Annotated in this window: 105 protein-coding genes and 1 pseudogene (1 of these 106 cut by a window edge); 63 read left to right on the top strand and 43 right to left on the bottom strand. The window is 61.7% G+C overall.

The features are described 5' to 3' along the window. The 5 genes and pseudogenes from ACQ4W7_RS02890 to ACQ4W7_RS02910 form a co-directional block, all read left to right on the top strand. Positions 1 to 122, top strand: a pseudogene (locus ACQ4W7_RS02890) (IS481 family transposase); the annotation flags it as partial. 174 nt (positions 123 to 296) lie between these two features. Beyond that, positions 297 to 1,334, top strand: a complete 1,038-nt coding sequence (locus ACQ4W7_RS02895; protein WP_436528299.1) for a zinc-dependent alcohol dehydrogenase — start codon at positions 297 to 299, stop codon at positions 1,332 to 1,334. Positions 1,335 to 1,416: 82 nt separating this feature from the next. Next, entirely contained in the window at positions 1,417 to 2,145 is a 729-nt protein-coding gene (locus ACQ4W7_RS02900) for a hypothetical protein (protein WP_436528301.1), read from the top strand. A gap of 158 nt (positions 2,146 to 2,303) precedes the next feature. Beyond that, positions 2,304 to 4,253: an FTR1 family protein gene (locus tag ACQ4W7_RS02905; RefSeq protein ID WP_436528303.1), complete on the top strand. Its 1,950-nt coding sequence runs from the start codon at positions 2,304 to 2,306 to the stop codon at positions 4,251 to 4,253. A gap of 634 nt (positions 4,254 to 4,887) precedes the next feature. Continuing rightward, positions 4,888 to 5,292 carry a ribonuclease domain-containing protein gene (locus tag ACQ4W7_RS02910; RefSeq protein WP_426071148.1) on the top strand — a complete coding sequence of 135 codons (405 nt, stop codon included), beginning with the start codon at positions 4,888 to 4,890 and terminating at the stop codon, positions 5,290 to 5,292. Positions 5,293 to 5,331: 39 nt separating this feature from the next. Here the strand turns inward: ACQ4W7_RS02910 and ACQ4W7_RS02915 are convergent, their stop codons facing one another. Further along, positions 5,332 to 5,703, bottom strand: coding sequence for a gamma-glutamylcyclotransferase family protein (locus ACQ4W7_RS02915; protein ID WP_436528305.1), 372 nt, complete (start codon positions 5,701 to 5,703; stop codon positions 5,332 to 5,334). A 194-nt stretch (positions 5,704 to 5,897) separates the two neighbouring features. Here ACQ4W7_RS02915 and ACQ4W7_RS02920 point away from each other — a divergent pair, with 194 nt between their 5' ends. The 3 genes from ACQ4W7_RS02920 (at position 5,898) to ACQ4W7_RS02930 (ending at position 8,500) form a co-directional block, all read left to right on the top strand. Continuing rightward, on the top strand, positions 5,898 to 6,503 hold the full coding sequence (locus ACQ4W7_RS02920) for a TetR/AcrR family transcriptional regulator (RefSeq protein WP_436528307.1): 606 nt from the start codon (positions 5,898 to 5,900) through the stop codon (positions 6,501 to 6,503). Positions 6,504 to 6,607: 104 nt separating this feature from the next. Further along, entirely contained in the window at positions 6,608 to 7,417 is an 810-nt protein-coding gene (locus tag ACQ4W7_RS02925) for an oxidoreductase (protein WP_436528309.1), read from the top strand. A gap of 36 nt (positions 7,418 to 7,453) precedes the next feature. After that, positions 7,454 to 8,500 carry an NADP-dependent oxidoreductase gene (locus ACQ4W7_RS02930; RefSeq protein ID WP_436528311.1) on the top strand — a complete coding sequence of 349 codons (1,047 nt, stop codon included), beginning with the start codon at positions 7,454 to 7,456 and terminating at the stop codon, positions 8,498 to 8,500. Here ACQ4W7_RS02930 and ACQ4W7_RS02935 read toward each other — a convergent pair. Both ACQ4W7_RS02935 and ACQ4W7_RS02940 read right to left on the bottom strand, forming a co-directional pair. Beyond that, positions 8,463 to 9,227, bottom strand: a complete 765-nt coding sequence (locus ACQ4W7_RS02935) for a LytR/AlgR family response regulator transcription factor (protein WP_426071152.1) — start codon at positions 9,225 to 9,227, stop codon at positions 8,463 to 8,465. The genes ACQ4W7_RS02930 and ACQ4W7_RS02935 overlap by 38 nt on opposite strands. A gap of 2 nt (positions 9,228 to 9,229) precedes the next feature. Beyond that, positions 9,230 to 10,303 (bottom strand): sensor histidine kinase, encoded by a 1,074-nt coding sequence (locus ACQ4W7_RS02940; RefSeq protein ID WP_436528314.1) that lies wholly within the window; start codon positions 10,301 to 10,303, stop codon positions 9,230 to 9,232. A 138-nt stretch (positions 10,304 to 10,441) separates the two neighbouring features. Here ACQ4W7_RS02940 and ACQ4W7_RS02945 point away from each other — a divergent pair, with 138 nt between their 5' ends. After that, complete coding sequence (locus ACQ4W7_RS02945) at positions 10,442 to 11,281, top strand: DUF2306 domain-containing protein (protein WP_436528316.1); 840 nt, start codon at positions 10,442 to 10,444, stop codon at positions 11,279 to 11,281. 19 nt (positions 11,282 to 11,300) lie between these two features. Here ACQ4W7_RS02945 and ACQ4W7_RS02950 read toward each other — a convergent pair whose 3' ends face one another. Continuing rightward, the gene (locus ACQ4W7_RS02950) at positions 11,301 to 12,806 is read right to left on the bottom strand and encodes an anion permease (RefSeq protein WP_436528318.1); all 1,506 of its coding nucleotides are present in this window, start codon (positions 12,804 to 12,806) and stop codon (positions 11,301 to 11,303) included. Between the two features lie 260 nt (positions 12,807 to 13,066). Between ACQ4W7_RS02950 and ACQ4W7_RS02955 the strand changes: the two genes are divergently transcribed. Both ACQ4W7_RS02955 and ACQ4W7_RS02960 read left to right on the top strand, forming a co-directional pair. After that, on the top strand, positions 13,067 to 14,215 hold the full coding sequence (locus ACQ4W7_RS02955) for an acyltransferase family protein (RefSeq protein WP_436528320.1): 1,149 nt from the start codon (positions 13,067 to 13,069) through the stop codon (positions 14,213 to 14,215). A gap of 233 nt (positions 14,216 to 14,448) precedes the next feature. Next, on the top strand, positions 14,449 to 15,222 hold the full coding sequence (locus ACQ4W7_RS02960) for a ferredoxin--NADP reductase (RefSeq protein ID WP_426071156.1): 774 nt from the start codon (positions 14,449 to 14,451) through the stop codon (positions 15,220 to 15,222). 73 nt (positions 15,223 to 15,295) lie between these two features. Here ACQ4W7_RS02960 and ACQ4W7_RS02965 read toward each other — a convergent pair whose 3' ends face one another. Next, positions 15,296 to 16,954 (bottom strand): phosphoethanolamine transferase, encoded by a 1,659-nt coding sequence (locus tag ACQ4W7_RS02965; RefSeq protein WP_436528323.1) that lies wholly within the window; start codon positions 16,952 to 16,954, stop codon positions 15,296 to 15,298. 200 nt (positions 16,955 to 17,154) lie between these two features. Here ACQ4W7_RS02965 and ACQ4W7_RS02970 point away from each other — a divergent pair, with 200 nt between their 5' ends. Then, positions 17,155 to 17,745, top strand: a complete 591-nt coding sequence (locus tag ACQ4W7_RS02970) for a type 1 glutamine amidotransferase family protein (RefSeq protein WP_436528325.1) — start codon at positions 17,155 to 17,157, stop codon at positions 17,743 to 17,745. On the opposite strand, the gene ACQ4W7_RS02975 is transcribed toward ACQ4W7_RS02970, so the two are convergent. The 3 genes from ACQ4W7_RS02975 to ACQ4W7_RS02985 form a co-directional block, all read right to left on the bottom strand. Then, the gene (locus ACQ4W7_RS02975; protein WP_436528327.1) at positions 17,742 to 19,220 is read right to left on the bottom strand and encodes a serine hydrolase domain-containing protein; all 1,479 of its coding nucleotides are present in this window, start codon (positions 19,218 to 19,220) and stop codon (positions 17,742 to 17,744) included. The genes ACQ4W7_RS02970 and ACQ4W7_RS02975 overlap by 4 nt on opposite strands. Before the next feature lie 85 nt (positions 19,221 to 19,305). Further along, a complete protein-coding gene (locus ACQ4W7_RS02980) occupies positions 19,306 to 19,635 on the bottom strand; it encodes an immunity protein Imm33 domain-containing protein (RefSeq protein ID WP_436528329.1) in 330 nt (109 codons plus the stop codon). A gap of 7 nt (positions 19,636 to 19,642) precedes the next feature. Beyond that, positions 19,643 to 20,011, bottom strand: a complete 369-nt coding sequence (locus ACQ4W7_RS02985) for a hypothetical protein (RefSeq protein ID WP_436528331.1) — start codon at positions 20,009 to 20,011, stop codon at positions 19,643 to 19,645. 133 nt (positions 20,012 to 20,144) lie between these two features. On the opposite strand from ACQ4W7_RS02985, the gene ACQ4W7_RS02990 reads away from it, so the two are divergent. The 3 genes from ACQ4W7_RS02990 to ACQ4W7_RS03000 all read left to right on the top strand — a co-directional run bounded on the left by ACQ4W7_RS02990 (position 20,145) and on the right by ACQ4W7_RS03000 (position 21,511). Continuing rightward, on the top strand, positions 20,145 to 20,546 hold the full coding sequence (locus ACQ4W7_RS02990) for a GFA family protein (protein WP_436528333.1): 402 nt from the start codon (positions 20,145 to 20,147) through the stop codon (positions 20,544 to 20,546). A gap of 208 nt (positions 20,547 to 20,754) precedes the next feature. Then, on the top strand, positions 20,755 to 21,081 hold the full coding sequence (locus tag ACQ4W7_RS02995; RefSeq protein ID WP_426071163.1) for a hypothetical protein: 327 nt from the start codon (positions 20,755 to 20,757) through the stop codon (positions 21,079 to 21,081). A gap of 181 nt (positions 21,082 to 21,262) precedes the next feature. Continuing rightward, positions 21,263 to 21,511 (top strand): DUF3297 family protein, encoded by a 249-nt coding sequence (locus ACQ4W7_RS03000; RefSeq protein WP_010398340.1) that lies wholly within the window; start codon positions 21,263 to 21,265, stop codon positions 21,509 to 21,511. A 79-nt stretch (positions 21,512 to 21,590) separates the two neighbouring features. Here the strand turns inward: ACQ4W7_RS03000 and ACQ4W7_RS03005 are convergent, their stop codons facing one another. From ACQ4W7_RS03005 to ACQ4W7_RS03020, 4 genes are all read right to left on the bottom strand, one after another. Further along, complete coding sequence (locus ACQ4W7_RS03005) at positions 21,591 to 22,256, bottom strand: hypothetical protein (protein WP_436528335.1); 666 nt, start codon at positions 22,254 to 22,256, stop codon at positions 21,591 to 21,593. Next, the gene (locus ACQ4W7_RS03010; RefSeq protein WP_436528337.1) at positions 22,253 to 23,113 is read right to left on the bottom strand and encodes a hypothetical protein; all 861 of its coding nucleotides are present in this window, start codon (positions 23,111 to 23,113) and stop codon (positions 22,253 to 22,255) included. Before ACQ4W7_RS03010 ends, ACQ4W7_RS03005 begins: the two co-directional genes overlap by 4 nt. 81 nt (positions 23,114 to 23,194) lie before the next feature. Then, positions 23,195 to 24,031, bottom strand: a complete 837-nt coding sequence (locus ACQ4W7_RS03015) for a glutaminyl-peptide cyclotransferase (protein WP_426071166.1) — start codon at positions 24,029 to 24,031, stop codon at positions 23,195 to 23,197. Positions 24,032 to 24,057: 26 nt separating this feature from the next. Further along, positions 24,058 to 24,966, bottom strand: coding sequence for a LysR family transcriptional regulator (locus tag ACQ4W7_RS03020; protein ID WP_436528339.1), 909 nt, complete (start codon positions 24,964 to 24,966; stop codon positions 24,058 to 24,060). A 104-nt stretch (positions 24,967 to 25,070) separates the two neighbouring features. Between ACQ4W7_RS03020 and ACQ4W7_RS03025 the strand changes: the two genes are divergently transcribed. The 9 genes from ACQ4W7_RS03025 to ACQ4W7_RS03065 all read left to right on the top strand — a co-directional run bounded on the left by ACQ4W7_RS03025 (position 25,071) and on the right by ACQ4W7_RS03065 (position 32,277). Then, a complete protein-coding gene (locus ACQ4W7_RS03025) occupies positions 25,071 to 25,544 on the top strand; it encodes a CidA/LrgA family protein (protein WP_436528341.1) in 474 nt (157 codons plus the stop codon). Continuing rightward, complete coding sequence (locus ACQ4W7_RS03030) at positions 25,541 to 26,230, top strand: LrgB family protein (RefSeq protein WP_426071169.1); 690 nt, start codon at positions 25,541 to 25,543, stop codon at positions 26,228 to 26,230. Before ACQ4W7_RS03025 ends, ACQ4W7_RS03030 begins: the two co-directional genes overlap by 4 nt. Positions 26,231 to 26,294: 64 nt before the next feature. Then, positions 26,295 to 27,386, top strand: coding sequence for a tRNA 2-selenouridine(34) synthase MnmH (gene mnmH / locus ACQ4W7_RS03035; RefSeq protein ID WP_436528343.1), 1,092 nt, complete (start codon positions 26,295 to 26,297; stop codon positions 27,384 to 27,386). A gap of 45 nt (positions 27,387 to 27,431) precedes the next feature. Continuing rightward, positions 27,432 to 28,487: a selenide, water dikinase SelD gene (gene selD / locus ACQ4W7_RS03040; RefSeq protein WP_426071171.1), complete on the top strand. Its 1,056-nt coding sequence runs from the start codon at positions 27,432 to 27,434 to the stop codon at positions 28,485 to 28,487. A gap of 26 nt (positions 28,488 to 28,513) precedes the next feature. Then, positions 28,514 to 29,392, top strand: coding sequence for a putative selenate ABC transporter substrate-binding protein (locus ACQ4W7_RS03045; protein ID WP_436528345.1), 879 nt, complete (start codon positions 28,514 to 28,516; stop codon positions 29,390 to 29,392). Between the two features lie 55 nt (positions 29,393 to 29,447). Next, entirely contained in the window at positions 29,448 to 30,260 is an 813-nt protein-coding gene (locus ACQ4W7_RS03050) for a phosphonate ABC transporter ATP-binding protein (protein ID WP_436528347.1), read from the top strand. Next, complete coding sequence (locus tag ACQ4W7_RS03055; protein ID WP_436528349.1) at positions 30,254 to 31,084, top strand: PhnE/PtxC family ABC transporter permease; 831 nt, start codon at positions 30,254 to 30,256, stop codon at positions 31,082 to 31,084. Before ACQ4W7_RS03050 ends, ACQ4W7_RS03055 begins: the two co-directional genes overlap by 7 nt. Continuing rightward, entirely contained in the window at positions 31,081 to 31,881 is an 801-nt protein-coding gene (gene phnE, locus ACQ4W7_RS03060) for a phosphonate ABC transporter, permease protein PhnE (RefSeq protein ID WP_436528351.1), read from the top strand. Before ACQ4W7_RS03055 ends, phnE begins: the two co-directional genes overlap by 4 nt. A gap of 30 nt (positions 31,882 to 31,911) precedes the next feature. Beyond that, positions 31,912 to 32,277 (top strand): hypothetical protein, encoded by a 366-nt coding sequence (locus ACQ4W7_RS03065; RefSeq protein ID WP_436528353.1) that lies wholly within the window; start codon positions 31,912 to 31,914, stop codon positions 32,275 to 32,277. 35 nt (positions 32,278 to 32,312) lie between these two features. Here the strand turns inward: ACQ4W7_RS03065 and ACQ4W7_RS03070 are convergent, their stop codons facing one another. Both ACQ4W7_RS03070 and ACQ4W7_RS03075 read right to left on the bottom strand, forming a co-directional pair. After that, positions 32,313 to 38,504, bottom strand: a complete 6,192-nt coding sequence (locus ACQ4W7_RS03070) for a YDG domain-containing protein (protein ID WP_436528355.1) — start codon at positions 38,502 to 38,504, stop codon at positions 32,313 to 32,315. Between the two features lie 54 nt (positions 38,505 to 38,558). Then, positions 38,559 to 40,253, bottom strand: coding sequence for a ShlB/FhaC/HecB family hemolysin secretion/activation protein (locus tag ACQ4W7_RS03075; RefSeq protein ID WP_436528357.1), 1,695 nt, complete (start codon positions 40,251 to 40,253; stop codon positions 38,559 to 38,561). A gap of 991 nt (positions 40,254 to 41,244) precedes the next feature. Between ACQ4W7_RS03075 and ACQ4W7_RS03080 the strand changes: the two genes are divergently transcribed. From ACQ4W7_RS03080 to ACQ4W7_RS03100, 5 genes are all read left to right on the top strand, one after another. After that, on the top strand, positions 41,245 to 41,961 hold the full coding sequence (locus ACQ4W7_RS03080) for an L-2-amino-thiazoline-4-carboxylic acid hydrolase (protein WP_436528359.1): 717 nt from the start codon (positions 41,245 to 41,247) through the stop codon (positions 41,959 to 41,961). 160 nt (positions 41,962 to 42,121) lie between these two features. After that, complete coding sequence (locus ACQ4W7_RS03085) at positions 42,122 to 42,472, top strand: hypothetical protein (RefSeq protein ID WP_436528361.1); 351 nt, start codon at positions 42,122 to 42,124, stop codon at positions 42,470 to 42,472. Between the two features lie 14 nt (positions 42,473 to 42,486). Then, positions 42,487 to 42,981: a GNAT family N-acetyltransferase gene (locus ACQ4W7_RS03090; protein WP_436528363.1), complete on the top strand. Its 495-nt coding sequence runs from the start codon at positions 42,487 to 42,489 to the stop codon at positions 42,979 to 42,981. Positions 42,982 to 43,053: 72 nt separating this feature from the next. Beyond that, positions 43,054 to 43,281: a hypothetical protein gene (locus ACQ4W7_RS03095; RefSeq protein WP_436528365.1), complete on the top strand. Its 228-nt coding sequence runs from the start codon at positions 43,054 to 43,056 to the stop codon at positions 43,279 to 43,281. Between the two features lie 602 nt (positions 43,282 to 43,883). Next, positions 43,884 to 44,462 (top strand): hypothetical protein, encoded by a 579-nt coding sequence (locus tag ACQ4W7_RS03100; RefSeq protein ID WP_436528367.1) that lies wholly within the window; start codon positions 43,884 to 43,886, stop codon positions 44,460 to 44,462. A 24-nt stretch (positions 44,463 to 44,486) separates the two neighbouring features. Here ACQ4W7_RS03100 and ACQ4W7_RS03105 read toward each other — a convergent pair whose 3' ends face one another. The 7 genes from ACQ4W7_RS03105 to cyoA form a co-directional block, all read right to left on the bottom strand. Further along, complete coding sequence (locus tag ACQ4W7_RS03105) at positions 44,487 to 45,023, bottom strand: response regulator transcription factor (protein WP_436528369.1); 537 nt, start codon at positions 45,021 to 45,023, stop codon at positions 44,487 to 44,489. Continuing rightward, positions 45,013 to 46,362, bottom strand: coding sequence for an ATP-binding protein (locus ACQ4W7_RS03110; protein WP_426071185.1), 1,350 nt, complete (start codon positions 46,360 to 46,362; stop codon positions 45,013 to 45,015). The genes ACQ4W7_RS03105 and ACQ4W7_RS03110 overlap by 11 nt, the downstream gene beginning before the upstream one ends. Then, positions 46,346 to 47,179 carry an SURF1 family protein gene (locus ACQ4W7_RS03115; RefSeq protein ID WP_436528371.1) on the bottom strand — a complete coding sequence of 278 codons (834 nt, stop codon included), beginning with the start codon at positions 47,177 to 47,179 and terminating at the stop codon, positions 46,346 to 46,348. The genes ACQ4W7_RS03110 and ACQ4W7_RS03115 overlap by 17 nt, the downstream gene beginning before the upstream one ends. Beyond that, positions 47,176 to 47,562, bottom strand: a complete 387-nt coding sequence (gene cyoD, locus ACQ4W7_RS03120) for a cytochrome o ubiquinol oxidase subunit IV (protein ID WP_219134397.1) — start codon at positions 47,560 to 47,562, stop codon at positions 47,176 to 47,178. The genes ACQ4W7_RS03115 and cyoD overlap by 4 nt, the downstream gene beginning before the upstream one ends. Continuing rightward, the gene (cyoC, locus tag ACQ4W7_RS03125; RefSeq protein ID WP_071077269.1) at positions 47,559 to 48,197 is read right to left on the bottom strand and encodes a cytochrome o ubiquinol oxidase subunit III; all 639 of its coding nucleotides are present in this window, start codon (positions 48,195 to 48,197) and stop codon (positions 47,559 to 47,561) included. The genes cyoD and cyoC overlap by 4 nt, the downstream gene beginning before the upstream one ends. Beyond that, positions 48,190 to 50,193, bottom strand: coding sequence for a cytochrome o ubiquinol oxidase subunit I (cyoB, locus tag ACQ4W7_RS03130; RefSeq protein WP_426071187.1), 2,004 nt, complete (start codon positions 50,191 to 50,193; stop codon positions 48,190 to 48,192). The genes cyoC and cyoB overlap by 8 nt, the downstream gene beginning before the upstream one ends. A gap of 84 nt (positions 50,194 to 50,277) precedes the next feature. Then, on the bottom strand, positions 50,278 to 51,261 hold the full coding sequence (gene cyoA, locus ACQ4W7_RS03135) for a ubiquinol oxidase subunit II (protein ID WP_436528374.1): 984 nt from the start codon (positions 51,259 to 51,261) through the stop codon (positions 50,278 to 50,280). Positions 51,262 to 51,478: 217 nt separating this feature from the next. Between cyoA and ACQ4W7_RS03140 the strand changes: the two genes are divergently transcribed. The 5 genes from ACQ4W7_RS03140 (at position 51,479) to ACQ4W7_RS03160 (ending at position 61,614) form a co-directional block, all read left to right on the top strand. Beyond that, positions 51,479 to 52,825, top strand: coding sequence for an MFS transporter (locus ACQ4W7_RS03140; RefSeq protein ID WP_426071189.1), 1,347 nt, complete (start codon positions 51,479 to 51,481; stop codon positions 52,823 to 52,825). Positions 52,826 to 53,174: 349 nt separating this feature from the next. Continuing rightward, positions 53,175 to 56,648: a response regulator gene (locus tag ACQ4W7_RS03145; protein WP_436528876.1), complete on the top strand. Its 3,474-nt coding sequence runs from the start codon at positions 53,175 to 53,177 to the stop codon at positions 56,646 to 56,648. Further along, positions 56,648 to 57,529, top strand: a complete 882-nt coding sequence (locus ACQ4W7_RS03150; protein ID WP_426071190.1) for a CheR family methyltransferase — start codon at positions 56,648 to 56,650, stop codon at positions 57,527 to 57,529. The genes ACQ4W7_RS03145 and ACQ4W7_RS03150 overlap by 1 nt, the downstream gene beginning before the upstream one ends. Continuing rightward, positions 57,519 to 58,709, top strand: a complete 1,191-nt coding sequence (locus ACQ4W7_RS03155) for a hybrid sensor histidine kinase/response regulator (protein ID WP_426071191.1) — start codon at positions 57,519 to 57,521, stop codon at positions 58,707 to 58,709. The genes ACQ4W7_RS03150 and ACQ4W7_RS03155 overlap by 11 nt, the downstream gene beginning before the upstream one ends. 7 nt (positions 58,710 to 58,716) lie before the next feature. Further along, positions 58,717 to 61,614, top strand: a complete 2,898-nt coding sequence (locus tag ACQ4W7_RS03160) for a response regulator (RefSeq protein WP_436528377.1) — start codon at positions 58,717 to 58,719, stop codon at positions 61,612 to 61,614. On the opposite strand, the gene ACQ4W7_RS03165 is transcribed toward ACQ4W7_RS03160, so the two are convergent. Further along, positions 61,611 to 64,811: a PAS domain-containing protein gene (locus ACQ4W7_RS03165; RefSeq protein WP_436528379.1), complete on the bottom strand. Its 3,201-nt coding sequence runs from the start codon at positions 64,809 to 64,811 to the stop codon at positions 61,611 to 61,613. The two genes, ACQ4W7_RS03160 and ACQ4W7_RS03165, sit on opposite strands and share 4 nt — an antisense overlap. A gap of 139 nt (positions 64,812 to 64,950) precedes the next feature. Here ACQ4W7_RS03165 and ACQ4W7_RS03170 point away from each other — a divergent pair, with 139 nt between their 5' ends. Continuing rightward, positions 64,951 to 65,853 (top strand): alpha/beta hydrolase, encoded by a 903-nt coding sequence (locus ACQ4W7_RS03170; protein WP_436528381.1) that lies wholly within the window; start codon positions 64,951 to 64,953, stop codon positions 65,851 to 65,853. A gap of 300 nt (positions 65,854 to 66,153) precedes the next feature. On the opposite strand, the gene ACQ4W7_RS03175 is transcribed toward ACQ4W7_RS03170, so the two are convergent. After that, positions 66,154 to 66,684: an SRPBCC family protein gene (locus tag ACQ4W7_RS03175; RefSeq protein WP_436528383.1), complete on the bottom strand. Its 531-nt coding sequence runs from the start codon at positions 66,682 to 66,684 to the stop codon at positions 66,154 to 66,156. Positions 66,685 to 66,788: 104 nt separating this feature from the next. Beyond that, positions 66,789 to 68,894, bottom strand: coding sequence for an elongation factor G (gene fusA / locus ACQ4W7_RS03180; protein ID WP_426071196.1), 2,106 nt, complete (start codon positions 68,892 to 68,894; stop codon positions 66,789 to 66,791). A 274-nt stretch (positions 68,895 to 69,168) separates the two neighbouring features. Between fusA and ACQ4W7_RS03185 the strand changes: the two genes are divergently transcribed. Further along, positions 69,169 to 70,287, top strand: a complete 1,119-nt coding sequence (locus ACQ4W7_RS03185; RefSeq protein ID WP_426071197.1) for a phospholipase A — start codon at positions 69,169 to 69,171, stop codon at positions 70,285 to 70,287. A 65-nt stretch (positions 70,288 to 70,352) separates the two neighbouring features. Here ACQ4W7_RS03185 and ACQ4W7_RS03190 read toward each other — a convergent pair whose 3' ends face one another. From ACQ4W7_RS03190 to ACQ4W7_RS03215, 6 genes are all read right to left on the bottom strand, one after another. Continuing rightward, the gene (locus ACQ4W7_RS03190; RefSeq protein ID WP_096235523.1) at positions 70,353 to 70,550 is read right to left on the bottom strand and encodes a hypothetical protein; all 198 of its coding nucleotides are present in this window, start codon (positions 70,548 to 70,550) and stop codon (positions 70,353 to 70,355) included. 172 nt (positions 70,551 to 70,722) lie between these two features. Continuing rightward, the gene (locus ACQ4W7_RS03195; protein ID WP_436528386.1) at positions 70,723 to 70,971 is read right to left on the bottom strand and encodes a hypothetical protein; all 249 of its coding nucleotides are present in this window, start codon (positions 70,969 to 70,971) and stop codon (positions 70,723 to 70,725) included. A gap of 111 nt (positions 70,972 to 71,082) precedes the next feature. Continuing rightward, on the bottom strand, positions 71,083 to 72,006 hold the full coding sequence (locus tag ACQ4W7_RS03200; RefSeq protein ID WP_426071199.1) for a class I SAM-dependent methyltransferase: 924 nt from the start codon (positions 72,004 to 72,006) through the stop codon (positions 71,083 to 71,085). Between the two features lie 282 nt (positions 72,007 to 72,288). After that, positions 72,289 to 72,939 carry an ankyrin repeat domain-containing protein gene (locus ACQ4W7_RS03205; protein ID WP_436528388.1) on the bottom strand — a complete coding sequence of 217 codons (651 nt, stop codon included), beginning with the start codon at positions 72,937 to 72,939 and terminating at the stop codon, positions 72,289 to 72,291. A gap of 16 nt (positions 72,940 to 72,955) precedes the next feature. Then, the gene (locus tag ACQ4W7_RS03210; protein WP_426071201.1) at positions 72,956 to 73,735 is read right to left on the bottom strand and encodes a TatD family hydrolase; all 780 of its coding nucleotides are present in this window, start codon (positions 73,733 to 73,735) and stop codon (positions 72,956 to 72,958) included. 89 nt (positions 73,736 to 73,824) lie between these two features. Beyond that, positions 73,825 to 74,457 carry a carbonic anhydrase gene (locus ACQ4W7_RS03215; RefSeq protein ID WP_426071202.1) on the bottom strand — a complete coding sequence of 211 codons (633 nt, stop codon included), beginning with the start codon at positions 74,455 to 74,457 and terminating at the stop codon, positions 73,825 to 73,827. Between the two features lie 317 nt (positions 74,458 to 74,774). Between ACQ4W7_RS03215 and ACQ4W7_RS03220 the strand changes: the two genes are divergently transcribed. Beyond that, positions 74,775 to 75,146, top strand: a complete 372-nt coding sequence (locus ACQ4W7_RS03220) for a hypothetical protein (RefSeq protein ID WP_426071203.1) — start codon at positions 74,775 to 74,777, stop codon at positions 75,144 to 75,146. A gap of 67 nt (positions 75,147 to 75,213) precedes the next feature. Here the strand turns inward: ACQ4W7_RS03220 and ACQ4W7_RS03225 are convergent, their stop codons facing one another. The 3 genes from ACQ4W7_RS03225 to mltG all read right to left on the bottom strand — a co-directional run bounded on the left by ACQ4W7_RS03225 (position 75,214) and on the right by mltG (position 77,957). Then, a complete protein-coding gene (locus tag ACQ4W7_RS03225) occupies positions 75,214 to 76,242 on the bottom strand; it encodes a DNA polymerase III subunit delta' (RefSeq protein WP_436528394.1) in 1,029 nt (342 codons plus the stop codon). Between the two features lie 15 nt (positions 76,243 to 76,257). Then, positions 76,258 to 76,899, bottom strand: coding sequence for a dTMP kinase (gene tmk / locus ACQ4W7_RS03230; protein WP_436528396.1), 642 nt, complete (start codon positions 76,897 to 76,899; stop codon positions 76,258 to 76,260). A 71-nt stretch (positions 76,900 to 76,970) separates the two neighbouring features. Next, positions 76,971 to 77,957 carry an endolytic transglycosylase MltG gene (gene mltG / locus ACQ4W7_RS03235; RefSeq protein ID WP_426071206.1) on the bottom strand — a complete coding sequence of 329 codons (987 nt, stop codon included), beginning with the start codon at positions 77,955 to 77,957 and terminating at the stop codon, positions 76,971 to 76,973. A 176-nt stretch (positions 77,958 to 78,133) separates the two neighbouring features. On the opposite strand from mltG, the gene ygfZ reads away from it, so the two are divergent. The 9 genes from ygfZ (at position 78,134) to ACQ4W7_RS03280 (ending at position 87,586) form a co-directional block, all read left to right on the top strand. After that, the gene (gene ygfZ / locus ACQ4W7_RS03240) at positions 78,134 to 79,249 is read left to right on the top strand and encodes a CAF17-like 4Fe-4S cluster assembly/insertion protein YgfZ (RefSeq protein ID WP_436528398.1); all 1,116 of its coding nucleotides are present in this window, start codon (positions 78,134 to 78,136) and stop codon (positions 79,247 to 79,249) included. Positions 79,250 to 79,256: 7 nt separating this feature from the next. After that, the gene (locus ACQ4W7_RS03245; RefSeq protein WP_436528400.1) at positions 79,257 to 79,547 is read left to right on the top strand and encodes a DUF4936 family protein; all 291 of its coding nucleotides are present in this window, start codon (positions 79,257 to 79,259) and stop codon (positions 79,545 to 79,547) included. Next, complete coding sequence (locus ACQ4W7_RS03250) at positions 79,538 to 80,275, top strand: NRDE family protein (protein ID WP_101481379.1); 738 nt, start codon at positions 79,538 to 79,540, stop codon at positions 80,273 to 80,275. The genes ACQ4W7_RS03245 and ACQ4W7_RS03250 overlap by 10 nt, the downstream gene beginning before the upstream one ends. 210 nt (positions 80,276 to 80,485) lie before the next feature. Continuing rightward, the gene (locus tag ACQ4W7_RS03255) at positions 80,486 to 81,493 is read left to right on the top strand and encodes a LacI family DNA-binding transcriptional regulator (RefSeq protein ID WP_436528403.1); all 1,008 of its coding nucleotides are present in this window, start codon (positions 80,486 to 80,488) and stop codon (positions 81,491 to 81,493) included. A 29-nt stretch (positions 81,494 to 81,522) separates the two neighbouring features. Then, positions 81,523 to 83,004, top strand: coding sequence for a xylulokinase (gene xylB, locus ACQ4W7_RS03260; RefSeq protein ID WP_436528878.1), 1,482 nt, complete (start codon positions 81,523 to 81,525; stop codon positions 83,002 to 83,004). 6 nt (positions 83,005 to 83,010) lie between these two features. Further along, positions 83,011 to 83,970 (top strand): transaldolase, encoded by a 960-nt coding sequence (gene tal / locus ACQ4W7_RS03265; RefSeq protein ID WP_436528405.1) that lies wholly within the window; start codon positions 83,011 to 83,013, stop codon positions 83,968 to 83,970. Between the two features lie 56 nt (positions 83,971 to 84,026). After that, entirely contained in the window at positions 84,027 to 84,962 is a 936-nt protein-coding gene (locus tag ACQ4W7_RS03270) for an ABC transporter substrate-binding protein (protein WP_436528407.1), read from the top strand. Positions 84,963 to 85,039: 77 nt separating this feature from the next. Beyond that, a complete protein-coding gene (locus ACQ4W7_RS03275; protein ID WP_426071212.1) occupies positions 85,040 to 86,539 on the top strand; it encodes a sugar ABC transporter ATP-binding protein in 1,500 nt (499 codons plus the stop codon). Between the two features lie 36 nt (positions 86,540 to 86,575). Then, complete coding sequence (locus ACQ4W7_RS03280) at positions 86,576 to 87,586, top strand: ABC transporter permease subunit (protein ID WP_426071213.1); 1,011 nt, start codon at positions 86,576 to 86,578, stop codon at positions 87,584 to 87,586. Between the two features lie 59 nt (positions 87,587 to 87,645). On the opposite strand, the gene ACQ4W7_RS03285 is transcribed toward ACQ4W7_RS03280, so the two are convergent. From ACQ4W7_RS03285 to ACQ4W7_RS03300, 4 genes are all read right to left on the bottom strand, one after another. Continuing rightward, positions 87,646 to 88,071, bottom strand: coding sequence for a GNAT family N-acetyltransferase (locus ACQ4W7_RS03285; RefSeq protein WP_426071214.1), 426 nt, complete (start codon positions 88,069 to 88,071; stop codon positions 87,646 to 87,648). Between the two features lie 73 nt (positions 88,072 to 88,144). Further along, positions 88,145 to 89,140, bottom strand: a complete 996-nt coding sequence (locus ACQ4W7_RS03290; RefSeq protein WP_436528410.1) for an NADP-dependent oxidoreductase — start codon at positions 89,138 to 89,140, stop codon at positions 88,145 to 88,147. Between the two features lie 62 nt (positions 89,141 to 89,202). Beyond that, entirely contained in the window at positions 89,203 to 89,505 is a 303-nt protein-coding gene (locus ACQ4W7_RS03295) for a Dabb family protein (protein WP_436528412.1), read from the bottom strand. Between the two features lie 126 nt (positions 89,506 to 89,631). Continuing rightward, positions 89,632 to 90,810: an acetyl-CoA C-acyltransferase gene (locus ACQ4W7_RS03300; protein WP_426071217.1), complete on the bottom strand. Its 1,179-nt coding sequence runs from the start codon at positions 90,808 to 90,810 to the stop codon at positions 89,632 to 89,634. A gap of 242 nt (positions 90,811 to 91,052) precedes the next feature. On the opposite strand from ACQ4W7_RS03300, the gene ACQ4W7_RS03305 reads away from it, so the two are divergent. Beyond that, positions 91,053 to 92,753, top strand: a complete 1,701-nt coding sequence (locus ACQ4W7_RS03305) for an MFS transporter (protein ID WP_426071218.1) — start codon at positions 91,053 to 91,055, stop codon at positions 92,751 to 92,753. A 108-nt stretch (positions 92,754 to 92,861) separates the two neighbouring features. On the opposite strand, the gene ACQ4W7_RS03310 is transcribed toward ACQ4W7_RS03305, so the two are convergent. Further along, positions 92,862 to 93,065 (bottom strand): hypothetical protein, encoded by a 204-nt coding sequence (locus tag ACQ4W7_RS03310; RefSeq protein WP_426071219.1) that lies wholly within the window; start codon positions 93,063 to 93,065, stop codon positions 92,862 to 92,864. 196 nt (positions 93,066 to 93,261) lie between these two features. Between ACQ4W7_RS03310 and ACQ4W7_RS03315 the strand changes: the two genes are divergently transcribed. After that, positions 93,262 to 94,098 carry a nucleotidyltransferase domain-containing protein gene (locus tag ACQ4W7_RS03315; RefSeq protein WP_436528415.1) on the top strand — a complete coding sequence of 279 codons (837 nt, stop codon included), beginning with the start codon at positions 93,262 to 93,264 and terminating at the stop codon, positions 94,096 to 94,098. On the opposite strand, the gene ACQ4W7_RS03320 is transcribed toward ACQ4W7_RS03315, so the two are convergent. After that, positions 94,008 to 94,913, bottom strand: a complete 906-nt coding sequence (locus ACQ4W7_RS03320) for a LysR family transcriptional regulator (RefSeq protein ID WP_426071221.1) — start codon at positions 94,911 to 94,913, stop codon at positions 94,008 to 94,010. The two genes, ACQ4W7_RS03315 and ACQ4W7_RS03320, sit on opposite strands and share 91 nt — an antisense overlap. Positions 94,914 to 95,066: 153 nt before the next feature. Between ACQ4W7_RS03320 and ACQ4W7_RS03325 the strand changes: the two genes are divergently transcribed. The 3 genes from ACQ4W7_RS03325 (at position 95,067) to ACQ4W7_RS03335 (ending at position 96,761) form a co-directional block, all read left to right on the top strand. After that, entirely contained in the window at positions 95,067 to 95,306 is a 240-nt protein-coding gene (locus ACQ4W7_RS03325) for a DUF2798 domain-containing protein (RefSeq protein ID WP_436528418.1), read from the top strand. 100 nt (positions 95,307 to 95,406) lie between these two features. After that, positions 95,407 to 95,805, top strand: a complete 399-nt coding sequence (locus ACQ4W7_RS03330) for a VOC family protein (RefSeq protein WP_436528420.1) — start codon at positions 95,407 to 95,409, stop codon at positions 95,803 to 95,805. 107 nt (positions 95,806 to 95,912) lie between these two features. Further along, positions 95,913 to 96,761 carry an alpha/beta fold hydrolase gene (locus tag ACQ4W7_RS03335; protein ID WP_436528422.1) on the top strand — a complete coding sequence of 283 codons (849 nt, stop codon included), beginning with the start codon at positions 95,913 to 95,915 and terminating at the stop codon, positions 96,759 to 96,761. Between the two features lie 45 nt (positions 96,762 to 96,806). Here the strand turns inward: ACQ4W7_RS03335 and ACQ4W7_RS03340 are convergent, their stop codons facing one another. Both ACQ4W7_RS03340 and ACQ4W7_RS03345 read right to left on the bottom strand, forming a co-directional pair. Then, complete coding sequence (locus tag ACQ4W7_RS03340; RefSeq protein WP_436528424.1) at positions 96,807 to 98,894, bottom strand: 3-hydroxyacyl-CoA dehydrogenase NAD-binding domain-containing protein; 2,088 nt, start codon at positions 98,892 to 98,894, stop codon at positions 96,807 to 96,809. A 190-nt stretch (positions 98,895 to 99,084) separates the two neighbouring features. After that, positions 99,085 to 99,333 carry a hypothetical protein gene (locus ACQ4W7_RS03345; protein WP_436528426.1) on the bottom strand — a complete coding sequence of 83 codons (249 nt, stop codon included), beginning with the start codon at positions 99,331 to 99,333 and terminating at the stop codon, positions 99,085 to 99,087. A gap of 66 nt (positions 99,334 to 99,399) precedes the next feature. Here ACQ4W7_RS03345 and ACQ4W7_RS03350 point away from each other — a divergent pair, with 66 nt between their 5' ends. The 4 genes from ACQ4W7_RS03350 to ACQ4W7_RS03365 are packed head-to-tail and all read left to right on the top strand — an operon-like array spanning position 99,400 to position 104,358. Then, entirely contained in the window at positions 99,400 to 101,463 is a 2,064-nt protein-coding gene (locus ACQ4W7_RS03350) for a methyl-accepting chemotaxis protein (protein WP_436528428.1), read from the top strand. A gap of 3 nt (positions 101,464 to 101,466) precedes the next feature. Beyond that, complete coding sequence (locus tag ACQ4W7_RS03355; RefSeq protein WP_436528430.1) at positions 101,467 to 102,291, top strand: CheR family methyltransferase; 825 nt, start codon at positions 101,467 to 101,469, stop codon at positions 102,289 to 102,291. Next, positions 102,288 to 102,848: a chemotaxis protein CheD gene (locus tag ACQ4W7_RS03360; RefSeq protein WP_436528432.1), complete on the top strand. Its 561-nt coding sequence runs from the start codon at positions 102,288 to 102,290 to the stop codon at positions 102,846 to 102,848. Before ACQ4W7_RS03355 ends, ACQ4W7_RS03360 begins: the two co-directional genes overlap by 4 nt. Beyond that, positions 102,835 to 104,358, top strand: a complete 1,524-nt coding sequence (locus ACQ4W7_RS03365) for a chemotaxis protein CheW (protein ID WP_436528434.1) — start codon at positions 102,835 to 102,837, stop codon at positions 104,356 to 104,358. The genes ACQ4W7_RS03360 and ACQ4W7_RS03365 overlap by 14 nt, the downstream gene beginning before the upstream one ends. A gap of 13 nt (positions 104,359 to 104,371) precedes the next feature. Here ACQ4W7_RS03365 and ACQ4W7_RS03370 read toward each other — a convergent pair whose 3' ends face one another. Beyond that, positions 104,372 to 106,024 (bottom strand): 3-(methylthio)propionyl-CoA ligase, encoded by a 1,653-nt coding sequence (locus tag ACQ4W7_RS03370; protein WP_436528436.1) that lies wholly within the window; start codon positions 106,022 to 106,024, stop codon positions 104,372 to 104,374. A gap of 213 nt (positions 106,025 to 106,237) precedes the next feature. Between ACQ4W7_RS03370 and ACQ4W7_RS03375 the strand changes: the two genes are divergently transcribed. The 7 genes from ACQ4W7_RS03375 to ACQ4W7_RS03405 all read left to right on the top strand — a co-directional run bounded on the left by ACQ4W7_RS03375 (position 106,238) and on the right by ACQ4W7_RS03405 (position 111,672). Beyond that, on the top strand, positions 106,238 to 107,716 hold the full coding sequence (locus tag ACQ4W7_RS03375; protein ID WP_436528438.1) for a protein adenylyltransferase SelO: 1,479 nt from the start codon (positions 106,238 to 106,240) through the stop codon (positions 107,714 to 107,716). 9 nt (positions 107,717 to 107,725) lie between these two features. Then, entirely contained in the window at positions 107,726 to 108,127 is a 402-nt protein-coding gene (msrB, locus tag ACQ4W7_RS03380; protein ID WP_426071232.1) for a peptide-methionine (R)-S-oxide reductase MsrB, read from the top strand. 83 nt (positions 108,128 to 108,210) lie between these two features. Next, a complete protein-coding gene (locus tag ACQ4W7_RS03385; RefSeq protein WP_046682773.1) occupies positions 108,211 to 108,840 on the top strand; it encodes a septation protein A in 630 nt (209 codons plus the stop codon). Beyond that, entirely contained in the window at positions 108,837 to 109,139 is a 303-nt protein-coding gene (locus ACQ4W7_RS03390; protein ID WP_436528441.1) for a BolA family protein, read from the top strand. The genes ACQ4W7_RS03385 and ACQ4W7_RS03390 overlap by 4 nt, the downstream gene beginning before the upstream one ends. Positions 109,140 to 109,251: 112 nt before the next feature. Next, entirely contained in the window at positions 109,252 to 110,031 is a 780-nt protein-coding gene (locus ACQ4W7_RS03395; protein ID WP_426071233.1) for a peptidylprolyl isomerase, read from the top strand. Positions 110,032 to 110,148: 117 nt separating this feature from the next. Then, positions 110,149 to 110,925 (top strand): peptidylprolyl isomerase, encoded by a 777-nt coding sequence (locus ACQ4W7_RS03400; RefSeq protein WP_426071234.1) that lies wholly within the window; start codon positions 110,149 to 110,151, stop codon positions 110,923 to 110,925. Positions 110,926 to 110,991: 66 nt separating this feature from the next. After that, a complete protein-coding gene (locus tag ACQ4W7_RS03405; protein ID WP_436528444.1) occupies positions 110,992 to 111,672 on the top strand; it encodes a DNA alkylation repair protein in 681 nt (226 codons plus the stop codon). Here ACQ4W7_RS03405 and ACQ4W7_RS03410 read toward each other — a convergent pair. Beyond that, entirely contained in the window at positions 111,635 to 112,327 is a 693-nt protein-coding gene (locus tag ACQ4W7_RS03410; protein ID WP_436528446.1) for a TetR/AcrR family transcriptional regulator, read from the bottom strand. The two genes, ACQ4W7_RS03405 and ACQ4W7_RS03410, sit on opposite strands and share 38 nt — an antisense overlap. A 107-nt stretch (positions 112,328 to 112,434) precedes the next feature. On the opposite strand from ACQ4W7_RS03410, the gene ACQ4W7_RS03415 reads away from it, so the two are divergent. Then, positions 112,435 to 112,621, top strand: the 5' end (the start) of a protein-coding gene (locus ACQ4W7_RS03415) for a DAPG hydrolase family protein (protein WP_426071237.1). It continues 512 nt past the right edge of the window; only the first 187 of its 699 coding nucleotides appear in the window; it begins with the start codon at positions 112,435 to 112,437; its stop codon lies beyond the right edge, outside the window.

Here is a 112,621-nt window from a genome sequence, read left to right on the forward strand (position 1 = left end):
ACAACATTCCGCAGCGCGCCTTAAATCATCAAACTCCCATCCAGGCGCTCAAAGAATGGCAGGCAAAGAAGCCGGATTTATTTGTTAAGCGTGTTTATAACCAGACGGGTCTTGACATTTAGGTAACGTGCGCTCATACATTGATATAGATCAATCAATTTTCGAATCGCATGCAGCAGAATGTGATCATTCGCAAGTCTCTGTTGACCAGACTATGGTAGAGCGCCTGGCTGGCGCATACCTTGCCATCAGCCCGGCACCCTGCACTACGCATGACCCATTTCATAAGGAATAACATGACACCCACTACAATGAAAGCCGCAGTTGTCGAGCAACTGGGGCAGCCCCTGGTGCTGCGCGAGGTTCCCGTGCCGGTTCCCGGCCCTGGCCAGATCCTGGTCAAGACCGAAGCTTGCGGCGTATGTCACACCGACTTGCATGCGGCGCGCGGGGACTGGCCTGTCAAGCCGACGCCGCCGTTCATTCCCGGCCACGAGGGCATCGGACTGGTGGTGGCCATGGGCACGGGCGTGACCGAGGTGCAACTGGGCGACCGCGTCGGCGTACCCTGGCTCTACTCGGCTTGCGGCCATTGCGAACATTGCCTGGCAGCCTGGGAAACCGTGTGCGCCGAGGCGCAGTTCGGCGGCTACACCAAGAATGGCGGTTTCGCCGAATACATCCTGGCCGACCCGCGCTACGTCGCGCACATTCCGGCCGGGCTGTCCGCCGTGCAGGCGGCGCCCATCATCTGCGCCGGCGTGACCAGTTACAAGGGCATCAAGGAAACGGGGGCGCGGCCGGGCCAGTGGCTGGTCGTCTCCGGCATCGGCGGACTGGGCCACCTGGCCGTCGAATATGCGCTGGCCATGGGCTTGCGCGTGGCGGCTGTCGACATCGATGAAGGCAAGCTGGAACACGCACGTGCCCTGGGCGCCGAAGTGACCATCAATGCCCGCCAGGGCGATCCCGTTGCGGCCCTGCGTGTAGCGACCGGTGGCGGGGCGCACGGCGTGCTGATCACGGCACCGTCGCTCGACGCCTTCCAGCAAGGCGTGGCGATGACGCGCAAGCGCGGCACCTGCGTGCTGGTGGGTTTGCCGCCGGGTGACTTCCCGACGCCGCTGTTCGACGTGGTCGCCAATTGCGTGACGATACGCGGCTCCTTCGTCGGCACGCGCCAGGACATGGCCGAGGCGCTTGCCTTTGCCGCCAACGGCAAGGTCAAGGCCGGCGTGGAATTGCAGCCGCTGTCGGCCATCAATGAGATCTTCAGCCGCCTGGAGCAAGGCAAGGTTGCCTCGCGCGTCGTGCTCGATTTCAGCAGTAACTGATCAGTACTCAGGCCAGGCGGTGTATCCGTGCGACGGCAAGGAATTGCCGTTGCTATGATGGCATATCATAAAGGACACACTGATGAAAACCTCCCATTTTTCCTCCCGCTTTTCTTCCTTCTCTTGCCTGCTGGCCTGCGCCGCCCTGGCCTGGCCGCTTGCTGCCAGCGCGGCCGACCAGGCCGCGTCCTCCCTGCCCGGACACTATTACCTGCAAGGCGTCATGGAAACGGGCTCCGAACTGCTGTTGAAAAAGGACGGCACTTTCAAATGGATGCTCAGTTACGGCAATACTGACGAGCAAGCCAGCGGCGCGTGGCGCGTTGCCGGCGATACGGTGACCCTGGTGACGGGCAACGACGGCAAGGAGCCGCAGTTTCGCGTGTTCGAGGAAACGGAAATGCGCATCCAGAAAGCCGCCGAAGCGGGCCTGTGGGTGGCCATCGTCGGCTTCCCCCGGCTGGGGCCGATGGCTGGCGTGGAAGTGAAGTTCGAGGCGCAAAGCGGCAAGACAGCCACGGCTGTGAGCGTGGCGAATGGCGACGCCATCGTCTCCATGCCGGCATCAGAACGCTGGGTACGCGCCGGCTTGCGCCGCCAGGGCGCGAAGGCCGACTATCAATGGCTGGCCGTGCCACCCGCGCGCGCGCAGGAACGCATCGCCGCGTTCGCCGTCACCGACAGTCAGTGGCTGCGGGGGCAGGCGTTCCAGAAGCTGGTCTTGCGCGTTGTCAAGGGCGGCTTGCAAGTGGACGACACGGACAGCGGATTGGCCAGAGGCCTGTACGCGAAACCGGCATCGAAGCAGTAGCCTTCCTCCCTCCTCGTTCCATTTTGCAGGCACGCTGCCCTGGTCAAGAAGATTGGCCAGGGCAACGCTGTTTGCGCCCATGCGCACCCGTGCGCCGTTGACACCCTGCACCGTCTGTCCTATAGTCGCCGGGTTAACGATAAATGAGAATGAGAATCATGTTCAACTCTATGAAGAAATGGCTAGTGTGCTATCCGCTCGTGGCCGCCAGCCTCAGCCTGTTACTGGCCGGCGGCGCGCAAGCGCAAGTGGCCGACCAGGGCGCTGGCGCCAAGCAGCTGTGGCAATTGATTGACTACGTTGCCGTCGATTACAGCGGCGCCGTCGAGCACGGCAAGGTGGTCAGCGCGGCCGAATACGCGGAAATGCTCGATTTTACCGACAACGCGACGACGCAGATCGCCGCCCTGCCCGCCCACGCTTCGAAGGCGGCGATTGCCGCCGCCATCGCCGAATTGCGCGCGGCCGTCGTCGCCAAGGCGGACGGCATGGAAGTCAAGCGCCTGGCGCACCACGCGAACGGCTTGCTGATTGCCGCGTATCCGATTCCCGTGGCGCCCAAAGTATTACCCAAGCTGGCGCGCGGTGCGGCCCTGTATGCGGCCCAGTGCGCTTCTTGCCATGGCGTGACCGGTGGCGGCGATGGACCGCTGGCGGCCAGCCTGGAACCGAAACCAATCGCCTTCACGGATGGTGATCGGGCGCAGTCGCGCAGCGTGATGGCGCTGTACCAAGTCATTTCGCAAGGCGTGGCCGGCACCTCGATGGCCAGTTTTGGCCAGCTGTCCGAAAACGAACGCTGGGACCTGGCCTTTTTTGTGGGCGGCATGTCGCACGACGCGGCGGCACGCGCGCACGGTGAAAAGCTGTGGCAAGACGATGCACGGGCCAAGAAGCTGTACGCGGACCTGGCTGCCGTGACGACCCTGACACAGGAAGCGGCGGCAGCCAAGTTGGGCGCGGACGAGGCGCAAGCCTTGACGGCGTACTTGCGCAGCCATCCGGACAAGGCCGAGGCGCACAAGCCGGCGGGCCTGGCCCTGTCGCGTTTGCGCCTGGCGGAAAGCCTGGCCGCCGTGCACGCGGGCGACCGCGCGGCAGCTACGCGCCTGGGTCTGTCGGCCTACCTGGACGGCTTCGAGCCGATCGAGCCGATGGTCGGCGCGCGCAACAAATCGCTGCTGCTGGCCGTGGAAAACGCCATGCTGGCTTACCGTTCCGCCGTTGCCAAAGGCACGGTAGCCGACGCCGAGGCGGCGGGAGAAAAGCTGCAGCAACTGTTTAGCCATGTGGAAGCGGAGCTGGGCGACGCCAAGGCCGAACCGATGACGACCTTTATCGGCGCCCTGACGATCTTGCTGCGCGAAGGCGTGGAAGCGCTGCTGATCGTGATCGGCATCATCGCCTTCCTGCGCAAGGCCAAGCGCAACGACGTATTGCCCTACGTACATGCTGGCTGGGCCAGCGCGCTGGTGGCGGGCGGCCTGACGTGGGTGGCAGCAACGTATCTGGTGACTATCAGCGGCGCCAGCCGGGAAGTGAGCGAAGGGCTCGGTTCCGTGTTTGCGGCGCTGGTCCTGCTCAGCGTGGGCTTGTGGATGCACCAGAAGAGCAGCGCCGGACGCTGGCAGGAATATCTGCACGAGAAACTCACGGCAGCGATGTCGCGCCGCTCCGCCTGGGGCTTGTTTGCCCTGGCCTTCATCGCCGTCTACCGCGAAGTCTTTGAAACCGTGCTGTTCTATTCCGCCCTGGCGGCGGACGGCAATGGCGGTGCCTTGCTGGGCGGCTTCCTGGTGGCCATCGTGCTGCTGGTGGTGATCGCCTGGGCCTTGCTGCGCACCAGCGCCCGCATGCCGATCGGAAAATTCTTCTCGCTGACCTCCGCTTTCGTGGCCGTGCTGGCCGTGATACTGATGGGTAAAGGCGTGGCCGCGCTGCAAGAAGCGGGCTGGGTGGGTGTGACTCCCGTCGATTTCATGCGCATTGATCTCTTGGGCATCCTGCCCACGGCAGAAACCTTGCTGGCGCAGGCTGCCATCCTGGCCATCATCGCCGCCGGCTATGGCTGGAACCGCGTTTCCGCAGGCAAGCGCAAGCCGGCCTGAGCTTGATACTAGCCCCTTGAAACGCGCCGGTACGGGCGTTTCCGCCAGCCCCCGATCGCTGCAGACAGCCATTGGGGGCTGTTGCATTGCGGCGGCCTAGCGCGACATTTCGGCTGCCGATTTAATGTGCTTGTGTACTTTCAATCCTGCCAGCCAGGTTTCCCCCACCACCATGTCGCGTAGCAACTGGTGTCAGAAGTTAATGATTGACGATGAATACATTCATCATTCAGGATTTCATATACTCGACAAAAAAATATCGGGAAAGCGATAGGCACAAACTGGCTCGCTTGTTGCCCATAACTGCGACATGGCCTGACGAATTGCCAATCACGAAAACTCTAACATTGTCACGTTAATGTGCTTGACTATGTGATTTCTCTGCGCGCCTTGCCCTGCATTTATTTCGCGCAGCATGACACCATCCATATGCGCACCATTTGGTCGACAACCTGCCCATTTCTCCGAAGAAGACATAAAATTATTTATCGGCACGTGACAATTGGATAGTTATATTTTCAAATATTTAACTATATTCAGCATTGCAGAGATTGCACCGGTCACCCGAACACCGGCCGCATACCGTATCAAAAAAAGCCTATCCGTTAAACGCACCACCAACGAAAGCTGATCGATGAAAGTTCAACGCGCAACAATATGGTCGCTGGGTCTTGTTATCGCAGGCGCCCTGTTTTCTTCCCATGCCTATGCGGCGAAGATCCCTGACTGCGGCAAAAGGGAACCGAGCAAAACCCTGCCTACCCCAAAAAATAGCGAATATGACGCCTACCGCAACGCCAAGGCGAGCGCGGTGGCAGGTGGTGCGGGCAATACCGTATTCAATAATAATGAAAAGCGCCTCCCGCCTGTCGGCAAGGACGAAGTTTATTATGAATACTATTTGGGTATCGGCGGCGACGGCGGCGCGGGTTCGCATCGTGCGGTATTGCTTGTGCAGACTCCGGCGGGCAAACGCAAGTTGGTGGAGCGCTACTATACGCAGGACCACTATACGTCCTTCTGCAGCCTGAAAAGCTAGCCCTTCTTTTTCCAAGTCAAGCCGCGCCGGAACCAGTAGTCACGGCGCAGCATCGCGCGCATCCACATACGCCCAGGCCTGCATGCCCGAAGCCAGGGTGACGCGTTCGCGCCGGTAAGCGGCTACCTCGTAGCCATCCGCCTGGCGTAATTCCGCAAGCGAGATGGCCAGCACGGCGCCCGGCACGCAAGCCGTTGGCTCGCCGCTGCGCGAGGCGATCGGATGGTGCGTCTTGCCGCTGGTCGTCACCACCTGCGCATCATCGATAGCCAGCAGCGCCAGGCGGTAGCCGGGCAATTGGTCGGGCCGGCCGTCCAGCAGGCGCCCGAAGGTGGCCAGCTGCACATCGGCCTGCTGTAAAGTGCCGTAAGAAAACAGCTGTTCTGGCGTTTCCGCTATAAAAGATCTCATTGCCGCTCCTTGTCGTTCCTTGTAGTTCGTTATCGTTCCTTGTCGTTCCTTATTCCAGCTCCCCAGCCAGTCATGAAACCAGTCCATGGCTAACGCGATGGCGCTGAAATCGGGCCATCACATTATTCACCTGCACCGTGGGGCAGGTCAATCGTGTGGCGGCGCAGCGCATGCACCATGCTGAAAATTGCGATATGATGACCGTCATGCAGAACTCATCTACCAAGCAAACAATCCAAAGCCGCAAGGAAGCCACCCATGAACGCATCGTCGAGGTGGCCACGCGCGCCATCCGCCGCAGCGGTTATGCAGGCACGGGCGTGGCCGACATCATGAAGGAAGCGGGCCTGACGCACGGCGGCTTTTATGCGCACTTCGCTTCGCGCGACGCCCTGCTGGCCGAAGCGGGCGACCGCGCTGGCGCCGAAGCGGTGGCGCTGGCGGCCAGGGTGGCGGCCGCCGCCCCGCCCGGCCAGGCGCTGCAAGCCATGCTGGCGGCGTATCTGTCGCCCGAACACATCGCCGCCATCGAGGTGGGCTGCCCCGTGTCGGCGCTGGGCTCGGAAATGCCGCGCCAGGCGCCCGAGGTGCGGCGCGCCGCCACCCTGCACATCAAGGAAATGATCGACCTGTTCGCGCGCCAGTTGCCGAACTGGGGCCAGCCCGAAGCGCACGCGCAAGCCATGGCCATGGTGTGCGCCATGATCGGCACCACCATCCTGGCGCGCGCCGTCGATGAGCCAGCCCTGTCGGATGCGCTGTGCGCGGCCACCCTGGCGCAGTTTCAAACGCCCGGCTAGCCGCACCGCCCGTGACCTTGATCCGTCCCGGGTTTTTTTTCAAACAAAAATATGACGATCATCATATGCCATATTCCATGCTGTCAATCACTGAAGGAACTGCCATGAAAAACCACAAGATTGCCCTGGTCAGCGGCGCCTCGTCCGGCATCGGTGCCGCCACGGCCCGGCGCCTGGTGCAAGCCGGCTATACGGTGTACGGCACCAGCCGCCGCGGTGACCAAGCGGCCGGGCTCGGCTATGCGATGCTGGCGCTCGACGTCACCAGCGATGCCTCGGTGGCGGCGGCCGTCGCTGCCGTCATGCAGGCGGAAGGCCGCATCGACTTGCTGGTGAATAACGCCGGTTTCGGCGTGGCCCCGGCAGGCGCCGAGGAAAGCAGCATTGCCCAGGCGCAAGCCATCTTCGACACGAATTTCTTCGGCGTCGTGCGCATGACGCTGGCCGTGCTGCCGCACATGCGGGCCCAGGGCGGCGGGCGCATCCTCAACATCGGTTCCGTCGTGGGCTTCCTGCCCATGCCCTACGGCGCACTGTATTCAGCCACCAAACACGCCATCGAAGGTTATACGGAATCGCTCGACCATGAAGTGCGCGGCTGGGACATCCGCGCCAGCGTCATCGAACCTGCCTACACAAAAACCACGTTCGAAGCCAATTTGCTGGCGCCCGATACCCCGCTGTCCACCTACCAGCAGGTGCGCGCGGCCGTCGTGCGCCGGCTGCAGGAACTCATGGCCGGCGCCGATGACCCTGGCGTGGTGGCCGACACCGTATTGGCGGCGGCGCAGGCAAGCCAGCCGAAATTGCGCTACACGGCCGGCCCGCTGGCCGCACGTTTGCGCCTGATGCGCCGCTTCCTGCCCGCCGCGCTGCTGGACGCCGGCTTGCGCAAGGACCTGCGACTGGCCTGAACGCCAGCATTTTTTCCAGCCTTCAACGAGAACATCATGCAAGCATTGCAATTAAAACAATACGCAGGCCTCGACCACATCGCATTTGCCGAACTGCCCCGCCCCGCGCCCGGCCCCGGCGAATTGCTGGTGCAGGTGCATGCCGTGGGACTGAACCCCATCGATTACCTGATTCCCAGGGGCGACTTCAAGCCGATATTGAAACTGCGGCTGCCGGCCACGCTGGGCAGCGACTTGGCCGGCGTCGTCGTGGCCGTGGGCAGCGCCGTCACGCGCTTTCAAGTGGGCGATGCCGTGTATGCGAGTGTTTTCGACACGCCATATGGCAGCCTGGCCGAATTTGCCGTCGTGCCCGAGCCTGCGGCCCCCCTCAAGCCGGCCAACCTCGATTTCGTGCAAGCCGCGTCGATTCCCATGGTGGGTTTGACGGCGTGGCAAGCCATGCATGAGCGCATGCAGCTCAAGGCTGGCCAGAAAGTGTTCATTCCGGCAGGTTCCGGCGGCATCGGCACGTTTGCCATCCAGCTGGCCAGACACCTGGGCGCCCGCGTGGGCACCACCACCAGCACGGCAAATGTCGAAGTGGTGCGCGGCCTGGGCGCCGATGAAGTGGTCGACTACAAACAACAGCCGTTCGAACAGGTATTGCGCGATTACGACGCCGTGCTGGGCACGGTGCGTGGCGACGGCCTGGAAAAGGCCTTGTGCATCGTCAAGCCTGGCAGCCAGGTCGTCTCGCTGGTCGGGCCGCCGGACGTCGCTTTCGCCCGCGCGCGCGGCATGAACCTGGTGCTGAAGCTGGTGTTTGCTTTGCTCAGCCGAAAAATCATCGGCCTGGCGAAGCGGCGCGGCGCCGACTATGCCTTCCACTTCGTGCGCCCCGACGGCGGCCAGCTGGCGCAGATCGCCGTCCTGCTGGATGCGGGAAGCATCCGCCCCGTGATCGACACGGTGTTTCCTTTTGCCGAAGCGAAACAGGCTCTCGCTTACCTGGCGCAGGGGCGCGCGCGCGGCAAGGTGGTGGTGCGGCTGCCCGTCGACTCAATCACATCTGCCGGAAATGCTGCAGATAGCTGCGGCTGACGGGCAAGGTGTCGCTGCTGCCGCGCAAGTGCAGCCGCGCCGTTTCATTCACGCCCCGCGTGACGGCACTGACATACGCCAGGTTGACGATGACGGAACGGTGTGTCTGCACGAAGCGGCCGGGGTCCAGTTGCTCGCCGAGTTCCTTGATGCTGGTGCGTATCAGGGCCTCGCCCTCTTCCCATGCCACCAGTGTGTATTTCTCTTCAGCACGCAGATAGCGCACTTGCTCGACGGGAATCAGACGCACGCTGCTGCCGACAGACGCCTTGATCCATTGCAGCCAGACAGGCGGCGCGGCGCGTAGTCCCAGCCTGCTGGCCAGTTGCTCGAGCACGGCGTCCAGCCCGTTGCCGGCCGCCAGCGGACTGGCGAGCCGCTCTTGCAATCGCTGCACCGTATCGGCCAGGCGGAGCGGGTCGACGGGTTTCACCAGGTAATCGATGGCGCCCTGCTCGAACGCCTGTAATGCGTACTGATCATACGCGGTGACGAACACCAGGTGCGCGCGGCGGGCCAGCGCGCGCGCCGTGGCGATGCCGTCCATGCCCGGCATGCGGATATCGAGAAAGACAATCTCGGGTTGATGCAGCTCAAACAGTTCCAGCGCTTCGACGCCATTGCGCGCATCGCCGATGACGCGCAACCGGGGCCACAAGCTGGCCAGATGGCTGCGCAGGCGCTCGCGCAGCAGCGGTTCGTCGTCGGCGATCAGGGCGGTCGTCATGGTCAATGCGTGTCTCCAGGAAGGATGAAATGCAGCTCGGCGCGCACGCCCTGCGGCGCGACGGCATGCAGTTCGAGGCGGGTGTCGGGGCCATACATGGCCAGCAGGCGGCTGCGCACATTGTTCAGGCCGGTGCCCGGCTGCGCCGTCTCCGCCATGCCCACGCCCGTGTCGCTGACCCAGACGCGCACCTTGCCGCTGACAGGCTCCACTTCGGTGCCCACGTCGATGCGCCCGCCTGCCACGCCGGGATCGATGCCATGGCTTACGGCGTTTTCCACCAGTGTCAGCAGCGCCATCGGCGGAAAGCGCAAGGTGGCCGCCTGCACGCAGCCGGCGACGGAAAATTGCAGGCGGTCCGGCATGCGCATCTGCATCAACGCAAGGTAGGCGCGCACCAGTTGCAGTTCCTGCTCCAGGGTGGCGGCCCCGTCGTTCAGGCGCGGCATGGCGGCGCGCAGATAGGCGATCAGCTGGCGCAGCACGGGCCCCGCCTGCGGCGCGCCGGTCGCCACCAGCGCTTCGACATTGGCCAGGGTGTTGAACAGGAAATGCGGCTCGATCCGCGCCTGCAACAGGCGCAGGCGCGCGTCCAGCAATTCGCGCTCCAAAGAACTGTTGACCAGCTCAGCCTGCAGGCGGTCTGCCCGTTCGCGCTCGCGCCGTTCGCTGCGCATGGCCAGCAGGGAAAACGACACGCCGAAGACGATGGCCAGAAACACCATCAGGAAGTGGCCGACGAGGGTTTGCGTTTGCGCAAGGTAGCTAAAGAACTGGCTGCGCTGCGTGGCCAGTGCCGTCACGAAGGCGGCCACGGGCGCCATCAGCACCACGGCGCCCACTCTTGCCGCCGCCAGGGGCAGCCAGCGCGGACGCAGGGCACCTGCCGCCGAATACGCCAGCAGCAAGGCGGCACCAATAAAACCGATACGCCCGAACACGCCCAGGTAAGAAGTCCCGCTGAGCAGGTGTAGCAGCCACGACAGCGACAAGGTGAAGACCGTCACGACGAGCGCCTGCCGCGCGCTGGGCAGAAGCGCGACGTAGCGGCGAGTGGTGGCGGGCGCAGATGTCATGGCATCACGATACCCGCGATACGCCCGCCGTTCAAGCCCTGAAAACCGCCGTTCGTCGCACCGGCGGCGCCTGTTCGCGCCCACTTGGGAAGCACGCGCCTATCTTGATGGCTGCACAACACCATCAGGAGACACGCCATGCCATCCGCACAATCCGCCGCTGGCCAGCGCCTGGCGCCATCACGCATCGGCGCCGCCACGGCGCTGTCCGCCGCCGCGACCTTCTGGTTCGCGGCCACCGTCATCGGCCAGCTGGTGTTTGCCGCCTACATCGTGGCCCTTTACGGCGGGCATGGCATACGCGGCAACTTCCAGGGCTGGAACGCGGTCATGTCGCACGGCCACGTGCCCGGCGATGGCGTGGGCAACCTGGCCACCGGCATCCACCTGCTGCTGGCGGCCGTCATCATGCTGGGCGGCGCCCTGCAACTGCTGCCCCAGCTGCGCCGCATCGCTCCGCGCGCGCACCGCTGGAACGGGCGCGTGTACCTGGCCGGCGCCGTGCTGGCCGCGTTGTCAGGCATCTACATGTTGTGGTGGCGCGGCGCCGTCGGCGACGTGGTGCAGCACATCGGCATCAGCCTCAATGCCGTGCTGGTGCTGCTGTTCGCGGGCATGACTCTGCGCCGCGCCTTGCAGCGCGATATTGCCGCGCACCGGCGCTGGGCGCTGCGGCTGTTCCTGGCCGTCAGCGGCGTATGGTTCTTCCGTGTCGGCCTGATGTTCTGGCTGGCCGTCAATGGCGGCCCGGCCGGTTTCGACCCAGGCAGCTTCACGGGACCTTTCCTGAGTTTTCTTGCCTACGCGCAGTATCTGTTGCCGCTAGCCGTGCTGGAGGGCTATTTGCGCAGCCGCGATAGCGGCAGCGCGCCGGCCCGCTGGACGATGGCGGCGCTGCTGTCGCTACTGACAGTGGCAATGGGCGTGGGCATCGCCGTCGCCAGCATGGGCATGTGGTTGCCGCGCATGCATGGCTGAGACGAGCTGACGCACAGCCTTACCAGTAACCGAGCAATTTCCACCAGGTCGTGCCGACAACGGCAAAGATCAGCAATTCCACCACGCACATGATGAAGCCGACGCGCCACCAGTTGCCCATCGTCACGAAGCCGCTGCCAAAGATGATGGGCGACGTGCCTGTCGCGTAGTGCGTCAGGGTCATCATGATGGCCGAGCCGGCTGTCATCATCAACATGAATGGCACGTGGTATTCGGCCGGGATCAGGTGCAGGCCCACCGTCAGGAAGGCCAGCAACATGGCGCTGATGTGGGCCGTCGTGCTGGCAAAGAAGTAATGCGAGAAGACGAACACCAGCACCAGGACGGCGGCTATCGGCAGCCAGTCCATGCCGCTGGCGACGATGGCGGCTTTCATGCCGGCCGAGAACCAGGCGATCACGCCCGTCTTGTTCAACTGCTCGGCCATCATGACCAGCGCGCCGAACCACACGAGGGTGTCCCAGGCGCTCTTTTCCGACAGCACGTCGTCCCAATCGATGGTGCCCGTGATAATCAACACGAACAAGCCGACAAAGGCCACCACCGTCGCATCGAGCGAAAACGTGGGACCGAACAGCATGGCGGGTACGTTCGCCCACAGCAACAGCAGCAAGGCAAAGGTGCCCAGCATGACTTTTTCCGATGGTGACAGCGGGCCCATGCTTTTCAATTCCGCCTTGGCGTAGGTGACGGCATCCGGCGTGGCTTTCAATTCCGGCGGCGACAGCCAGTAGATGATCAAAGGCATCACCAGCAGGCAGACCAGGCCCGGCAGCAGCATGCACAGGGCCCAGGTGGTCCATGTCAGGTGGAAACTCTGGCCGCTGGCCTTGGCCACGAAATCGACCACCAGCGGATTGGGCGCCGTGGCCGTCAGGAACATGGCCGAGGTGATGGGGTTGGCGTGGTAGTTGACGAGGGCCAGATACGTGCCCACCTTCCCTTCCGTGCCCTTGGCAGGGTCCGAATCGAAGGCGTTGGCGATCGATTTCATGACGGGATGGACGATGCCGCCACCGCGTGCTGTGTTACTCGGCGTAAATGGCGCCAGCACCAGTTCGCAAATCGCCAGGCCGTAGCCGATGCCCATGGTGCGTTTGCCCAGCAGGGAAATGAACAGCAGGCCGATGCGGCTGCCCAGCCCCGTCTTTTTCAGGCCGCGCGAAATCAGGATCGCCACGACGATCAGCCAGATCAAAGGATTCGAGAAACTGCTGAGCGCATCCGTGATGGCGCCCTTGGACGAGGTCGACGTCACTTGCGACAATGATACGATGACGATGGCCATCATGGCCATCACGCCGATCGGCATGACTTTTAAGATGATCGCCAGGATGGTGGTGAGGAAAATAGCCACCAGGCCCCAGGCCTTGGGCGTCAAGCCGTCCGGCGCCGGCAGCAATAGCATGCTCACCAGCAAGGCCGTGCAAATCAGGGCGGGGACGAGGCGGAATGGGACGGCTTCCTTGAAATGCAGGAACATGTCGCGCACTGTTTTATACATCTTTATTACCTTTCGCTGTGGGTCAGGCATCCTGGCGGTCGGAATCGTGCACGCCGATTCATGGGCCGGAAGGCATAAGTAGCGCGCCCGCAAGATGATAGATGCCCAACCATTCTGTTCGGCAATATCATACACGCAAGACTTCCCTGTCTTCGCCCTGTTGCCGCTTTCGACACCGACTATCTGCATAATCGTTGACCGGCAAGCGACACATGTCGCATCATGCCCCTATAAGTTGCCATACATGACAAGGAACCACAGTGAATAATACCCGCAACCGCCATATCGACGCCCTGCGCGGCGCGGCCATCCTGTGCGTGCTGGTGCTGCACTTCGCGCTGGCCTATGGCTTGAAGAACAGCCCGCTCTCGGCCTTGCCGGGATGGCTTCTGGGCGCCGCCTATCAGGGCAATTACGGCGTGACCATGTTCTTCGTTATTTCCGGCTACCTGATCACCTCGACCTCGCTACGCCGGTGGGGCGACCTGGCGCGCATCGACCTGGCGGCGTTTTATGCATACCGCATCGCCCGCCTGCTACCGTCTCTGCTGCTGGCCCTGTCCCTCATCGTGCTGCTGGGCGTGCTTGACGTGCCCTTCTTTGCCAATTCGGACGGCGGCAAGGACTTGCCAGCCAGCTATTTCTTCATCGCCATCGCTTCCATACTGACCTTCTGGCACAACGTGCTGATGCAAAGCGCCGGCTATTTCAATTACTGCCTGAACGTGTACTGGTCGCTATCGGTCGAGGAAATGTTTTATCTGCTGCTGCCGCTGTCGTGCCGCTTCCTGCGCCAGCGCCAGGCGATCATGCTGCTGTGCGGCGCTGCCATCGTGGCCGGCCCCGTCTATCGCAGCCTGCACGCGGACAACGAAATCTATTTCATGTATGGCTATGTCGCCTGTTTCGACGCCATCGCCATCGGCTGCCTGACGGCCCTGCTGACACAACATTGGCAGCCGGGCACGCGTGCCGGGCAACGCTTGCGCTGGGTAGCGGGCTTGGCCCTGGCGGCCCTGTATGTGCGCGGCATCGGCGGCCATGAAGTCTTCGGCTTCAGCGCGATCGCGCTGGCCAGCGCCGCCTTCATCGTGGGCGCCACGGCGGGCCAGGCAGCCGGCCAGAGCCGCCCCGGTCCGCTGCAATGGCTGGGACGGCACAGCTATGAGCTGTACTTGTTCCATATCATCGTGCTGGCCGCCATGCGCAATGTGGTCGACAAGGCGGGCCTGGGTTACGCGGAGCGCCTGCCGTGGCTGGCGCTTTTCCTGGCCGCAACGGCGCTGGCGGCCACCCTCGTCGCCCGCACCGTGTCCGAACCGGCGAATACCGCCCTGCGCCGGCGCTTCCGGGGCGTCGTTGCGGCCGCGCCTGCACGCACTGGCGACAGCCCTGGAGCGGCGCCTTGAAAAAGTGAGCCAGGTCAAGAGAGCGCATGCCCACAGCCCGTTTCCGGGCAAATACCAGCCCTAACTTGCCATCCGCACTATAATGTCGGCACCGCATGCGGCAGCGATGGCGGCGATAGACGGTAACAATTTCGTGTGGACGCCAGTACAATAGCGTCTGGGCCTACACAGGGTTTCACTTTTGCCAGCAGTTGCCAGCAACTAACCATTTTTTTGACCAGCCAACAAACACTATGAGTTCGATGAATGAAGAGCGCGTATTAAGCGTGCACCACTGGACGGATACCCTGTTCTCCTTTACCACCACGCGCGACCCGTCGCTGCGTTTCTCGAATGGCCATTTCACCATGATCGGCCTGCGCGTCGATGGCAAGCCCTTGCTGCGCGCCTACAGTATCGCCAGCGCCAATTACGAAGAGCACCTGGAATTTTTCAGCATCAAGGTACCGGGTGGCCCCCTGACATCGCGTTTGCAACACTTGCAAGTGGGCGACACCGTCATCGTCGGCCGCAAGCCGACGGGCACCCTGGTGTCCGACTACCTGCTGCCAGGCAAGCGCCTGTACATGCTGTCGACGGGCACGGGCCTGGCGCCGTTCCTCAGCATCGTGCGCGATCCGGACATCTACGAGCGCTTCGACCAGCTGATCCTCGTGCATGGCGTGCGCCAGGTCGATGAACTGGCCTACCGCGAGCTGCTGGAAGAGCACCTGCCGAAGCATGAATTCCTGGGCGAAATGGTCAGCGACAAGCTGCGCTACTACCCGACCGTCACGCGCGAAGACTTCCGCAACATGGGCCGCATCACGGCACTGATCGAAAGCGGCAAGCTGGCCGAAGACCTGGGCTTGCCGGCGCTGAACCCGGCCGAAGACCGCGTCATGATCTGCGGCAGCTCGGACATGCTGCGCGACCTGAAAGACATGCTCGAAGAGCGTGGCTTCAAGGAAGGCAATACCTCGACGCCTGGCGACTTCGTTGTCGAGCGCGCGTTCGCCGAGAAGTAATCGGCAATTCATCCGCAACACAACAGGGGCCCGGCCCCGCCGCTTTCCGCGGCGGCGCCGGGCCTCTTGCATGTCAGCTGGCGCCAGGTGCGCGGACCAGCACGGGCGTGCCGCGCTGGTATTGCAAGCCATTCATGAAGCGTTGCACGGGCTGAAAGGCGCTACTGAGGATATCGTCATGCGCCGCGTAATAACGCGTCTCGATCTTCAGCAAGCCCAGCACGGTCGCATCAAGCTTGTCCGTCTGATACGGCCGGCTTTCCAGCGCAGCGCGTGCGGCTGTCGATTGCGGCGCTTGCTGCTTGTTCCAGATCAACATGGGAATTTCATAGCCGCTCTTGTCCGACGCGGAATGGCCCGCGTGATTGCGGCTGTAACCGACTTCCTGCCCATGGTCGGAGACAAACAGCAGCGAGGCGGCGCGCCCGCCCTTGGCTTGGTCGGCCATGCCGATCAAGGTGCCCAGCACATAATCGCCATAGCGGATGGCGTTATCGTATTCATCGCGCCGGTTGCGTATCCAGCTTGACCTGCCCTGGCTGGCCATGTGCGCGCTGACAGCGTCCTGCGTCTGGTCGAAATGCGCAAAATGGCTGGGATAGCGCATGTCATAGCTGGGATGGGCGCCCAGCAGGTGCACCACGATCAGCTTTTTCGGTGCGCTATCGGCCAGTGCACGGGCGAACGGCGGCAACAGATTGCCGTCGAAATTATTTTCGCCACGTCCCGTACCGTAGTTGATGAAATCGCTTTCATCCGCCTCGCCCGCCAACAGTCCTATCCAGCCGTCGTTGCGCGTCTGGTTCGAGACCCAGAACGTCTTGTAGCCGGCCGCCTCGGCCAGCATCAGCAGGTTGGGCTTGGCCATCCACGCATCGGGGTTGCCGATATCGGCCGGCGTGAGCATGGTCATCATCGATTCCACCGTGCTGGACGCGGGTGAAATCACATCATTGAACACCAGCAGCTTGGAACGCATGGCATCGAGCCGGGGCGTGGTGGCGCGCGGGTAACCATACAGCGACATCGAGGCGCGGTTGGTGCTCTCGCCGATCACCAAGATGACGGTGCGGGCATCCTCGCCCGCATAGCGAACATGCCACTCGCGCGGCGCGGCCATGGCCGCCGTCAACGCATGTTGCATGGATTTCATCGCTTCCAACTGCGCACTGTACTGCTGGTAGCGCAGCGGCCAGAACAGGGCCGGATTTTCGCGCCGCATGGTGGTATTGACGTGCAGCAGCACGAGAAAGACGGCCATGGTGGTGGCAAAGCTTTTTTGCAGCAGGCTCGGCGCCGCACTGTCGCGCGCCGCTTGCCAGCGCAGCAACTGGCGGTCGGCCAGCAGCAGCGCCGCCGTCACGAGTACAAACCAGCCCGCCGATTGCGCCAGGGCAATGCTGTTGTGCAGGAAAAACTCTCCCGTTTCGGCTTGATCTGTCGCAAACATGGCCTGTAAAACCGCATTCGGATTCGGCCGCATGCCAAAATAGCCACGCAAAAACCCTTTGATGGCGGCGTCGAGGTAAAACACGGGCACCACCACGCGCAGCAGCACAGTGACGGCGCTGGCGTTGCGGCCCCAGGCGTGCAGCACGCCGCCCACGCCCAGCAGGAACGCCGCCAGCAAGACGCACAATTTCAGGCATTCGTTCGCACTTAATTGATCGAAGAGGAAGAAAAGCAGCAGGCCAGCAATGCTGAACAGGACACGGCAAAACAGAATCAGCATGGAGGCGACAGGTAAAAGGCAATCAAGGGGGACAGGCCCGTGCGGACGGGCCAGCGATTGTAGCGCAGCCTGTTGCAACTTGTACCATCATTTCTCGTGCGCTCCTGACAGAAATTGTCAGTCCTTTTTATTATGCTTTCGGCACCAGCAGGCGAACCAGCCTGTACTATCGATATCTCCACCTGCGACAGGACTTTTCCATGACACGTGCCATCACCATATTGACCGAGAACTTTGCCGATTGGGAAACCGCCCTGATCAACTCCACGGCGCGCCTGTATTACGGTTTTTATACGCAGTTCGCCACGCCGGGCGGCCTGCCCGTCACCTCGTCGGGCGGCATGCAGGTCACGCCGCAACTGGCGCTGGAAGCCATTTCACTCGATGAACTCGACTTGCTCATGGTGTGTGGCGGCAGCCACTGGCAAAGCGGCAAGGCGCCCGACCTGGGGCCCCTGCTGCGCGCCGCCCGCGACAAGAGCGTGGTTCTGGCCGGCATTTGCGATGGCACCAGCGTGCTGGCGCAGGCGGGCGTGCTCGACAACGTGCGCCACACTTCCAATTCCGCCGATAACCTGACGCATGTCGGCTATGCGGGCGCCGCCCTGTACCAGGATGTGCCCTGGGCCGTGGCCGACCAGCGCATCATCACGGCGCCAGGCACCGCGCCCGTCACCTTCACGCAAGAAGTCTTGCGCGCCCTCGGCATACACGACGAGAATCTGGCCGCTTACCTGGCCTTGCATGGGGCCGAGCACGGCAAGGCTGCGGCAGCCCAGGCGGCCCGTTAGTCGGCGGCCAGCACGCGCAAGCGCGCCACGGCGTGCGTGTTGCCTGCGTCCAGTTGCAGCGAACGGCGGTAATGCGTGACGGCCAGCGCCGTGGCACCATCCACCTCATACGCTTCGGCCAGGCTGTCGTGGCCATTCGCCCCTTGCGGGTAGAGTTGCACGCCTAGCTGGAAAACGGCGACCGCCTGCTTCGGCTGCTGCCGGCGCAGCAGGCGGTAGCCCCAGGCATTCAAGTCGTCTTCGGTCGGCTCAGACAGCCCATGCTGGCGCCGGATGGCCGCCAGTTTCTTGTCCAGCCCGTCATAGCCCGCGCTGGCCGCGGCGTTGCGCAGCAGGTGCGCGGCATACGCGCCGCCGCGCTGCTGGCGCAGGGCGGGAATGTAAAAGCCGGCGACGGTATCGATCAGCTGTTCCGGCTGGCCGCCGGCCAGGTTGCTGAGGATAATGACGGCCAGGCCATCGTCCGGATACACATAGAAGGCTGAGCGGGCGCCGCCGATGCCGGCCACGGCGCGGTGGCCATCACGGCCGATGGTGGGCCAGCCCAGCGCCCACGGCGCCGGCTTGCCGTCGTTCAAGCTGCTCGGCTGCCACAGCCGTGCCACGCTGGCGGGCGCCAGCAAGCGTCCCGCCTGCAGCGCGATGAGCCAGTTCGCCAGTTCACCCGCATTGCTATTGATGCCGGCCCCGGCGCGCATGAATACGGGGAAATCCTCGATCACGTTGCGGTAACCGTTGCCGCCCCTGTCCAGCACGTAGGAACTGGCCTTGCCCACGACCACGTCCTTCGCATCGCCAAAGCCGCTGTGTCGCATGCCCGCCACGTCAAACTGCTGACGCTGGATGAAGGAGACAAAGGACTGGCCGCTTTGCCGCTCGATCAATTGCGCCAACAACACGTAATTGGTCTGGTTATAGCGGTAGCGCTCGCCTGGCCGGGCTTCCACCGACAGCGCCTGTACGGTTTTCCACGCCGCATCGGCGTCGTCCGGCTGCGGCCCCACCAGCTTGCCGCTGCGCTGGTCCAGCACATCGGGCAAGCCCGAAGTATGGTTGAGCAATTGCGTTACCGTCACGGCTTGCCAGGCTAAAGGCAAGCCCGTCAGATACTGGCCGATGGGCGCCGCCAGATCGATCTTGCCCTGCTGCACCAGTTGCATCACGGCCACGCCCGTAAACGCTTTCGTCGCCGAATTGATGGAGAACAGGCTGGCGTCGGTCACCGGCACCTGGTATTGCAGGCTGGCCAGGCCGAAATTGCGCGACAGCACGACCTTGCCACGCTGTATCACTGCCAGTTGCAACCCTGGAATCTGGCGCTCCTGCATTTCGCTGCGCACAAAGACGGCGATGTCCTGTTCCGCGCGCAATGCCTGCGGCCCGCTGGCGGGAGCGGCAGTGGTGGCGGCGGTGACGGAAGAGGCAACGGCGGCAAGCGCCATGACCAGCAGGACAGACGGGAGGTGTGGCTTCAAGATGCGGCTTTCGGCAAGAGAAAACGGAACAGCAGCATCCCATACCTATTTATCAACGTCAACGATAATCCTGCCGGTTAGAAAGTTACTCTTCCAGCCACACGTCTTCATACCCTTCCCGGTCGAGAATAAATTTGGCGCCGCTGGGCAATGCCAGGTAATCGACCACTTGCGGCAGCATCTCGTGCAGGTGCTCCGCATGCAGGGCCTGGTAAAAGCCGCTGGCATCGTCGTGCTCGCCGCAGTGGATGAACCAGCTGATGCTGCCGTTTTCCGGCAGCACAATGCGCGTGCCGTAGATGGGCGATTGGTCGAGGCTGCCGATGGCCAGGGCCACCATGGGCTCGGGCGCCTGCGCCGGCAAGCCGAATTTGTCGCAGATGCGCTGTTGTGTTTCGCTGATCGGTTCAGTCATGCTGCTCTCAGGATCCGATGTATTGGTAATGCAGGCGCAGCGCGCCATCGTGGCCGGACATTTCCAGGTGCAAGGTCGCTTCGCCCGGCTTGCCATCGGCCAGCAACAGGCATTCCATGCCCAGCGGTCCGGCGTCGGTCGCATACACATCGACGGCAGGACGGCCACCCTTGCCCGGCACAAAGGCCTGCGCCAGCGGCGCCAGCGACAGCGTCTGGTTTGCCGAAAAATAGCTGTCGAGCATCTCGACGATCTCCTCGGCCACGCCCGGCGACAGGGACCAGTCGCGTTGCAGCGCGATAGGATCGCGCCGGTCGAGCGTGTGCACGAAGGCTGCCGCCTGCGCATACGCCTGTTGCCGCACGCTGTCAGTCATGCTCATTTCCATACTACAACTCCTGTCCCGTCCATTCAACAGCCGTCATTATAGGGCGTGACCTGGTGGATGCCACACTCTCGCCATGCCGACAGTTGCATGACAGTCCGGCAACCCTGTAAAGTGGGTCACGATGAAAAAAACCTACCATGGCAGTTGCCACTGCGGTGCCGTGCGCTTCGCAGCCGAGATCGACCTGGCGGCCCCCAGCCTGCGCTGCAACTGTTCGTTCTGTCTGAAAGTGCGCTGCTGGGCCAGTCTGGTGTCCCCCTCGGACTTCCGCCTGCTGCTTGGCAAGGGGGACTTGAGCGAATACCGTTTCGGCGCCGGCCGCGAACGCCACTATTTTTGCCGCCATTGCGGCGTGCGCCCGTTTGGCCACGGTGATTCTGCACGTAGCGGTCCGTTTATCGGCATCAGCGTCAGTTGCCTCGATGATGCGTCGGTGGCTGAACTGGCCCAGGTACCAGTCACCTTTATCGATGGCTGGCATGACGAGTGGGACAGGCCGCCGCAGGAAACACGGCATCTGTAAAAATGCAATGTAGAAATGGTTGTTACGCACCACGGAGTTTTCCTACGTGGCGACAGGGAGTGTCCCTATGGTTAAGCCAACATCCGGCAGCGAAAATGGCCTCCACGCTGCTGCACCTCGCCAGAGTCCTGGCAAGAGCATCCTTCATCCATCCTCACGCCATCCGTGGTGCGGATGATGGCGCAGACTAACCATAGGAGTAACGATCATGACTTCCAACAGCAACGACAAAAGCGCTAAGCAGTCGAACAAACAGCAATCGGGCAACCAACAGTCGGACAAACAACAGTCGGACAAGTCGTCCGGCACCCGCCAATCATCCGCTGGCAGCCAGGGCGGCAAACAGGAGCAGCATGTCGAGGCGGGCCGCCAAAGCCACAAGAATGACGGCGACAAGCAATCCGCTTCGCAACAAATGGGGCTAGGCAGGACTGCCAGCGAACAAGCGGGTTCCGGTGCCGGTTCGCGTGGCGGCGCGCATGAGCAGCATGTGGAAACAGGACGTCAAAGCCACAAGAATGATGACAAATCCTGATTGCCGGGTCGTGTGATTGCCGGCAAATCTGCCGGGACTCCGCTACAGCATGGGCCGCTGCGGCAGTGCCGTGCCGGCCCATGGATATCCTAGGGCCAGGCCCGCCATTGCATGAACGGCCCGACGGCTGACGTGCGAAAGGCCGTTGTCTGGATCCGCATTCTGGGCGATAATTACGCCCATGAACGATACCACCACCTTACCCCCATTGCCCGATCGCTTGTCGATCGACCCTAGCAGCCCTTACCACGTTGCAGCCGTGTTCGAGAACGACGTCGGCATTCGCTTCAACGACAAGGAACGTCTTGACGTGGAAGAATATTGCATCAGCGAACGCTGGATCAAGGTCGCTTCCACCAAGTCACTTGACCGCCGCGGTCGTCCGCTGCAGATCAAGCTGAAGGGCAAAGTCGAAGCGTTTTACCGCTAAGCAACACCTACAGCTGCCATCGAGGCCGATTTCCATCGGCCTTTTTTACGTTTGCAGGTATTGCTCAGCCGCGTACCGATCAAGCGGCCGGCGGCGGCTGGTAAGCGCAAAAGCCCGGCCACTGGTCGCGGCTGTCACACACTTTCAGGCAGCCTTTATTATCGTTGAAGGTGGCGCTGACCTGGATGGGAAAGCCGTATTTGGGCGTAATGGCATTGAAAGCGGAGGGACAGCTTTTTTCGTTGCTGAAACGGAAAGTGATCTCTTCGCGCCGGCCCTTGCGCTCAAAGCTCAGCATGAAGGTTTCATTGCTATTCCACTGCGCCTTGCCCGGCACGCGGAAGCGGTAGCGTGGGCTGCCCGGCTGCTGGCCACCAACTTGGCGAGCATCAACTTGCTGGCCGAAGACGCGGCTGCTGGCCGTGGCCGTCTCGACCTTGGCAACCGGATACACCACTGCAAACATGTAAGTGCCGGCGAAACCCTGGTCGAAACCGAGTCCCTTCTGGTAGAACGGCACGACGATATGCGGCGCGCCCGAATATTCCACGCTGTTGTGGGACGTCATGCGCGACGTCAGCTTGTCATCGGGCGTTTGGGCAAAGATCACATCCAGTTCCAGCAGGGCCTGGCTCTTGTCGATGTCTTGCGCCAGATAATCCTTGGGGAATATTTCGCCATGCACGCAGCCGGCCAGGAGGGCTGCAGCAAGGCAGGCGCCGATGATGGTGTATTGTCGTTTCATGGCTGTTTCACCTCCGGCGGCGCGGAAGCGAGGCCCAGCCCCGTCACCTGCCAGCCGTTCTTGCCTTGTTTCCATTGAAATTGCTGGCCAAACCAGGCCAGTTCCAGCTCGCGCTGGATGCGGTTCGAATCCGTGCGGCCCTGGCCCGCCTTGATGGCGACGCGCGCCTGCTCGGAAGCCAAGGCCGAGAGGGGTTTCAGCCAGCGTTGATAGCTGTCGGGCGGCAAAGCCAGCACGCCGGCCACGCCGTCGTCGCGCGTGGCAACGATGACTTGCAGCGTGGTCAGCTTCCTGGCGAGATAGGCGCCGCGCTGGCGGTCGGGCGAGACGGAGACCAGCATGGCGGGCGCGTAATCGCCCGTGACGGTACCCGGCACGTCAAACCACAGCAGTTCGCCCGTGCCCGTGTCGAGCGCGCGGCCGTCGCGGGCAAACAGCAGTACCTCGCTGCGGCCCGGCTGCGGCACGCCCCATTCCGGGTCGCGCTCCGTGCGCACCATGCTGTCGCGCTGCATGGGACTGATGGGACGCATCAGCGGTTCGCCATTTTGCACGCCGATGAGGATGGTGCCCTGGCCCGTATAGCCCTTGGTGAACGCCAGCAACATGGGCTGGCCTTCGCGCGTGGCCTTGATGGGGCGCACTTCCACCACTTCGCGCGCGCCGCCGGGCCAATAGCCGTGCTGGCGGAAAGACAAGGTGACGAGCGGGTCGTGACGGTCGTTCGTGACGACGAAGTCGCCATACTGTTTGCTTACCGGCACATACGGCGTTTGCGCCTGCGCGGCGGGCACGATGGCGGCAGCCAGGCTGGCAGCCGCCGCCAGACGACGCGGGGAAAAAGAAAGGGACAGCATGGCATCCTGTAAAGGTCGCATTGGGCGGAGGACTAGCATCATAGACGATTCGTTGTCAGCAACACTGTCCGGTAGGATGCATCAATGGCGCTGGATTTCGATCAGCTCGATCTCGAACAGCTTCGGCCACAGCTTGCCCGTAACAAACAAACGCTTGCCGCGCGCATCCCAGGCGATGCCGTTGAGCACAGCGTCGGGATTGGCCGTGCCCCGCTGCCCCGGTGGCAGCAAGCCCGTCAGGTCGATCCAGCCCACGACCTTGCCGCTGGCCGGATCGATGCGGGCGATCACGTCCGCACCCCACACATTGGCATACAGCTCGCCATCGACCATTTCCAGTTCATTCAGGCGCTCGATGGGACGGCCTTCCGCCTTCACCTCGACGCGGCGCACCTCGGCCAGGGTTTTCGGATGCAGCACGCGGATGGCGGAAGTGCCATCGCTCATGTAGACGAATTTACCATCGCTGGCCAGGCCCCAGCCTTCGCCCTGGTAGCTGAAGGTGCGTTTCAATTTGAAGGTTTTCTGGTCGAACACATAGCCGGTCTGCGAAATCCACGTCAGGCCCAGGATCTCATCGCCCACGTCCGTGATACCTTCGCCGAAGACCTTTTTATCGAGCATGCTTTTCTGCAGTATCTTGCCCGTCGTCAATTCCACCTTGCGCAGCGAGGACTGGCCGTTCTGGCCCGTGCTTTCATATAAATGGCCATCCTTGAACAGCAAGCCCTGGGTAAAAGCCTGCGGATCGTGCGGATATGCATTCTTGACGAAATAGCCATATACGGGTAGCGCGGCCTGGGCGTAGCCCATTTCGCTCATCAGGCCCACGCTGCATAACAATCCCAGCAGCAGCGAGCCGGCGGTGTGCTTGAGTCTGGCATTGGCGTTGGCGTTGGCGTTGGCGTTGATGTTCATCTGCTCGGGCGGAAGTTGGTGTGCGCCTATTGTAAACGTGCCGCGTCCGCCATGCGCGCCCTGACAAGGTCCAGCCAGGCGCGCGCGGCGAAGGACAACCGCCCGCTGCGGCGCCAGGCCAGCATCAGATTCCATTCCACGGGCGGACCAGCGAGGGGAATGACGGCAAACTGCGCTGAATCGAGCGTGTCGCAATACATCTTCGGCAGCAGGCAGATGCCCACGCCCAGCCGCACCAGCGAGGCAATGAAATCCCACTGGCCGCTGCGGCCCGTGATGCGCGGCGCAAAACCGGCCCGCTGGCAGGCATCCTGCACGATGTCATTCAGGGCAAACGCGGCGCCATAGAAAATGAAGGGGCTGTCGGCCAGCTCGGCCAGGGCCACCGAGGCGCGTCCCTGCCACGGCGAGCCGGGCGCGGCCAGCAGGCACAGCGGCGAACGCACGAGAGGCAAAGCCTCGAAATCCTGCCAGGTGGCCGCATTGCCCGGATAGTCGAGCATGGTGCCCAGTTCCACCGTGCCGGTGCGCAGGTCGCGTTCGATGGCTTGCGTACCGCTTTCGTACATCTTCAGCTCGATGCCCGGATAGCGCTGGTGGTAGTCGGCCAGCCATGGCGCCAGCGTGGAATGCGTCTGCGGCGATACACCCACGCGCAGCTCACCCCGTTCCAGCTCTTGCAGGTCGCGCAATTCCACCTTCAGTTCCGCGTGCAGGGCCAGCAGCTCATGCGCGCGCGACAGCACCACCTTGCCCGCATCCGTGAGGGTAAAGCGCTTGCCGGCGCGGTCCAGCAAGGCCAGGTCCAGCGACTGTTCCAGCTGTTGGACCATCTTGCTGACGGTGGGTTGCGTCACATGCAGCTTGGCGGCTGCGCGCGTAAAACTGTTTTGCTCGACCACTTCGACGAAGTAGCGCAAAGAGCGGATATCCATGATGCATTCCAATATCGAATGATAATCATAATTTTAAGTCATTTTATCTTTTGATGTGGGGTCACTACAATGAAAACTTCCCCCCAGCCGTTTGAAAGCCCGCCGTGAAAGCACCAGCCTTACAGCATTCCCTCCATCCCGCCGCCGCCCTGCCATCCGCCCCCGCCTGGCGCCAGCCCGCGCAGACCGCGTGGCAAGTGGGCGTACTGATTGCCGCCTGGTGGCTGGCCGATGCGGCCGCTTCCGCCCTGCACTTGCCGTTCTCCGGCGGCGTGGTGGGACTGTTCGTGCTGGTGGCCTTGCTGCTGTCCGGCGGGGTGCGACCGTCCGCCATCGAATTGGGCGCGAACTGGCTGCTAGCCAACATGCTGCTGTTCTTTATTCCGCTGGTCGTGTCCGTGGTGCAATTTACGCAACTGTTGAAGGCGCAGGGTGTGATGCTGTTCGTGAATATCGGCCTGGGCTTTGCCAGCGTGATGCTGGCCACGGCCTTCACCGTGGAATGGGTGTGCCGTTATGAACGCTGGTTGCGCCTGCAAAAACTCGTGCGCCAGCGTACAGCCAGGGCGGCAGCATGAGCACCCTGGTCCTGTCCCTGCTGTTCCTGCTGCTGACCCTGGTGCTGTTCTATGCCAACCAGGCCGTGCACCGCCGCCACCCGCATTTTCTGCTCACGCCCGCCATCTGCACCTCGGCGATATTGATCGTCATCGTGCAGGCGACCTCGACGCCGTTCGCCACGTACTTCGGCGAAACGCGCTGGCTGCCGTGGCTGCTGGGGCCGGCTACCATCGCCTTCGCCCTGCCCATCTTCCAGGAACGCAAACTGATCCGCAAACACTGGCTGGCCTTGTCGCTGGGCAGCTGCGCCGGCATCGTGGCATCGGTCGCCGCCACCCTGCTGCTGGACCGGTTGCTGGGCGTGCACGGCGACATGGCGCGCAGCCTGCTGGCCCGTTCCGTCTCGACGCCGTTCGCGCTGGAAGCGTCGCGCCATATGGGCGGCTCGGCCCAGCTGACGGGCATCTTCGTTGTCATGACGGGCTTGTTCGGCTTGATGCTGGGCAAGCCACTGCTGAAACTGCTGCCCTTGCGCATGCGCATCGCCCGTGGCGCCCCGTATGGCGCGGCCGCGCACGGCTTTGGCCTGTCCGTCGCGCGCCGGGTCGGCACGGAAGAAGGTGCCGTAGCCAGCCTGACGATGATTTTCTCGGGCATCGTGACGGTCCTGCTGGCGCCGCTGCTGGGCAAGCTGTTAGGCTAGTCCCACGGCACGAGCCTTTATCGGGGATAATACGTCTTTCCCCATTCCAAGCAGCCGCGCCACGATGAAATACCCTGCAGTCCTGCCTTTCAGCGACATCCTGCCCCGCTTGCACGAGTTCGATGCCATCATCGACGTGCGCAGCCCGTCCGAGTTCGCGGAAGACCACTTGCCGGGCGCCATCAACCTGCCCGTGCTGGACGACGAGCAGCGCGTGCGCGTGGGTACTTTATACAAGCAGACCAGCGCCTTCGAGGCGAAAAAACTGGGCGCGGCGCTGGTGGCGAAAAATATCGCGCGGCATATCGAAGAGGGTTTGCTCGCTCATCCGCATTCCTGGTCCCCGCTCGTCTACTGCTGGCGCGGCGGCAACCGCAGCGGCGCCATGGCGCACATCCTGGCGCGCATCGGCTGGCCCGTCACGCAACTCGACGGCGGCTACAAGGATTACCGGCGCCATGTGAACGCCGAACTGGCCACCCTGCCCGAACGCTTCGACTTCATCAACGTGCTGTGCGGCCCCACGGGCAGCGGCAAGAGCCGCTTGCTGCAAGTGCTGGACCGCCAAGGCGCGCAAGTGATCGACCTGGAAGACTTGGCGGCGCACCGCGGCTCCGTGCTGGGCGGCTTGCCGGACGCGGACCAGCCCTCGCAAAAGGCGTTTGAAAGCGCGCTGTGGCAGCAATTGCGCCATTTCGACCCGCAGCTGCCCGTATTCATCGAGTCCGAAAGCAAGAAAGTGGGTCGTTTGCGCGTGCCCGATGCGCTGATGGAAAAGATGCGCGCAGCCGCTTGCACAGACGTGCAGCTGGCCACGGAGCAGCGAGTGCAATTGCTGATGGACGATTACGCCCATTACGTGGGCGATGCGGCGCGCCTGAACGTGCAGTTGGCTCTGCTGACGCAGCTGCATGGCCGCGAGAAAATTGCCCACTGGCAGCAGCTGGCCACCTCGGGCCGCATGGCCGAGCTGGTGGAAGCGTTGCTGGTGCAGCATTACGACCCCGTCTACCGGCAATCGATCGCCCGCAACTTCAGCCGCTACGCGCAGGCGACGCCGCTGGTCTTGCCCGATATCTCAGAACATGCCTTTGAGCAAGCCGCGCGCGCATTATGTGCTATCGTCGGCGAACCCCGTACCGCCAGCGCCGCGTGAACGCTGGCGCAGCTTCCAATGACCTTTTTGAGCAGGATGACGACCATGTCCGATAGCGTTGCACCCCCCATCCGATTGACCGAATTTGCCCATGGCGGCGGCTGCGGCTGCAAAATTGCGCCCGGCGTGCTGGCCGACATATTAAAAGGCAGCGGCGGCTTTCCCCTGCCGAAGGAGTTGCTGGTCGGCATAGAAACCTCCGATGACGCGGCCGTGTACCAGCTCAACGACGAGCAGGCGCTGATCGCCACCACGGATTTCTTCATGCCCATCGTTGACGATCCGTTCGACTTTGGCCGCATCGCCGCCACCAACGCCATTTCCGACGTGTACGCCATGGGCGGCACGCCCATCATGGCCCTGGCACTGGTGGGCATGCCGATCAACAAGCTGCCGGTGGAAACCATCGGCCTCATATTAAAGGGCGGCGAAACCATCTGCGCCCAGGCCGGCATCCCCATCGCGGGCGGCCACACCATCGATTCCGTCGAGCCAATCTACGGCTTGGTCGTGCTGGGCCTGGTCCACCCCTCGCAGGTGAAGCGCAACGCTGGCGCGCGCGCCGGCGATAAACTGGTATTGGGTAAGCCTATCGGAGTCGGCATCTTGTCGGCCGCGCTGAAGAAAAATGCGCTGGACGCGGCTGGCTACGCTTCGCTGATCGATAACACCACCAAATTGAATACCCCGGGCAAGAAACTGGCCCTGCTGGACGGCGTGCATGCGCTGACGGATGTGACGGGCTTCGGCTTGCTGGGTCACACCCTGGAACTGGCGCGCGGCGCCAAGTTGCAGGCGCGCATCGCCATGGGTGCCGTGCCGCTGCTGCCGCAAGTGCAGCAACTGGCGCAGAACGGCAACATCACGGGCGCCTCCGGCCGCAACTGGCAAGGTTACGGCGCGCAAGTGGCGCTGGACGAGAGCCTGAGCGCCATCGACAAGGCGATCTTGACGGACCCGCAGACGGCCGGCCCCCTGCTGGTGGCTTGCGCGCCGGAAGCCGTCGAGCAAGTGCTGGCGATTTTCCGTGCCGAAGGCTTTGGCGACGCCGTCGTCATCGGCGAGATGCAGGATGGCAGTACCGGGGTTTCCGTATATTAATGAACAATTTTTTTAAAGGTAGTCCCATGACCACGTTCTCCAACTCATTGAACAAGTTCCCCGCCATCCTGGCCACCGTCGCCGCCACCCTGGCCATCCACAGCGGCCTGGCGCAGGCGCAGCAAGTGTTGCGCGTATCCGCCATCCCCGACGAAGCGCCGACGGAATTGCAGCGCAAGTTCAAGCCGCTGGGCAGTTACCTGGAGAAAAAGCTGGGCATGAAGGTGGAATTTACGCCCGTCACCGATTACGCCGCCTCCGTGGAAGGCTTGATCAATAACAAGCTTGACATGGTCTGGTTCGGCGGCTTTACTTTCGTGCAAGCCAACGTGCGCAGCGGCGGCAAGATCGTGCCCCTGGTGCAGCGCGAAGAAGACACGAAATTCCGCTCGGTGTTCGTCACCACCAGCAAGGACATCAATCAGTTGTCCGATCTGAAGGGCAAGAATTTCACCTTCGGCTCGGAATCGTCGACGTCCGGCCATTTGATGCCGCGCTACTACTTGCTGGCCGCCAAGATCAACCCGGACACCGACATGAAACGCATCGCATTTTCCGGCGCGCATGACGCCACCGTGGCGGCCGTGGCCGGCGGCAAAGTCGATGCGGGCACCCTGAACATTTCCGTGTGGGAAAAACTGCTCGAAGCGAAAAAGGTCGATCCAAGCAAGGTACGCGTGTTCTACACGACGCCCGGCTACTACGATTACAACTGGAGCGTACGTGCCGACATGAATCCCGTCGTGCGCAAGAAGCTGACGGACGCTTTCCTGGCGCTGGATCCTGCCACGCCGGAAGGCAAGGAAATCCTCGAGCTGCAGCGCGCCACCAGATTCATCCCGACCAAGGCCGAGAACTACAAGGATATCGAAGCGGCCGCGCGCGATGCCGGTTTGCTGAAGTAAAGCCAACCAATCCGCTGGCCAGCGGCACGCTGGCCAGCACATTCCCCATTCTCGCATGACATTTCAACTTCACAAGGTCAGCGTCCACCACGCGGGCGCCGCCAGCAATGCGCTGGCCCTGCGCGACCTCGACCTGAACGTGGCCCAAGGTGAACAAATCGCCGTGATCGGCCCTTCCGGCGCCGGCAAGACCAGCTTGCTGCACACGCTGGCCTGCGCGCTGCGCCCCGAGTCCGGCACCTTGAGCATCCTTGGCACTTCTCCGTGGCGGATCGGCAGCACCGGGCGCCACGCCTTGCGCGCGCGCCTGTTCCTGGCGCCGCAAACGCCGCCGCTGCCGCCGCGCCAGCGGGTCGTCAACGCCGTGCTGGCGGGCCGCTTGCCGCAATGGAGTTTGTGGACGGCCATCCGTTCGCTGCTGGCGCCCGTCGACCCGCGCGCCGCGTGGGAAGCCCTGGGCAAATTCAAGCTGCAAGACAAATTGTATGCCAGGGTCGACCGCCTGTCCGGCGGCGAACGCCAGCGCTGCGGCATGGCCCGTGCGCTGGTGTCGAATGCGGAAGTGTTCCTCGTCGACGAACCGCTGTCCGCGCTCGACCCCACACTCGCTTTGCAGACGATCAATGTGCTGCAGGCCGAAGCCACAGCGCGCAACGCCACCCTGATCTGCAGCCTGCACCAGGTGGAAATCGCCCGCGCCTGCTTTACGCGCATCGTCGCCTTGCGCGATGGCAAGATCGTCTTCGACTTGCCTGGCGCCGAGGTCAGCGACGCCATGATAGAGCAACTGTACCGCAACAAGGCCGATCCGGCGCCCCTGGTCGAGGTGCTGGAGGCGAACCTGGACGGCGCGAGGCCCCTTTGCTGAAGGTCTCCACCCTGCCCCGCGACCCCGCCTGGCGCGGCCGTCTGACCATCGCTGCCATCGTGCTGCTCGTGCTGTGGCCGATGCTGGTGCAAGCCGAATTCAAGCCGTGGATTTTATTCGATGCGCAAAGCCTGGCCGCCACCTGGCAATTCCTTGCCAGCTTCGTGCCACCCGCTCACTCGCTGGAATTCCTGCAACTGGTGGCAATTTCCAGCTGGGAAACCATCGCCATGGCCACGGCCGGCATGGCGCTGGCCATGCTGGGCGCCATTCCCCTGACCCTGCTGGTGACGGAGCGACTGTCGATTTCGCGCATCGGCAGCGGCACAGTGTCGCCCCTGGCCGCCGCCGTGCGCCACGCCGTGCGTGCCGTGCTGGTGCTGCTGCGCAGCGTGCCGGAACTGGTCTGGGCATTATTGCTGGTGCGCATAGTCGGCCTGGGACCGACGGCGGGCGTGATCGCCATCGCCCTCACGTATTGCGGCATGCTGGGCAAGGTGTATGCGGAAATCCTCGAATCATCGGACGCTGCCGCCTGCAACGCCCTGCTCCACAATGGCAGCGGCCGCTTGAAAGCCTTGCTGTATGGCGCCCTGCCCGAATCGGCTGCCGAACTGGTGTCGTACACGATTTACCGCTGGGAATGCGCGATCCGCGGCTCCGTCGTCATGGGTTTTGTCGGCGCGGGCGGTTTGGGCCAGCGCATGGATGAATCGATGAAAATGATGGCAGGCAATGAGCTGGCCACCATGCTGATGGTCTTCGTGCTGCTGGTGGCGGGCGCCGATGCCGTTTCCGCCATGCTGCGCCGGAGGCTGGCATGAAGCAAGAATCAACTTTGCTGCCCATGCCTGCCCCGGTGCGTTGGTCGACCTGGGCCTTGCTAGCTGGCTTATTGCTGCTGGTCATCGCCAGCTTTGCCACCCTGCCCTTGAAATGGGGCGAGTTCTTCAGTGCCGACGCCGTGCGCACCAGCGCCGATTTCCTGCACGGCTTCGCGCCGCCGGAACTGGCCAGCCCCTTCCTCATGCGAGTCGGCGTGGCCACCTTCGAGACGCTGGCCATGTCGGCCATCGGCACGCTGATTGCCGCTGTCCTGGGTGCGCTGCTGGCCCTGCCCGCCAGCGGCCGTTTTGGCACCTTGGCGCGCAATGCCACACGCGCAATCCTGAACGTGCTGCGCTCGATTCCCGAGCTGGTGTGGGCCTCGATTTTGCTGATCGCCGCCGGCCTGGGTCCGTTTGCGGGCACCCTGGCGCTGGCGCTGCATACGGTGGGCGTGCTGGGCCGATTGTTTGCCGATGCCTTCGAGAATTGCCCGCCCTTGCCTGCCGCCACCTTGCGCATCAATGGCGCGCACCCCGCCGTGGCTTTCCTGTACGCCACCTTGCCGCAGTGCAGCCCGCAAATGATGTCCTACACGTTGTACCGCTGGGAAAACAATATCCGCGCCGCCGCCATCCTCGGCGTAGTGGGTGCGGGCGGCCTGGGGCAGATGCTGAAATACCATCTGTCGCTATTCCAGATGCAGGCCGCCGCCACCGTCATCATCGCCATGCTGCTGATGGTGGCCGCCGTCGATGCGCTCAGCTATGTGCTGCGCCGCGCCATGACCAAATAAGCTGGCTAACTTTTATCAAGGAATTCACGCATGGCAGGCTGGTGGACTATTATCTCGACAGAAACACCGGAACAGATGGCCGACCTGGCCAAGGTCAATAAAGACGCCATCCTGGCCACCTGGGAAGCGGGCTTGGGCGGCCTGGGCTGGATCACGCAACTGTGCCAGCAAGGCAAGGCGACCCAGCTGACCTGCAACGGCTTTCCAAACCGCTATACGGCGCTGGCATCCGATCTGAAGCCCCTCCTGTTCACCGGCATCGCCGAGGCGCAGGAAGGCGTTTTCCAGGAAGACCGCCCCGCCGGCTGGCCCGGCAGCATCACGCTGCACCAAGAGCGCATCGCCGCTTGTCAGCCTGGGCAGGTATTGACGGTCGAGGTGTGGGACCAGTCCTGAGCGGAAAACCTGAGCCAGCCAGCCGCGTTCAGGCGCTATTTATCCGCTCCCTCCGCCAGGACCAGGATCCACCGTTTCCCATTGACCATGATTTTCACCTCGAACGGCAGTGCGCCGGCAGGCGCGGCCGAGACGTCGAAACTGTGCGTCTGCGCAACGTAGCGCAACCATGCCGGCAGGGGCGCGTCATCGGTTCTGCTGATGCGCACCGATGCGCGCGTGTCTGACAGGGCTGCGGTCAACGGCGCCGGCAAAGCAAAGCTGAAACCGTCACCCTTGCTCACCATATCTTTGGGAATCGACACGCTCACCATGCCCGGCTGGCCATCCGACGACGGTCGCACCAGCGACACCGTGATAGCGCTATTGCGCTGGCCGTCGACGATACGGCCACCCGCAACGGGTACTTGCAGCGTCAGCGCCAAAGGCGATGCCACCGTGGTCAGTGCCGGAACGACAGGCACGGTGACCGGCAGTTGCGGCACCCGGGTAGGCTCGACGCCTGCGGCCAGGATGCTGGCGCTGGTGCTGGCGCTGCTGTTTTGCAAGCTGTAGTTGGCGGCATCGCTACCCGCGATATTGATCCCCGTTACCGTGACCGGTTTGTCGCTCCCGACATCGGCATTGGCGAAGCTTGCCCCGGCATCGGCGAGCGTCAGCGCATCGCCGGCAATGCGGTTGTCCGCAAGCACGACCAGCGCGGCGGTCGTACCATCGAACTGCCGATCGATCCCCGTGGCGCCCACGGTGAGCGCGCGCGGTGTGATATTGGCCGTGGTGGTGGTGAGCCCCGCGCCCAAGACATAGTTAGCGGCATCGGCGCCACTGGCCGAGATATTGCTGACGCTCACCATCTTGCCCACGCCGGCGTTCTTGTCCGCGAAACTGGCATTGCCGGTCAGCGTCAGCAGATCCCCCTCCACCCGGTTGTCCGCCAGTATCGCGCTGCTGCCAGTGCTGCCGTCGTAGATACGGTTTACGCCGCTAGCGCTGACCGTCAAGGTCCGCACCGTGATGTCGGCCGTGGTCGCGGCCGAGGTGTTGTACTCATAGTTGGCCGCATCGGTACCGGCGACCTGGATGCCCGTCACGCCGACAGCCTTTGCTGTGCCGACGTTCTTGTCGGAAAATGTCGCCGCTTCGTCAGTGACGCTCAGCGCGTCGCCGGCAACCCGGTCATCGGCCAGGGCGACCGTCGCATTGCGGCTGCCGTCATACACGCGATTGACGCCGCTGGCACTGACGTTGAGCATGCGCGGCGTAATATCGGCATGGGTAAGGGCCGTGGTATTTTCCAGAGCATAATTCCCGCCGTCGCTACCGCCGATGCTGATGCCGCTCACATTGACCGTTTTGCCGATGCCGACATTCTTGTCCAGGAAATTGGCCGATGCATAGCTAAAGCTCAGCACGTCACCCGTGACGACTCTGTCATCCGGCGTCACAAGCACCACATCCACGCTGCTGCCGTCATACACGCGATTGCTGCCGCTGGCGAACACCGCCAGGGAACGCGGCGTGATGTTGGCATACGCCGTCGCCGTGGAGCTGTCGAGACTGTAATTGCCCGCGTCCGCGCCGCCCAGACTGATGCCGGTAACATTGACCGTTTTGCCAACGCCCACGTTCTTGTCGAGGAAATTGGCGGCGGTGTAAGCGTAGCTGAGAATGTCGCCGCCGACTACGCTGTCATCGGGAATCAGGGTCGCCAGCGCGGCGGTGCCCCCGTTGTACACACGGTTGCTGGCATTGGCGAACACGCTCAGCGGCCGCGCCGTGATATTCGCCTGCGTCGTTGCGCTCGTGCTGCCGATGGCGTAGTTGCCGGCGTCGGCGCCGCCCAGGCTGATTCCCGTCACGTTGACGGTCTTGCCGGTGCCGACATTTTTATCCAGGAAGTTGGCGGCGCCGTAAGAATAGGTCAGCTGATCTGCGGACACGACGCTATCGTCCGGTATCAAAGTCACGGCATCGCCGGTGCCGCCGTTATACACGCGGTTGGTACCGCTGGCGAACACGTCGAGCGCGCGCCTGGTGATGTTGGCTGTCGTGGTGGCGCTCGTACTGGCCACGCTATAGTTGCCGGCATCGAGGCCGCCGATGCTGATGCCGCTCACATTGACCGTTTTGCCGATGCCGACATTCTTGTCCAGGAAATTGGCCGATGCATAGCTAAAGCTCAGCACGTCACCCGTGACGACGCTGTCGTCCGGCGTCAGGACCGCCGTATCCACGGTGCTGCCGTCATACACGCGATTGCTGCCGTTGGCGAACACCGCCAGGGAACGCGGCGTGATGTTGGCATACGCCGTCGCCGTGGAGCTGTCGAGACTGTAATTGCCCGCGTCCGCGCCGCCCAGACTGATGCCGGTAACATTGACCGTTTTGCCAACGCCCACGTTCTTGTCGAGGAAATTGGCGGCGGTGTAAGCGTAGCTGAGAATGTCGCCGCCGACTACGCTGTCATCGGGAATCAGGGTCGCCAGCGCGGCGGTGCCCCCGTTGTACACACGGTTGCTGGCATTGGCGAACACGCTCAGCGGCCGCGCCGTGATATTCGCCTGCGTCGTTGCGCTCGTGCTGCCGATGGCGTAGTTGCCGGCGTCGGCGCCGCCCAGGCTGATTCCCGTCACGTTGACGGTCTTGCCGGTGCCGACATTTTTATCCAGGAAGTTGGCGGCGCCGTAAGAATAGGTCAGCTGATCTGCGGACACGACGCTATCGTCCGGTATCAAAGTCACGGCATCGCCGGTGCCGCCGTTATACACGCGGTTGGTACCGCTGGCGAACACGTCGAGCGCGCGCCTGGTGATGTTGGCTGTCGTGGTGGCGCTCGTACTGGCCACGCTATAGTTGCCGGCATCGAGGCCGCCGATGCTGATGCCGGTGACGTTGACGGTCTTGCCATTGCCGACGTTCTTGTCGAGAAAGTTGGCCGACGTATAAGAATACGTCAGCGCGTCACCGAACACGACGCTGTCGTCCGGGATCAGGTTGGCAATATCGTTCGTGCCGCCGTTGTAGCTGCGATTGGTCCCGCTGGCAAAGACGGCCAGTGAGCGCGGCGTGATGGTGCCTGTGCCGCTGGCACCCGTGAGCGTGTAGTTGGTATTGATCGCGCTGCTGCCGCTCAAGGTCAGGCCCCCCAGCGCAAGCGCCTGGGCTCCCGCACTGACATTCTTGCTCGCGACCGAGGCACTGCCGGTCAAGCCGCATGCGCTCAGGCCGGCAGTGCAATCTGAACCGACCAGATTGCTGGCTTGCATCACGTTGTTGGACATCACGGTGCCGCCGTTGTAAGCACGCGTGGCGACCAGGCCCAGCGGCCGTTTCAGCACCGTATAGCTCAGGCCAGCGTCGGGGAGGAAGGCGTAGTCGCCCGCGTTGGCGCCGCCCAGCACCAGGCCCGAGCTGTAGATAATTTGATAATTCCCCGCATTCGATCCGACGCTGGGCGCGCCGCCAAACAAGGCGCTGCCGCTGACGTTCAATCCAAGGGCGGCCATGCCATTCGCATCCAGCAGTGTCGCGCCATTGAACAGGCTATAAGTAAAGGTACCGACGAGGTCGCCGTAGATGTTGCTGCTCTGGCTGCTGTTGACATGCACGCTCAGCGGCTTGGAAACCGGGCAGTTGGCGAATGCGGTCAGGCAAGGGTAACCGTTGTTGACGCTGGCCTTGATTTGCCACACGGGCGCCGAAGAAAAATTCCAGCCGGCGCCGGTGAAGGTGCCCATGCTTTTCATTTCGGCGCTGGTCTTGCCCGTGCCGCCAGGGCTGGCCGCCTGGCCGCTGGTCTGGGTATCCCAGAAGCTATTGCTAATGACGGACGGCGAGTTTCCGCCATCGACCGACAGCGTGCCGACCAGGCCGCCCACACTGGTGTTGCCATTATTGATAGTCACGGCGCCGACGGCATAGCTGTTGCTGATGTTCGACCCGTTCTCTCCCACCAGGCCGCCGACATTGGTGTTGCCGTTGACCGCGCCCGTGGCGTAGGTATTGATAATATTGCTGCCCGTCCCGCCCGCCGCCTGGTTCAGGCCAACCAGGCCGCCGACGGTCTGGTTGCCCGTGACGTTGCCGCTGGCGTAGCTGCTGCTGATGGTGCCGAAATAGTTGATGCCGGCCAGCCCGCCAATGAACGCCGTGGTGCCCGTGACATTGCCGCTGGCGTAGCTGTTTGTCGTTTGCCCGCCGAACATTCTCCCCACCAGTCCACCCACGTTCGTGGTACCGGAAATGTTGCCGCCAGCATAGCTGTTGGTGATGATCCCGGCCTGGCTTTCGCCGACCAGGCCACCGGTGTTATTGAACCCGGTCACGTTCATGGTCGAGAAACTGTTGCTGATGCTGCCCCAGCTCCGGCCTACCATGCCGGACGCGTATTGTGCCCCGTTGACCGTGCCGCCGACGATGCCAAGATTGCGCAGCTGAACCGTATTGTCGCCATACAGGCTGGCGAACAAGGATGACTGGTTGTTGATGGTTGGCGCGACGATGACGTGACCGAGACCGTCGAATGCGCCCCATGAGATTGAAAACTGCTGCATGCCGATGGCGCCACCGGCATTCCAGGAGGCAGTCGACGTGGCGTCGATGTCGCTGCCCAGCGCGTAGAAGGCGTTCTGACTTGCTTGCACGCCCTGCAAGGTGCCCGGCGTCATATCGTTGCGGTCGGCGCCCAGGCTGTTGATGACTGTATAGACCTGATTCTTGATCGTCAACGTACCGCTGCCGGCGAAATTGACTTTGCCTTTGAAGGTGTTGCCGGCGCCGAATGACGTGTTGACCTTGCCTGCCGTCGGCTCGAGATCGAGGCTGGCCGTGCCGCTCGCCGTCATCACCGCATTGATATTGACGTCATTGGTGGCGGTCAGGGTCAGCTTGTTGGCGCTCCAGGTGACGGCATCATTGACGGTGACATTGCCGTCGCTGCCGCCGCCGTTGGTGCTGGCAATGGCAACATCGGCGGTAGCCAGGTTGCTGCTCAGGGTCGCGCCGCTGATATCACCGCCGCTGGCGGCAATCGTAAAGCCGTCCGGATCGAGCAGCCACCGCCCCGACTTGCCGTGCGCGGCGCGCGCGTCGACGCGGGTGGCGTCGCGGATGGTCAGGTGGCTGGCGGAGGTTTCGATGAAGCCGCCGTCGCCGCCGCTGTCGCCGCCGCGCGCACTGAAGCTGCCGCTGACATCGGTCCGGCTGGCCGCATTGGCGAGGTCCGCGATCAAGGTCACCGTGCCGCCCCGCCCCGCGCTGCCGGCAGCCGCGTTAGCGCTGATGGTGCCGCCGGCACTGATCTGGTCAGACGCGGCCAGCATGATGCGCCCGCCATCATTCGTCAAGCCGTTTGCCTCCAGCGCGCCGCTGTTGTTGATCACGCCCCCCATCAGGCGATTGGCCGCCTGGGCCGACATGATAATCGTGCCGCCGGGAGCCAGCACCGCTTGCCGGTTCTCGACCAGGGCGGCGATCGCGGATGGCGTGACGATCACGCCGGCCAGGGTATTGCTGTCGCCGAACTGCAGCTTGATCTGTTCGCCCGATGCCAACGCCACGGTACCGGCGTGGGCCATGATCAGGCCGTTGTTGCGCACTTCCGGCGCCAGCAAGGCGATATAGCCGCCGAGCGTCGCGTGCAGGCTGCCCTCATTGATGACGCTGCCCGTCGCGCCCCCGCGTGAAAACGTGTTCACGCCCGCCATGAAATCGGCGCTCGACATATTGTGGGTGGTGGCCACCAGCCCGCCCACATTGACCGACGCGGAGGGACTGAAATAGACGCCATTCGGGTTGCTCAGGAACACCTGGCCGTTCGAGGTGATGCGACCGAAAATCTGGCTCGGTTGCGCATCGAGAACCCGGTTCAAGGTGACGGCGCTGGCCGAAGGCTGGGCGAAATTGACGCTGGCCTTGGCGCCGAGATTGAACGTCTGCCAATCGATTGCCGCGCGCGCCGTGCTCTGCTGGATGTTCATCGCCGCGCCATTCCGGGTGATCACGACCTGGCCGCCAACGACTGTCGCGCCGGCAGGCAGCGCGGTCGGCGCGGGCGGCGCCGCGAAGGCGCCCATGCTGGCGCCAAGACCGAGCGCCGCGAACGCCGGAGCGAGCAAGGTGCGGCCGCTGCGCTTACCTTTGCCTCTGGCGTTTTCCGCCACGGCGACCCAGGCGCCAAGAATCTCGCTCCAGATCAATCGGTAAATACGGTTCATGGACGCGTGCATGGTGGTACTCCTTCAAAGCAGAGGAAAACGAAATGGGGGGGCATGCGGCGAAAGCTAGAACGGCATCGAGGCCTGGAGCCAAAAGCGATTCTTTCTGAATGAACCATCCTGGTCCGTTCCCGCCAGTGTCGGGTTCGGATTGTCACCAATGCGCCTGGCCCAGGTCGCTTTGAGGTTCAGGCCGAAGCTGGCCAGCCAGCCGACGGACAGTCCCGCGCCCTTGAGGCTATAGCTGCCCAGCGCCGGCGCGCCGGGAAAAGCATTGTCGTGGTTGACCTTCACGCGGCCCCAGTCGTAGAAGCCGGTGACGTTCACGTTGTTGGGCAGGCGCGCGCGCAACTCCAGATTGAACAGCTGCCCTTCCGAGCCACCGCCTTCGTTGGACGGATAGGCGCGCACGCCATACGCGCCGCCGAGATAGAATTTCTCGGCCGAATCGAGGTTCTTTCCTGCAGTCTGGCCCGAGAACGCGGCGTACACGGCCAGCGTCTCGGTGAGTACCTGCTGGCGGCTGACGGCATAGCGCAGTTTGGTGAAACTGCCGCCTGTGCGCGTGGTCATGGCGTCGGCCCTGGCGTTGGGCGAGCCGTCAAGGTCGACATTGCCGTGTACCAGCGCGAGGCTGGCGCTGTTGCTGCCGCCGCCACCGTATTGATCAAGCACATTGCCGCTCAGGCCGACAGTGAAGGTGTCGATCTTGTAATGGGTGATCGTGCTCGCCACCGCACGATTGTCGAAGCGCTTGTTGTCGTAATTGAGGGCCAGATAGAGATTTTTCAGGCGCGCGCGGATCAACGGGTAGCTCGCTTCGAGCCCGCTCGTGGTCGACGTCCCGGATGCGTCAAGCGCGGCCAGTGCATCGTCCACCAGGCGGTAGCGCAGGTGCGACGCGTTGGCGCCGACCCGCCATCCGGCCGCCCCCAGCGGCACGGTGTAGGCCAGGCGGGCATAATCGCTGCCTTCCGTATGCATCAGATTGACGACCGCCTGGTCGCCAAGGCGCAGGGGACTATTGATGTACAGGTCGGCGGTCAGGCGCGCGCTGCCGGTGGAACGGGCGCTGGCATTGTCGACGCCGACCTGCCCGTTGATGCGTTTTTCATCCTCGATCTTCAAGACCAGGTCGACTTCATTGGCCTGCTCCCCGGGTGCCAGGCTGCCGGCCGTGCTGATGCCAGGCATGTCGTCCAGCAACAGCAGGGCGCGGTCCATCGCCTCCGCTTTCAGCGCGGCGCCATGTGGCTGGGCGGCACCCACGATCGGCACCAGCCTGTCGAATGGCAAGCGGGTCGGCGGCGTGCCTTCCATGCGCACTTGTCCAAACACCGCTTCGACGACCTGCAGCGTCACGACACCGTCCTTGATCTCCTGCAGTGGCAGATAGACGCGCACGATCCAGCCGGCCTTGCGGTAGGTTTCGGCCACTGCTGCGGCGGCGTTTTGAAGGTCATTGAACGAGAGTGGCCGGTTCAGGTAGCGCGCCACGGCAGGCGCCAGTTGCGCTTCCGTGAGCAAGGTATTGCCGGCGAATTGAAACCGCGATACCGTGACCGACATTCCCGACAATTCTTTCATAGGCTGCGGCGGTGCAGCCAGAAGCGGCACCTGCTTGCTTGACGGCGGCGGCAAGCGCCCTTTTTCAATTTGCTGCAATAGCGAACCCGCATCCGGAACGGTTTGCGCGAAAGCGGATGAAACGGAGATCGACAAAACTGTCAGGATGTACAGCGGCGAGCGATGTGGCAGCATGAGTTGAATCCCTTCTGGTGCGAGTGACTTCCTTGACGATGAAAATCATCAACAGGGGTGGTGAGGTGCCGGCAGCCGATCATTGCGGCATGCGGGATTTAGGCGAGCTCTTTAGTTTTCTCTCGAAAACTTGAAAACAGGGGCGTTTTCATTCAATAGAGGAATTTCCGCATTCGACCTCCAGCTAAATGTAGAGCTTGGTTTCCACTATAAAATTTTCGTGCATTCATTGAGAATACGCGTGGAAATCTTATGCGCAAGAGATATTGAAATTAAAATGCGGCTTAGTCGCTTTTTTGCACATTGTTTTTTTCATAAATTTCACGCGAGAAAAAAGTTTTACGCTATACGACCAACTTCCTTAACCATGAGATAACCCAGCCATTTAAGCTATTATATAAACGGGGTCGGTGCGAGAAGGGAGGCGAGAATCGCGTCGATCAGCATTCAGTGAAAAACCAAATGGCAAAGCCTGCAATTTCGTGAACGGCAATGCGGATCTGGTGCTGGACGACGGGGGTATGGTCGTAAGTGCTGAAGCAAGAATACGGAGAAACGTTGGCAAGCGCTATCGTAATTAATGGTATTTTCAAAGTTCGATGTATCCGTGCACATTTTTAATTTTTTTTATATTGTTTCCATGTGGAAATTAGATTGCAAGCCCCTTTTGCTGTAGTCTCGGAAGGCCGGACATGCAAAGCAATAATTAAGCATGTTCAATTTACAATACCCATTTCCCCCCTGGCGCGTCATATATTGCCGCCGTGGGACTGCCGCTGAAAAGCAGGCCTATGTGGCACAATATGATATTTTTAATGCCAAAAAATAAATCTTGTAAAAAAACCCACAAACTCTCGCCATCTTGATGAGATACTGACTCACGGTCTACCGAATCAATTTCATTTACATAGGCCCGCGTTTTTACACAGCCAAGGCCAAAAGCGGACCTGTGGCTGGATTGTCAATAGACTGTATATCAAGGAGGTGTTGCATGGCTGATATAATCCATCCCTTTTACGCGTCGCATCGCGCTGCAATGGAGGCCGCCATGCTCCATTGCCTCGAGCTTGCTGAATCGATGTTATGCGAGCGCGCGCATCTATCCAATATGCATGGGATCAGGCAGGAGGTGATGGCCGAATTCGGCATCGTCCTTGCCCACATGCCCTATGTCGGCGGCGCAGCAAGTCGCATGAGTGATTTCTTCATGCGTCTCATGGGTTTTATGGCCATCAGCCGGGTGCTGCGGCGGCACGGCGTGCCGGTGTCCATGATCGGCGAAATGGAGCGGGAAACCTACAAGGCGCAATTGCTCACCATGCCCGAGGCGGAACGGCACGAGGCGGGACGCCAGTTCATGTCGCCAGAGAATCAGGCTTTGCTGCGCGAGCAGGCGTTAAAAAGCACGACAGAAAGCCATCAGATGGAGTTTCCAGAAGATTTCATCTACGATTTCGTTGAGCCGGGGGCAGATGACAACTTTGAATTCGGCATCAACTACCGGGCATGCGGTTTTTGCAAATTCGCACAGCGCCATGACGACAAAGAAATCTTGCCGAACATTTGCGGGCTTGATTTCGTCGCCTATGCAGCGCGTGGTATCCACTTGGAAAGAACTCAAACCTTGGCTGGCGGCGCGAGCCACTGCAATTTCCGATTCTCCCGCCTCTCGCCCCCTCTCTCACCCCGTTCCCCCAACAAGGCGTGAGCAACATGGTGGGAACGGTGACAAATAAGCCAGTGATCCTGTTAATATTGCCAAATACTTAAATTACTGGCGCTATCCCATGGATAAGCGCCATGCCATTCAAGCATGACGGACGTATTTTCCTGCGCCGCAGGCCACTCTAGCATAGACTGTTAATACCATGAAAAAACTGTTCCTGGCCGCCCTCGCCGCTTGCTGTGCCCTGCAGGCCAGCGCCGCCCCTGTCGAAGACTTTATCGGCACCTGGAAACTGGAACGCACCAGCGTGCCGAATTATGTCGTCATCAAACAGGAAGGCGACCGGCTCGTGGCGCTGCGCTATACGCGCAATGTGCTCACCAACAAGATCACCGAGCGGCGCTTTCCCGCCAGCTATGTGAACGGCGATGTCACCATTGCCGCGGGCGAGACGATCATCGAGGCGCGCAGCGTGAACGACATGGCGACCGTCACGATGCTGGCGGAAGCGTACAGAAAGATTTCGTCCTCCACGGCCGCGCCGACCAGTTAAAGAAACTCACAGATTTGAAGAACATTATTATCCGCCCCACCAGCGCCGCCGACTGGCAGGCGCTGAAAGCCACGCGCCTGGCCGCCCTGCTCGATGCACCCACCGCCTTCGGCGCCAGCCACGCCAGCGCAGCCCGGTTTTCCGGTCCCGAATGGCAGCAGCGCGCCGTCAGCACGCCGCAGCGCACGTTTTTCCTCGCCTTTGACGGAGAACACCCCATCGGCCTTGCCGCGCAAGTGGTGGCCGCCAATAACGAGTGCCACCTGATCGCCATGTGGGTACAGTCCGAATATCGGGGCATGGCCGTGGCGCAAGGCCTGGTCGACGCCGTCAAACAGCGCGCCGTGGACAATGGCCACGCCCGGCTGGTGCTGGACGTGGCGCCGGAGAATGCGCGCGCAGCCGCGTTTTACCAGAAACAGGGCTTTGTCTTTTTACCGGAATGGGAGCCGCTGGAAAGCCATCCGCATACCCAGGTGCAAAAGATGGAATGGCTGGCGGCGGCGTGAACTCAATCAGTACACGTGACGACCATTTTTGCAGCCATCCGTGCCGCTGCCTGCACACCCTGAGGATAAACTGTGTTTGATTGGATTTTCGACGCCATCGTCTGGATGGTTCGCCTATTGCTCTATGGTCTGTTAGGAACAGTCATTGAAAAGCTGTTCTATTGGCCGGGCTGGGCAATGCTGCGACTACTCACTCTGGCCCACTATCCGCCGGCGAGAGGGCTCCCTCACAATCGCTTTGCTGTAGCTCTATTTGCTGCGGTAATCGTTGCTTCCGGCTTGCTCATGGCATTGACGTAAATACGGTTACTATTAATAAATTGCCAAAACCATTGAACGTCCCATATATTTTCAGGACAGCCTGGCTCTTGCAATTTCATCCAACGCAACGCGGCGTGACTAACTTGTATACTTTCCCGAACAATCAGTAAACTGCCCCTGACAGCAAGCGGAAAGGCATTCGCTCGAGAACTTTCGAAACGAGCGCTTTCCGTTTTGAAGCGGGTAATACGGCACAACAGCGATTTCAAGCATTCCATTCATCTCAATTGACACTCTGTCTTAAAAACCGCCTGTCACCACCGTTTTTTTCTACACTCATGTTTCCATTAATGAATAGAAATATGGAGTGATTTTTTTATGGGCCAGCAATACTGTTGCGGAAGCAGGCAAACGGATGCCATAGTGGTTTTGACATGATAAACAATGACTTCAAAATGAATATGATGAATATGTTGAATATACATGCCAGCAAAAAAGCGGGGCTTCTGCTGGTTTTTTGCGGCGCTGCGGCGCAGGCTTGCGCTGATACGGATCAAGCCGTAGAGCAAGCCGGGCAGGATGCGGCAGCGTCAGTCAATGTAAAAGGCATCCGGGATCCGGACTGGAAGCCCTACAGTGCCATGCTCAAGGGCGTCAAACGCTTCGAGGAAAAGCATGCGCTGGCGCCAGACGCGGAGCTGCGCTTCATTCTGGAACCGCGCCGTCCCGATGTCGACATGCACGCCATCGCGCTCCGGCTGGAAAGCGATGAGGCGGGCATGGTGATACCGCTGGGAGAGCGCAATATCTTCACCTTGCCCGTCGAGCAGGGTCCGCTGTATGACAAGGCCGAGCTGACCGTGAATCGCAAGGCGGGGTCGGTCAGGTGGATTCCCTACATCCGCAGTGCGGCGACCAGCGACACGACGCGCCGCCTGGGCGACCTGCGGCTGGCCTGCGAAGTCCATTGGGCCATCGACAAGGACACCTTGCCTTTCGCCATGCGCACCGCGATGAGCGCACTGGGCGGGCCGTGCAATTTCGTGTCGCAAAAGGGAACCTACAGCTTTTCCGAAGCGCGGCGCATCACGGCTGCGACGATCAGCTTCAACGGCAAAAGCGCGCCCGTGCCCTTCAGCGGTTCGTCGTTCACGCCACCGTTACGGGAGCAGGACTGGAGCGACGACAGCCTGCTCGAACTGACGTTCGATAACGATTAGACCGCGCAGGGGCTACCGCAATGTCTACTTCACCCGCTGCTTTTCCAGCTTGCGCGCCAGGGTGCGCCGGTGCATGCCCAGCCGGCGTGCCGTTTCCGAGATATTGAAATCCGTCTCGGCCAGCATTTCGTGGATGCGTTCCCATTCCAGGGTCTTGATATTGGTGGCGCGGTTGCTCAGTTCGATGTCGGCGTTGCCTGCCACGTGGCCGAACGCCGCTTCGATGTCGTCGGTGTTCGACGGTTTTGCCAGGTACTGGCAGGCGCCCAGCTTGATCGCTTCGACGGCCGTGCCGATGCTGGCGTAACCGGTCAGCACGACGATCAGCATGTCCGGGTCGTGCTGGTGCAGCATTTGCACGCAAGCCAGGCCGGAAGTGTTGCCATTGAGTTTCAGATCGACCACGGCGTAGTCGGGGCAATGCAGTTCCAGCAAGGCGCTTGCTTCGTCGAAATTGGTGGCCAGGATGACTTGGTAGCCACGCCGCTCGAACGAGCGGCCCAGGGTGCGGGCAAACGCGGCGTCGTCTTCCACGATCAGTAACAGACGGTCATCCTGCATGGTTGTCGCTTTCTCTTTCCAGTTTGATGGCCGCCAGCGGCAAGGCCAGGTGCACCACCGCCCCGCCCTGCACCCTGTTGCGCGCCGTCACCGTGCCGCCCAGGGTACGCGCGACATTCACCACCAGGAACAGACCGAGGCCACCGCCGGGTTTACCCTTGCTGCTCTGATATGGTTTGCCCAGGTGCGTCAGCATCGACGGCTCGAAGCCGGGGCCCGCATCGGTAATCACCAGGTGCAAGGCGTCCGCTTCGCGCGTGGCTTCGAAGCGCAGCCAGTCTGGCGACGCTTCCAGCGCATTGTCGAGCACATTGCAGATGGTTTGTTTCAGAGTCGAATCGAAGACGACAGGGACGTCATGCTCGATGCGGTTATCGTACTCGAAATCCTGGATCGGGCGGCTGCTGCGCCATTCTTCCACCAATTCGTTCAAGAAAGTATTGATCGTCGTCTTGACGGACGATTCGCCGCGCGCCTCGCCCGCCGACAGCAGGATGCCGCTGACGATGCTCTTGCAGCGCCGCAACTGCGCCTGCATTTCGGTGATTTCTTCCAGCAATTCGCTGTTCTTGCTCAATTCCGGCATGCGGCGCCAGTCGCCGAGGATGACGGACAGGGTCGCCAGCGGCGTGCCCAACTCGTGCGCGGCGCCCGAGGCCAGCAAGCCCATGCGGATGATGTGCTCTTCTTCCGCCGCGCGCTGGCGCAAGTCGGCCACCTTGGCGTCGCCGGCGCGCTGGTTGCGGTTGATGCGCGTGATGAACAACACCAGCAAGGCGGCGTTCAAGATGAAACAGATCAGCAAACCTTGCACGTACAGGCTGGAAAAGCCCCGCTCGGGGTCGATCGGCAAGATCAGGGGGCCGGGCAACAAGGCCAGGCCGCCCAGGCACAGGCTGGTGATGGCCACCATGATCCAGGTCGACCACACTTCCAGCAGCACGGCACTGAGGATGACTTGCAATAAGTACAGGAAGGCAAACGGATTGCTGATGCCGCCGCTCAGATAGAGCTGGGCCGTCAGCACGGTAACGTCGACCAGCAAAGCGAGGAACAGGGCCGTGTTGGAGACGGGCTGACGTTCGTGCCAGCGCAAGAGACTGGCCAGATTGAAGGCGATGAGGCAGGACAGCACTTCGAGCATGTAAGGCACGGGCAAGGCGATGCCCAGCCCCACGCCCACGCCGAAGATCGTGCTGATCTGGCCGATCACGGCCAGCCAGCGCAACTGGATCAGCAGCTTCATGTTCTGGTGACCGGCCGGATGTTCCATCTCGGCCGCCACCGCACCGCGTTCTAGTACCTCGCGGTTGGGCAGGATTTCAATCCTGCCCGGCATGGTCGCTTTCCTTGCGCTGGGCGCCACGGGCGCGGCGCCGCCGGCTTTCGCGCACGATCCACCAGCTGATGCCAGCTACCATCAAGGCCAGGGCAAACCACGTCAAGGCGTACACGAGGTGGTTGTTGTGGAAGGAAATCACGGTCAAGCCGCCGACGGGTGCATCGCTGGCCGTTTCCGATTTTCCCTTCGCATCGACAAAATACGGTGCCACCTTGTTCAGCATGTGCGAAGCGCCGATGGCGGCCACGTCGCGCGAATACCAATGCTGGGTGGCAGGACTGTTTTCGCGCAGGAAACCGCCGCCCGTCTCGCTGACGCGTAGCAAGCCGTCGACGTGCACGATGCCGGCCGGCGTGCTGGCGGCGATGCCCTCGCGTTTCGGCACGAAGCCGCGGTTGACCAGCACGGTGCTGCCATCGGCCAGGCGCAATGGCGTCAACAGCCAGTAACCGCTGCCCAGTGCCGTCGTTGCCTGCACCAGGGTATTGAAAATGGGGAGATACGTACCGGAGAGTCGCACATGGCGGTATTCATCCGTTTGTGGCGTAATGCTGGCCCAGGCTGCAGGCCCAGGTGCGTCCGTTGCGGGCGCATGTACGCGTTGTTCGACGCGCTCGATCAGGTCAAGCTTCCAGAACAGGCGCTTGACTTGCCAGGTGCCCAGGGCACAGAAACCGGCAAACAAGATCCCCGCCAGCAAAGCTAATGCAATTTTTGAATAATGCACAGCCATGCCGCGTGGGCCTGGCGCGGCATCTTGCGATGCGGCGCCAGGGGCGCGCCCGGTGTTGCTTGGGCGCGGTTGACTCATCATGGAGCCGTTTTCGTATGCATGTACTCAGGCATCAGATCCGGCATCATGTTGTGGTTCATGTGGTACATGACCCACAGGGAACCGGCCATGGCAATACCCACAATCATGATGGTGAAGATCAAGGCCATCATGTTCCAGCCGCCTTCAGACTTGGTGTTCATGTGCAGGAAGTACACCATGTGCACCACCACTTGAACAGCCGCGAACGCCAGCAGGACCAGGCCCATGGTGCCCGAGTTGGTGATGACTTTCGTCATCACCAGCCAGAACGGAATGGCCGTCAGGATCACCGACAGGATGAAGCCGATAGTGTAGCTTTTCAAGCTGCCATGATCGTGTTGGTCATGGTGGTGGCTATCGCCGTGTGTGTGGTGGTCGCTCATGGCAGCACTCCCATCAGGTAGACAAAGGTGAAGACGCCGATCCAGATAACGTCCAGGAAATGCCAGAACAGTGACAAACACATCATGCGACGGCCGTTCTCCGGTGTCAGGCCATGCTTGTTCAACTGGAACATCAAGGTCACGAGCCAGATCACGCCGAACGTCACGTGCAAGCCGTGGGTACCGACCAGGGCGAAGAACGACGACAGGAACGCGCTGCGCTGCGGACCGGCGCCTTCGTGGATCAGATGTATGAATTCATACATTTCCAGCGACAGGAAGGCCAGGCCGAACAGGCCCGTGATGCCCAGCCAGACCAGGGTGCTGCGCAACTGCTTGCGCTGCATGGCCAGCATGGCGAAGCCATAGGTGATCGACGACAGCAGCAGCATGGCCGTGTTGACGGCCACCAGCGGCAGGTCGAACAGCGCGGCGCCCGTCGGGCCGTCCGCGTAGTTGCGGCCCACCACGGCGTACGTGGCGAACAGACAGGCGAAGATCAGGCAATCGCTCATCAGGTAAAGCCAGAAACCCAGCAAGCTGCCGTTTTCCGGGTGGTGCTCGCGCACAAAGTAGCTGCGCGTGCTTGGTGCGGCGCCAGCGGCGCCGGTGTTATGGGCGATGGTATCAGACATGGCTGCTCAGCAATTTAGTATAAGCGTCTTCGGTACGGACCACTTCTTCCGCAGGAATGTAGTAATCGCGCTTGTAGTTAAAGGTATGGACGATGATGGTGACCATCATGATCACGAAGCCAATACTGGCGACGAGCCACATTTGCCAGATCAAGCAAAAACCGACCAGTGCGGAGAGTGCGGCAATCACAAAACCAGCCCAGGTGTTCTTAGGCATGTGGATCTTCGTGAAACCGGACGTCGGACGCTGGTAAGCGTGTTTCTTCATGTCAGTCCATGCATCGAGTTCGTGCACTTGTGGCGTGAAGGCGAAATTATAGTCTGGCGGAGGCGACGACGTCGACCATTCCAGCGTACGGCCACCCCATGGGTCACCGGTGACGTCGCGCAGGGCGTGACGGTTACGGTAGCTGACGACGAACTGGATCAGCATGGAGGCGATGCCCAGTGCGATCGAGACGGCGCCAAACCAGGCGATGATGGTCCAGATTTGCAGCGATGGATCTTCAAAGTGGTTGACACGACGGGTCACGCCCATCAGGCCAAGCACGTACAGCGGCATGAAGGCCAGGTAGAAGCCGACGAACCAGAACCAGAACGAGCACTTGCCCCAGAACGCGTCGAGCTTGTAACCGAAAGCTTTCGGGTACCAGTAGTTGATCGCAGCAAACACACCGAAGACCACGCCGCCGATAATCACGTTATGGAAGTGGGCAATCAGGAACAGGCTGTTGTGCAGCACGAAGTCAGCTGGCGGTACGGCCAGCAGCACGCCGGTCATGCCGCCGATGGTAAAGGTGACCATGAAGCCGATCGTCCACAGCATAGGCAGTTCAAAGCGGATACGGCCGCGGTACATGGTAAACAGCCAATTGAAGATCTTCGCGCCCGTCGGGATCGAGATGATCATCGTCGTGATGCCGAAGAAGGAGTTGACGCTGGCGCCCGAACCCATGGTGAAGAAGTGATGCAGCCATACCAGGTACGACAGGATCATGATGACGCAGGTGGCGTACACCATCGAGGCGTAGCCGAACAAACGTTTGCTGCTGAACGTGGCGACGACTTCCGAGAACACGCCGAACAGCGGCAAGATCAGGATGTAGACCTCTGGGTGACCCCAAATCCAGATCAGGTTGACGTACATCATGGCGTTGCCGCCCAGTTCCGTCGTGAAGAAGTTAAAGCCGGCAACGCGGTCCAGCGACAGCATGGCCAATACGGCCGTCAGTACCGGGAAAGCGGCCACGATCAGGATGTTGGTGCACAGTGCGGTCCAGGTGAAGACGGGCATTTTCATCCAGGTCATGCCAGGCGCGCGCATCTTGACGATGGTGGCGATCAGGTTGACACCGGACAGTAGCGTCCCGACCCCGGCAATCTGCAAGGACCAGATGTAATAGTCTACCCCCACGTCCGGACTGCCGACGATGCCCGACAGCGGTGGATACGCCAGCCAGCCCGTGCGGGCAAATTCGCCGACGAACAGCGACGCCATGACCAGGACGGCGCCCATGGTGGTCATCCAGAAGCTGAAGTTGTTGAGGAACGGGAAAGCCACGTCGCGCGCGCCGATTTGCAGCGGCACCACGTAGTTCATCAGACCCGTCACGAAAGGCATAGCGACGAAGAAGATCATGATCACGCCGTGGGCGGTGAATATCTGGTCGTAGTGATGCGGTGGCAGGAAGCCGGCATTGTCGCCAAAGGCGATCGCCTGCTGGGTACGCATCATGAGCGCATCGGCAAAGCCACGCAGCAACATGACCAGACCCAGGATCATGTACATGATACCGATTTTTTTATGGTCGATACTGGTGATCCAGTCGCGCCACAGGGTACCCCAGACGCGGAAATACGTCAGTGCCGCAACGAGTGCGATACCGCCCAGGGCGACCATGGCAAAGGTCGCCAGCAGGATAGGCTCGTGAAGTGGAATTGCACTCCAATTCAGACGGCCGAAGATAAGCTTCGTCAGATCAATATGGTCTAGCATTGTTACTCTCAGAGAAAAAAGGGAGGCGCCAGGCAAGCGGCGCCAGTATCTGCAGCGCAATGCGCTGCAGGATTCATGCAGTCATTACTTGGCTTGAACACCCTTTTCAACCACTGCATCGCTAGCGACTAATGGCGTGACAAACGCTACCGGGCTATTTGCCATCGACAATTTGTATGGCTCGACCGGCGTCACGCACAGGGCGTCGGAAACGATGGTGCGGTTCAGGATTGCCTTGTACAGATCGTTAGGTACGGCGCTGTAGCGGCGCACCGGATCGCGTTCGCTCGGCTGGGCCAGCGACAGGTAGTCGTCGCGGTTCAACGCGCCGCCACCGGCACGTGCCGATGCCACCCACTGATCGAAGTCCGCATCATTCACACCGTGGAACTTGAAGCGCATGCCCGAGAAACCGGCACCGCTGTAGTTCGCCGAGAAGCCCTTGTAGACGCCAGGCTTGTTGATGACGGCATTCAACTGCGTTTCCATGCCCGGCATGGCGTAGATCTGACCTGCCAGTGCGGGGATGAAGAACGAGTTCATGACGGACGAGGCGGTGATCTTGAAGCGGATCGGACGATCAACGGGCGCGTACAGTTCATTCACGGAAGCGATACCTTGCTCGGGGTAAATGAACAGCCATTTCCAGTCCAGCGCCACGACCTCGACAATCATCGGCTTGTGGCTGGCAGGAATCGGGCGGTTGGCGTCGATACGGCTCAGCGGACGATAAGGATCGAGGGTGTGGGTGCTGATCCAGGTCAGCAAGCCCAGCACGATGATGATCAACAGGGGCGCGCCCCAGATAATCAGCTCGAGGCGAGTCGAGTGGTCCCAGTCCGGCTCGTATTTGGCCGCGGTATTGTTTTTTCTATAGCGCCATGCGAAAAGCAGGGTCAGGGCGATTACCGGAACGATAATCAACAGCATCAGCAATGTGGAAATGACAATCAGATTGCCTTGCTGAACTGCGATGTCACCGGACGCATTCAGTACCACCGTATTGCAACCAGCCAACAATGCGAGAGGTAAAAGAAGCAGTCCGCGACGAACTTTTAATGAAAACATACAGGAAAGTCCAGTACAGGGGATGAAGATATGGTACTGTATTCTCACTGGAGCGCGTTGGCAATTGGACGTTTTGTCCACCCCCTTGCTCGGATTTTCAACAGGTATGCGCGCAGTTTTCCTACGGCTACCTGATGAATAGTCCTACTCCGGGCGTGAGACACCCGGGGTATGTTACGCGTTGGCCGAACTCGAAACTATATTGGAGACGATCATCATGTCCAGCACACGCATACACAGCGGGGATGTACCCGCCGACTTTTCCCCCCATTCCCTGCGCGACGCAAGCGGGGCCGGCACGGTTGAATCGCATATCGACCCTGGTGAGATCGCCGTCGGCGTGATCATCGGCCGCGCTTCCGAATATTTTGACTTCTTTGTCTATGCCATCGCCTCGGTGCTGGTGTTTCCGCGCGTCTTCTTTCCATTTGAAGAACGCCTGGAAGGCACATTATATGCCTTCCTGATTTTCTCGTTTGCCTTCATCGCCCGTCCGTTCGGCACCGTGCTCTTCATGGAGATCCAGCGCCGCATGGGGCGCAGCGCCAAGCTGACGATCGCCCTCTTCCTGCTGGGCGTGTCGACGGCCGGCATCGCCTTCCTGCCGACCTATTCGCACCTGGGCTTTGCCGCCATCATCTGGCTGTCCGTGCTGCGCATCGGCCAGGGCGTGGCGCTGGGCGGCTCGTGGGATGGCTTGCCATCGTTGCTGGCTCTGAACGCGCCGGAAAACAAGCGCGGCTGGTACGCCATGCTGGGCCAGCTGGGCGCGCCCGTCGGCTTCCTGATCGCCGCCGGCCTGTTCTGCTTTATGCTGGTTAACCTGACGGATGAAGACTTCCTCGATTGGGGCTGGCGCTATCCTTTCTATGTCGCCTTCGCCATCAACGTGGTGGCCCTGTTTGCCCGCCTGCGCCTGGTGTCGACGAATGAATATGCGCGTCTGCTGGACGAACGCGAACTGCAGCCCGTGAGCGTATTTGAAATGAGCCGTGGCCAGGGCCGCAACGTGCTGATCGGCGCCCTCGCCGCTTTGGCCAGCTACGCCCTGTTCCATCTGGTCACGGTATTCCCGCTGTCGTGGATTTCCGTCTACCAGACGCGTTCGGCATCGGACTTTCTGCAAGTGCAGATGGTCGGCGCCGTGCTGGCCGCCATCGGCGTGGTGATTTCCGGCTTGCTGGCCGACAAAGTGGGCCGCCGCACCACCCTGGGCGTGTTGGCCGTACTGATCGCCATCTTCAGCGCCTTCGTGCCGACCCTGATGGGTGGCGGCAATACGGGCCAGGACGTGTTCATCCTCGTGGGCTTCAGCCTGCTGGGCCTGTCCTACGGCCAGGCAGCGGGCGCCGTGACGGCCAACTTCCCTGCCCGCTTCCGCTACACGGGTGCGGCCCTGACATCCGACTTGGCCTGGCTGGTGGGTGCCGGCTTCGCCCCGCTGGTGGCGCTGGGCCTGTCGGCCAACTTCGGCCTCGCCTATGTCAGCTTTTACCTGCTGTCAGGCGCCGTCGCCTCGCTGGCCGCCCTGAGCCTGAACCGGGCACTGGAAATCCGCGACTGACATATATATAGTGTAGCGCGCAACGCACTCAACAACGCCGGCACCGTCCGGCGTTTTTTTATACCGCCGCTGCTGCCTGACGCCACGCTCACTGTCACGCCAGCTGCCGCCCGTAAGGAAGCCGCCACCACTTGCTTCTCAAGGTGCGAACGGCCAATCTCTTTGCTCTGCCGCCATCGTCGTCAGCTCGATTCCCCTTTGCTTTCATCTGTGCGCTGCCGCGCATTGCATGACCTTGCAGATCGGCAATTGTCCGCAAGGCTGTTATGCTAGCGCACGCTTTGCTTGAGCACCAGAAACTTGCATTTCAATTAAAATTGTTTTTTCGCGACAGCCTTACACGGACATGATGAATACCAAGACCCCGATCGACTCCTTCAGCTTTCGCAGCATCCTCGCCCGCAACGTGACCTTGCCGCTGGTCATCGGGGTCGCCACAGCCCTCGTGTTCGTCGGCCTGATCGCCTACCTGCTCTCGGCCCTGCGCTCGGTCGAACACTCCGAACGGGTGATCGGCAATGCGAACGAGGTCATGAAATTGTCGGTCGACATGGAAACAGGCATGCGTGGCTACTTGCTGACGGGCGATGAGACGTTTTTGGCGCCGTATAAATCGGGCAAGGCCAAAATCGCCGTGGAAATGACTACCCTGCAAGACCTGGTGTCCGCCAGCGCCATCCAGACGGACCGTTTGCGCCGCATCCGCGCACTGCAAAACCAGTGGATGGCCTATGCGGAAAGCGTGATCGCCCAGCGCCGCAACAACCAGGAATTCCTCGCCCGCGTGCGCCAGGGCGAAGGCAAGCTGGAATTTGACGAAATCCGCCGCGAATTTCTCACCTTCCTGTCCATGGAACAGCGGCTGCGCCAGGAACGGGCCGATACGGCCGAGAGCCGCACCATCCTGGCCGTGGTGGTGTTCCTGATCCTCAGCCTGGGCTCGTCGGGCATGCTGGCCTACTTGGGACGGCGTGAGCTGCTGCGCCTGTCCGATATCTACAACGATGCGCTCGAGCAACGCGGCAAGGACAACGATATGCTGCAGGAGCAAGCCTGGCTGCGCACGGGGCAGACGGAGCTGGCGGCCCACACCAGCGGCCAGCTGGGCCTGCCGCAGCTGGGACGGCACGTGCTGGACTTCCTCGCCCATCGGCTGGAAGTGGCCGTGGCCACCCTGTACGTCATCGACGAGGATGGCAGCCTGCGCCGCACGGCCGTGTACGGTTTCAACGAACAAGGTGTGAAGGATAAGCAAGTTTTCAAGCTGGGCGAAGGCTTGGTGGGCGAGACGGCGCGCGAGAAAAAACTTAAACATGTGCGCCAAGTGCCCGAGAATTATCTGACAGTGACGTCGAGCCTGGGCCGCGGCGCGCCGCTGGAACTGATCTTAACGCCTGTCAATAATGAAGGCGTCGTCAACGGCGTCATCGAACTGGGCTTTACGCATCCCGTCAGCGCCCGCGCCAAGGAATGGCTGAACTTGATTGCAGCGAATGTCGGCACCTCGCTGGAAGCGGCCCTGTACCGCCAGCGCCTGCAAAATGTGCTGGAAGAAACCCAGCAATTGAATGAAGAGCTGGAAGTGCAGCAGGAAGAATTGCGCACGGCCAATGAGGAGCTGGGCGAACAATCGCGCGTACTGGAACAGTCGCAAGCCCACCTGGAAGAGCAAAAGGCGGCGCTGGAGCAATCGAACGAGCAGCTCGCCGTGCAAGCCCTGTCGTTGGATCAGAAAAACATGGCGATCGGCCACGCGCACGCGCAGCTGGAAGCCCGCGCGGAAGAGCTGCAGCGGGCCAGCCGCTACAAGTCCGAATTCCTGGCGAATATGTCGCACGAGCTGCGCACGCCGCTAAACAGCTCGCTGATTCTGTCCAAGCTGTTGTCGGACAACACCAGTGGCAACCTGACGCCGGAACAGGTGACGTTTGCGCAAACCATTTATTCGGCCGGCAACGATTTATTGACCCTCATCAACGATATCCTCGACATTTCCAAGGTCGAGGCAGGCAAGCTGGAATTGACGCCGGACGCCGTGCCCTTCGACGAACTGCTCAGCAGCATGAAGATGCTGTTTGGTGCCCAGGCGCAGCAAAAGAAACTGATTTTTGACGTCAAGCTGGCGCCCGATGCCCCGCTGTCCTTCGTCAGCGACCGCCAGCGCCTGGAGCAAATCCTGAAAAACCTGCTGTCGAACGCCATCAAGTTTACCGATACGGGCACGGTGTCCCTGCACGTGAGCAACGATGCGGCCGGCCAGGTACGCTTCCAGGTGCAAGATTCGGGCATCGGCATTGCCGACGACCAGCAGCAAAAGGTGTTCGATGCCTTCCACCAGGCCGACGGCACCACCAGCCGCCGCTATGGCGGCACGGGCCTGGGCCTGTCGATTTCGCGCGACCTGGCAGCCTTGCTGGGCGGCAGCATCGACCTGGCCAGCACGCCAGGCCAGGGCAGCACCTTTACGCTGGTGCTGCCGGCAGTCATGCCGGCACGCCTGGTGGAAGCGGTGACAACGCTAGCTGCAGCGCCGCAGCCGCCCGCCGCCGCCGCGCCCAAGTCGGCGCCCGCCGCCAAGCCCGTGCCGCTGCCCACCTTCCAGGATGACAGAAACAGCGTGCCGGCCGGCAAGACCGGCCAGCGTTCCGTGCTGGTGATCGAGGATGAACCCTCGTTTGCCGGCATCCTGTTCGACCTCGCGCATGAAATGCAATACCGCTGCCTGGTGGCGCACGGCGCCGATGAAGGCTTGCGCCTGGCGGAAGAATTTCTACCCGACGCCATCCTGCTTGACATGGGCTTGCCGGACCGCCCGGGCTTGCTGGTCTTGCAGCAGTTGAAGGAAAACCCGCTGACGCGCCACATTCCCGTGCACATCGTGTCCGGTAATGACCAGATGCAGGAAGCCATGCAGCTGGGCGCCATCGGCTACGCCACCAAGCCGCGCACGCGCGAGCAGCTGAAGGAAGTGTTCCGCAAGCTCGAATCGAAATTCACGCAAAAGATGAAGCGCATCCTGCTGGTGGAGGACGACGCACGCCAGCGCGAAAGCGTGGTCCACCTGATCAGCGACGACGATGTGGAAATCACGGCCGTGGCGCTGGGCGAGCAGGCGCTGGAATTGCTCAAGACGCAGATTTTTGATTGCATGATCATCGACTTGAAGCTGCCCGACATTCAGGGCAACGAATTGCTCGAACGCATGGAGCATGAAGAACTATGTTCGTTCCCGCCCGTCATCGTCTACACGGGCCGCAACCTGAGCCGCGAGGAAGAGGCGGATCTGATGAAGTATTCGCGCTCCATCATCATCAAGGGCGCCCGCTCGCCCGAGCGCCTGCTCGACGAAGTGACTTTGTTCCTGCACAAGGTGGAATCGGAACTGTCGAGCGAGCGCCAGGGCATGCTGCAGCAGGTGCGCAGCCGCGAACGCGTCTTCGAAGGCCGCAAGATTTTGCTGGTGGATGACGACGTGCGCAATATCTTTGCCCTGACGAATGCGCTGGAACAAAAAGGCGTGGTGGTGGAAATCGGCCGCAACGGCTTCGAAGCCATCAGCAAGCTCAACAGCATGGACGATATCGACCTCGTATTGATGGATGTCATGATGCCTGGCATGGATGGCCTGGAAGCGACGCGTCTGATTCGCGCCGATGGCCGCTACAACAAGCTGCCCATCATTGCGATTACCGCCAAGGCCATGAAGAATGACCAGGAAGAATGCCTGCAGGCGGGCGCGTCCGACTACCTGGCCAAGCCGATCGACCTGGACCGTTTGTATTCGCTGCTGCGCGTGTGGATGCCGAAGATGGAACGCATGTGATGTCCCTGAGCACCACGGACGCGCAACTGCATGCCCTGATGGATGCGATCTGTCAGCGCTACAGCTACGATTTTCGCGACTATTCCCTGCCCTCGCAGCGGCGCCGCCTGAATCAGGCACTCGAGCGCCTCCACTGCGCCGACTTGCCCGCCTTGCAGCAACTGGTACTGGACGACGCTGGGGCCTTTGGCAAGCTGCTGCAGATTTTGACCGTGCCGGTCACGCAAATGTTCCGCGACCCGGCTTTTTTCCTCGCCTTGCGCGAACACGTGGTGCCCGTGCTGAAAACCTACCCGTCGCCAACGATCTGGGTCGCCGGCTGCTGCACGGGCGAGGAAGCGCTGTCGCTGGCCATCGTGCTGCACGAGGAAGGCTTGCTCGAGCGCAGCACGATTTACGCCACCGACATCAATCCGCAAGCGCTGGCCACGGCCGCGCGCGGCGTGTATCCGCTGCACCGCATGGCCGACTACGGCGACAACTACCTGGCTGCGGGCGGCCTGGGCCAGCTGGCCGACTACTACACGGTCGAGCATGCCACGGTGCATTTCCAGCAGCGCTTGCGCGACAGGATCAACTTTGCCGACCACAGCCTGTCCACGGACAGCGTTTTCATTGAGACGCAATTGATTTTCTGCCGTAACGTGTTGATTTACTTCAATAAAACCTTGCAGGAGCGGGCCCTGAGCCTGTTCCACGACTCGCTGTGCCACCGGGGTTTCCTGGGACTAGGCAGCAAGGAAAGCACGCATTTCACGCGCTTTGCCGCCGACTTCGAGCCATTGCCGGGACCCGAAAAGCTCTACCGCAAGCGTGCACCCTCGCACGCCGCTTCCCACTACGCTGGACGGCAGATGCCAGAAATGAAACATGATGAATGAAACAAGTACCAAATTGCTGATCGTCGACGACTTGCCGGAGAACTTGCGCGCACTCAATGCACTGATCCGTGAGAGCGACCGCAGCGTCTATCAAGCGTCGTCGGGCGAAGAAGCGCTGGCACTGCTGCTGGAACACGATTTTGCGCTGGCCATCCTCGACGTGCAAATGCCGGAAATGGATGGCTTTGAGCTGGCGCAACTGATGCGCGGCACGGAAAAGACGCGCCACATTCCCATAGTCTTCGTCACGGCGGCCGGCAAGGAAATGAATTTCGCCTTCCAGGGCTATGAAAGCGGCGCCGTCGATTTCCTGCACAAGCCGCTCGACATCAATGCCGTGCAAAGCAAGGTCAACGTCTTCGTCGCCCTGCACCAGCAGCGCAGCGAGACGCGGCGCCAGGTGCAGGCGCTGGAACACAGCCGCCAGCAGCAGGACGCATTATTAAAAGAACTGCGCGCCACGCAGGCTGAGCTGCAGCGCTCGCTGCGCCTGCGCGACGAATTCATGTCCATGGTGGCGCACGAACTGCGCACCCCCCTGAACACGCTGTTCCTGGAAACGCAGATGCGCACCGTCAACCTCGAACGGGGCAACCTGGCCGCCTTCGAGCCGGATAAGCTGAACAAGATGGTGGCGCGCGACGGGCGGCAAATCCGCAGCATGGTGCGCCTGATCGACGACATGCTCGACGTCTCGCGCATCACTAGCGGCAAGCTGTCGATCCGCCGCGAAGCCGTCGACCTGACCAGCCTGGTGCGCAGGGTGGCCGACGACCTGGGCCCATATGCGGCCGCCACGGGGAGCGTGCTGGAAGTGCTGGCTTTCGAACCGATCCAGGGTTTCTGGGATGCCTTCCGCATCGAGCAGATTGTTGTCAACCTGATCAGCAATGCCGTGCGCTACGGCCAGGGCCAGCCCGTGGAAATCAGCCTGGCGCACACGCAGAACAGCGCCGTCATCGAAGTGCGCGACCATGGCATCGGCATTAATGCACGCGACCAGGAACGCATCTTCGACGCCTTCGAGCGCGTCATGCACCAGGACCGCACGGGCGGCCTGGGCCTGGGCCTGTTCATCACCAAGCAGCTGGTCGATGCGCATCGCGGCGCCATCACCCTGCAAAGCCAGCCCGGCAATGGAGCCCTGTTCAGCGTCACCCTGCCGCTGGCCGGAAGCTAAGGCCGGCATGAGCAGCCCCCTTGCCCCCCGCAGCCAGGCCGGCACCAGCGGCGTGGCTTTTCTGCTGCAACTGGAACGCCGTCTGCGCCTGCTGCACGACACTGGCGAGATTCTCTGCGTGTCGGCGCAGCTGCTGGGACAGCGCCTGGGCGCCCAGCAAGTGGCCTGTTTCGATATCGACCAGACCCTGCAGTGCCCCACCCTGCAGCATGCGTGGAGCGACGGCCTGGCACCGGGCGCCGCCGGCGAATATTTCTTGGGCGATTATGCGGCCCGCTTGACCGATGCGCTGGCCGCCGGCCAGACGCTGGCCGTCAGCGATGTGGCGAGCGACCCGCGCACGGCCACGCCGGACGCGCTGGCCACGTTTGCGCGTTTGGGCATCCGTGCCTTCCTGAACATTCCGATTGCCAAGGATGGCCGGTTGGGCGCCCTGTTCGTCGTGCACAGCCGCGCGGCGCGCCTGTGGCACGCGGACGAGATCGACTTGGCTGTGCAAGTGTCGGAACGGGTCTGGTCGACCATCCTGCGAGCCCAAGCGGAATCACGCTTGCGCGCCCTCAGTGCCAACATGGAAACGCAAGTGGCCGAACGCACGCGCGAATTCGGCCGCACCTGGAACGTCAGCCCCGATTTGCTGGGCGTGCTCAACCTCGACGGCTATTTCGAGCACTCGAACCCCGCCTGGCAAGCCACCCTGGGCTGGTCGGCAGAGGAAATTCGCACGACAAAATTCCTGGAACTGATCCACCCGGAAGACTTGCTACGCACCCATGCAGCTTGGGAGGCTGCCAACCAAGGCCAGCCGGCGCTGCGTTTCGAAAATCGCTACCGCCACAAGCTGGGCGGCTGGCACTGGCTGTCCTGGGTCGCCGTGCCCGAGGGCGAGAAGGTGTATTGCAGCGCACGCGACATCACCGTGGAAAAAAAGCTGGAAGCGGACCTGGCAGCGCGCAACAGCGAGCGCGAGCGGCTGTGGCGCAGCGCGCAAGACCTGATGGTGGCCATCGATGCCGAGGGCTGCTTTGCCGCCGTCAATCCGGCCGCCAGCGCCATCCTGGGCTGGCTGCCCGAGGAAATGCTGGGCCGCAGCCTCTTCGACTTCGTGCTGCCCGAGGATGCCGTCGCCACGCGCCAGGCGCTGGCACAAGTGACGCACGAGGCCATGCCCAGCTTTGAAAACCGCTACCGGCACCGCGAGGGTGGCCACCGCTGGCTATCCTGGTCGGCGGCGCCCGAAGGCGACCTGATTTTTGCCACCGGGCGCCATGTCACGCTGGAAAAAGAGGCGCAAAGCACCTTGCGCAACATGCAGGAATCGCTGCGCCACAGCGAGATGGCCCTGTTGCAATCGCAAAAGCTGGAAGCGCTGGGCAAGCTGACGGGCGGCGTGGCCCATGATTTCAATAACGTCCTGCAAATTATCTCCGGCAATCTACAATTGCTGCAGCTGACCCTGGACGACGACCCGCTGGCCGCCAAGCGCATCGCCAGCGCCTCGGCCGCCGTGGAACGGGGCGCCAAGCTGTCGGCCCAGCTGCTGGCCTTTGCGCGGCGTCAACCATTGAAACCGCTGGTGACGGACCTGGCGCACCTGCTGCGCTCAACGGAAGAGCTGCTGCGGCGCGCCACGGGCGAAAGCATCGAGTCGCGTTTGCTGCTGGCCGACGACTGCTGGCGCGCCCTGGTCGACCCGCACCAGCTGGAAAACGTCATCCTCAACCTGGCCATCAACGCGCGCGACGCCATGGCTGGCCAGGGCCAGCTGACCATTGAACTGAGCAACAGCGTGCTGGGCAGCGACTATGCGGCGCGCCATGCGGACGTGACGCCCGGCGACTATGTGCAGCTGGCCGTCTCCGACACGGGCACGGGCATTCCCGCGGAACTGCTGGACAAGATTTTCGAACCGTTCTTCACGACGAAGAAGGAAGGCGAAGGCACTGGCCTGGGCCTGTCCATGGCGTACGGCTTCCTGCGCCAGAGCGGCGGCCACTTGACGGTGGACAGCCTGCCCGGCCATGGCAGCACCTTCCGCATCTACCTGCCGCGCTCGCTCGAAGCGGAAACGGAACTGCCGCTGCAGTTGAGCGGCCCCGTGCTGGGCGGCCAGGAAACCATCCTCGTCGTGGAAGACGACGTGCAAGTGCAAACGACGGTGGTGGACATGCTGCGCGGCCTCGGCTATGACGTGCTGCGCGCCAGCGATGGCGAAAGCGCGCTGGCCATCATCGGCAGCGGCGTCCCCATCGACCTGCTGTTTACGGATGTGGTGATGCCAGGCAAGGTCGCCAGCACGGCACTGGCGCGCCAGGCCCGCATGCTGCTGCCGCAGCTGGCCGTGTTGTTTACCTCGGGCTACACGCAAGACGCCATCATGCAGGGCGGCCGATTGGAGCCGGGCGTCGAGTTGTTGAGCAAGCCGTACCGGCGCGAAGACCTGGCGCGGCGCATCCGCCACTTGCTGGCCAACGGGCGCCACGTGACGGCGCTGCACCAGTACCGCGCGCAGCTGGCGCCGCAGCCGCCCGCGCCGACGCGTCCGGGTGTGCGGCCGGGTGGGCGTCACATCTTGTTGGTGGAAGACAATGGCGACGCGCGCGCCATGACGAGCGAACTGCTGACCATGCTGGGACACACGGTGCTGGCCGTGGGCACAGCCGAGGAAGCCTTGCCGCTGCTGGACACGCCGGGACTGGAACTGTTGCTGACCGATATCAGCCTGCCGTCCATGTCAGGCGTCGAACTGGCCGAACTGGTGGCCCGCGAGCAGCCACAGCTGGAAGTGGTATTTTCCACCGGCCATGCACCGGCCAATTCCGGCGTGCTGGACCCGGCCGCGCGCTTCCTCGTCAAGCCATTTACCGTCGAGCAATTGCAGCAAGCCTTATTGCCGCCAACTTAGTAAACGTCAAGCCGGCGCGCCTTCAGTGCGTTGGCCAACTCTTCCAGGCCAAACGGCTTGCGCAGGAAGCGCGCGCTGGCGTCCTGCATCAGACTGGCGCCCCAGTCGTGCCCGGAAGCAAACACCACCTCCAGCTGCGGCCAGTGCGCGCGCGCATGGCGCGCCAGTTCCAGGCCGGACATGGTGGGCAGGCTGATGTCCGTCACCAGTATGTCCAGACCCGGCATGGCCAGCAAGGGCAAGGCTGCCTCGGCGCTGGCCACGCCATGCACGGTATGGCCCAGCATATTCAGCATTTCCGTCGTCATTTCCCGCGCATCGTCATTGTCTTCCACCAGCAGGATGCGCCGCCCCGACGGGTCGGGCGCGCCCACCAGGCGGCGGTCGGCCAGCAGGTGGCGAATGCGCCGCGCCAGGTCTTCGCGCTGGTAGGGCTTGCTCAACAGCTCCACGCCCGGGTCCAGGCGCCCGCCCTGCATGATGGCGTTGTGCGTATAGCCTGAGGTAAACAACACGGCCAGCTCCGGCAGCAGCCGCCGGGCCTGCTGCGCCAGTTCCTTGCTGCTGACGGGACCCGGCATGACCACGTCCGTAAACAGCAGATCGATGGCCACGCCCGTGCCCAGCAGGGCCAGCGCCGAGGCACCATCGTCCGCATGCAGCACGTCGTAGCCCAGGCCGCGCAACATGTCGACCACCGTGTGCTGAACAGGAGCATCATCTTCCACCACGAGGATGGTTTCGCCGCCGCCCAGCACGGGGCCCGTCAGGCCCGGCGGTGGCTCGGCCAGCTTTTCCAGCGAGCGCGGCAAATAAATCTTGAAAGTCGTGCCGGCGCCCGGCGCACTGTGCACCTTAATGTGGCCCGCGCTCTGGCGGATGAAGCCGTAGGCCATGGACAGGCCCAGGCCAGTTCCCTCGCCTTCGCGCTTGGTGGTGAAGAACGGCTCGAATATCTGGTCGATCACGTCGCGCTCCATGCCATGGCCCGTGTCGGTGATGGTCAGCAACACATACTGCCCCTCCAGCACATCGGCATGCAGACTGGCGTAGGCGGCATCGAGCGTGACGTTGCTCAAGGTAAAAGTGAGGCGCCCGCCCTTGTCCATTGCGTCGCGCGCGTTGATGGCCATGTTCAGCAACACGTTTTCCATCTGGTTCGGGTCGACCAGGGTATGCCACAAGCCGTCGCTGATAAAGGTTTCCTCGGAAATAGCTTCGCCCAGGGCGCGGCGGATCAGCTCATGCATGCGGCGTAGCAAACGCCCCAGGTCCGTCACCAGCGGCCTCAAAGGTTGACGCCGCGCAAAGGCCAGCAGTTGCGACGACAGCTTGGCGCCCCGCTCGACAGCCGAAGCTGCCGAAGCGAGACGCCTGGCCGCCTGTGGATTGTCGGCCACCGTCAGCTTCAACAACTGCAAATTGCCCGAGATAATTTGCAGGACGTTATTGAAATCATGGGCCACGCCGCCTGTCAGCTTGCCAATCGATTCCAGCTTTTGCGCCTGCAATAAAGCTTGCTCGCTGCGTACCAGCGCCAGCCGCGCCTCTTTTTCATCCGTGACGTCGCGGCCGATGGCATGGATCAGCTTTTGCGCCGGCACGGCCGTCCAGGAAATCCAGCGGTAGCCGCCATCGCGGCGCCGGTAGCGGTTTTCCATGCGCAAGGTGGGCGCGCCGTGGGCCAGGCGCGACAAGTCCTTCAGGGCCGCCATGCGGTCGTCGGGATGCACAAGGCTGATGAAATCCATACCCAGCGACTCGATTTCCGGCCGGCCCAGGATCTTGCTCCAGGCGGGATTGACGGCGATGATCATGCCAGCCAGGTCCGCCACCAGCATGATGTCGGTCGACAGCCGCCACATGCGGTCGCGGTCAGCCGTGCGGTTGGCCATTTCCACTTCCAGCGAGGAATTCAGGTAGGCCATCTTTTCCAGCACGTTCTTCTGCTCCTGCACGTCCGTATTCGTGCCTACCCAGCGCAGCACCTTGCCTGCCTCGTCGAACAGGGGCAAGGCGCGCGCCAGGAACCAGCGGTAAGCGCCGTCACTGGCGCGGCGCATGCGGAACTCGTATTCGTAGGCGCTGGCCGTGGCGACGGCCCGTTCCCAGCTTTTCTGCGTGGCTTGCACGTCGTCCGGATGCACGCAATGGCGAAAACCGCTGGACACCAGGGACTTCATCGATTGCCCCGTGTATTCGCACACCTGTTCGTTGACCCAGTAGGTGGCGCCGCTGCCATGCGCCAGCCAGGCCTGGTTGGGCATGGTCGAGGCCAGCGAACGGAACTGCGCTTCGCTGTCGAGCAAGGCATTGCGCGCCTGCCAGTGCTCGTCGATATCCTCGCACGAGCCATACCATTTTACGGGCTGGCCGCGCTCGTCTTGCCGGCAATACGCGCGCGAATGTACCCAGCGGTACAGGCTGTTCTGACGGCGCACGCGCATTTCCGCATCGAAAGGCTGACCGCTACCGACGGATTCGCTCCAGGCCGCCAAGGAATGGGGCACGTCGTCGGGGTGGATGGCTTCCAGCCAACTGGTACCAAGGCCGCTGCCTCCCGTCCATTCGCGCCAGCGCTGCGCCACGTAATCGAGCTGGCCGTCGACGTCGGCCGTCCACAGCACTTGCGTGTTGAGTTCGATGGCGTAATGAAAGTGTTCGCGGCTGTCGTGCAGGGCTTTTTCCAGCAGGCCCCGCTCGATGACATGCGCGGCCACGCGCGCGGCCAGCGCCAGCAGTTCGATCTCCGGTTGCGTAGGATGGCATGGCGCCTGGAAAAACAGGCCCAGCACGCCCAGGATATGCCCCTTGGCGCCGAAGACGGGAGCCACCCAGCAGGCGCGGTAGCCTTGCAGCAGGGCTTCCTTGCGTCCCGCGCTCCAGTGTATGTCGCGCGTGATGTCGCCGCAATACACGGGCGCGCCGGAAAAGGCGGCCGTGCCGAACGGCGATGGCTGGTCGCCGCCGTGGCGCAAGGCCAGGCACAGGTCTTGTGGCAGGCTGGGCGCGGACAAGCCGCAAAAACGGTCGGTCTCGTCAATCAGCACCAGGCAGGCATGCGCGCCGCCCTCGGCCAGGTCTTGCAGCGCCAGCAACAAATGCTCTAATGCATGGGCCAGGTCGGCGCCTGCCGCGATGCTGCCCAGCGCACTATGCTCGGCGTCCAGCAATGAAAGAATGTTGTTTGCGTGCACCGTGTCGATAAGGGGAAAACTGATGCCCGAAATATACCATGGGGCAACCCTCTTCTAGGGGAAAACAGCGCACCGCTTGATCTCAGCGGCAACGCGGCGCTATGCTAAAGTATTGCTCTCTTCTCAAGCGAACCCCAGCATGCCTACCTCCTTGCCGTCCTCCCTGATCGCCACCGCCCTGCTCGCCTTCGTCCACGGCGCCGTTGCCGCCCCCATGAGCCTGGACGACTACCTGGCCCTGAACGGCCCTGCGCCCACGGCACAGATCGCGTACGGCCCCGCGCCGTCGCAATACGCGCAGCTGTTCCGGCCCGAAGGCAGCGGACCGTTCCCGGTAGTCGTGCTGGTGCATGGTGGCTGCTGGACGGTGGCCTTTGGCGGCATCAAGCAGATGCGCAACGTGGCCGGCGCCCTGGTGGCACAAGGCATTGCCGTGTGGAATGTCGAGTACCGGCGGGTCGACGAGCCGGGCGGCGGCTATCCCGGTACGTATGAAGACATGCATGCGGCGCTCGACAGCCTGCGGCAGCACGCGCCCCAATACCAGCTCGACACCAGCCGCATCCTCGCCATGGGCCACTCCGCCGGTGGCCAGCTGGTGCAATGGATCGCCGGGCGAGAAAAACTGCCGAAGAACAGCCCTCTGTACCGTGAGCAGTATTTGCCGATCAAGAATATCCTCAGCCTGGGCGGCCTGGCCGATCTGCGCCACGAAAAGGAATTGATCAAGACCAGCTGCGAGCGCGACATCGCGCAATTGGCAGGCAGCGCCAGCAATGAGCGTCCCGACATCTACAGCGACACAAACGCCGCCGACCTGATGCCCAACGGCAGCCGCAGCGTGCTGGCCACGGGAGAACTGGACACCATCTCCCCGCCCCGCGTCGCACACGACTATGCGGCCAGGGCCAAGCTGGCCGGCGACCATGCGGAAGTGCTGATTTTGCCCGGCGCCAGCCACTACGACGAGATCGCGGCCACGTCGAATGCTTGGCGGATGATATTGCCGGTGGTTCGGGGGATGCTGGGGATGGAGAGCTAAAAGGTGCAATAGAGAGGCAGCGTCTGCCTCGGACTTCATCCGGTATGGGTTGGCGTATTGGTTACATTACTTCCTCATGAGATAAACCCTACTTCCGGGCGCAAGCAGACGTTCCTCAACCGCAAACTGGCAACGATAGCAAGAACACCCCCGCGCCTCAAACTAAGGCTCCCCGGGCCAAGCGAGCCTGAAAAATGGCCAGGGCAAGGCGCGCGGGCGAAGACAGTACGCATGTACGGCAAGCCCAAGCAACGCGGCCATGGACATTTTCTCAGGCCCGCGACTCAGGCCCGCTGTTCTTTATTGAACACGCGCCAGGTACTGTGCCAGCTGGCCGAACGTCGCCTTGAACCCTTGCCTCATCGACTCATGCCCTTCCAGGAAAGTCCGATGCTGCTCATCCGTGGCCTTATGCGGCGTCGAGCGCAAAGTCATCGTCGTCTTGCCGTTTTCCTCGGTGAGGGTCATGACATTGAACGATTCCAGCGGCCAGGTGGCGCTGACGGGGTGCTGCACGGGGTTGCCCTGTTTGTCGGCGAATGACAGGATGGAGACAATCTTTTCCGGCGCTTCGATCTGCTGGTAAGTGAACTTGCCCCACATCTCGTAGCCATTGTCGGCGCGCATGCCGTAGTGGAAAATGCCGCCCGGCTGCAAGTCCAGCGCCAGCACGCTCAATTCAAAGCCGACGGGTCCCCACCACTGGGCCAGGCGCTCCGGCTCCACCCACGATTGGAACACCAGTTCGCGCGGCGCGTCGAAGGTTTGCGTGATGACAAAGTCGCTGCTGTCGCGGTGCTGTCCTTCCTGCTTCTGTTCTGCGGTGGCCATGCTCTCTCCTGTGTTGGTGGACTGGTCGTTAATGTAACAGCGGCGCCGATATCTGGTCAAATTGCAGCGGCAACTGGCGGCAGCCCCAATTTGCTCCTATGAGCCTATTTCGCCTTCCCCGCCGCCACCAGGTCCAGAATATGCTTGGGCACGGCCGCATAGTGCTTGAATTCCATCGTATAGGTGGCCCTGCCCTGGGTCAGCGAACGCAGGGTGGTGGAATAGCCGAACATTTCGGCCAGCGGCACCAGGGCCTTGACGATGCGCCCCGCGCCGCCGGGGATGTCGTCAATGCCCTGCACCATGCCGCGCCGCGCCGTCAGGTCGCCCATGACGTTGCCCATGAACTCTTCCGGTGTTTCCGCCTCCACCTGCATCATCGGTTCGAGCAGCACCGGATGCGCCTTGCGCATGCCATCCTTGAAGGCGATGGAACCGGCCATGCGAAACGCGTTTTCATTCGAATCGACGTCGTGGTAAGAACCAAACGTCAGGGTGGCCTTCACGTCCACCACCGGGTAGCCGGCCAGCACGCCAGCCTTCAAGGTTTCGACGATGCCCTTGTCGACGGCGGGGATGAATTCGCGCGGCACCACGCCGCCCTTGACGGCGTCGACGAACTGGTAGCCCGTGCCTGGTGGCAAGGGTTCCAGTTTCAACACCACGTGGCCGTACTGGCCCCGTCCGCCCGACTGCTTGACGAACTTGCCCTCGATATCTTCCACCGTGCGCGTGATGGTTTCGCGGTACGCCACTTGCGGCTTGCCCACGTTCGCTTCCACGCCAAATTCACGTCGCATGCGGTCGACTAAGATTTCCAGGTGCAATTCACCCATGCCCGACATGATGGTCTGGCCAGATTCCTCGTCCGTGTGTACCTTGAACGACGGGTCTTCCTGCGCCAGGCGGTTCAGGGCGATACCCATCTTTTCCTGGTCGGGCTTGGTCTTCGGTTCGACCGCCTGGGAAATCACGGGTTCCGGGAAAATCATCTTTTCCAGCACGATGATGTGGTCGATGGCGCACAGGGTGTCGCCCGTGGTCACGGCTTTCAGGCCCACGGCGGCGGCGATGTCGCCCGCATACACTTCCTTGATTTCCTTGCGTTCGTTGGCATGCATCTGCAGGATGCGCCCCAGCCGTTCGCGCGCACTCTTGGTGGGGTTGTAGACCATGTCGCCCGAGTTCACCACGCCCGAATACACGCGAAAGAAGGTCAGCTGCCCCACGAACGGGTCCGTCATGATCTTGAAGGCCAGCGCGGCAAAGTGCTCCTCGTCCGTGGGGTGGCGCTCTACCTCGTTGTCATGCTCGTCGTGGCCCATGATGGGCGGCACTTCCATGGGCGACGGCAAGTATTCGATGACGGCGTCCAGCATCGCCTGCACGCCCTTGTTCTTGAAGGCGCTGCCGCACAGCATGGGCACGATTTCATTGCGGATGGTGCGCGCGCGCAAGGCCTGCTTGAGTTCCGCTTCCGTGAACGTGTCGCCATTCAGGTAGCGTTCCGTCATGTCGAGGCTGGCTTCGGCAGCGTGCTCGACCATGTGCTCATGCCACTGCTGCGCCTGTTCCAGCAGTTCGGCGGGAATCTCGCCATAACTGAACTGCACGCCCTGGCTGGCGTCGTCCCAGGTGATGGCGCGCATTTTCAGCAAGTCGATGACGCCCGTAAAATGCTCTTCGGCGCCGATGGGCAGTTGGATGGGCACGGCCACGCCTTTCAGGCGGGCGGCGATCTGCTTGCGCACGCGCAAGAAATCCGCACCCACCCGGTCCATCTTGTTGATGAAGGCGATGCGCGGCACGTGGTATTTGTTGGCCTGGCGCCAGACGGTCTCGGACTGAGGCTGCACGCCGCCGACGGCATCGTAGACCATGACGGCGCCGTCGAGCACGCGCATCGAGCGCTCCACTTCAATCGTGAAATCCACGTGCCCGGGCGTGTCGATGATGTTGATGCGGTGTTCCGGAAAGTTGCCGGCCATGCCTTTCCAGAAGGCCGTGGTGGCGGCCGAGGTGATGGTGATGCCCCGTTCCTGCTCCTGCTCCATCCAGTCCATGGTGGCGGCGCCATTGTGCACCTCGCCGATCTTGTGATTGACCCCCGTATAAAACAGGATGCGCTCGGTAGTGGTGGTCTTGCCGGCGTCGATATGGGCGCTGATGCCGATGTTGCGGTAGCGCTCGATAGGTGTTTTGCGGGTCATCACAATCTCCACGGCTAGCCCCGGCACCCGGTTTTTCAGTGTAGCAGACATCGAATTGACGGGCGACCAGTGAGCAGTTTTTACCGTGCGCGCAACACTAATATTAACGCGCACGCGCGTAGCACAGGACAAACAAGAGTTTCGGCTATACTTTCAACTCTGTTAATCCAACAAAGATGAATCAGACTCAAGACGCACGGTAATGTATCGTGCAAGGCGACGCCGCCGGCATGCCTGCCCAGGTGTGCACCGAATGACATGCCCCACTCAGCCTATGACTATCCAACTAAGAAAAATAATCCTCTCCTCCCTGCTGGCGTCCCCGGCGCTGGCCATGGCCGGCGAACTGGAACAACAAATGCAGCGTTGCGCCGTGCTTGGCGATGCCAGCGCCCGCCTGGGCTGCTTCGATACCCTGGCCAAAGCGGCGGAAAAGGCCACCATCGCCGCCGGCGGTGATCCCGCCACCGCGGCCGTCACCCTGGCAGCGGCCGCCGAGGGCGCTCCCCTCACCCCCGTCAGTCCGCCTGGCGTGGCCACGCCCGACGCCGTCAACGCCGCCATTCCCGCCATTGCGCAAGCTGGCGCGGCGCCACCGGAAGCGCCGATTTCGCGCACGCAGCAATCCTGGGAACTCAACGATGCCTCGAAGCGCGGCCTGTTCAACTTCCGCCCGCACCGCGATACCTATCTGCTGCTGGCCAATTACAGCGACGCGTCCAACGACGAACCATTCCAGGATTTCACGCCAGGCGGCATCAAGAGCCAGCATGTGGAATTGACCTTCCAGCTGAGCTTCAAAATGAAGTTGCTGGAAGACATAGCCGGCACACCCATCGACATGTGGTTCGGCTACACGCAGCAAAGTTTCTGGCAAGCATATAACCGCAAGGCATCGAGCCCGTTCCGCGAGACCAACTATCAGCCGGAACTGATGCTGGTCTTACCGATCAACAAGAATTTCGCGGGCGTCGAATTCAATTACCTGAACTTCGGCCTGGTACACCAGTCGAACGGCCAGACGTCGACCCTGTCGCGCAGCTGGAACCGCGTGTATGCCGAACTGGGCGTGGAAAAAGACAACTTGGCCGTGACGACGCGCGTCTGGCACCGCCTCGACAATGGCAAGACCGACAATGACAATATCGACATCACCGATTACATGGGGCATGGCGACTTGCGCGTCAGCTACCGCAACAAGGGCCATGAATACGCCGTGACGGCGCGCCGCAATTTCAGCAAGAAGCATGGCTCCATGCAGGCAAGCTGGGCTTTCCCATTGAAGGCCAACTTGAAAGGCTATCTGCAACTGTTCTCCGGCTATGGCCAGAGCTTGATCGACTACAACTATTCGCAGAAATCGATCGGCGCCGGTTTCATGGTCGACCTGTAAGCAACACAGTGACAGAAATGAAAATGGCGCCAAGAGCGCCATTTTTTATTGCAGAAAAGAAAATCTCAACGCCGGCCACCGCCCAGCACGCGCGCCGGCAGCATGACGATGGCGCGCAGCAATTCGAACACGCCTTCCACGCCAATGCCGATCAAGCGCAATGGCAGCAACAGCAGCCAGGCCAGCGGATATAGCACGAGTGCCAGCAAGGCCAGCGGCCAGCACACCAGCAAGAGCAGCAGCCACAGCACAAATCCCAGCATCACGTTCCCCTCGAATGAAATGTGCGGAGCAAGCCGTGCTTGCCCCGCTACCGTGACAGCACTATATAAAAGCGCTACCGGGGCGGCAACGGCCATGCGATGAACTGCACAATACAGGGATAAACGGAGTAAAAACGGGGATGAACGGTCGCTGGCGAGCGGCTTACTAGGCTTACTGGCCGACGCAAATCACTTTCGTGATGTACTCATGCGCGTTCGGCTTCTTGTTGGTGGCCCATTTGATGGCCTGGTTGGCATCTTCGATGGTCAGAATGCTGGCCTTTTCCTTCGACTTGATGAAGGACACGCCTTCAAACGCGCCTTCCTTGCTGCGCATTACCTTGGCAAACACGGGCGGCCTGGTCTCGCCATCGCTGATTTTGTTCTGTTGCACGAGATAACGCTGATCGATCTGTTCCATGATAATAAAGCTGTTCAGTGGTAAAGGACGAAATATACCCTGAATGGACAAACGCCGCAGGACGAAATCGCTGCGGCGTTGCCTTTCAATTAATGATAATCAGGCTGAGGTTCAGGCGTACACGGCGTTCTGCACGACGGGCTGAAGACTCACGTCATAAATCACTTGCGCGCGGATCGACGCTTCCAGCGAGGGAATCGAGCCGCCAGCGCGGTACTGGAAGCTCACTTGCAGCACGTCGCCCGCCTTCACGGCCACCGGCGTTGCCAACGGCAAACACATGTAGTGATTCAACCAGTCGATGGTGCTCGAGCGCTCGGGCACCACGGCCAGGATGTTCTTGGTGACGAAACGCAAGGCGTTCAGGGTGCCGCTGCGCTCGACGACAAACTTGCCGTCAAAGCCGAACACGCTGTCCGTCGGCTGGCTGAAGTCGATGATGCTGTAGACGGACGGCGGCGCCAGCTCCTGCACGCCCGGGTGGATGGCCGTGGTTTCCTGGAATTGCACGATGGGCGCATAAAAACCCTCGAAATCGTATTCCTGCTGCATCGGCTGCACGGCCATGATGACGGCTTCGGGCAGGAAAATGGGCAGCGCGCCGCCAAAACGGGCCAGGTAGCGACGCTTGAACGATTCGATCACTTCCACCTGCTTTTCGCGCAACATGCCGACATGGATCATTTCGCAAATGACCACATCGACGGGCTCCGGCGGCAGGTATTCGAAGGCGTCCGCGTGAACGACTTCGACTTTTTCACCGTTGGGATTAAGCGCCAGCATCTTGCGCGCTTCCTTGACCATGTCCGGGTTGAACTCCACGCACCACACCTTGTCGGCGCGCGCGGCCGCAAACCACGACAGCACGCCCGTGCCGCCACCCAGTTCCAGCACCTTCATGCCGGGTTTCACCGCGTAATCGATCGCCGACTTGAACCCGTGCATGCGGTTCTGGTCCATCAACATATTGTGGTGGTAATGGACGGGGATAAATTGCCCCAGGTAACAACTCTCGATTTCTCGTTCATTCAGCATGTCTGTCCTCTTGGAGTCTGGCTCCGATGGCCGATCGGTTTTGTCATTCCAGAAAGCAGTGATGTCGCACGGGCTGCGCGCGGGGCGGCGACAGTACAGCCGGCGCTTGACGGTGGTTTGATTGCCCATGCGAAAGATCTCCTGATTAATGCGACACGATCATTATCGTTAATCACGAGGGAGAACAAAGGGCTGAGGTGAGAGGCAATTCCATGCCAGTTTCAGCGCTGGCATGGAAAGTATTGAAATTAAAACATTACTTGAAAACATTACTTGAAAACATTACTTGCGGGCGGCACGCGCCTTCTGGGCAGTGTCGATGATGGCCACCACGCCCGGCTTGTCGCCGGCTTGCGCGAACTGCACGGCCGTCCAGCCATGGTCGCTTTTCAGGCTGGCGTCTGCCCCCCAGGACAGCAGCAGCTTGACGGCGCCTTCCTGCCCTTCGCGGGCGGCAAACATCAGCGGCGTGACGTTGGCGGGCGCGCGCGCATCGACCACGGCATCGCGGTCGAGAAAAATCTTCATGATAGGCAAGTCGCCCGCCGAAGCCGCATAGTGCAGCGCCGTCCAGCCGCTCTGGTTGACCTTGGCGCCCTTGGCTAGCAAGGCTTCCACGGCATCCTGCTTGTGCTTGTAGGCCGCCATCATCAATGCCGTGTTGCCATTGGCAGAGCGCGCTTCGATATCGATGCCGGGCGCGTCGAGCAGCAGCTTGAACACTTTGTCCGCATCGTCGCGCAGGGCCAGCACGAGGGGAATATCGCCCCGCTGCGCGTCAGCCTGGTTCGGATTCATGCCGTCAGCCAGCATGCTACGCACGCCGCTGGCGTTGTTGACGGACACGGCGCGGAAGAAGGCATCCGGTTCCGGCGCCGCGTGGCTGGCGGCGGCACAGCACAGCAGCATCACCAGGGCGAGTTTTTTCATCATGTTTGACCTTAAGAAGTTATGGCAACTGATTGAATAATTTGAAGAAATTGTCCGTCGTCTGACGCGCCACCTGGGCCAAAGGAATGCCTTTCAGGGCCGACAGGTATTCCGCCACGTGGGCCACGTAGCCGGGCTCGTTCATGCGGCCGCGGAAGGGTACGGGCGCCAGGTAGGGTGAATCCGTCTCGATCAGGATGCGCTCGAGCGGCACTTCCAGCGCCACGGCTTGCAAGTCTTTCGCGCTCTTGAACGTGACGATGCCGGAAAACGAAATATAGAAACCCATGGCTATGGCGGCGCGCGCCACTTCGAGCGATTCCGTAAAGCAATGCATGACGCCGGCCACGCCGCCGTCCGCCACGCCGGCGCCCTCTTCGCGCATGATGCGGATGGTGTCTACACTGGCTGCCCGTGTGTGAATAATCAAAGGCTTACGGGTGATTCTTGATGCTTTGATGTGGGTCCTGAAACGCTCGCGCTGCCACTCCAGGTCGCCCGTCAGACGGAAATAGTCGAGGCCCGTCTCGCCGATGGCGATGATCTTCGGGTGATCGGCCAAGCGCACCAGGTCTTCCACGGACGGTTCAGGCGTGTCCTCGTAATCGGGATGCACGCCGACGGAAGCAAAAATATGCGGATACTGCTCGGCCAGGGCCAGCACCTGGGGGAAGTCCGGCAAGTCGACGGACACGCACAGGGCGTGCGTCACCTTGTTCTCGGCCATCTTGGCGAGGATCTCGGGCATGCGAGCAGCCAGCTCGGGGAAATTGATATGGCAATGGGAATCGATATACATAAGGCGGGATTGTACCGGAGGGAGCAAAAACTGGCAGGGGAAGCGCCGGGCGCCCCCCCTGCTGCCTCGGTACGGATACTTGCAGCCGATTACAGCTGCGAGGCCGGGTGGTCGGCGAGCGGAACGAAGTGGCCGGTCGACTCGTCGAGCGCGTCGAGGGAGCCGTTCTCGATGTCATACACCCAGCCATGCAGGGTCAGCCGGTTTTGCGCCATGGCCAGCGCCACCGACGGATGGGTGCGCAAGTTATTGAGTTGCGCCACCACGTTGGCGCGCACCATGCCGTCGATGCGCGACTGTTCCGTCGGATGCTCGACCGACTCGTTGATCATGCGCGCCGCATCGGCATGGTGCAGCCAACTGCGCACGGCCGGCATGTGATCCAGGCAGGCGCAGGTGGCAATCGCCTTCATCGCACCGCAATCGGAATGGCCGCAAATGACGATGTCGCTCACGTTCAAGGCGGACACGGCAAATTCGACCGTGGCACTCACGCCGCCCGGTTCGGGACCATACGAAGGCACGATATTGCCCGCGTTGCGAATCACGAAGAGCTCGCCTGGTTCGCGCTGCGTCACCAGTTCCGGCACCATGCGGCTGTCCGAACAGGAAATGAACAGGGCCTTGGGGGTTTGTCCCGTGGCCAAGGTCTTGAACAACTCGCGGCGGGCGGGAAAAACCTCTTTTTGGAAGCGTAGAAATCCAGCAATAATATCGCGCATAAATAAATAGAATGGTTAGCTGAGCCGACATTATCGCTGATCTGGCGCCTGTCGTGCCTATTGCCCTCCTTGTCCAGCACCGTGCAGCCTTCGTCGCGCAGGGTTTGCAGCAGCGCATCGAGGTCATCGATCCGGTAATTGATCATGAAGGCAGCCTTGCCGGGCGCGAATTGCTCACTGTCCCGTGTTTTGACTGTAACACCGGGGGCCAAGCGCGGTAGACGGCGATGGCGCGCTAGGCGAAAATATTATCAAGATGTATAGTGGAGCGCCGGTGTGCAGCCATGGGGTTGCGCACGGAAACGTGGAGAGTGTTCATGCTGAAAATTGCCGGCCCTTTGATACTGCTGGCCTGCCTGGCCCTGGCAGCGCCTGCGCAGGCGCAAGTACAGGTGCAGAACAAGCGCGACGCGCCCAAGGCCATCCCCGAGGCGGGCCTGTGCGCGCCCGTGTGCGCATCGGCACGCCAGGATTGCCGTGCGCAAGTGCAAAGCGCCACGGAAGACGACACCAGCCCCATCTTGTCGATGAAGCCCAGCAGCAATCCCTACGTTGCCGCAAGCCGGGAAACGGGGGCCCAGTCGCAGCAGCTGCAACCGACGCAAGCCCAGGCCTTCCGCGCCCGGCGCGCCGAACGCCAGCAAGCTTGCGAGGTGCACTACCGCAGTTGCACGCGCGCCTGCGGCTAAGAAGGCCTGTCAACACTGGCTGCGCAAGAAATTATCTGGATTAACTTTGCAAGGCAAGTAATTGATTTTATTGGCAACTGGAAGAGTAATCGAGCAGCATGTCTTCCAGGAACAGCTTGGGCGACAAGGGGTGCTCGGCAATTGCCCGGCGCTCGTTGGCGGCCTTGATGGCAGCCATCAGGCGGCTGACGTTAATGCGTCCGGCCAGTGCTTCCAGCTCGCGCCGATGGCGCGGGTAGTAGCGGATGGTGCCCGACAATTTAACGGAAAACACGTCGTACAGCCAGCGCTGCAGTGATGCCACCAGCGGCGCCAGCGGCGCCTTCTGCAATTTATCCGCCGCCTTCAGGGCCGCTTCCACGCCAGGGTTGGCCAGCACCTGCAGCAATTGTTCCGTTTCTTCGCGGCCGCCCGACTCGGACTGGGCCAGCGCGGCCAGCGGTGCGCCGCCCTGCTCGCGCAGCCAGCTGTCCGCATCGTTCAAGCCTTGCGCCTTGAGCCAGGTCAACGCCTGCTCGTGGCTGGGCATGGGCAAGGCGAACTTGCGGCAACGAGACAATATCGTCGGCAGCAATCGGTCCAGGCTGTTCGATGCCAGCAGGAACACCGTGCCCGGCGGCGGCTCTTCCAGGGTTTTCAGCAGAGCGTTCGAGGCGGGCGTGTTGAGTGCTTCGGCCGGATACAGCACTACCACGCGCAAGCCTTGTCGGTGCGTGGAAATGTTCATGAAGTCGGCCAGATTGCGGATCTGCTCGATCTTGATGTCTTTCGACGGCGTCTTGGTCTTGGCGCTTTTCTTCGTGCCGTCACCCTCTTCGCCATCGTCGGCCACCTCGTCTTCCAGCGCTTCAGGGCGGACCCTGCGGTAATCGGGATGGTTGCCCTGGCTAAACCAGCCGCACGAGGCGCACGTGCCGCAGGCATGGCCGTCGGCGCGCACGTCTTCGCACAGCAAGGCCTGCGCGAAATGCTCGATGAAGTCGGCCTTGCCGATGCCCTGCGCGCCATGGAACAGGATGGCGTGCGGCATGCGCGGACGCAAGGCTTGCAATTGCTGCCAGGCGTCTTGTTGCCAAGGATAGAGAGGACTGGTCATTTTATTCCTTGTCAATCAGTAACTTGTGACGCTTTTCTCAAGCAATACATCAAGTAGTTGTGCCAGCTGCACCTGGATATCAGCAATGCTTTGCGTGGAATCGATGATGCGGAAGCGTTCAGGGAACTGCGCCGCGCGGCGCAGATACTCGTTGCGCGTGGCGGCAAAGAAGTCCGCTTGCTCCTGCTCGAACTTGTCGAGCGCGCGCGTGGCGTCCAGGCGGGCGCGGGCCACGGCCAGCGGCACGTCGAACAGCAACGTCAGGTCCGGCTGCAGATGCGGGTGCACCCACGCTTCCAGCGCTTCCATCTTGCGCAAATCCATGCCCCGTCCGCCGCCCTGGTAGGCGAAGCTGGCATCGGTAAAACGGTCGGAAATGACCCACTCTTCCCGCTCCAGGGCGGGCGCGATGACTTGCGCGATGTGCTCGCGGCGGCTGGCGAACATCAGCAAGGCTTCCGTTTCCAGGTGCATTTTTTCATGCAGCAGTAGTTCGCGCAGCTTTTCGCCCAGGCTGGTGCCGCCCGGTTCGCGCGACGAGACGAGGGTCACGCCCCGCTGCTGCAGGTAGTCGGTGACAAAGCCGATATGCGTCGACTTGCCCGCGCCATCGATGCCTTCGAGGGTGATGAAGCGGGGTTGATATTGTTGTGTCATGAAACTCTTAATCTGGTGATGATGAATGCTGGCAAGAATGCTGGCAAAATTGCTGGCAAAAATGCTGGCAATTAACGCTGATACTGGTTCACGGCGCGGTTATGGTCGGGCAAGTTGGCCGAGAACTGGCTGGTGCCGTCGCCGCGCGCCACGAAATACAGCGCCTGCGTGCGGGCCGGCGCCAGCGCCGCCGTCAGCGATTGCGCGCCAGCCAGTGCGATCGGCGTGGGCGGCAAGCCGCCGCGCGTGTAGGTATTGTACGGGGTGTCCGCTTCCAGGTCGCGTTTGCGGATCTTGCCCTGGTAGTTGTCGCCCATGCCATAGATCACGGTCGGGTCCGTCTGCAGCAGCATGCCTGTTTTCAGGCGGTTGACGAAGACGCCGGCGATCATGGCACGCTCGGACTTTTGTCCCGTTTCCTTTTCCACGATGGAAGCCATGATCAGCGCCTCGTACGGGTTTTTATATGGCAGGGCCGGATCGCGCTTGTCCCACGCTTCGGACAGGCGGCCTATCATGGCCGTGTGCGCCTGCTTGAAAATCTGCATTTCGCTGGCGCCCTTGGCGAACAGATAGGTATCCGGGAAGAACAGGCCTTCCGGATGCCCATACTCAGGGCTGATTTTCGCCATCAGTTCCTTGTCGGAGAAACCTGCCGTATCGTGCTTGAGACCAGCATGGTTGGCCATCGCCAGGCGCATCTGTTTGAAAGTCCAGCCTTCGATGATGGTCAAGGACTCTTGCGCGAATTCACCGCGTGTCAGTTGCGTGATCAGACGCTGTGGCGTGGTGCCCGGCTTCAACTCGTAAGAACCGGCCTTGATCTTCGAGGTCTTGCCTTCGATGCGCGCCAGCATGTTGAACAGGATGGGCACGATGGGCACGCCCGCATCCGCGATCTGCTGGCCGGCCGCATGCGCGCCGCTACCGGGCGCGATCGTAAACGGAATCGCTTCGCCTTCCGTGGTGACGGGCTGCTGCGCCCAGTACACAAAAGTACCACCGACGCCGATGGCGGCGATGACTGAGCTGACTACAAGTTTTTTAAAGAAAGCCATTGTTCCGATTCTTGTGATGCGGGCGCTGATAGCCAACGTCCGCTTGTTATGATCGTTCATTTGTGAAGAAAGTGCGCGCAAAGCGGCGCCAGCACTGACAATCTTGCCGCTGCCGACGCAATCGGCGCGACATCACTATAATGAACCCGTAATGATAATGCTTAATTGCTGATCTAATGGAAATTATGAATAACTGGAATCAATTTTTAACTGCCCAAGGCGCTCGCCCCGTTGTCAGCGATGGCGCGCCTGACAGCACAGCCCCCATCGCCGCCGCCACTATCCACGATTTCGGCCAAGCCCTGACAGTGTCCCAGCTGCAAGAAGGTTTTGTCGCCGCCATCACGGACCAGGGCTTGATCGGCTTGAACGGCGACGAGGCTGCCAGTTTCCTGCATGGCCAGCTGACCAACGATGTGGAACACCTGAGCCAGGAGCAAGTGCGCCTGGCCGGCTACTGCACGCCGAAAGGCCGGCTGCTGGCCAGTTTCCTGATGTGGCGCAATGCCACCACCATTTATCTGCAATTGCCGCGCACCCTGCAGCCTGGCATCCAGAAGCGCCTGCAGATGTTCGTGCTGCGCGCCAAGGCCAAGCTGCACGATGCGTCCTTTGATGCAGCGAATCAGGTCATCCTGGGCCTCGGGGGACTAAGGGCCAGCGCGGCACTTTCCGCCTTGTTCCCTGTGCTGCCCGCCGTGCCGTTCAGCAAAGTCGAGCATGCGCTGGGCACCCTGTTGCGCGTGGCCGATGCCTTCGGCAGCGCCCGCTATGAATGGCTGACCTCCGCCGCCACGGCGCGCGACGTGTGGCCGCAACTGGCGCAACAGCTGACGAAAGGCGGCAATGATTGCTGGCGCCTGTCGGAAATCCATGCGGGCATCCCGCAGATCACGGCCGCCACGCAAGAGCAATTCGTGCCGCAAATGGTCAACTTTGAGCTGCTGGGCGGCGTCAATTTCAAGAAAGGCTGCTACCCGGGCCAGGAAATCGTCGCGCGCAGCCAGTACCTTGGCAAGCTCAAGCGCCGTACCACCCTCGTCAGCATCGCTGACGCCTCCGTCGTGGGCGGCGGCGAACTGTTTGCCGTCAGCGACCCGGACCAGCCTTGCGGCATGGTCGTCAACGCCGCGCCGAACGGCAGCGGTGGCATCGACGCCCTCGTTGAAATGAAGTTGGGGGCGATAGCAGAAGGTTCAAGCGCCGCCGGCGCCGTGCGCTACGGCTCGGCCCAGGGTGCCCACGTGCATTTCCTGCCCATGCCTTACGTGCTCGACGCACTCGATTTGTGAGAATGCCATGAAAGATGTATACATTTACTATCAGGTGAAGGAAGAGCACGCCCAGGCGCTGGAAGCGCGCGTGCGCGCCATGCAAGCGAAACTGGCGGCGGCCTCTGGCGTGGCGCCGCAACTGAAGCGCCGCCCGGAAGTGAAGGATGGCTTGCAGACGTGGATGGAAATCTATCCCGTCGTCGGTGAAGGCTTTGCCGAACTGCTGGCCGCTGCCGCCGACGAGGCGGGCTTGCTGGCCCTGACGGCCGACGCGCGCCATACGGAAGTGTTCATGGATTTGCCTCCATGTGCCTGATCGTTTTTGCCTGGAAAGTCAATCCGCACATCCCGCTGATTGCCGCCGCCAACCGCGACGAATTCTATGAACGCGCCAGCGCCCCCGCCGGCGCCTGGCCAGAGCACCCGCAAGTATATGCGGGCCGCGACTTGCAGGCGGGCGGCAGCTGGATGGGCATCACCCAGGCCGGCAGCGGCAGCTCGCGCTTCGCCGCCATCACCAACATCCGCAGCCCGCAAGACCGCAACCCGGACGCCCCTTCGCGCGGCGCCCTGGTGGCCGACTACCTGGCCGGCAATATGTCGCCGCAAGACTACATCGCGCAAATCCGCCCCGGATGCAAAGCCTACAACGGTTTTAATCTGGTGCTGGGCGACGCGCATACGCTGATCTGGTTTTCCAACCGGGGCGATGGCGATGCGCGCAATGGCCAGCCTCTGGAACCGGGCATCTACGGCTTGTCGAACGCCCTGCTGGACGCGCCGTGGCCGAAAGTCTTGAAGACCAAGGCCCAGTTCGCCAGCCTGCTGTGCCAGGGAGCACCGGACGACGCGTACTTCGACATGCTGGCCGACACCACGCGCGCACCCGACTTCCGCTTGCCCGACACGGGCGTGCCGCTCGACCTTGAGCGCGTGCTGTCCGCCGTCTGCATCGAAACGCCGGGCTACGGCACGCGCACTTCCACCGTCGTGAAACTGTTCCCGGACTCGCCCGGCGAACTGCATGAGCTGGTGATTCAGTAATTGCTAACGGAGCCGGCAACGCCCGGCTCCGTCCTGTTTTTCTCCCGCCTATCCCTCCAGTTTTACTTCCATGCCCTGCCCCGATATCGTTCGCGCGAAAAAAGAAAGCGCTTGCGCAAGCGCTTTCTTTTGTTTACGATAGATTCAAACGCGGCGACACAGCCGCAACCAATCGCAGCACATAATAATAAAAAATCATCAGGAGACACCATGGCCACCATGGAAGATGTAGCGCGCGCGGCCGATGTATCGCTGTCGACCGTTTCGCACGTACTCAACGGCACCCGCAAGGTCAGCCCGAAAACCGTCGCCGCCGTCAACGCGGCCATGCAGCAGATCGGCTATGTGCCGAACATGCTGGCGCGCGCGCTGGCCGGCTCGTCGTCGGGCACCATCGGCGTGGCCATTTCCGCCTTCACCAATCATTACTTCAGCGAAACCGTGCGCGCCATCGAGGCGGCCTGCACGCGCCACGGCTTGATGATGCTGTTTTCCGATACACATGACGATCCCGCGCAAGAACTCAAAGTGGTGCAGAACTTGCACCAGCGCCGGGTCGACGGCATCGTGCTGGCGCCCTCGGGCGATCCGCACAACCGCGCCCTCGACTATTTGACCAGTAACAAGATCGCTTCCGTGTTGGTCGACCGCATGTCGCGGCAACCGTTCGACCAGGTGGGCGTGGAAAACATCGAGGCGACGGCGCAGCTGGTCAACCATTTGATCACCGCCCACGGCCACCGCCGCATCGGCTTCATCGCCGGCGCGCCCGGCCTGTCCACGACGGACGAGCGCATCGCAGGCTACCGCCTGGCCTTGCAGCGCGCCAATATCGTTTTTGACCCCGCACTGCTGCGCTCGGGTGACTCCCAGCTGGAACGCAGCGGCGCGGCCACGCGCGAACTGCTGGCGCTGGCGCCCGGGCAACGTCCGACGGCCATCGTGGCCGGCAATAACCTGATGACCATCGGCACCATGCACGCCTTGCGCGATGCCCACATTGCGGTACCGCAAGACGTGGCGCTGGCCGGCTTCGATGATTTCGACTGGGCCGACTATTTCAGCCCTCGCCTGACCGTGATGGCGCAGCCGCTCGAAGAGCTGGGCGCCATGGCCGTCGACCTGTTGATCGAACGTATCGCCAACCCGGGCCGCGCCCAGCATGTGCAGCGCTTGTCGCCAGCCTTGCGCGTGCGCAATTCCTGCGGCTGCCCCTGACCTTTTACTGTAAACATATGCATCCAGCGATTTCCCTCGGTATCGACCTCGGTACCTCCGAACTGAAAACCGTGCTGATGGACAGCACTGGCAGCGTGCGCGGCCAGGCATCGGTGCGCCTGGACGTGAGCCGTCCGCAGCCGGGCTGGTCCGAACAAGCGCCGCAGGACTGGTGGGCCGCCTGCGTCAACGCGCTGGGCCAGCTGCGCGCCGGCTGGCCGCAGGACTACGCGCGGATCGCCTGCATCGGCCTGTCGGGCCAGATGCATGGCGCCGTGCTCCTCGACGCCAACGATACTGTGATCCGGCCCGCCATCCTGTGGAACGATGCACGCGCCGAAGCCGAAGCGGCCGCCCTGGCGCGCGATTATCCCGCGTATGCGGACGTGACGGGCAGCCTGCCCATGGCGGGATTGACGGCGCCGAAATTGCTGTGGCTGCAAGCCCACGAGCCCGAGGCGTTTGCCGCCATCGCCTGCCTGCTGTCGCCGAAAGACTATCTGCGCCTGCGCTTGACGGGGATCAAACTGACGGACATGTCCGACGCGGCCGGCACCCTGTGGCTGGACGAGGCCAAGCGCGCCTGGTTCGCCCCCATGCTGGCCGCCTGCGGCTTGACGCGGGAACAAATGCCGGCGCTGGCCGAAGGCGATGCCGCCACGGGCACCGTGCTGGGCGCCATCGTCGACCAGCTGGGCTTGCCCATGGACGTGGTGGTGGCCGGTGGCGGCGGCGACAATCCCGTCTCGGCCGTGGGCATCGGCGCCGTCAACGGCGGCGACAGTTTTATCTCGCTGGGCACCAGCGCCGCCATCGTTTCCGTCACCGAAGCGCCTTTGGGCAACCCGGCCGCTGGCGTGCACAGCTTTTGTCACGCCCTGCCCGGGCGCTGGTATGCGATGGGCGCGATTTTGTCGGGCGCCAGCTGTTTGCGCTGGGCGACGAGCGTGCTGGGCCAGCCCGACGAAGCCGCCCTGCTGGCATTGGTGGAAGCGGGCTTGCCGCTCGAAGCGCCAATTGCCCCCTCCGCGCCCCTCTTCCTGCCCTACCTGTCGGGCGAGCGCACGCCGCATAACGATCCGCAAGTGCGCGGCGCCTTCTTGCAACTGGGCCACGACAGCACGCCGGCGCAGCTCGGCTATGCCGTGCTCGAAGGCGTGGCCTTTGCCTTGCGCGACGCCATGGCGGCCGTCACCTCGACCGGAGCCGTCGTTCCCCACTGCATGCTGGTGGGCGGCGGCGCGCGCAGCCAGTACTGGGCGCAGCTGCTGGCCAATGTGCTGGGACGCGAAATGCGCACCCTGCACAACAGCGAGCTGTCGGCCAGCCTGGGCGCGGCCAAGCTGGGCTTTGCCGCCATCGGCGACACCAGCCTGCTGACGCAGGGCTTGCCCATCAAAAACACTTTCCTGCCCAATGCCGCGCATAGCGCAGCCTTGAGCATCCGTTACGGTCGCTACCGTAGCCTGTTTCCCGCCGTGCAAGCTTTGCACCAACTCAGCAAAGGATAAGCAGCAATGACTCAGTTACAACATCAATTGCAACAACTGAAGCAATACAGCACCGTCGTCGCCGACACGGGCGACTTCTTGCAACTGGCGCGTTTCGCCCCGCAAGACGCCACCACCAACCCGTCGCTAATCTTAAAGGCCGTGCTGCAGCCAGACTACGCGCCCTTGCTGGAAAGCACGGTTGCGGAGCATCAATCCGCTACACTCGACGATATCGTCGACCAGGTGCTGGTGCGCTTCGGCCTGGAAATTTTAAAGGTCGTGCCGGGCCGCGTGTCGACGGAAGTCGATGCCCGTTTGAGCTTTGACCGCGCCGCCACCGTCGCCCGTGGACGCCGCCTGATCGCCCTGTACGAGCAAGCAGGCGTCAAACGCGAGCGCGTGCTGATCAAGGTCGCCGCCACCTGGGAAGGCATCCAGGCAGCGCGTGAACTTGAAAAAGATGGCATCTTTTGCAACCTGACCCTGCTGTTTGCGTTTTGCCAGGCCGTCGCCTGCGCCGACGCGAAAGTGCGCCTGATTTCACCGTTCGTGGGCCGCATCTACGACTGGCACAAGAAGTCGCAGGGCACGGCATGGGACGAAGCGGCACGCAGCTTGTCCAACAATCCAGGTGTACAGTCAGTCACGCGCATCTTCAATTACTACAAACAACATGGCATCGCCACGCAAGTGATGGGCGCCAGCTTCCGCAACGTGGGGCAGATCACGGCCCTGTCCGGCTGCGACTTGCTGACCATCAGCCCGGACTTGCTGGCCAAGCTGGAAGCGTCAAGCGTACCGTTCGAGCGCGCCCTGGGCGGCGACTTGGGTGCGCCACAGGCTGCCATCACGTATGACGAAGCGGCTTTCCGCTACGCCTTGAACGACGATGCGATGGCAACCGAAAAGCTGGCCGAAGGCATCCGCGGCTTTGCCGTCGATGCGGGCAAGCTGGACGCCATGATTGAAAAGTTAAGAACTTAATAGTTTTTCACCCGTAGCACCGTTTGTTTTTACAATAAAAACCCTTGGAGATCCTCATGAAAAAAGTCATTACCGCCACCCTGCTGCTGTCCGCCGCCTGCGGCGCCTTTGCTGCCGACAAGCCATTGAAATCGATCGGCGTGAGCGTGGGCGACCTGGCCAACCCCTTCTTCGTGGCGATTGGTCGCGGCGCGGAAGAAAGCGCGAAAAAGCTGGGCGGCCCTGGCGTGAAAGTCACCACGGTGTCCAGCAAGTATGACCTGAACACCCAGGTGGACCAGATCGAAAACTTCATCGCCAATAAAACCGACATCATCATCCTGAACGCCGTCGATTCCAAGGGTATCGCACCGGCCATCAAGAAAGCGCGCAATGCGGGCGTGGTCGTGATCGCTGTCGACGTGGGCGCCGTGGGCGCCTCGGCCACCGTGATGTCCGACAACACCATGGCGGGCGACGTGTCGTGCGCCTACCTGGCCAAGCAGATCGGCGGCAAGGGCAATGTGGTGATCCTCAACGGCCCGCCGGTCACGTCCGTCATCGACCGCGTCAACGGCTGCAAGAAAACCCTGGCCGCATTCAAGGATATCAAGATTCTGTCCGACAACCAGAACGCGGGCGGCAGCCGCGATGGCGGCATGACCGTGATGTCGAATTTGCTGACGGCCCATCCGAAGATCGACGCCGTGTTTGCCATCAATGATCCGACGGGCATCGGCGCCGAACTGGCGATCAAGCAGTCGAAGCGCACGGACGTGAAACTGATCACGGCCGTCGATGGCGCGCCGGATGGCCAGAATGCCCTGAAAAACAAGGCCGGCCTGTTTGCCGCCACCTCGGCGCAAAACCCCTACCGCATGGCCACCGACGCCGTGCAGATGGGCTACGACATCATGAACGGCCGTATGCCGAAACAGACCATGGTGCTGTTGCCGACCCCGGCCATCACCAAGGAAAACGTCGCCACCTACACGGGCTGGGTAAAGAACTGATCTGCCTGACCTGAACCACGTGGCGTCGCCTGCCCACAGGCCGGCGGCGCCAGTTTCACCAGCAAGGAAGGACAGTCATGAGCGACGATATTATTTTTGAAATGCGCGGCATCGAGAAGCGCTTCGGTGCCACGCGCGCGCTGCGCGGCGTGCACCTGACGGTGCGCAGCGGCGAAATCCATGCCGTGATGGGCGAAAACGGCGCCGGCAAGAGCACCCTGATGAAAATCCTCTCGGGCGTGTACACGCCGGACGCGGGTGAAATCATTCTCGACGGCAAGACGATCAAGATCCGCAACCCGGGCGAAGCCCGCGCCCTGGGCATCAACCTGATTTACCAGGAACTCAGCGTGGCCAAGAACATGACGGTGGCGCAGAACGTCTTCATGGGTAGCGAGCCGCAAGGACCGTTCTGGACCGTCAAGGGCGGCGAAATGCGCGCACGCACGAATGCCATCCTGGCCGATCTCGGCTCCCGTTTCGATGCCGATACCATGGTAGCCAGCCTGTCGATTGCCGAGCAGCAGCAGGTGGAAATCGCCCGCGCCCTCGTGCACGAAAGCCGCATCCTCATCATGGACGAGCCCACTGCCGCCCTGTCCGACCGGGAAACCGAACAATTGTTCCGCATCATCGAAGAGCAGCGCGACAAGGGCCTGGCCGTGCTCTACATCAGCCACCGCATGGCCGAAGTGGAACGCCTGGCGCGCCGCATCACGGTGCTGCGCGACGGCGCCTATGTGGGCGAACTGGGCAAGGATGAGCTGGATCAAAAGAAAGTCGTGCAAATGATGGTGGGCCGCCCCGCCGACGACTTTTATGCGCACCAGCGCCGCACCACGCGGGGTGCCGAGCGACTGCGCGTGGAAAACGTGGGCGGCGGCAAGGTCAAGCCCGCCTCGTTTGCCCTGCATGCGGGCGAAGTGACGGGCCTGGCCGGCCTGGTCGGCGCGGGCCGCACGGAACTGGCGCGGCTGATCTTTGGCGCCGACAAGAAGCAATCGGGGCAAGTCTGGCTCGACGGCCAGGAAGTGCACATTCACCGGCCGCTGACGGCGATCCGCCACGGCATCGGCTACCTGCCGGAAGACCGCAAGAGCCTGGGCTTGTTCATGCAATTGTCGGCCATGGAAAACATGTCGATGAACATTCTTGCTAAGCATTCGACGGCGGGCGTGGTCAACCGTGGCGCCCTGACGCAGCTGACGCGCGAGGCGATTGCCAACCTCAACGTCAAGGTATCCGGCCCGGAAGGCATCGTGGGGGGATTGTCTGGCGGCAACCAGCAGAAAGTCTTGCTGGCGCGCTGGCTGGCCATCGCACCGAAAGTGCTGATACTCGACGAACCGACACGGGGCGTGGACGTGGGCGCAAAGAGCGAAATTTACAAGATCATCCATCAGTTGGCGGACGCGGGCACGGCTGTGCTGTGCATTTCCAGCGAACTGGCCGAGCTGGTCGGCATTTGCGACCGCGTGATGGTGATGTGTGAGGGACGGCTGACGGGCGAAGTGACAGGCGACGATATCACGCAGGAAAACATCCTCGCCTATGCCACCCAGCTGGAAGCAGCATAAGAATACGCATTAGCATAATCATTCAGGAGATTGACCATGACAACGAGTACCCCCAGCGGCGCCGCGCGCGCCGGCGAACCCTTCAATGCCTCGAACCTGATGCGCCGCCTGGGCATGCTGCCCGTGCTGGTGGTGCTCTACCTGGCCATGTACGGCTTAACCGTGTATTTCTCGGCCGACGGCACGTCGACCTTCATGACCAGCAATAACACCATGAATATCTTCCGCCAGGTGTCGATCAACATCGTGCTGGCCTCCGGCATGACCTTCGTCATTCTCACCAGCGGCATCGATTTGTCCGTCGGCTCCGTGCTGGCCGTCTCGGCCGTGGCAGGCATGCTGATGTCGCTGTCGGCCCAGTTCGCCGGCTTTTCGATTCCCACTTTCCTCATCGTCGGCCTGCTGCTGGGCGCGCTGAATGGCGTGCTGGTAGCCCTCGTCGGCCTCAATCCCTTCGTCGTGACGCTTGGCACCATGACGGCCCTGCGCGGCGCCGCTTATTTGCTGGCCGATGGCACCAGCGTGCTGAACACGGAAATCCCCAGCTTCGAATGGATGGGCAACGGCAGCTTCCTGGCCATTCCCTGGCTGATCTGGCTGGCTGCGGCCGTCGTCGTGCTGACCTGGTTTATTTTGCGCAAGACGACCCTGGGTCTGCATATCTACGCTGTCGGCGGCAATATCCAGGCGGCACGTTTGACGGGCATCAAGGTCGGCCTCGTGTTGATGTTTGTCTATACGATCAGCGGTCTGTTCGCTGGTCTGGGCGGCGCCATGTCGGCCAGCCGTTTGTATGCGGCCAACGGCAACTGGGGCACGGGCTATGAACTGGACGCCATCGCGGCCGTCGTGCTGGGCGGCACCAGTCTGATGGGCGGCGTGGGCTCTGTCTGGGGCACCGTCATCGGCGCCCTGATCATCGGCGTGATGAACAATGGCTTGACGATCTTGGGACTGTCGTCGTTCTGGCAGTATGTGGCGAAAGGTGTCGTGATCGTGCTGGCGGTGATTCTGGATAAATGGCGCCAGTCGCACGCGCAGAATTGATAGTACTGACGTGTCGGGTGATGCGCTGTGCGCTAACCCGACAAGATCCAAAACAACGTTTAAAACTCCAGGCGCATTTCCACATGCGCAATCCCCGCCTCTTCAAATACCTGCCCCTGCTGCACGAAACCGTGACGCGCATAGAATGGCGCGGCCACGGTTTGCGCGTTCAGCACCACTGCGGCATCGCCCCGTTCGCGTGCCTTCTCCATCAGCAATTGCAGGATGGCGCCGCCCATGCCCGTGCCGCGGCCCGGCTGGCGCACGGCCATGCGGCCGATATGACCATCTGGCAATAAACGGCCCGTGCCGATGGCGTTGCCGGCATCGTCATAGGCAACGGCGTGCAGGCAGACAGCGTCCATGTCGTCGAGTTCAATCTCGGCCGGCACTTTCTGTTCATCGACAAAAACTTCAAAACGGATGGCGGTGGCGTCAAGGCCCAGGGTGGCCCAGTCGCCGAGGCGGATGGTGTGCTTGGTCATGGTAAGTGATAAGTGGTCATAAGAGACGGAGAGACGGGCCACAATTGTCGCACGGCCCACCTTTCATAGGGGGCTAACCCAGCTTCACCAATTGCTTGCCGAAGTTACGCCCTTTCAACAGACCGATGAAGGCCTCGGGCGCGCTGGCCAGGCCGTCGGCCACGGATTCGCGGAATTTCAGCTTGCCCGTCGCCACCAAGGTACCCAGTTCCGCCAGTCCTTGCGGCCAGAATTCCGGCTGCTCCGAGACGATGAAGCCGCGCATGGTCAGGCGGTTGATGAGGATCAGGCGCGCATTGTCGAGCGGCGTCGGTTCGCCGTTGTAGCCGGCAATCCAGCCGCACACGGCCACGCGGCCAAAGGCATTGGTGCGCGCCAAGGCCGCATCAAAGATGGCGCCGCCCACGTTTTCATAGATGGCGTCGATACCGTCCGGCGTGGCCGCTGCCAGGTCGGCCGCCAGATTGCCCGCCTTGTAGTCGACGCAGGCATCGAAACCCAGTTTCTTGACGACATACGCGCACTTGTCGGCACCGCCGGCAATGCCCACCACCGTGCAGCCTTTCAATTTCGCCAGTTGCCCCACGACGCTGCCCACGGCGCCGCTGGCGGCCGACACGACCACCGTTTCGCCCGCTTTCGGCGCCATGATCTGGTTCAAGCCATACCACGCCGTCATGCCCGGCATGCCGACGGCGCCCAGATAGGCCGAGGCAGGGATGTGCGTCGTGTCGACCTTGCGCAGCATCGTGCCGTCCGACACGGCCACTTCCGTCCAGCCCAAAGTGCCCACGACGGTGTCGCCCACGGCAAACTTCGGATGCTTCGATTCGAGCACCACGCCCACCGTGCCGCCTATCATGGTTTCATCGAGCGCCTGCGGCGCCGCATAGCTTTTATTGGCGCTCATGCGCCCGCGCATGTAAGGGTCGAGCGACAGGTATTGGTTACGCACCAGCAACTGGCCCTCGGTGATGGCGGGGATTTCAGCCGTTTCCAGGCGGAAGTTATCTGGCTGCACCTCGGCCGTGGGGCGCGAGGCGAGAACGATGCGTTGGTAGGTGGTCATGAATGCTCCTTATTGGACAAACAAGCTGAACCCTAAAGCGAAGGGTTGGGGTAACTCAATCATTAAATCTCATAGTCCATGCATTGCCTGGCTTCCCGTACTGCGCCAAAGAATGGCTTGATTTTCACGTGCTCGGGATGGTTCTGGTAGGCATCGAGCGCTTCGCGGCTGGCGAACTCGCTGTACAAGACGATGTCGTAGGTGGCTTCCAGGCCCGGCTGGGCTACGGCCGCCTCGAATGTCAAGATACCGGGCACCAGGTGGGCACAGGAATCGAGCAAGGCTTTCAGTTTCAAGGCATTCGTGGCGCGGTCGGCGCCTTCCGCGTGGTCTAACAGTTTCCAGAAAACGATGTGCTTGATCATGGTGGCAGGCTAGTTGTTTATAAATGAAGCATTACTGTAACCGCTATCGGCGCGCCTTGCAGGAACAGGGCACGGAATGCAAACGGGCGGCCCTGGAAGCCGCCCGCAGACTGGGTTGAATCTACATCACAGCACTTCGAACAGGCCGGCCGCACCCTGCCCACCGCCGATGCACATGGTCACCACCACGTATTTGACGCCACGGCGCTTGCCTTCGATCAAGGCGTGGCCCGTCAGGCGCGCGCCCGACACGCCGTACGGATGGCCGACGGCAATCGCCCCGCCATTCACGTTCAGGCGGTCCATGGGGATGCCCAGGGTGTCGGCGCAATACAGCACTTGCACGGCGAACGCTTCATTGAGTTCCCATAAGCCGATGTCGGCCACCGTCAAGCCCGCCTTTTTCAGCAGTTTCGGAATCGCGTAGACGGGGCCGATGCCCATTTCATCAGGTTCGCAGCCGGCCACGGCAAAGCCGCGGAAGATGCCCAGCGGCTGCAAGCCTTTCGCTTCTGCCACTTTCGCATTCATCACGATGGCCATCGCCGCGCCATCGGAAAACTGGCTGGCATTGCCGGCGCTGATGACGCCGCCCGGCATGGCGGAACGAATCTTCGCCACGCCATCGTAAGTCGTATCGGCACGGATGCCTTCATCGGCAGAGATCGTCACTTCACGCGACACCAGCATGCCGCTGGCCTTGTCTGCCACGCCCATGATGGTGGTCATCGGCACAATTTCCGCGTCGAACAAGCCGGCAGCCAGGGCGGCAGCGGCGCGCTGCTGGCTTTGCGCGCCATACACATCCTGGCGCTCGCGCGAAATCTGATAGCGCTTGGCCACGGTTTCGGCCGTCTGCAACATAGGCCAGTACACTTCCGGCTTGTGCTGCTGCAGCCAGACGTCACGGAGCATATGCGTATTCATTTCATTTTGCACGCAGGAAATCGATTCCACGCCGCCCGCCGCATAGATATCGCCTTCGCCGGCGATGATGCGCTGCGCGGCCAGGGCGATGGCTTGCAGACCCGAAGAACAGAAACGGTTGACGGTCATGCCGGCCGTCGTGACGGGGCAGCCGCCGCGCAAGGCGACCTGGCGCGCGATATTGCCGCCCGTGGCGCCTTCGGGAAAGGCGCAGCCGACCAGCACGTCTTCCACTTCTTCCGCCTCGATGCGCGCGCGCTCGACGGCGGCCGCCAGCACATGGCCGCCCAAGGTGGCGCCGTGCGTCATGTTGAACGCGCCCTTCCAAGACTTGGCCAAACCCGTGCGGGCGGTCGATACGATGACGGCTTCATTCATGCTGTGTCTCCTTGTGGGAATAGTATATGGTGGTCATGTGGTCAATAATGGTGCCTCGTAAGCAGAATAGCACATTTAAGTACGGTCGTTCGCAAAGTTCTGGCTGACTTCATTTGTAAGCTTCGTGTAAGTTTCAAGCAAGCATGACGTAAGGTTCGGAGAACACACTCGCCTCCAGCTGTTGCAAGAATGGTCAAAAAGACCGCGGCAATGGTTCACTATAAAACATAGGGAGACAAACCATGGCAACACCATCCGGCTCGGCCGACGTACGGAAATTTTCCACCAAGGGAACGCCGATTACGCCCGAAGAACGCAAGGTCATTTTTGCGTCCTCACTCGGCACCGTCTTTGAATGGTACGATTTTTACCTGTACGGTTCGCTGGCATCCATCATCGCCAAGCAATTTTTCATCGGCGACCCCACCACCACCTTCATCTTTGCGCTGCTGGCCTTTGCCGCCGGCTTCATCGTGCGTCCGTTCGGCGCGCTGGTCTTCGGCCGCCTGGGCGACATGATCGGCCGCAAGTACACCTTCCTGATCACCATCCTGATCATGGGCGGCTCCACCTTCATCGTCGGCCTCCTGCCCGGCTATGCCTCCATCGGCATCGCCGCACCGATCATCCTCGTCTTCCTGCGCATCCTGCAAGGCTTGGCGCTGGGCGGCGAGTACGGTGGCGCAGCCACCTATGTGGCCGAACACGCGCCTGAAGGCAAGCGCGGCGCGTTCACGGCGTGGATACAAACCACGGCAACCCTGGGCTTTTTCCTGTCGCTGATGGTCATCCTGGGCACCCGCCTGGCGACCGGCGAGAAGGATTTCGAGGCGTGGGGCTGGCGCATTCCCTTCCTGGTCTCCGTCATCCTGCTGGGCATTTCCGTGTGGATCCGCCTGGCCATGAATGAATCGCCTGCGTTTGCCAAGATGAAGGCCGAGGGCAAAACCTCGAAAGCCCCGCTGACGGAAGCGTTCGGCCAGTGGAAAAACCTGAAGATCGTCATTCTGGCCCTGATCGGCCTGACCGCCGGCCAGGCCGTCGTGTGGTACACGGGCCAGTTCTATGCCCTGTTCTTCATGATCCAGACCCTGAAAGTGGATCTGGCAACGGCCAACGTGCTCATTGCGATCGCCCTGCTGCTGGCCACGCCATTCTTCCTGTTCTTCGGCAGCCTGTCCGACCGCATCGGCCGCAAGTACATCATCCTCGGCGGCTGCCTGATCGCCGCCCTGACCTACTTCCCGATCTTCAACGGCCTGACCCACTTCGCCAATCCGCAGCTGGAAGCGGCACTGAAGAACTCGCCAGTGGTGGTAGTGGCCGATCCTGCGTCCTGCCACTTCCAGTTCAACATGACTGGCACCAAAAAGTTCCCATCGTCGTGCGACATCGCTACAGGCTTCCTGTCGAACAGCTCGGTGAACTACACGAAGGAAGACGCGCCGGCCGGCAGCATCGCCAAGGTGCGCATCGGTACGAAGGAATTTTCCTCGTTTAACGCCGTCATGACGGCCGATGGCCTGAACTTCGATGCGGAAAGCAAGGCCCACGAAGCGGCACTCAAGAAGGAACTGGGCGCCGGCATCAAGGAAGCGGGCTACCCTGCGAAAGCCAATCCGGACCAGATCAACAAGCCGATGGTCGTCTTGCTGCTGTTCATCCTGGTGCTGTACGTGACCATGGTGTATGGCCCGATCGCCGCCATGCTGGTGGAAATGTTCCCGACGCGCATACGCTACACGTCGATGTCCCTGCCCTACCATATCGGTAACGGCTGGTTCGGCGGCCTGCTGCCGACCACGGCCTTCGCGCTGGTGGCCTTCAAGGGCGATATCTATTATGGCCTGTGGTATCCGATCGTCGTTGCCCTGGCGACTGTCGTGATCGGCACCCTGTTCGTCAAGGAAACCAAGGATAACAATATCTACGCCGACGATTGATCTGATATCCGATGCGAGCCCCGGCCGCAATGCCGGGGTCCGCAAAGCAAAACGCCGCTGACTTGTCAGCGGCGTTTGTTTTTTTATGCGAGGTATGCGGTGGCAAGCTTACTTGTCGCTCTGCCTCTTTTTCTGCTGGTCGCGCTGCTGCACGTATTCCTGGTAGCTGGTCTGGTTGCGCTTGCGGCAGGCATTGCGGTCGTCAAAATTATTGAGGCTGTTGCAATACTCGCCGATCTTGTCCCGGTTCGCATCATACAAAACTTCACAGCCAGTCATGGCCAGCAAGAAGGGAACGATCAGATATTTCATTGCTACTCTCATGGATAGGGACGGATTGCGCGAAAAAAACACCAGATTGCCCACTGGATAAGCGGGCAGCTTTATATTAACGCGATCTTGACGGAAAGTACAAGCGCTCGGTATTACTGAGTGGAAGGGATTCCCCAGCATGCCCCACCCGCCACATGCTATGGTGCTAGTTTCTACGACCGGACTCGTGCCAGGCATGCCGACCATTCTGCCCGCCCCCTGCGGCCCTCTGCAGCACCATTTCGACGCCTTGCTGGAAGACGTCTGTGCCAGCCTGACCACACACGCCGGTCACTTGCTGGACGGCATTTACTTGTACGGCAGCATTGCCCGTGGCGACGCCACGCCCGGCGTATCCGACCTCGACCTGACCCTGATACTGCGCCAGCCGCCCACGCCGCCGCAGGGCGACGCGCTGGAAACGCTGCGCCATGCCTTGCAGGCGCGCCACCCGGAGGTGATCAAGATCGATTTCGATATCGGTTACCGGGCACAGGTGTTGGCGCCCGAGCACCTGTACAGCTGGGGCTACTGGCTCAAGCACCAATGCCGCTGCCTGTGGGGCAAGGACCTGGCCTTGCACTTTGCGCCGTTCGCCCCCTCGCGCGCCATCGCCCTGGCCGTGAATGGCGACTATGCCCACGTGCTGGACGCGTATGCGCGGCGCCTCGACGAGGCGCGCGAGCCCGCCACCGTCGTCCGCCTGCAGCGCGAAGCGTCGCGCAAGTTGATCCGCTCCTGCAACATCCTGCGCCAGGATGGCGATCCCTGCTGGCCTACCAGCCTGGACGAGCACGCGGCGCTATTGCTGCGGCACTACCCGGCCATGCAGGCGCACATGGCGTATTTTCTTGCCCAAACCAAGCCCGGCGCCGCGCCAGCCAGCGGTTTTACGCCAGCGCTGCGCCGGTTCACGCAGTGGCTGGCGCGGCAACAGGCGCTTTACACCTCCAACTCCTCGTTCAGCAGCGGATTGCCGGCCGCAAACGCCGCCAAGTGCTCGAGCAATACGCGCACGCGGGCCGGCAGGTAGCGCCGCTGCGTCCACACGGCATACACGTGGCGCGGCTGCGGCATCCAGTCCGGCAAGACGCGCACGAGGCTGCCCCGGGCCACTTCATCGCGGCACTGTAAAAGCGGACACAACAAGATGCCGATGCCCGCGTCGGCCATCTCCACGGCCAGGCGCATTTCATTGACGCGCAGACGCGCCTGCGGTTCGATCAGCATTTCGGCACCGTCGCCGGGCCGCCGCAAGCGCCAGCTGCGCAGCGGCTCGGCCACGATCAATTCATGCCGTGCCAGTTCCTGCAGGTCGCGCGGCACGCCGGCGCGCGCCAGGTAGGCGGGCGCGGCCACCATCACCAGCGCGGCGCTGCCCAGGCGCCGCTGCATCAGCGAGGAATCGTCGAGCGCGCCCACGCGGATGGCCAGGTCGGCGCCGCTGCCCACCAAGTCTTGCAGCAGGTTCGACAGTTCCAGCTCCAGGCGGATGTCCGGATACTGCTGCATGAAGCTGACCCAGGCCGGCGTCAGCAAGCCGCTGGCGAAGTTGACGGGCGCCAGCACGCGGATGCTGCCCGAGACGGCCGACAGGCTGGCGTCGAGCTGCTGCGTCGCTTGCCGCAGCGCATGCACGAGGGGGCGGCACTGCTCGTAGTATTGCCAGCCTTCCGCCGTCGGCTGCAAGCGGCGCGCGCTGCGGTTGAGCAAGCGGTAGCCGAGCTGGCTTTCCAGCTTTTGCAGCCGGCGCGTGACCGTGGCGGCGGGCAAGTCTTCTTTGACAGCCGCCGCATGCAGGCTGCCCGCCTCCACGATGGCGACAAACAGGGCTAGGTCATCGAGCATGATGTATCAAGCATTATGTATCAAGCATGACTTATCAAGCATAATTCGTCAAACATGATTGCATTTATGGAATTTGAAATTAAAAATATGACTCTAGTATAGATTGTCGCAAGTTGTTACGCTACCCTGTCCTCATCATGTTGAAAGTGCCCCATGTCCGAAGCCCTGCGCTTGCGCTGTATGTTTGCCTTCCTGATGTCGCTACTAATGACCCTGCTGATGAGCGCCTGGGTCACCTGGCTCAATATCGGCCTGCAAGCGGACTTTTTGCCCCGCTGGCGCCATGCGTTTTTTGCCGCCTGGCCTGTGGCCTTCTGCGCCGTGATGCTGTTCGCACCCCGCGTGCAACTGATGAGCCGCAGTATAGTGGCCCGGCTCGCCAGCCGCCCTTAACCGCCAGTTGGCCGCCGGCAGTGTCACTCGGTAACTTCGGCCCACGACCGTCCTGATCCGGGCTATGCTATGGTCGTTCTTGTTTTTACAGTGGAATGCCATGCTCGATCACGTTTCCCTCACCGTTAGCGACCTGGAACGCGCCGAGCGCTTCTACGACGCCATCTTTGCCGCGCTGGACGTGCCCAAGGTGGGTAGCGACCATGCCAACGCGTGGGTAGGCTATGGTGAGCGCAGCGATGCGGAACATCCGGAACGCAGCTATTTTTCCGTGCGCCTGGGTCCGAAACCCGACGACGCGCCACGCCGCCATTGCTGCTTCAAGGCCGCCTCGCGCGCGGCCGTGGAAGCGTTTTGGCACGCGGGGCTGGCGCAGGGCGGCATCGACCTGGGCGCGCCCGGCCTGCGCCACTATCACGCCAGTTATTACGCGGCCTTTTTGTTCGATCCGGACGGCAACCGCATCGAAGCCGTCTGCCATCGCGCCGACGCCGGCTGACAAGACGGTAAATCCGCCTCTGTTCGGCATTTCCACTTCTATATGTTTTGCCTATAATGGCTGCGACGCCATACCGGTCCCCGGTCCGTGAACCAAGAAGGAGATTCATGCATCATCTATTCGTCGGCCGCCCCGCGCGCACCATGCTCCTCTCCAGCGCCGGCTTGCTGCTGGCAGCCTGTTTTTCCGGCTGCTCCCTGCTGCCGTCCTCGCCAACCACGCCGGGCGTGCCGGCCACCGCGGCCCTGCCCGACGCCAGCATCGCCTACGCCCTGAGTGGCCAGAGCGGCTTGCCCGTCATCTTCCAGTCGGCCATGGGCGACGGCAAGGATGTGTGGGCCAAGGTCGTGCCCGAAGTGGCCAGGCAGCACCGCGTGCTCGTGTACGACCGTCCCGGCTACGGCGACAGCCGCAAAACCACCACGCCGCGCGATCCTTGCACCATCGCCGCCCAGCAGCGTGCCCTGCTGGCGCAAGCGGGCTTGAAGCCGCCGTATGTGCTGGTCGGCCAAGGCTTGGGCGGGCTGTACCAGTATGTGTATGCAAGGCTGTACCCGCAGGATGTGGCCGGCCTGGTCTTGCTCGATCCCACTCACCCGCAGCAGTGGAGCCGGATGCAAACGGACGCGTCCACCTACGCCATGCTCGTGAAGACGCGGCGCAAGCTGATGTTCAACAGTACGGAATCGGCCGAGTTCGATGCCCAGGCGCAGTGCCTGCAGCATGTCGACATGAGCAGCCCGCTGCGCGTGCCCGCCATGCTGCTTGTGCGTGACAAGTTCGGCATTGAGGAAATGGGCTCGTTTGAAAACGTGGTGCGGGCCCAGGAAAAGGATTGGCAGCGCCTGTCCGGCGCGCCGGCCATCGAGCGCATCACGGGCGCCGGCTATTACATCCAGAAAGACAACCCCGTCATCGTCAACGAGGCCATCAAGATGCTGGCGAAGAAGAAATAAAAAAAGGGCAGAGAAATCTGCCCTTCGCCATTCAACAGCACAGCATCAGCTATTGAAACCCTTGCCTTCGCCTGCCAGTTTCACCAGCAGCGGCGCCGGCGTCCACGCTTCGCCGTGGCGGCCTTTGGCATAGCCGGCAATCGTGTCCTGCACGTTCGGCAAGCCGACCGTGTCCGCGTAGAACATCGGGCCGCCGCGGAACAAGGGGAAGCCGTAGCCCGTCAGATACACCATATCGATGTCCGAGGCGCGCAGGGCGATGCCCTCTTCCAGGATGCGCGCGCCTTCATTGACCAGCGCGTACACGAGCCGTTCGACGATTTCCTGGTCGCTGATCTTGCGGCGCACAACGCCGATGTCCTGCGAATGCTGCACAACCATGGCGTTGACCTGTTCCGACGGATACGCCTTGCGGTCGCCCGCCTTGTAGTCATACCAGCCGGCGCCCGTCTTCTGGCCGTAGCGTTTCAATTCGCACAACAGGTCGGCCGTCTTCGAATACGTGACGTCCGGCTTTTCTACATAGCGGCGCTTGCGGATGGCCCAGCCGATGTCGTTGCCGGCCAGGTCGCCCATGCGAAAAGGGCCCATGGCGAAGCCGAATTTCTCCACCGCCTTGTCCACCTGTTCCGGCAAGCAGCCCTCTTCCAGCAGGAAACCGGCTTGCCGGCTGTACTGTTCGATCATGCGGTTACCGATAAAACCGTCGCACACGCCCGAGACCACGCCCGTCTTTTTCAGTTTTTTCGACAGCGCCAGCGCCGTGGCCAGCACGTCCTTGCCCGTTTCCTTGCCACGGACGATTTCCAGCAGCTTCATGACGTTTGCCGGGCTGAAGAAATGCGTGCCGACCACGTCTTGCGGGCGTTTGGTGAACGCGGCGATCTTGTCCAGGTCCAGGGTGGACGTGTTCGAGGCGAGGATGGCGCCCGGCTTCATGACGGCATCGAGTTGCTTGAAGACGTTTTCCTTGACGCCCAGCTCTTCGAAGACGGCTTCGATGACGATGTCGGCCTGGGCGATATCGGCATATTCCAGCGTGCCGGAAACGAGCGCGATGCGCTGCTCGGCCTTGTCCTGCGTCAGCTTGCCCTTTTTGACCGTGTTTTCATAATTCTTGCGGATGGTGGCCAGGCCCTTGTCCAGCGCTTCCTGTTTTGTTTCCAGCAGCATCACGGGAATGCCCGCGTTGGCGAAGTTCATGGCGATGCCGCCACCCATGGTGCCGGCACCCACGATCGCCGCGCTGGCAATGCTGCGCACGGGCGTATCGGCCGGCACGTCAGGCACCTTGCTGGCGATGCGCTCGGCAAAGAAGGCGTGGCGCAAGGCTTTCGATACAGGCGACTGCACCAGTTGCATGAACAGTTCGCGCTCGTACGTCAAGCCCTCGTCGAACTTCATCGTCACGGCAGCGGCCACGGCATCCACGCATTTCAGCGGTGCGGGGAACGGGCCGGACATGGCCTTGACGGTATTGCGCGAAAATTGCAAAAAAGCTTCGTGGTTCGGATAGTCCACCTTGCGCTCGCGCACTTTCGGCAGCGGACGCACATCGGCCACCTTGGTGGCAAAGGCTACGGCGGCTTTCAGCAAGTCGGCGCCGGGCGCGATGACTTCGTCGAACAGGGCCGTGCCAGCCAGTTTTTCGGACGCCACGGGCGTGCCCGAGACGATCATGTTGAGGGCCATTTCCAGGCCCAGCACGCGCGGCAGGCGCTGCGTGCCGCCCGCGCCCGGCAAGATGCCGAGTTTGACTTCAGGCAAGGCCATCTGCGCTCCCGGTGCGGCCACGCGGTAGTTGCAGCCCAGCGCCAGCTCCAGGCCGCCGCCCATGCAGACGCTGTGGATGGCCGCCACCACCGGCTTGGTGGATTGCTCGACGACGTTGATCAGGGTATGCAGGGTCGGTTCCGTGAGCGCCTTGGGCGAATTGAATTCCTTGATATCGGCGCCGCCGGAAAATGCCTTGCCGGCACCCGTGATGACGATGGCTTTCACGGCCTCATCCGCCAGCGCCTGGCGGATGCCCGCCACGGCGGCCGTGCGCGTGGCCAAGCCCAGGCCGTTGACAGGTGGATTGGCCAGGGTAATCACGGCGACGGCGCCGTTCACTTGATATTCAGCACTCATGTCTCTTCCTTGTGGGTTTATTGGTTTTTGCTTAGCGATGAGGTCGTTGCAAGGGATGAAGCTTCACTATACCGCATAAAAGAACGCTCGTATTATTTTTGTCGCGGCGCGCGGGGCACCGGTGCTGGCCATCATGGTACAACATCGCCGCCTCCGGCAGGCGCCAGCAACTATCAATAACATATTCATTTTAATAATTAAAACATAACGAGAAAAACGCCGTTTTATTATGTGGTAAATGCTCTGCCATATGCTGGCGCGGGCCAACAACGACACTTTTGACATTATTTATGCATGCCCCTTGTTTTTCGCCAGGCGCTGAGGAATAATAAAATTGTTGATTCAAATCAATACCCTGAAACTCATTTAATATTATGTGCCAATAGCGCCGATTATCGCCTGCATTCGCCAACTCATGTACGGCGCAGTATGGAATCATTTTATATCGTCATTACCTGTCAGTATTAGCGCCACCCATTCCTCTTCCCACACTGAAGGAAATATTATGGACGCAGCCAGCCATGTCAGCCACTCGCAGGATCTGGACTTACAAGCGATAAATACTGCATTAAACCGTGTCCAGGCCGTGATCGAATTCGAACTCGACGGCACCATCCTGCATGCGAATGACAATTTCTTGCGCGTCATCGGGTATACCTTGGCGGAAGTGCAAGGCAAGCACCATGCCATCTTTTGCGACCCCGAGTATGTGAAAACGGCCGAATATGGCGACTTCTGGGCCAAGCTGGGTCGCGGCGAGTTCGACCAGGGCGAATACAAGCGCCGCGCCAGAGATGGCCGCGAAGTGTGGATCAACGCTTCCTACAACCCCATCCTCGACGCCGATGGCAAGCCATATAAAGTCATCAAGTTTGCCACCGACATCACGGCCAGCAAGCGCCGCAATGCCGATTACGAAGGCAAAATCGACGCCATCAGCAAGGCCCAGGCCGTGATCGAGTTCCGGCTCGACGGCACCATCATCCGCGCCAACGACAATTTCCTCACCTCCGTCGGCTACACGCTGGCAGAAATCGAAGGTAAGCACCATCGCCTGTTTTGCGAAGCGGAATACGCCAGCAGCGAGGAATACGCGCAGTTCTGGCAAAAGCTGGGCAAGGGTGCGTTCGACGCGGGCGAATACAAGCGCGTTACCAAGGACGGCCGCGAAATCTGGCTTAACGCTACCTACAATCCCATTTTCGATACTGAAGGCCGGCCTTTCAAGGTGGTCAAGTTCGCCAACGACATCACGGCCCTGAAGAAGCGCAATGCCGAATACGAAGGCAAGGTCAGCGCCATCGGCAAGGCGCAAGCGGTCATCGAATTCGACATGCAGGGCAATGTGCTGGACGCGAACGACAATTTCCTCGCCGTCATGGACTATGACTTGAGCGATATCCAGGGCGAGCACCACCGCATGTTCTGCGAGCCCGAGTATGCCAGCAGCGCCGAGTACAAGAAATTCTGGCAAAAGCTCAACCGCGGCGAATTCGACGCGGGCCGCTACAAGCGCCTGGGCAACCATGGCAAGGTGGTGTGGATACAGGCCACCTACAACCCCATCCTGGACTTGAACGGCAAGCCGTATAAAGTGGTCAAGTTCGCCATCGACATCAGCGAACAGGTCAACCTGGAAAACAGCATCCAGGCCAAGGCCGCCAACGACAGCCGCAAGGTCAATGTCCTGCTTGAATCGGTGGCGCGCGCGGCGCAAGGCGACTTGACCTGCAATATCGTGCCCGAAGGCGAAGAGCCGATCGACTTGCTGGCCGGCGGCATCAGCAAGATGATCGTCGATTTGCGCGGCGTGATCGGCAACGTGGTGTCGGCGGCCAACGGCTTTGCCGACGCCTCGCACACCATCGCCGAGCGGGCCACGGGCGTGGCCGTGGGCACGCAGGCGCTGGGCGCCACGGTGGAAGAAATGAACGCCTCCATCGACGGCCTGACGTTTTCCATCAATTCCATCGCGGAAAACACCTCGAACGCCGATTACCTGGCCAAAGCCACGCAGCAGGAAGCGGAAGCGGGCGCGCGCGCCGTCGCCAAGTCGATCGAGGCGATGGACCTCATCAACCGCTCGTCGGAAGACATCGGCGAAATCGTCAAGGTCATCAGCGAGATCGCCAACCAGACGAATATGCTGGCGTTTAATGCGGCCATCGAGGCGGCGCGCGCGGGCGAGCACGGCCTGGGCTTTTCCGTCGTCGCCGACGAAGTGCGCAAGCTGGCCGAGCGCTCCTCGCAAGCAACCAAAGAGATTTCCAAGCTGATCAACGAATCCGTCAAGCGCGTCTCGACCGGCAGCGAGATTTCGCGCCAGGCCAGCGATGCCTTCGACAAGATCGTCTCGGGCGTGGCGAAGACCACGCTGGCCATCTCGGACATCTCGAAGGCGGCCAACGAACAACTGCTGACGGCGCGCGAAGTATCGACGGCGATCCAGTACATCGCCGAGGAAACGGAAAAGTCGGCCGCCAACTGCGACAGCATCGCCCGCTCCACGGATGGGCTGAACGAGCGCGCGGGCAGCCTGAACCAGACTGTTTCCGGCTTCGTGGTGTAAGCCATGAGCCACGCGGCCACCTTGACGCCCGAGGTGCTGACGAACCTGATCGCGCTGGTGCGCCAGCATACGGGCATCGCCATGACCGCGCGCAAGAGCGCCTTGCTGGAGCGGCGCTTGCAGCCACGGCTGCAGGCGCTGTCCCTGCTCAGCTACCAGGCTTACCTGGAGCGCGTCAGCAGCGACCGCGACGAGGTGGCCCATTTCATCGACCTGGTGACCACCAACGACACCCTGTTTTTCCGCACGCCATCAATCTGGGATTACTTCCGCGACCACTACCTGCCCGCCTGGGCCGGCGCCCATCCGGGCGGCTGCCTGGAAATCTGGTCGGCGGCGGCGGCCAGCGGCGAAGAGCTGTATTCGATCGCCATGCTATGCGAGCAATTCAAGCTGCAAACGCCCGCTTTCCGCTACCACATCCTGGCCAGCGACATTTCGCAACAAATCCTGGGCGCAGCCAGGGCCGGCCAATACAGCGGGCGCTCCGTCGAGCGCATCCGCCTGTCGCACCCGGATTTGCTGCGCAAATATTTCACGCCTTCGCCGTATGGCGTCAAGGTCAACGAAGAGCTGCGGCAACACGTCAGTTTTGCGCAGCACAATCTGCTGGAAGCGTTGCGCCCGGCCCGGCAGTTCGACCTGCTGTTCCTGCGCAATGTGCTGATTTATTTCGATGCCGGGCACCAGGAAACCGTGCTGCGCCAGGCGCGCCTGAGCCTGAAGGACGAGGGACGGCTGATCCTGGGCGAGTCGGAAACCATCGCCCGCCTGGGTACCGGCTATCAATTCGAGTTTCCCATGATTTATAGGGCGGGGCTGGCATGATGCACACGCACATTGCGGCGAACGCGCCGCCGCTGCACCTGGTTGGCATGGGGCAACTTAGCGTGGGCACGCAGGGCGAACAGCTGCAGGCGCTGCTGGGCTCCTGCATCGGCATCGGTTTCATCTGGAAGAACGGCCCTTGCTGCGGCCTGGCCCACTGTTTGCTGCCGGAAGCGCCCGGTGCCGACAGCGCCCTTGGCGCCCCGAATGCACGCGCCCTAAATGCACGCTATGTAAGCCAGGCCGTGCCCTCGCTGCTGCGCCTGATGGGCGTGCGCGAGGCCGATTACGCCAACATCGACGTGGTGCTGGCGGGCGGCGCCAGCATGTTCGGCCCTGATAATGGTCATGGCCGCCTGCAGGTGGGACGGCAAAACGCGGCAGCGGCGCAAAAATACCTGGACCAGTGCGGCTTGCACGTCAGTTTTTGCGCGCTGGGCGGACGCCACGGGCGCCAGTTGCTGATCGATTGCGCCCGCCACAGCTACGCCGTCACCGATGTGGTGGCGCAACCCGAATTGATTCCACGCAAGGAATGCGCATATGGATATGCATGAAGGGCACACGGGTGAGCGCAACGGCGCCACCGAACTGTTCGGTTCCTTCCATCTGGGCGAGGATGAATTAGCCCTGCCCGCCAGTTGCATCCGCGAAGTGGTCAACTACCCCGCGAAAGTCACCGCCCTGCCCCTGTCGCCCGCGTATCTGGAAGGCATGTTCACCTTGCGCGGCAGTGTCATTCCGGTGGTCAACCTGGGCCGCTTGTTCCGCGCCGATGCGCCGCGCGCCGTTGCCACCGACAAGATCGCCATCCTCGACTTTCAGCAAGTGCTGATCGGCATCGTCTTCCAGGATACGGGCGAAATCCTGCGCGTGCCCGCCAGCGCCCGCAGCGCCCTGCAGTACGCGGCCGACGACGCGCACCACGTCATCGCCGGCACAATATTGCTCGACGGCGGCGCGCGCCTGCTGCAAATCCTCGACCCGCACGCCCTGCTACGCATCGAAAACGTGCCCCATGTGCTGGCCCTGCAGGCGACGGGCGCCAAACTCAGCACGGCCCGCTACCATGCGCAAAGCGAACGCCGGCAGTGCGTCAGTTTCCATGCGGCCGGCGCCACGTTTGGCTTTGAAATGCTGGCCATCCAGGAAATCATCCGGGTGCCGGAACTTCACAGCTCCCTGCTGAATAACGAGCTGTGCCTGGGCCGCATGCATTTTCGCGGCAGCCAGGTGGCCGTCGTCGATTTCGCCACCCTGCTGCAAGCGGCTGGGTCCGGCAAGGCGGCCAAGGCGGCGACCAGTGACCAGCGCATCATCGTCGTGCGCCTCGATGACACGACCGTGGGCTTTCTCGTCGATTCCGTCGACAGCATCGTGCATTTCTTTGGCGACGAAGTGCTGCCGATTCCCTTGCTGAGCAAGGCGCGCGCGGCCATGTTCGCCGGCTGCATCACGAAAGAGGGCCTGGGCGACATCATTTTCCTCGACCACAAGGGCATCCTGTCGCAGGCGGAGATCGTCGAAATGCGCGACGGCCACGCGCGCCTGTACCCGGCCGACGCAGAAACGGCCACCACCGTCACGCGCAAGGCGCAGCGCCGCGTCTACATCACGTTTACCGTGGAAACCCGCTTCGCCGTGGAAATCGGGCAGGTGCGCGAAATCATCGATTTCAGCGGCGCCATCACCACGCCACCGGGCATGCCGGACTGCATGCGCGGCATGCTGAACTTGCGCCAGCAAATGATCAGTATCATCGACCTGCGCCAGCTGTATGCCATGCCGGCCCTGCCGGACGCGAGCGCCGGCAAGATCCTCATCGTGGAACGTGGTAGCGAGCGCTACGGCTTCCTCGTCGACCACGTCGACAATATCATGACCATTTCCGACAGCCAGCGCTTTGCGGCGCCGCAAATCATCCGCACGGGCACGCACGACGACTTGCGCAGCGAAATGGATGAAATGATCGATATCGGCACAGAGGCGCAGCGCCTGACCCTGTCCGTCTTCCAGTGCGATCACTTGCTGGAAAAGCTGGGCTCGGCGCTGCCGCAAGCGGCATAAGCGCGGCGTCGCGCTACATGCCGGGCAACTGGTGCCCCTTGAACTGCTCGCGCAGCTTGTTCTTCTGGATCTTGCCCGTCGCGCCCATGGGCAAGGCGTCGATGAACAGCACGTCGTCGGGCGTCCACCACTTGGCGATCTTGCCCTCGAAGAACTGCAACAAAACCTCGCGCGTGACCGCCATGCCCGGGCGCAACACCACCACCAGCACGGGCCGCTCATCCCATTTCGGGTGGAACACGCCGATGCAGGCCGCCTGCAGCACGGCCGGATGCGCCATGGCCAGGTTTTCCAGGTCGATGGTGCCGATCCACTCGCCACCCGACTTGATCACATCCTTGCTGCGGTCCGTGATCTGCATATAGCCATCCGCATCGATGGTGGCCACGTCGCCCGTGGGGAACCAGCCATCTTGCAGCACATCACCGCCCTCGTTCTTGTAATACGCGGAAATGATCCACGGCCCTTTCACCAGCAAATGGCCGTAGGCAACGCCATCCCACGGCAATTCCTTGCCATCGTCGTCGACGATCTTCATGTCCACGCCGTAGATGGCATGGCCCTGTTTTTGCAGGATCTTGCGCTGCTCGTCCTTCGGCAAGTCCAGGTGCTTGGTCTGCAAGCCGCCCGCCGTGCCCAGCGGCGACATTTCCGTCATGCCCCAGGCATGGATGACTTCCACGTCGAACTTGTCGATCAGGGTATCCATCATGGCCGGAGGGCAGGCCGCGCCGCCGATCACCGTGCGGCGGAAGGTGGAAAATGTCAAGTCATTCTGCAAGGCATGGTTCAACAGCCCCAGCCAGACGGTGGGAACGCCGGCCGAAAACGTCACTTTTTCCGCCTCGAACAGCTCGTACAGCGACTTGCCATCCAGCGCCGCGCCGGGAAACACCATGCGCGCACCCGACAGGGGCACGGAATACGGCAAGCCCCAGGCATTCACGTGGAACATGGGCACAACGGGCAGCACCGTGTCGGAGGCGCACACGTTCAGGGCGCTGGGCATGGCCGAGGCGTACGCGTGCAGCACGGTCGAGCGGTGCGAATACAGGGCGCCCTTGGGATTGCCCGTCGTGCCGGACGTGTAGCACAGGGTCGCGGCCGCGTTCTCGTCGAACAAGGGCCACGTGTACTCGTCGGAATGCGTGGCGATCAAGTCTTCATAGCACAGCAGGTCGGGGATGGTGCTGCTGGCGGGCATGCGCTCGCGGTCGCACATCAGCACGAAGTGGCGCACAAAGGTGCAGTCGGCGGCGATCTTTTCCACTACGGGCAAGAACGTCAGGTCGAACAGCAGCACCTGGTCTTGCGCGTGATTCGAGATATAGGCGATCTGGTCGGGAAACAGGCGCGGATTGATGGTATGCAGCACGGCACCCGAGCCGGACACGGCATAGTAAGCTTCCAGGTGGCGATAGCCATTCCAGGCCAGGGTGGCGACCCGGTCGCCCATGCCGACACCGAGGCCATGCAGGGCATTGGCCAGTCGGCGCGCGCGCTGGTGGCAATCGCGGTAGGTGTAGCGGTGCATATCGCCTTCCACCCGCCGCGAAATGATTTCGCTGCCCCCATAATGACGCGCTGCAAACGCGATAATGCTGGAAATCAGCAGGGGCTGATTCATCATCTGGCCCATCACTGGGCTCAAGGGGAATGCCGACATCGTGTCTCCTGGGGTGAATACCCGGTTATTGTTGGAAATTAAAGACTTTCCCTAGTCTCGTACGGTCGTGCGGAAATCGTCAACGCATTTCGATATTGCATTGCAGCATGGAATTTTTGATTCCGTTTTTTGCAGTGCTGGCGTCCGGTACGGACCTTCGCGCCGTGCGGTAAAATCGGGTTCCAGGCTGGCGCTACTTGCCGGCGTATCTACTTGAATGGAATTGCCATCACCGCTCCCACCTTACCACTGGATAACGCCTTTGCGGCCTTGCCGCCTGCGTTCTATACACGCTTGATGCCCACGCCCCTGCCCGCCCCGTATTTCGTGGCCGCCAGCGCGCCAGCCGCAGCCCTCATCGGCCTCGATGCGGCGCGCCTGGCGCAACCTGATTACGTGGAATTGCTGAGCGGCAATGCGGTGGCCGAGCGCTCGCTGCCTCTGTCGGCCGTGTACTCGGGCCACCAGTTCGGCGTCTGGGCCGGTCAGCTGGGCGATGGCCGCGCCATCTTGCTGGGCGATATCGCCACCGCAGACGGTCCAATGGAGCTGCAGCTGAAAGGCGCCGGCGCCACGCCGTATTCACGCATGGGCGACGGCCGCGCCGTGCTGCGCTCATCCATCCGTGAATTCCTCTGTTCCGAAGCCATGGCGGCGCTGGGCATTCCCACCTCGCGCGCGCTGTCCATCATGGGTTCGCAGCAAGGCATCCTGCGCGAAACGGTGGAAACGGCGGCCGTCGTCACGCGCATGGCGCCTAGTTTTGTTCGCTTCGGCTCGTTCGAACACTGGTTTTACCGCAAGCAGCCGGACGAGCTGAAAATCCTGGCCGATTACGTCATCGACGGTTTTTACCCCCATTTGCGCGCCGCATCAAATCCCTATCAAGCCTTGCTGGCCGAAGTGTGCGTGCGCACGGCGCACATGATTGCGCAATGGCAAGCCGTGGGCTTCATGCATGGCGTGATGAACACGGACAATATGTCGATTTTGGGTTTGACGCTCGATTACGGCCCCTTCGGCTTCATGGAAGCGTTTGACGCCGACCACATCTGCAACCATACGGACCAGCAGGGTCGCTATTCCTACGCCAACCAGCCGCAGGTGGGCCACTGGAATTGCTACGCGCTGGGCCAGGCGCTGCTACCCTTGATTGGCGAGGTCAGCGAGGCGCAGGCGGCGCTGGACACTTACCAGCCCGCCTTTGCAGACAAGATGAATGCTTTGCTGCGCGCCAAGCTGGGCTTGCAAACCATCGGGGACGACGATACGGCGCTGTTCGACAGCATGTTTGCACTGATGCAAGCCAATCACGTGGATTTCACGAACTTTTTCCGTGCCCTGGCGACTCTGCAGTTGGCCGCCCCCGAGCATGACACGGCGCTGCGCGACATGTTCATCGACCGCCCCGCCTTCGATACGTGGGCAGCCACTTACCGCGCGCGTCTGCGGCAGGAACACAGCGTCGATGCCGAGCGCCAAGCGGCGATGAACAGCGTCAACCCGAAATACGTACTGCGCAACTACCTGGCACAAGTGGCTATCGAAAAATCCCGGCAGCATGACTACACGGAAGTGGCGACATTGCTGGAAGTTTTGCAAAAGCCATTTGACGAACAGCCCGAACACCAGCACTATGCGGCTCTGCCGCCCGACTGGGCCAGCCACCTTGAAGTCAGTTGCTCATCCTGAGGAGTTATTATGACCACGAATAAAGTCAAAAAAACCGACGCCGAATGGCGCGCCATGCTCGATTCGATGCAATACGAAGTCACGCGCCACGCGGCCACGGAACGGGCCTTCACGGGCAAGTTCTGGGACCACCATGCGCACGGCATCTATACCTGCGTTTGCTGCAATACGCCCCTGTTCGCCTCCGATACCAAGTTCGACTCGGGCTGCGGCTGGCCCAGCTATTTCCAAGCCCTCGACCCGGCCAACGTGACAGAAATCGTCGACCGTACCCACGGCATGGTGCGCACGGAAATCGTCTGTGCCGTCTGCGACGCCCACCTCGGGCACGTCTTCCCGGACGGCCCGCCGCCAACCGGCTTGCGCTATTGCATCAATTCGGCTTCCTTGCGCTTCGATCCGCAGCCTTGAGACACAGGAACGCCCGGGAGCACCTCAGTTGCTCCTAAGCCATTCCTAAGATGAATTTAATAAGACCAGTGTAAAGTCTCGCCATGAAATTTCTATTCGACCTATTCCCCCTGATCGCCTTCTTCGCCGCCTTCAAGCTGGGCGGCATGTATGAAGCGGCCACGCACGATTTCGTGCAGCAATATTTGTCCGGCTTCGTGTCAGGCGGCCTGATCAAGGCTGACCAGGCGCCGTGGATACTCGCCACCCTGGTCGGCATCGTCGCCACCGCCTGCCAAGTCAGCTATCTGCTGCTGCGCGGGCGCAAGGTCGACGGCATGCTGTGGCTGTCGCTGTTCATCTTTGTCGTGTTCGGCGGCGCCAGCATTTACCTGCATGACGATTTCTTCCTGAAATGGAAGCCGACCCTGATCTACTGGCTGTCCGGACTGGCCCTCTTGATCGCCCATGTTGGCTTCAAGAAAAACCTGATCCGCAAGACCATGGAAGCGCAAGTGCAATTGCCGGATGCCGTCTGGAACCAATTGCTGGCCGCGTGGATCATCTTCTTCGGCGCCATCGGCGCACTGAATCTGTTCGTCGCCTTCGTGCTGTATAAGGGCGACATGGCTGCCTGGGTCAGCTTCAAGGCGTTTGGCGCGACGGGCATTTTCTTTGCTTTCATCGTGGCGCAAACGCTGTTCCTGGCCAAACATATCAAGGAAGACGCATGATGAACACCACCACAGAGAATACTTCGCCGGAAACGCGCATGCAGCGCATTCGTATCCGCCTGGAAACGGCACTTTCTCCTCTGGAATGCGTACTGGAAGACGACTCGGCGCGCCACCGGGGCCACGCGGGCGCCGCCTCGGGCGGAGGTCATTACAATCTACGCATTATTTCTAGTCAATTTGAGGGGCTCAGGCTCGTCATGCGCCATCGACTGGTGTATGATTCCGTGCACGATATGATGCATAATGAGATACATGCATTGGCGATTGTGGCCTTGGCGCCGTCCGAAGTAGTGTAAGGATGGCGTTTTGGCGTATCGGGGCAACTTGGTACGCCGCTTGCCGCAAGTGTCATGCACGCGTTTTCTTTCCATGCGTTTTTTACGAAACTTTCCCTAACAGGATTTAATAATGACTTTTAAGCCAGCCCGCTTGCTGATCGCACTACTCGCCGTTGTCGCGGTACCTGTTTTTGCGCAAAATGTTGCCGTTGTTAATGGCAAGCCTATCCCATCGTCGCGCGTTGATGCAGTCGTCAAGCAAGTCGTCGCCCAAGGCCAGCAACCGGATTCGCCGCAATTGCGCGAAATGATCAAGAAAGACTTGATCGGCCGTGAAGTGCTGATGCAAGAAGCGGAAAACAAAGGTTTCGGTAAAGATGCAGCCGTCAAGCAGCAAATCGAGAACGCGCGCCAGGCCATCGTCATCAACGCCCTGGTCGGCGACTACCTGAAAAAGAACCCTGTCAACGACGCTGAAATCAAGGCTGAATACGACCGCTTCGTGGCGCAGACCGGCGACAAGGAATACCACGTGCGCCACATCCTGGTGGCGACCGAAGCCGAAGCGAAAGACATCATCGCCAAGCTGAAAGGCGGCGCCAAGTTCGAAGAGCTGGCCAAGCAATCGAAAGATGCCGGCTCGGCCGACAACGGCGGCGACCTGGACTGGGCAGCCCCATCGTCCTTCCCGAAAGTGTTTTCCGACGCCTTCGTGAAACTGCAAAAAGGCCAAGTCACCGATACCCCTGTGCAAACGCCTAACGGTTTCCACGTGATCAAGCTGGACGACACCCGCGCGGCCAAGCTGCCGACCCTGGAAGAAGTCAAGCCACAGATCGCCGAAGCGCTGCAGCAAAAGAAACTGCAAGCGTATCAGGAAGAAATGATCAAAAAAGCAAAAGTTCAGTAAGAACTGACCTCCCCGGCGCCCTTTTCGGCGCCGGTCGTGTATTCTGCGCCTGAATGCGCACTGCACGGCAGTCGCGATCTTTTGTACCGGTTTTTTGTATACTTATTAGGAATGAACATGATTTTGAAGCCAGCCCGCCTGATCTTAGCCCTGGTCGCCGTTGTGGCGATCCCTGCGTTCGCGCAAAACGTAGCCACCGTGAATGGCAAGGCCATCCCATCGTCGCGCGTTGACCAGGTCGTCAAGCAAGTCGTTGCCCAAGGCAAGCAAGCCGATTCGCCACAATTGCGCGAAGCCATTAAAAAAGACCTGATCGGCCGTGAAGTGCTGATCCAGGAAGCCGACAAGCAAGGTTACGGCACGCGTCCGGAAATCAAGTCGCAAATCGACAATGCCCGTCAAAGCATCATCATCAACGCCCTGCTGGCCGACTACGTCAAGAAAAGCCCTGTCAAGGACGCTGAAATCAAGGCCGAGTACGACAAGTTCAAGGCACAGGCGGGCGACAAGGAATACCATGCACGCCACATCCTGGTGGCTACCGAAGCCGAAGCGAAAGACATCATCGCCAAGCTGAAAGGCGGCGCCAAGTTCGAAGAACTGGCGAAAGTATCGAAAGACGGTTCCGCAGCCAATGGCGGCGACCTGGACTGGGCTAGCCCTGCTTCGTACGTCAAACCATTCTCCGACGCCATGGTTGCCTTGAAACCAGGCCAGGTCACGCAAACGCCCGTGCAATCGCAATTCGGCTTCCACGTGATCAAGCTGGAAGAAACCCGTCCGACGAAGCTGCCGTCACTGGAAGAAGTCAAGGGTCAAGTGGCCGAGTCGCTGCAACAAAAGAAACTCGCCGCCTACCGCGACGAGCTGATGAAGAAGGCAAAAATCCAGTAATAGTGGATAAAGATGAAAAGGCGCTCCACGGAGCGCCTTTTTTACGCCTGGACATGGGAAAACAGCATGAACTTGCACGCGGAATTAAAAATCGCACTCGAAACGGCCGCCGACCCCACCCGTGCCGCGCCCATGCAGGCGTATATGCGCGACCAGTTCGTGTTCCTGGGCGTGGGTGCACCACAGCGCCGGCTGGCGGCCAAGGCCTTGCTGGCGAGCCTGAAGGGCATCGATCCGGGGACGCTACTGGAACACGCGCAACTGCTGTGGCAGCAGCCGCAGCGCGAGTACCAGCACGTGGCGCTCGACATGCTGGCCGTGCACGTGCGCCAGCTGAGCATCGATCATCTCCCCGCCCTGCTGGCACTGGCGCGCCAGCGCGCCTGGTGGGATAGCGTCGACGGCATGGCGGGCGTCGTCGGCGACGTGCTGCAGGCGGAACTGCGGCGCGGCGGCGATGGCCATGCGCACATGGACGCGGCCTTGCGCCACGACGACTTCTGGCTGCGCCGCATCGCCATGCTACACCAGCTGGGCTGGCGCGCTGACACGGATGCCGCTTGGCTATTTGACGCGGCCCTGGCGCTAGCGCATGAAGACGCGTTTTTCATCCGCAAGGCCATCGGCTGGGCCTTGCGCGATTACGCGCGCCACGCCCCCGAAGCGGTGACGGCGTTTGCCAACGCGCACCGCCAGCAGTTATCGCCGCTCAGCTACCGCGAAGCGTTGAAGCACCAGCTACGCTGAACCCCGACCCGCCCAGCAGGCGCAGCGCGGCGTCGATGCGCGGCGCGGCATCCCAGGCTGGCACCGGTGCCAGCAAGCCCAGCGCCATTTGCCGCAGAGGCTCGGCGATCACCATGGCCAGCAGCAAGCCGGCCAGTTCGTACCCATCATGCCCATCCTGCCCATCCCGTAGCAGCAGATGGCCGCGCGCCGCCTGACGCTGCAACCACTCGGCCAGCAAGGCCGTGCCCCGCTCGATGCCGTTGCGTTGATACACGGCCAGCAAGTCCGCGCGCGCGGGAAATTGCGTGCACAGCAGGCGGAACAGGCCGACAGCATCGGCCGTCAGCACGCGCGCCGCCATCGCCTGCAATACCTCTTTCAAAAGCGGCAAGACCTCGCCAGGCGCGGCCGCATCGTGCGACATGGCCGGCAGGTAAGCATCCGTCCAGCCGCGCACCACCAGGGCGACGAGGTCCTCGCGGTTGGCTGCGTACTGATACAGCGACTTCTTTGCCATACCCGCATGGCGCGCCACCGCTTCCATGGTCGTGGCCGCATAGCCCTCGTGCAGCAGCAGCCAGGTGGCCGCCTGCACGGCCGCTACGCGTGCCTCCTCGGGCGGCCGCGCCGGACGGCCCCGTCCACGCAAGGCCTTGCTTTCTTCTTGCTGCATGCCAGCTCCAGTCTTGATCGTTGAACAATTCTACACTAAAACATATTAAAGAAACGTTTATCGTTTCTTTAATATATAATTGTCGCACCCTAACAAAGGAGAACGACATGACGAAGCATATTGAATTCCCATGGAGCATCACCAGCACGGGCGACTTGCTCGACCCGTTTCCCCTGCACCTGGAAACGGGCATCACTCGCCTGGATAATGGCTGCCTGCTGGTGGCGGCGCGCACGGAGCTGCACGGCTGCAGCGGGCGCATGCTGGACTGGTGGTTTACGTTTTTCGAGACGA

It is taken from the genome of Janthinobacterium algoris, assembly GCF_051380935.1.
Classification (GTDB): Bacteria; Pseudomonadota; Gammaproteobacteria; order Burkholderiales; family Burkholderiaceae_D; genus Janthinobacterium.

Bases quoted from the DNA above. Each gene is read 5' to 3' on its own strand.
- ACQ4W7_RS03115 (WP_436528371.1), bottom strand. From the start codon at position 47,179: ATGATGAGTCAACCGCGCCCAAGCAACACCGGGCGCGCCCCTGGCGCC.
- ACQ4W7_RS03295 (WP_436528412.1), bottom strand. From the start codon at position 89,505: ATGATCAAGCACATCGTTTTCTGGAAACTGTTAGACCACGCGGAAGGC.
- ACQ4W7_RS03340 (WP_436528424.1), bottom strand. From the start codon at position 98,894: ATGAGTGCTGAATATCAAGTGAACGGCGCCGTCGCCGTGATTACCCTG.
- ACQ4W7_RS03070 (WP_436528355.1), bottom strand. From the start codon at position 38,504: ATGCACGCGTCCATGAACCGTATTTACCGATTGATCTGGAGCGAGATT.
- ACQ4W7_RS03175 (WP_436528383.1), bottom strand. From the start codon at position 66,684: ATGGCCACCGCAGAACAGAAGCAGGAAGGACAGCACCGCGACAGCAGC.
- ACQ4W7_RS03335 (WP_436528422.1), top strand. From the start codon at position 95,913: ATGCATCATCTATTCGTCGGCCGCCCCGCGCGCACCATGCTCCTCTCC.
- ACQ4W7_RS03400 (WP_426071234.1), top strand. From the start codon at position 110,149: ATGATTTTGAAGCCAGCCCGCCTGATCTTAGCCCTGGTCGCCGTTGTG.
- ACQ4W7_RS03200 (WP_426071199.1), bottom strand. From the start codon at position 72,006: ATGCTGAATGAACGAGAAATCGAGAGTTGTTACCTGGGGCAATTTATC.
- ACQ4W7_RS03195 (WP_436528386.1), bottom strand. From the start codon at position 70,971: ATGGAACAGATCGATCAGCGTTATCTCGTGCAACAGAACAAAATCAGC.
- selD (WP_426071171.1), top strand. From the start codon at position 27,432: ATGTCCGATAGCGTTGCACCCCCCATCCGATTGACCGAATTTGCCCAT.
- ACQ4W7_RS03255 (WP_436528403.1), top strand. From the start codon at position 80,486: ATGGCCACCATGGAAGATGTAGCGCGCGCGGCCGATGTATCGCTGTCG.
- ACQ4W7_RS03105 (WP_436528369.1), bottom strand. From the start codon at position 45,023: ATGCAGGATGACCGTCTGTTACTGATCGTGGAAGACGACGCCGCGTTT.
- ACQ4W7_RS03010 (WP_436528337.1), bottom strand. From the start codon at position 23,113: ATGCTGTCCCTTTCTTTTTCCCCGCGTCGTCTGGCGGCGGCTGCCAGC.
- ACQ4W7_RS03190 (WP_096235523.1), bottom strand. From the start codon at position 70,550: ATGCTGGGATTTGTGCTGTGGCTGCTGCTCTTGCTGGTGTGCTGGCCG.
- ACQ4W7_RS02915 (WP_436528305.1), bottom strand. From the start codon at position 5,703: ATGAGATCTTTTATAGCGGAAACGCCAGAACAGCTGTTTTCTTACGGC.
- ACQ4W7_RS03315 (WP_436528415.1), top strand. From the start codon at position 93,262: ATGCCGACCATTCTGCCCGCCCCCTGCGGCCCTCTGCAGCACCATTTC.
- cyoB (WP_426071187.1), bottom strand. From the start codon at position 50,193: ATGCTAGACCATATTGATCTGACGAAGCTTATCTTCGGCCGTCTGAAT.
- ACQ4W7_RS03015 (WP_426071166.1), bottom strand. From the start codon at position 24,031: ATGAACATCAACGCCAACGCCAACGCCAACGCCAATGCCAGACTCAAG.
- ACQ4W7_RS03410 (WP_436528446.1), bottom strand. From the start codon at position 112,327: ATGCAGCAAGAAGAAAGCAAGGCCTTGCGTGGACGGGGCCGTCCGGCG.
- ACQ4W7_RS03080 (WP_436528359.1), top strand. From the start codon at position 41,245: ATGGCTGATATAATCCATCCCTTTTACGCGTCGCATCGCGCTGCAATG.
- ACQ4W7_RS03045 (WP_436528345.1), top strand. From the start codon at position 28,514: ATGACCACGTTCTCCAACTCATTGAACAAGTTCCCCGCCATCCTGGCC.
- ACQ4W7_RS03110 (WP_426071185.1), bottom strand. From the start codon at position 46,362: ATGCCGGGCAGGATTGAAATCCTGCCCAACCGCGAGGTACTAGAACGC.
- tal (WP_436528405.1), top strand. From the start codon at position 83,011: ATGACTCAGTTACAACATCAATTGCAACAACTGAAGCAATACAGCACC.
- ACQ4W7_RS03050 (WP_436528347.1), top strand. From the start codon at position 29,448: ATGACATTTCAACTTCACAAGGTCAGCGTCCACCACGCGGGCGCCGCC.
- ACQ4W7_RS03020 (WP_436528339.1), bottom strand. From the start codon at position 24,966: ATGGATATCCGCTCTTTGCGCTACTTCGTCGAAGTGGTCGAGCAAAAC.
- ACQ4W7_RS03145 (WP_436528876.1), top strand. From the start codon at position 53,175: ATGAATACCAAGACCCCGATCGACTCCTTCAGCTTTCGCAGCATCCTC.
- ACQ4W7_RS03215 (WP_426071202.1), bottom strand. From the start codon at position 74,457: ATGCGCGATATTATTGCTGGATTTCTACGCTTCCAAAAAGAGGTTTTT.
- ACQ4W7_RS03385 (WP_046682773.1), top strand. From the start codon at position 108,211: ATGAAATTTCTATTCGACCTATTCCCCCTGATCGCCTTCTTCGCCGCC.
- ACQ4W7_RS02940 (WP_436528314.1), bottom strand. From the start codon at position 10,303: ATGACATCTGCGCCCGCCACCACTCGCCGCTACGTCGCGCTTCTGCCC.
- ACQ4W7_RS03360 (WP_436528432.1), top strand. From the start codon at position 102,288: ATGATGCACACGCACATTGCGGCGAACGCGCCGCCGCTGCACCTGGTT.
- ACQ4W7_RS03250 (WP_101481379.1), top strand. From the start codon at position 79,538: ATGTGCCTGATCGTTTTTGCCTGGAAAGTCAATCCGCACATCCCGCTG.
- ACQ4W7_RS02895 (WP_436528299.1), top strand. From the start codon at position 297: ATGACACCCACTACAATGAAAGCCGCAGTTGTCGAGCAACTGGGGCAG.
- ACQ4W7_RS03065 (WP_436528353.1), top strand. From the start codon at position 31,912: ATGGCAGGCTGGTGGACTATTATCTCGACAGAAACACCGGAACAGATG.
- ACQ4W7_RS03350 (WP_436528428.1), top strand. From the start codon at position 99,400: ATGGACGCAGCCAGCCATGTCAGCCACTCGCAGGATCTGGACTTACAA.
- ACQ4W7_RS03310 (WP_426071219.1), bottom strand. From the start codon at position 93,065: ATGAAATATCTGATCGTTCCCTTCTTGCTGGCCATGACTGGCTGTGAA.
- ACQ4W7_RS02950 (WP_436528318.1), bottom strand. From the start codon at position 12,806: ATGTATAAAACAGTGCGCGACATGTTCCTGCATTTCAAGGAAGCCGTC.
- ACQ4W7_RS03285 (WP_426071214.1), bottom strand. From the start codon at position 88,071: ATGACCAAGCACACCATCCGCCTCGGCGACTGGGCCACCCTGGGCCTT.
- ACQ4W7_RS03225 (WP_436528394.1), bottom strand. From the start codon at position 76,242: ATGACCAGTCCTCTCTATCCTTGGCAACAAGACGCCTGGCAGCAATTG.
- ACQ4W7_RS03370 (WP_436528436.1), bottom strand. From the start codon at position 106,024: ATGTCGGCATTCCCCTTGAGCCCAGTGATGGGCCAGATGATGAATCAG.
- ACQ4W7_RS03205 (WP_436528388.1), bottom strand. From the start codon at position 72,939: ATGATGAAAAAACTCGCCCTGGTGATGCTGCTGTGCTGTGCCGCCGCC.
- ACQ4W7_RS03000 (WP_010398340.1), top strand. From the start codon at position 21,263: ATGAACGATACCACCACCTTACCCCCATTGCCCGATCGCTTGTCGATC.
- ACQ4W7_RS02965 (WP_436528323.1), bottom strand. From the start codon at position 16,954: ATGCTGATTCTGTTTTGCCGTGTCCTGTTCAGCATTGCTGGCCTGCTG.
- ACQ4W7_RS03305 (WP_426071218.1), top strand. From the start codon at position 91,053: ATGGCAACACCATCCGGCTCGGCCGACGTACGGAAATTTTCCACCAAG.
- ACQ4W7_RS02960 (WP_426071156.1), top strand. From the start codon at position 14,449: ATGAGTTCGATGAATGAAGAGCGCGTATTAAGCGTGCACCACTGGACG.
- ACQ4W7_RS03290 (WP_436528410.1), bottom strand. From the start codon at position 89,140: ATGACCACCTACCAACGCATCGTTCTCGCCTCGCGCCCCACGGCCGAG.
- ACQ4W7_RS02945 (WP_436528316.1), top strand. From the start codon at position 10,442: ATGCCATCCGCACAATCCGCCGCTGGCCAGCGCCTGGCGCCATCACGC.
- ACQ4W7_RS02990 (WP_436528333.1), top strand. From the start codon at position 20,145: ATGAAAAAAACCTACCATGGCAGTTGCCACTGCGGTGCCGTGCGCTTC.
- ACQ4W7_RS03245 (WP_436528400.1), top strand. From the start codon at position 79,257: ATGAAAGATGTATACATTTACTATCAGGTGAAGGAAGAGCACGCCCAG.
- ACQ4W7_RS03170 (WP_436528381.1), top strand. From the start codon at position 64,951: ATGCCTACCTCCTTGCCGTCCTCCCTGATCGCCACCGCCCTGCTCGCC.
- ACQ4W7_RS02930 (WP_436528311.1), top strand. From the start codon at position 7,454: ATGCAAGCATTGCAATTAAAACAATACGCAGGCCTCGACCACATCGCA.
- ACQ4W7_RS02910 (WP_426071148.1), top strand. From the start codon at position 4,888: ATGAAAGTTCAACGCGCAACAATATGGTCGCTGGGTCTTGTTATCGCA.
- ACQ4W7_RS03325 (WP_436528418.1), top strand. From the start codon at position 95,067: ATGTCCGAAGCCCTGCGCTTGCGCTGTATGTTTGCCTTCCTGATGTCG.
- ACQ4W7_RS03160 (WP_436528377.1), top strand. From the start codon at position 58,717: ATGAGCAGCCCCCTTGCCCCCCGCAGCCAGGCCGGCACCAGCGGCGTG.
- ACQ4W7_RS03085 (WP_436528361.1), top strand. From the start codon at position 42,122: ATGAAAAAACTGTTCCTGGCCGCCCTCGCCGCTTGCTGTGCCCTGCAG.
- ACQ4W7_RS03330 (WP_436528420.1), top strand. From the start codon at position 95,407: ATGCTCGATCACGTTTCCCTCACCGTTAGCGACCTGGAACGCGCCGAG.
- ACQ4W7_RS03280 (WP_426071213.1), top strand. From the start codon at position 86,576: ATGACAACGAGTACCCCCAGCGGCGCCGCGCGCGCCGGCGAACCCTTC.
- msrB (WP_426071232.1), top strand. From the start codon at position 107,726: ATGACCACGAATAAAGTCAAAAAAACCGACGCCGAATGGCGCGCCATG.
- ACQ4W7_RS03150 (WP_426071190.1), top strand. From the start codon at position 56,648: ATGTCCCTGAGCACCACGGACGCGCAACTGCATGCCCTGATGGATGCG.
- ACQ4W7_RS03320 (WP_426071221.1), bottom strand. From the start codon at position 94,913: ATGCTCGATGACCTAGCCCTGTTTGTCGCCATCGTGGAGGCGGGCAGC.
- ACQ4W7_RS03005 (WP_436528335.1), bottom strand. From the start codon at position 22,256: ATGAAACGACAATACACCATCATCGGCGCCTGCCTTGCTGCAGCCCTC.
- ACQ4W7_RS02970 (WP_436528325.1), top strand. From the start codon at position 17,155: ATGACACGTGCCATCACCATATTGACCGAGAACTTTGCCGATTGGGAA.
- ACQ4W7_RS03270 (WP_436528407.1), top strand. From the start codon at position 84,027: ATGAAAAAAGTCATTACCGCCACCCTGCTGCTGTCCGCCGCCTGCGGC.
- mnmH (WP_436528343.1), top strand. From the start codon at position 26,295: ATGAAATACCCTGCAGTCCTGCCTTTCAGCGACATCCTGCCCCGCTTG.
- ACQ4W7_RS03140 (WP_426071189.1), top strand. From the start codon at position 51,479: ATGTCCAGCACACGCATACACAGCGGGGATGTACCCGCCGACTTTTCC.
- ACQ4W7_RS03155 (WP_426071191.1), top strand. From the start codon at position 57,519: ATGATGAATGAAACAAGTACCAAATTGCTGATCGTCGACGACTTGCCG.
- ACQ4W7_RS02905 (WP_436528303.1), top strand. From the start codon at position 2,304: ATGTTCAACTCTATGAAGAAATGGCTAGTGTGCTATCCGCTCGTGGCC.
- ACQ4W7_RS03405 (WP_436528444.1), top strand. From the start codon at position 110,992: ATGAACTTGCACGCGGAATTAAAAATCGCACTCGAAACGGCCGCCGAC.
- cyoD (WP_219134397.1), bottom strand. From the start codon at position 47,562: ATGAGCGACCACCACACACACGGCGATAGCCACCACCATGACCAACAC.
- ACQ4W7_RS02980 (WP_436528329.1), bottom strand. From the start codon at position 19,635: ATGACTGAACCGATCAGCGAAACACAACAGCGCATCTGCGACAAATTC.
- ACQ4W7_RS03220 (WP_426071203.1), top strand. From the start codon at position 74,775: ATGCTGAAAATTGCCGGCCCTTTGATACTGCTGGCCTGCCTGGCCCTG.
- fusA (WP_426071196.1), bottom strand. From the start codon at position 68,894: ATGACCCGCAAAACACCTATCGAGCGCTACCGCAACATCGGCATCAGC.
- ACQ4W7_RS02920 (WP_436528307.1), top strand. From the start codon at position 5,898: ATGATGACCGTCATGCAGAACTCATCTACCAAGCAAACAATCCAAAGC.
- cyoA (WP_436528374.1), bottom strand. From the start codon at position 51,261: ATGTTTTCATTAAAAGTTCGTCGCGGACTGCTTCTTTTACCTCTCGCA.
- mltG (WP_426071206.1), bottom strand. From the start codon at position 77,957: ATGGCTTTCTTTAAAAAACTTGTAGTCAGCTCAGTCATCGCCGCCATC.
- ACQ4W7_RS02925 (WP_436528309.1), top strand. From the start codon at position 6,608: ATGAAAAACCACAAGATTGCCCTGGTCAGCGGCGCCTCGTCCGGCATC.
- ACQ4W7_RS03355 (WP_436528430.1), top strand. From the start codon at position 101,467: ATGAGCCACGCGGCCACCTTGACGCCCGAGGTGCTGACGAACCTGATC.
- ACQ4W7_RS03210 (WP_426071201.1), bottom strand. From the start codon at position 73,735: ATGTATATCGATTCCCATTGCCATATCAATTTCCCCGAGCTGGCTGCT.
- ACQ4W7_RS03300 (WP_426071217.1), bottom strand. From the start codon at position 90,810: ATGAATGAAGCCGTCATCGTATCGACCGCCCGCACGGGTTTGGCCAAG.
- phnE (WP_436528351.1), top strand. From the start codon at position 31,081: ATGAAGCAAGAATCAACTTTGCTGCCCATGCCTGCCCCGGTGCGTTGG.
- ACQ4W7_RS03395 (WP_426071233.1), top strand. From the start codon at position 109,252: ATGACTTTTAAGCCAGCCCGCTTGCTGATCGCACTACTCGCCGTTGTC.
- ACQ4W7_RS02995 (WP_426071163.1), top strand. From the start codon at position 20,755: ATGACTTCCAACAGCAACGACAAAAGCGCTAAGCAGTCGAACAAACAG.
- ACQ4W7_RS03390 (WP_436528441.1), top strand. From the start codon at position 108,837: ATGATGAACACCACCACAGAGAATACTTCGCCGGAAACGCGCATGCAG.
- ACQ4W7_RS02935 (WP_426071152.1), bottom strand. From the start codon at position 9,227: ATGACGACCGCCCTGATCGCCGACGACGAACCGCTGCTGCGCGAGCGC.
- ygfZ (WP_436528398.1), top strand. From the start codon at position 78,134: ATGGAAATTATGAATAACTGGAATCAATTTTTAACTGCCCAAGGCGCT.
- ACQ4W7_RS03365 (WP_436528434.1), top strand. From the start codon at position 102,835: ATGGATATGCATGAAGGGCACACGGGTGAGCGCAACGGCGCCACCGAA.
- ACQ4W7_RS03185 (WP_426071197.1), top strand. From the start codon at position 69,169: ATGACTATCCAACTAAGAAAAATAATCCTCTCCTCCCTGCTGGCGTCC.
- ACQ4W7_RS03345 (WP_436528426.1), bottom strand. From the start codon at position 99,333: ATGATTCCATACTGCGCCGTACATGAGTTGGCGAATGCAGGCGATAAT.
- ACQ4W7_RS03030 (WP_426071169.1), top strand. From the start codon at position 25,541: ATGAGCACCCTGGTCCTGTCCCTGCTGTTCCTGCTGCTGACCCTGGTG.
- cyoC (WP_071077269.1), bottom strand. From the start codon at position 48,197: ATGTCTGATACCATCGCCCATAACACCGGCGCCGCTGGCGCCGCACCA.
- ACQ4W7_RS03275 (WP_426071212.1), top strand. From the start codon at position 85,040: ATGAGCGACGATATTATTTTTGAAATGCGCGGCATCGAGAAGCGCTTC.
- ACQ4W7_RS02985 (WP_436528331.1), bottom strand. From the start codon at position 20,011: ATGACTGACAGCGTGCGGCAACAGGCGTATGCGCAGGCGGCAGCCTTC.
- ACQ4W7_RS03100 (WP_436528367.1), top strand. From the start codon at position 43,884: ATGCTCAAGGGCGTCAAACGCTTCGAGGAAAAGCATGCGCTGGCGCCA.
- ACQ4W7_RS03075 (WP_436528357.1), bottom strand. From the start codon at position 40,253: ATGCTGCCACATCGCTCGCCGCTGTACATCCTGACAGTTTTGTCGATC.
- ACQ4W7_RS02900 (WP_436528301.1), top strand. From the start codon at position 1,417: ATGAAAACCTCCCATTTTTCCTCCCGCTTTTCTTCCTTCTCTTGCCTG.
- tmk (WP_436528396.1), bottom strand. From the start codon at position 76,899: ATGACACAACAATATCAACCCCGCTTCATCACCCTCGAAGGCATCGAT.